Genomic DNA, 115,343 nt, shown 5'->3' with positions numbered 1-115,343 from the left:
CAAGGGCTTCAGGCACGTGGCGTCCGGGCCGCTGGTCCGCAGCTCCTACCATGCCGCCAATTTCACCCCGGAAGCGGACGTGCTGGAGGCCATTAACGAAGATTTGAGAAAGGCCGGCGAACTTTAGAATAAATCTTGATATATTAACCCTTCCCTTTTACCATACAGGCAATTCCACGTCATTGAGAATCTCATGAGCAAAACACGTTCCTTCATCACGGCCGGGGCCATTCTGGGTGGCACGGTCATCGTGACGGCGGCAGTCGCGCCCCTGTTCCTGCCGAACCAGAATATCAAGCCCCTGACATCCGCCCAGGCGGCGGAAATCACCGCACATACCATGAACTCCAAGTGTGCGGACTGCCATAAGCCCGGCACCCACATTTCCGAATTGGTGAACACCCTTTCCGGCGGCCTGCTGGCGCGCCACATCCGGGACGGACAGCGCAGCTACAACATGGATGAACCGCCCACTGCCGTGACCCTTTCCAAACTGGAACACGTGCTCCAGATCAATTCCATGCCACCCACCTCCTACACCATGGTGCACTGGGGCAGCACGCTCACCCTTCCGGAAAAAGCAGCCATGCTCCAGTGGGTCAAGGATGAACGCCTGAAAATCTTCGGCGACATGGTGGGCAAGGAGTACGCCATCACCGCCATCTCCCCCATTCCAGACGCCCTTCCCACGGATCCGGCCAAGGTGGCCCTAGGCTATAAGCTGTTCCATGACGTGCGCCTCTCCACGGACAATACCGTTTCCTGCGCTTCCTGCCACTCCCTGGAGAAGGCCGGCACGGACAACCTGGCCACCTCCACCGGAGTCCGCGGCCAGAAGGGAGGCATCAACGCCCCCACCGTCTTCAACGCCGCCTTCCACACCAAGCAGTTCTGGGACGGACGCGCCGCCAGCCTCCAGGAACAGGCGGGCGGACCTCCCCTGAACCCGGTGGAAATGGGTTACGAACATCCGGACGACTGGAACCAGATCGCCGCCAAGCTGAACCAGGACACCGCGTTTGCCGCGGAATTCAGGAAGGTTTATCCCCAGGGCTTCAACGGAGAAACCATCACAAACGCCATCGCGGAATATGAAAAGACCCTCATCACGCCGAACAGCCCGTTCGACCGTTATTTGAAGGGTGATGAAAACGCCATCAGCGAGAATGCCAAGAAGGGCTACAGGCTCTTCCTCAAGCTCGGTTGCCAGACCTGCCACACCGGCCCCGCCATGGGCGGCCAGTCCTTTGAATACGCCGACCTCAAGGGAGACTTCTTTGCCGGACGCGCCAAGACCAATGACGACAACGGCCTGATGAACTTTTCCAAGAAGGAATCAGACAGGCACAGGTTCCGCGTTCCCACCCTCCGCAACGTGGAGCTTACTTGGCCGTACATGCATGACGCCTCCGCCCAGACGCTGGAGGAAGCCATCACCAAGATGTACCACTACCAGCTCGGCTACGACAAATTGGACAAGAAGGAGGTGAGCCTGCTGGTGGCCTTCCTGAAAACCCTGACCGGGGAATACAACGGCAAGCCCGTCCAGGGCGAAGTCTGCCCCGCCTCCTGAGCCAGAGGAAAGCATTTTTTCCAGCCGCGCCATGAACCTTCATGGCGCGGCTTTTTTGTATTCCCCCTTCCGGCTTATTGCCGGAAAACCCCCGTTTCCGGCTTTTCCTCCGCGTCATACTTAGATTAAACTAATGGGTAAATGATTCATGATGAATAATTTTTATCCAAATTGAAAACACAGGCGCATAATATCATTGACTTACTAGTTTGATGAAACTAACTTTCTCCCGGATTTGATTCATACACACACCATGCCACTCTCCATGCTCAACATCGGCGATATTCGCCAGGTTAACAAAATTCATGGCAGGGATGAAACCCGGCGTTTTCTGGAAAGCCTGGGCTTCGTTGCCGGCAGCACGGTTTCCATCGTTTCTGAAAACGGCGGAAACTTCATCGTCAATGTCAAGGGGTCCCGGATAGCTCTCAGCAAGGCTCTTGCCTGCAAGATATTCGTGGCCTGAACCTTCTCATCCAACAATCAGCCATCATTCTATGACCAAACACCGTACATTAAGAGACGCCCTGATCGGGGAAACCGTGACCGTCGGGAAACTGGCGGGGGAAGGCCCGGTCAGAAGGCGCATCATGGACATGGGAGTCACCAAGGGAACGCAGATTTTCATCCGCAAAGTCGCCCCCCTGGGAGATCCCATTGAAGTCACTGTCCGCGGCTACGAACTCTCCATCCGCAAATCGGAAGCCGAGAACATCCATATCCATTGATTCCGCCCTTATTACCGCACGTTTCCTGACCTGACAGCAAGACGGCGCACCCATACATCAAGACAAGGAAACATCCATGAGCAACATTACCATCGCCCTGGCGGGCAATCCCAACTGCGGAAAAACCACTCTCTTCAACGCCCTGACAGGCTCCAGCCAGTACGTCGGGAACTGGCCCGGCGTTACTGTGGAAAAAAAGGAAGGCCGCCTGAAAGGCCACAAGAACATCATCATTGAAGACCTTCCGGGCATTTATTCCCTTTCCCCCTACACCCTGGAGGAAGTCGTCAGCCGGAATTACCTGGTCACGGACCATCCCTCCCTCATCCTGAACCTGGTTGACGGCAGCAACCTGGAACGCAATCTTTACCTCACCACCCAGCTTTGCGAGCTGGGCGTTCCCGTCATCATCGCCCTGAACATGATGGACATTGTCCGGAAGCGCGGCGACCGCATTGACACGGAAAAGCTTTCCCGGGATCTCGGCTGCCGGGTGCTGGAAATCAGCGCCCTGAAAGGGACCGGAATCCGTGAACTGGTGGACGCCGTCGTAAAAACGGCCACCTCGGAGGATGCCCGGGCCCCGCGCGCCGTGCACTTCCCGGACCGTCTGGAAAAAGCCATCGGGGAAATAGGTGAAATAATCACCGGCAAATGCCTGGACCAGCAGAAAAAATGGTTTGCCGTCAAGGTTTTTGAAAGGGACCAGAAAGTCGCGGACCAGCTCGCGCTCACCCCTGAGGAGCAGTCCCGCATCAACGGGATCATTGAAGCCATGGAACAGGAGATGGATGACGACAGCGAATCCATCATCACCAACGAGCGCTACAATTCCATTTCACGCATTACCGCGGATTCCGTCGTCAAGGCCGGTATCGGCAGCCTGACGGGAAGCGACAGGATCGACCGCATCATCACCAACCGCTGGCTGGGCCTCCCCATCTTTGCCGTCGTCATGTGGGCGGTGTATTACATTTCCATCCAGACGGTGGGCGCATGGGGAACGGACTGGGCCAATGACACCTTCTTCGGGGAATGGGTTCCGGAATGGGTGGGCGGCCTGCTGGAAAGCGCCAACTGCGCCCCGTGGCTGGAAAGCCTGATTCAGGACGGCGTGATTGCCGGCGTGGGGGCCGTCCTGGGCTTCCTGCCGCAGATGGCGGTGCTGTTCCTGTGCCTGGGTATTCTGGAAGATTGCGGCTACATGGCCCGCGTGGCCTTCATCATGGACCGCATTTTCCGCAAATTCGGCCTTTCCGGGAAGTCCTTCATCCCCATGCTCGTTTCCATGGGCTGCGGCGTTCCGGGCATCATGGCCACCCGCACTATTGAGAATGAAAAGGACAGGCGCATGACCATCATGACCACCACGTTCATTCCATGCGGAGCTAAAACGCCCATCATCGCCCTGATTGCAGGCGCCTTCTTCCCGGAAAATTCCTGGGTGGCCCCGGGAGCCTACTTCATCGGGGTGGGCGCCATCATCCTTTCCGGCCTCATTCTGAAAAAGACCGCCATGTTCTCCGGGGATCCCACCCCCTTCGTCATGGAACTTCCCATTTACCACGTTCCCGCCTGGAAGAACGTCATCATCCACGCGTGGGAACGCTGCAAGGCCTTCGTGCAAAAAGCCGGGACGGTTATCTTCGTGTCCAGCGCCCTGATCTGGTTCCTTTCCAGCTACAACTGGAAGGTTGATTCCGTGGAGCAGAATGACAGCATGCTGGCCTCCATCGGCAACGTGGCCGCACCCGTCTTCCAGCCGCTGGGCTGGGGCGAATGGAAACCTACCATGGCCACCATCACCGGACTGATTGCCAAGGAAAACGTGGTCGGCACCTTCGGCGTTCTGTATGCGGACGGCAGTTCCGGGGAAGAGGCGGAGGAAGAACCCGCCGAAACGCAGGAAATGTCCCCCGCCGGCCAGGAGCTCCAGGCATCCCTGGAGGGCGCCTCTGAAGAAGCTGCCGCCGAGGAAGCCGCCGCTGAAGAGGAGGAAGATGAAGACGCTGAAATCAGGGAAACCGGGGACCGCCTGGTCCAGGCGGGAGCCTTCACGTTCCTGAGCGCCTTCTCCTTCATGATTTTCAACCTTCTCTGCGCCCCCTGCTTTGCCGCCATGGGAGCCATCAGAAGGGAAATGAACAGCGCCAAATGGACTTTCTTCGCCATCGGCTACATGTGCGCCCTGGCGTACTGCCTGGCCTTCCTGATTTACCAGATGGGAGCATGGCTTTATGCGGAAGCTTCCTTCGGCATCGGGCAGGGGCTCGCCGTATTGCTCCTGCTGGGCCTCATTTACCTGGTGGTGAAGAAACCCTCCGTACCCTCCAAATAACCCTCATACCCACTCCTAACCCCCTCACCAACATGGGAACATATATCATTGCCACCCTCCTTTTCCTGGCCCTGGCCTACGCGCTGTATAAAACGTTCAGCAAGCGCGGCAAGTGCTGCGGCAACTGTGACGGGTGCGGCAACGGCGGCGATAGCTGCTGCGGCAGCGGCGGCGGTTGCTGCGGAGGCCACCATCACGACGACGAGCAAGAAAAACAGGACTGAGCCCAGTCTCAGCCCTTTCTTTCAGAACCTGCAGACCGCCCGCGGTTTGCAGGTTCTTTCCTTCTGCGCATGCCGCATGCGCTCCCTCCTTAACCGATCCAGCCGTGCTGGTACGCCGCCATGGCCGCAATCACCAGCGCGATAAACAGGAAGATGAACCACATCACATTGTGGCGGTGGCGGTACTCCACGGCCATCAGGGGCTCCCATTCCTTTTCCACAAAGGAGAAGTCGTCACCGCTGGCAAAACGGTCGTACAGCGTTTCCAGCTCCTGCCCCGTCACCCCTTCCGGAGCGGCGAATACCGGCGGGCAGCATGAGCCCGTCTTGAACACGATTTCACAGTGGTAGATGCCGTCCGCTTCCTTGTAGGACTGGAGGCACGCGCCGTCGCGGGCGCATACCACATGGCCAGTCGTTCCCTCCTGCAAGCGGCGCAGAGCAGTATCACGGTCGGTCACTTCATCATTTGAAATTTCCCATTGAACCTTACTCATTCTGTCAGTTTAAGACAGTTCCCATCCAAGTCAACATGGTTTTAAATGTTTCCTGACGCCGGAAATGTCATCAATTGTCATAAATCCGGCAGCGTGCAAGGCGCTGATCTTAACGTTCTTCTTCGTGTTTAATTCACCTAACTTGTTGTTAGTCAAACCAAAGAACTTTCAACAGATGGGAAGAAGTGCTAATCTAACCATCAGCGGCTACAACCAGCCGCACAACATAAGATGATGAACAAGTACACATGTATCATGATAGGAGCCGCCTGCCTGCTGGCAGCCTCCTGTCAGGCGGATACGGCCCGCAGGGAACCGGTGCGGAATACGGCGCCGGCCTCCTCCGTACAGGCCTCTTCCGCAGCGCCCCAGTCCGGACAACGGAATGACGGGGTTCAGGAACACAGGCGTTTCAAGCGCCTCTCGCTTCCTTTGAGATAAAGAATAAGCAACGCCGCACCCCCTACCTGATCGAGAATGCGACGTTGCCGTCAGGTCATGCAGACCCCTTCAATGTCCTTGCACGCAGGATTCCGCTCTCTGCATGCAGACGGACAAGGAAGACTTGATTATTATTGCGCTTCCACAGATTCGGGACATTTCCCGCCTAGAACGTGACGACGCATTGTACGGAGAAGATATTGGCGGAGTTGACGTCATCCCGCCCGGAAGGATTCTTCACATACTGGTAGGAAGGCTGGATGAGGCAGTACGGCGTAATGGAGAAGCTGTACGTGCATTCCAGAATCATTTCCCGGTCATGCCCGGGCCGCGTTTCCGCCAGCGTGTCGGCATCCGGCTTGCTCACGGAGAAGCCTACGCCGAAGAAGTTGCCGTCCGCTTCTTTCAAGCCGGTCATGACTTCCAGAGGTTTCTTGAAAATGACCCCGGCGGACGCCTGGGCTTCCGCTCCGCAGATGTTGCCTGATTCGGCGCTGCTCCAGCCGGCGCGGGCGAACAGGGCGAACGGGCTGCTGCCCAGGTCCTGTTCCAGGTTGAACGCCACGCCTCCATGGTTCTTGCCGTCCGCATGGAACATGAACGGCTGCAGGCGGTACGTGCCCGTGCCGATGCCGAAGGCCTTTTCATGCGTCCAGCCGATTTCACCGAGCAGGTTGAAGGATTTTCCGGTCGTGTGGTGGAACGGGTTGCGGCGGGGTTCATTGTCCATCATGTTGCCGCCCACCTGGATGAACCAGTTTTCATTGAACTGGTACTGCCCCACGAACCCGAAGTTGGAGTCCCCCAGCGGAAGCACCTGGTTGTTGACGAAGGGAGCGCCGCCGAACTGTCCGAAGGTGGTGTTGGCATACGTATTGGCGTCAAAATAGTTCGTCTGGTTGATCATGCCGCCCATGATGACGAGCTGGCCGTCCATGAATCCCTGGGAAAGGAGGAGTTCCGGCAGGTAGAAGTAGCCGTCTTCAAAAACGTCGCAGTTGGCGGGGCCGCTCGCGCCCCAGGAGTCGTCCAGCGTGGTGCGGTGCGTATGCTTGTTCAGGGCCACGGAGCCGGAAAGCTCGCTCTTGATCCAGGTGCCCTGGTTGCGGCTGGATTTGAACAGCTGCAGCCCGGCCTGGGCGTGGAATTTGTACCAGCTCTGGCTGGAACCGGCAGTCTCTTCGTTCGCGGCCGCATGGTGGCCCTTGGTATAGAGGAACGCCTGCTCCACCAGGAACTGGAAGCCGGCTTTCTCGTAAGCGCCTTTATGCAGATCCGTCAGGGCCCTGGTCAGAAGATCGTTCGGAATGGGCGTGCTTTCATCGCCGTATTCGTCCCCGAACAGGTCGATGTCGTCCAGAATGGAACCTTTGCCTTCAGCCTCTTCCGCAGCCGGAGCGGCGGCGGTAGTGGCTACGGATGCCGTACCGGCCATGCAGAAGCCGGAGCAGGCCAGCAGGGCGGGTATCATGTAGCGTTTCTTCATAGTAATGCTGTATCTTGAGTCTTCCTCGTCAATCGCGGATGTTCAGCCTTCCATGGCGGAGGAGCATTCCTGCTCCCGGCCTGCGGCGGACTGCGCATCCACGGCTTTGCCGCATGCGCCCATACAGAACTCACAGTCCCCGCAGAGCAGGCGGTATCTGGGACGCCGGACGAGAAGCCCGGCCAGTTTCCGGTACCGGCAAATCCGGCGGAAGAAACGGTGAAGTCCTGTATGGGTCAAGTTCATGCAACGCGGCAAAGTTAGATAGAACTAACTATTGAGTCAACACTTTTTCTCCCTTAGCCCTTTTCCAATTTGGAACTCCTTCCATGAAGCACGTTTCATACCTCTTTTATGATCAATGTATTGAAAAATCTTTAAAATAATTTTACGTACCGTAAAAAAATTAGTTGAAACTAATTCAACTTGACCTGAAACCTGCGGAACGTTACAAAAAAGCAGGCCTATTGGAGATCATCCAACCCTTCCGGGAAAGAAACGGCTGCATGCCGCCAAGGCCGGCTGAACCCAACAAAAAACATTACCATGAGTTACATCAACAACAAGGGCCTCTGGGGCTTCGTCGGCGGAGTCATCGCCGCCGCCATCGGCACGAAAGTGGTTAAAAGCCCCGCTACCAGGAAATTGGCCGTCCAGGGGCTTTCCAAAGCCATGCTCATCCAGCAGAAGGCCATGGAGCAACTGGCCAATATCCGTGAAGAAGCGCAGGACTTGTGCCACGAGGCCGCCGCTGAAAACCGCAAGCCGGAACAGTAACAATCTCATTGTTCATCATCATACTGGGGCAGCCCGTTTCCTTCTCCGCCGGCGGAACGGGCAGCCTCCAACGGGGGAAACGCACGGAGAAGGGCGTTTCCCCCTTTTTCATTTTTCCAAACCGATGCACTATCAGGTTATCCACCATACGCCCGGCAGGCTCCGGGTGCGCTGCGGCCGCGGCATGTTCAACCATGACCAGGCCTGCGGCATTGAATGCAGGCTCCTGAAGCTGAAAGGGGTCAGCTCCGTCAAGGCCACTCCCTGCAACGGGGGGGTGTTCATCCTGTACGAAGGGGCGAATCCCCAGACCATTTTCCGCGCGCTGGACAGGCTCAGGCCGGAAACGCTCCGCAGCCATGAACCGGAAGAACGAGCGGAAGCCAGGAAACTGGGCCAATCCTTTTCCCTTAAGATAGCCGGGAAAGTTTCTTCCTTCCTGCTCTGCAAATTATTCCTGCCGCCCCCTCTCAGAATGGCCAAGGCTTTCTGGAACTACGGCTCCTATTTCCGGCGCGGAATGGCAGGCCTGGGCAGCGGCAGGCTCAATGTGGCGGTTCTGGACGCCGTATCCATCGGGGTCTCCATCGGCACCAGGGCCTACGGAACGGCCAATTCCATCATGTTCCTTCTTTCCATTTCAGACCTGCTGGAAAATTACACGCGGAAGAAGACCCGGGCGGCGCTTGCGGCCAGCCTGAGCATCAACGTGGACCAGGTCTGGAGGGTGGAAAAGGACGGCATGCGCCAGGTTCCCATGGAACAAATCCGGCCCGGGGACAAGATCCGAGTGGACGCCGGCAACGTCATCCCCGTGGACGGCGCCGTCCTGTCCGGGGAGGCGGAAGTGAACCAGGCCGCCATGACGGGAGAATCGGAAGCGGCAGCCAAGCAGGAAGGCTCCGTCGTCTTCGCCGGGACCACGCTGGAAACAGGCTCCCTCGTCATCCGGGTGGACGCCATGGGCGACCAGTCCCGCATCAACAACATCATCGCCCTGATTGACCATTCGGAGGAATTGAAGGCCCGCATCCAGAGCCGGGCGGAAAAACTCGCGGATTCCATCGTTCCACTCACCCTGCTCACGGCGGGGGTGCTGTTCCTGTTCACCCGGAACATCTCCAAGGCGCTCTCCGTGCTGATGGTGGATTATTCCTGCGCCATCAAGCTCGCCACACCCATTTCCGTCATCTCCGCCATGAAGGAAGCTTCCGCGCGCAAGATCATGATCAAGGGCGGAAAATTCATGGAGCTGTTCGCCAGGGCGGACACCATCGTCTTTGACAAGACGGGCACGCTGACCTCCGCCTGCCCCCAGGTGACGCAGATTGTCCCCCTGAGCGACTGCAGCCGGGAATACATCCTGAAAACGGCCGCCTGCCTGGAAGAGCACTTCCCTCACAGCGTGGCGCGGGCCGTCGTGCGCAAGGCGCTGGAGGAAGGCCTGCACCATGAGGAAGAGCACGCGGAGGTGGAATACATCGTGGCCCACGGCATCTCCTCCCGCCTGCATGGGAAGAAGGTCCTCGTGGGCAGCTACCACTTCCTTTTTGAAGATGAAGGCATCCTCCTCACGGAAGAACAGCGGCAGACCATCCGCAGCCACGCCAGGGGCAAATCCAACATCTTCCTGGCCATAGGCCGCAGGGCGATCGGCATGATCGGCGTCAGCGATCCTCCCAGGCCGGAAGCCAGGGAAACGATCGCCCGGCTGAAGCGGCAGGGCATTTCCTCCATCATCATGCTCACCGGAGACAGCGAGTCCGCCGCCCGCGCCATCAGCCGCCAGCTGGGCATCACGGAATACCGCTCCCAGGTTCTGCCGGAGGACAAGGCGCGCTTCATCCAGCAGTTGAAGCAGTCCGGAAGAACGGTGTGCATGGTGGGTGACGGCATCAACGATTCCCCCGCCCTTTCCTGCGCGGACGTCTCCGTCTCCATGAAGGATTCTTCCGACATCGCCCGTGAAGTGGCGGACATTTCCCTGCTGTCCAGCTCCCTGAGTGAACTGGCGGTTTTAAGGGAACTGAGCTGCGCCGTCCTTGAAAAAATAGAGCGCAACTACCGCTTCATCGTCGGGTTCAACACCTCCCTGATTCTGCTGGGCATGTTCGGGCTGATTACCCCGGCCCTTTCCGCGTTCCTCCACAATGCCTCCACGGTGTACGTCAGCGCGCGCAGCACGCGCCGCTGCCTGCCCCCGGTCGGCACTCCGCAGTAAAAGGAAAGGGATGGTTCATGTGGAAATGAACCATCCCTTTGAAAAACGTGCTGAGCCTTCCTATTCTCCGCTCTTCCGGCAATGCTCCGTCAGGAGCTGGAACCGTGAAATTTCCTCCAGCGTCATGATGTGTTCAATGCCGCAGGCCACTTCGTCCGCGCGCTTCTCCTCCATCTTCAGCACCGTGATCAGGAATTCTTTCACCATGGTGTGGCAGGAAATAACCCGGTCCGCGTAATAACGGCCCTCCCGGGTCAGCACAATGGGGGAATACTGCGTATATTCAACCAGGCCGCGTTCCTTCAACTGCTTCATGGCCAGGGAGACGGAAGGCTTTTTCACGTTCAGCGCCTCCGCGATCTCTCCTACGGCGGCGCACCCTTTTTCCAGCTCGATGTTGCGGACGGCCTCAATGTAATCCTCCAGGCTGTTGCTCAGCTCCAGGGAGGGAAAGTTTTTGCGTATCATGACTGATGCTTATTAGGTTTAACTAACAAAAACAATAACCCAAGCTCCGGCCAAGTCAACCTCTTCTTGAAAAATATTAGATGAGACAAACTTTTTTCTTGCAAGACAAGTTAGATTGCACTAACTTTCATTCATGGTCAGCCCAAACCCGGAAAGAAACAACGGAAGAAAATGCTCCGGCGGCGTTCCCGCCAGAACGGAGTCCTTCTTCTCCAGGTTCTTTCCCGCCTCGCGCCCCTGCTGCTGCCGGGGCTGCGCCCTGAAATGCTCCGGGAAAAATTGTCCCTCCGGCAACAAGGGAAAACAGGCGCGGCCAAACTCCTTGGGGAACGCGTCCACAAACTGTATGGACTAGTCATCCGGTGCTCTAACACATTATCGCCTAAACACGGGCGCGTTCCCCTTCCCTTTTTTCCTCTGCGGGCCGCGGTCAGCGGAGAACCACCGCCGGACCGTCATACCCTTCAGGCGTATAGCTGCGGATGGAGACGCCCCCCTCCGCCGTCACGTCCGCCGCCCAGCACTCGGCATGGTGGAAGCAGGCGCCCAGATTGACGTACAGCCGCCCTCCCCTTTTCCCGGTCACCGCACGGCGGTGCAGATGGCCGAAGATGACGACTTCCGCTTCCGGGAAAAAGCGTTCCGTGAATTTCCGCATGCGCCGCATCATCGTCAGCCATGCCAGAAGAATCTGCGCGGGCCGCTCCGGCGGCCAGGCGGAATGCGCCAGAAAACGCACCAGCTTGTTCCGGCACGCCCCGGAACGCGTGTAAATGGGGGGAACCAGCACGCTCATGGCGCGCGCCAGTTCCAGCCGCCGCCGCAAATCCGTATCCGCCTCCGGGAACGCGGCAATCAGCTCACGGGAGGCCTGCTTGTTTTTCAAATATTCCCATCCCCACGGGGCCACCTCCTTGAACAGGGCATGACCGTGCAGGGCGCAGACGCGTCCCCCCTGCAATTTCAGCAGTCCGGCCTTCTCATCCGGGTCATGGTTGCCAGCCAGCAGCACGGGCTGCACTCCGGCATCCCGGCACATTTGCAGGAAACGGGCGCGTTTTTCCAGCCCTTCCGCCTGGCAGGGGCTTTCACGGGTTTCACTGAGGTCCCCGCACACCACCAGATGAGTGCACCCCTCCAGCAGGAAAGCCAGCTCCTCCGGCTCCCGGGCCAGCGCCTTGGCATGGCCGAAGTGGACGTCTGAAATGAACCGGGCACGTTCTCCCGGAGCAAGGTCAAGTTCCTGAATCATAAGGGCGGGGGAGGAGGAAAACAACCATGGAATCAGGAGCGCAGCCGCTGCCGCACCATCTCATACAGGCACACGCCCGTAGCTACGGACACGTTCAGGCACGGAACGCTCCCCTTCATGGGAATCCTGATCAGGAAGTCGCAATTCTCTTCCGTCAGCCGCCTCATGCCTTCCCCTTCCGCGCCCATCACCAGCGCGGCCGGCCCCGTGAAATCCGTTTCATACAGGTCGCGGTCCCCCTTGTCCGAGGTGCCGAATATCCAGATGCCGCGGCCCTGGAGCTGCTTCATGGTGCGCGCCAGGTTGGTCACCTGGATGAAAGGCACCTTTTCCGCCGCCCCCACGGAGACGCGCAGCACGGTCTCCGTAATGCCCACGGACTTGTCACGCGGAGCGATTACGGCATCCACGCCCGCGCCGTCCGCCGTCCGCAGAATGGCTCCCAGGTTGTGGGGGTCCTGCACGCAGTCCAGAATCAGCAGCAGGGGGTTGGGGGACTTGTCCAGAATCCCGTCCAGCACATCCTCTCCCAGCGCCTTCACGGCAATTTTGGCCGGAGCGCTGCGCACATGCTTGTTCCGGCGCGCCTCCTGTTCGTTCCCTTGGGGTCTCATGCCCATGAATTAGCGTGTTTCACGCTTCTTTTCCAGACAAATATGCCCCGCCGCCCCATCATTGGGCGTGACTTGAGGGTCTCCGTTATGCTACAGTTCCGTACCATTCAAGATGAAGACGAGCGACTTTTTAGTCATTGGGGCAGGTGTTGCCGGATTGAGTTTCGCCTTGAGAGCGGCGGAACACGGCAAGGTTGCCGTCATTACAAAAGGCAAATTTCTGGATTGCAGTTCCGCCAAGGCGCAGGGCGGCATAGCCGCCGTTTGGGACCGCAACGACTCCTTTGAAGACCACATTGCGGACACGCTGGACGCCGGCGCGGGCCTCTGCAACGAACAGGCCGTACGCACCATTGTGGAGGAAGGCCCCGGCGCCATCCGGGAACTGCTGGAATGGGGCGTCAATTTTGACCCCGGCAACCAGGGGGAGGATTACGAACTGGCCCGGGAGGGAGGCCATACCAAGCGGCGCATCCTCCACGCCAAGGACGCCACCGGCCTGGAAATCACCTCCAAGCTGCTGGAGGCGGCCAAGCTCCACCCCAACATCCAACTGCTGGAAGACCACTTCGCCATCGACCTGATTACGACGACCAAACTAGGTCTGGTCACGGAAGACCGCGTGCTTGGGGCCTACGTGCTGGACCGCGCCTCCGGGGAAGTGGAAATTTTCCGGTCAGACCGCGTGCTGCTCGCCACCGGCGGCTGCGGACGCGTGTACCTGTACACCACCAACAATGATTCCGCCACGGGGGACGGCGTAGCCATGGCCTGGCGCGCGGGAGCCACCATCGCCAACATGGAATTCGTGCAGTTCCACCCCACCTGCTTCTTCAACACCCGCGCGGAAGGAGCGGAAGCGCGCTCCTTCCTCATCTCCGAGGCCGTGCGGGGCGAAGGCGGCGTACTGATCGGAGCGGACGGGAAGGAATTCATGCACAAGTACGATCCCCGCAAATCCCTGGCCCCGCGCGACATTACCGCCCGCGCCGTGGACTCGGAAATGAAGAGGACGGGCAGCATGTGCGTCTATCTGGATATCTCCCATAAGCCGGAGGGCTTCGTCCAGGAGCGCTTCCCCCTGATTTACGAGACCTGCAGCCGCTACGGCATCAACCCCGCCAGGGAGCCCATTCCGGTCGTTCCCGCAGCGCACTTCCAGTGCGGCGGCGTCCTGACGGACGTCAACGGCCAGACCAGCCTGGATGGCCTTTACGCCGCCGGGGAAACCGGGTGCACGGGCCTCCACGGCGCCAACCGCCTGGCCTCCAACTCCCTGCTGGAATGCGTGGTGGTCGCCAAGCGCGCGCTGGACTCCATGCTCTCCCTCCAGCCGCTGAGAAAGGATGCCCCCACTTCTTACGACATCCCCGCGTGGCACCACGGGGATACCGCCCTGCCGGACGAACTTTCCGTCATCTATCACAATTGGGATGAAATCCGCCGCCTGATGTGGGATTATGTCTCCATCGTGCGGACCAACAAAAGGCTGGACCGCGCGGCCACGCGCCTCCGGATGCTTCACCGGGAGGTGAAGGACTTCTACTGGGGGTACCGCATCACGCCGGACATCCTGGAACTGCGCAACCTGGTGGCGGTGGCCTCCCTGATCGTGGACTGCGCCATGCGGCGCAATGAAAGCCGCGGGCTCCACTTCAACACGGATTATCCCGGCAAGCTGGATCACCGCTTCGTCACTCAACTGCACCGATGGTAAAACACTGGCAACGTCAACAGGCATTCCGGAAGGGTTCCGCTGGGAACTCCTTCCTTTCCGCATGCCTGCTTGCGTTGCTGGCCCTGGCTCCGGCAGGGGCCGCCAGGGCGGACATCCAGACGGGCCGGAGCGCAACCCGCGCCCTGGCGGACAGCTCCGGACGGCCCAAAGGCCCCGTCATCATCACCCCCACGCAGCGGGACCCGCTGCCCAGGGTCATCGTCAAATCGCCCGCCGCGGCCGCGGGCGGCAAACGCCCGGCACCCCAGCCCCGCATCCTTCCCAGGACGGCCAGACAGAGCCCCGGCACCTATCCCTGGCGGCTCAATATCACCGCCACGGTCTTCTGGGTGGGGGAGGATTCCACGGAGCGCAACCCGGTAGCCAACCACAAGAGCTCGTGGGACTCCGCCTGGCGGGAAAACTTCGGCGGTTTCGACAATCCGGACCCCGTGTGCCGCACCGTGGACTTCCGCCCGAAAACGTTCGTCCCCCGGCAAAATCCTTTTTACGTGGCGCTGCCCTACAATGACGTTTGCAAGGGAGAGCACAAGACGGAGGCGTCACGCGTCATCCCGTGGTTCCGCCGGGAATACACGGGGAAAGGGCAATCCGTCTGCAAAGGCAGGTGGGTGCAGATCGTCTACAACAAGCGCTCCTGCTTTGCCCAGTGGGAGGACTGCGGCCCCTTCACCACGGAAGACTGGCCCTATGTCTTCGGCGACAAGCCCCCCGTCAACACCCAGAACAAGGGAGCGGGCATCGACATCTCCCCCGCCGTGCGCGACTACCTGGGCATCACCGGCGGAACGGCCGTCGTCCACTGGCGCTTTGTGGAATTCTACCGCATCCCCCGCGGCCCCTGGTCCAAATGGGGGGATAACAACCCCTTCGTCAATTCCGAAGTAGGCCCCGGGAGAAAAGCCCTCCAGTCCCGGGAAGACCGCCTGCGCCAGCAGCAGGAAGCCATCCAGAGGGAGCTGTTGAAGGATCCCCAGAAGCTCAGGAGGGAACTCCAGGGATAGTCCGTTCCGCCGCGGCCATGCAACGTCCACGCATTCTACATATTTTCAGCCGCTACGGCGACGTGGGGGGGGAGGAAGTCTGCTTCCGCGCCATCACGGAAGAGCTGCGTGCCGTGGCGGACGTCACCCCCTTTGTCTATTCCACCGCGGAGCTGTTCCAGAGCCCCCACGGCGCGCTGACGAAAATGCGCTACATGCTCCGCAACAGGGACGTGGAGGAAAAGCTGCGCGAATGCCTGCGCAGAGACCGCTATGACGCGTGGATCATCCACAACACGTTCCCGGCCATGTCCCCCTGCGTCTACGGGCTGGCCCTGGAGCAATCCGTTCCCGTCATCCACTACCTGCACAACTACCGCGCCGGATGCCTCAACGGGGTATTCTACCGGGACGGCTTCCCCTGCTTCTCCTGTAAAAACGGCAACTACCTTCCCGGCGTCCTGCACGCCTGCTGGCGCGGCAGCGCGGCCTATTCCGCCCTGGCGGCCGCTACGCTATATAAAACGCGCCGCATGGGCACCTGGAACCGCCTTTCCTCCTACATCGCCGTCAGCCGCCGCCAGCGGGAGCTCCTCATCCAAACCGGAATACCGGAGGACAAAATCAGGGTCATCCCCCACTTCATCCGGCAAAAAACCACCCCCCGCCGAACCACCCCCCGCCGAACCACCCCCCGCCGAACCACCCCCCGCCGAACCACCCCCCGCCGGGACGTTCTTTACGCCGGACGCCTTACGCAGGAAAAAGGCGTCCTCCCACTGGTTCAGGCGTGGGAACGCCTTGCCCCTCCCGGCCGCACCCTCTACCTGATGGGGGACGGCCCCCTGCGCGGGGAACTGGAGCGCTACGTCGCTTCCCGCCGCCTTGAATCCATCCGCCTGACCGGGTTCATTCCCCATGAGGAACAGGGCGCCGTGCGCGCCGCCTGCGGACTGGCCGTGGCGCCCTCCCTGTGGGAGGAAACCTTCGGCATGGTCGTCCTGGAATCATGGCTCCACGGCACGCCCGTCATCGTCACCCCCCGCGGCGGCCTGCCGGAGCTCATCAGCCACGGCCGGAACGGCTGGATTGCCCGGGAACCTTCCGCGGACGCGCTGGCGGAAACGCTGCGCACCGCCCTGGAGGAAGAGGAACGCTGGCCGTCCTCTTTCAAAAACTGCACCAGCCGCGCGGTTTTATCCTGCTCCTTCAGCACTTCCGCCTGGCGGAAAATATTCGCCCGGTAAGGCGCGGCGCGGAAGATGCAGTCCTCCTGCACGTCAAACAGGGCGGCCAGGTCGCGGCACACCCGTTCCGTAGCCGTGGCCGTCAGGGCCATAACGCTCCGGAACCCATGCTTTTTAAAAAAAACGGGAAGCCCCAGGTAATCCGGGCGGAAACTGTGCCCCCACTCCGAGAGGCAGTGCGCCTCATCCACCACGAACAAGCCGGGAGAAACAAACTCCATGGCCTGCCGCATCCACGGGGATTCCAGAGACTCCGGCGCGGCGAACAGCAGGCGGACGGCCCCGGACTTCAGGCTGTCCAGCAGGGCGCCCTTCTCTTCCTCCGCCAGGGAGGAATCATACCTGGCCGCGGCCACGCCCAGCTTTTCCAGCCCGGCCACCTGGTCTCGCATCAGGGCGATCAGCGGGGAAACCACCACCGTCACCCCGTCTCCCAGCACTGCCGGAATCTGGTAACAAAGGCTCTTGCCGGAACCCGTAGGCAAAATGCCGATGCAGGACCGGCCCGCCAGCGCGCACTCCATCAGCTCCCGCTGCATGGGGCGGAACCGCTCCTTGCCGAACAAACGCAGCGTGTCTTCCAACGGGGAGGAATGCATGGGAAAATGATATCATAACGGAAAATCCCGGCAAAAGGAATCCTATGACATTGACACGGTGGCTTCATCCTATATCCTCCATGCAATATGAGACCTTTGAAAACCATCATTGCCGGAACTCTGGTCCTGCTGGCGGCAGCTCCCCTCACAGCCCAGACCAAGGCTGCGGGGAATAAAAAGCCGAACATCCTTTTCATCATCACGGACGACCACGCCTACCAGACGCTGGGCACCTCCAAGAACGATTCCCCCGTCTCGCTGCCCAACTTCAACAAGCTGGGCAGGCAAGGCATGGTCTTTGACCGCAGCTACTGCGCCAACTCCCTGTGCGGACCCTCCCGCGCCTGCATCCTGACCGGAAGACACTCCCACATGAACGGCTTCGTCTTCAACGGCCAGAGGCCGCTGGACGGCTCCCAGCCCACCTACCCGAAGATGCTGCAAAAAGCCGGCTACCAGACGGGCCTGTTCGGCAAATGGCATCTGGAATCAGACCCCACCGGCTTTGACACGTGGGAAATCTTCCCCGGCCAGGGCAGTTACTACAATCCGGATTTCATCAGCCTCAAGCCGAACGGGAAGCGCCAGACGAAGCGCTTCCCCGGCTACGCCACGGACGTGGTCACGGACAAATCCATCCAATGGCTGGAAAACCGGGACAAGGACAAGCCTTTCCTTCTCGTCGTAGGCCACAAGGCTCCTCACCGCGCCTGGTGCCCCGCCCTGCGCCATCTGGGCAAGGTAAACACGTCCAAGCTGACGCCGCCCGCCAACTTCCATGATGACTACGCCAACCGCCCGGAATTCCTGAAGAAAAACCAGCAGACCGTAGCCAGGCACATGGCGATTTATTCTGACCTCAAGGTGCTCAAGGACCAGGTGCCGGAAGACATGCGCAAGAGCATCGTCTCCCCCGGCTACGGCTGGGACCTGGGCGAACTGAACCGTATGACCCCGGAAGAAAAGAAAACCTGGACGAACTACTACGCCAAGCGCACCAAGTCCCTGGTGGACGGCATGAAATCCGGGAAGCTGAAAGACCCGAAAGCCTTCGCGGAATGGAAATGGCACGCCTACATGGAAGACTACCTGGGCTGCCTGCTTTCCGTGGACGACAGCATCGGACGCCTCATGAAATACCTGGACAAGGAAGGCCTTTCCAAAGACACGCTGGTCATCTACTGCGGCGACCAGGGCTTCTACATGGGCGAACACGGCATGTACGACAAGCGCTGGATTTTTGAGGAATCGCTCCGCATGCCCCTCATCATGAGATGGCCCGGCAAAATTCCCGCGGGCATCCGCAACACCACCATGGTGCAGAACATCGACTACGCTCCCACCATCGTTTCCGCGGCAGGAGCAGACACCCCGGAAAACATGAGCACCTTCCAGGGCGTTTCCCTGCTTCCCACGGCCTTCACGGGCAAGAAGCCGGACAACTGGAGGGACGCCATCTACTACTGTTTCTACGAGAATCCCGGCGAACACAACGCCCCGCGCCACGACGGCATCCGGACGGACCGCTACACGCTCTCCTACATCTGGACCAGTGACGAATGGATGCTCTTTGACATGAAGAAGGACCCCATGCAGATGAAGAACGTCATTGACGATCCCGCCTACAAGTCCACCGTGGAACAGCTCAAGAAGCGCTACAACGAACTCCGCAAGGCGTACAAGGTACCGGAAAACTGCCCCGGAGGAAAGGGAACGCCCATCCCCAAATTTGACGCTTCCTGGTAGGAAGCCGTTCCAGCGGAACTTTTCCCAGGCGCCGGAAGATTCCGGCGCCTTTTTATTCCCTGCGTATCCCGCCCCGGTAACGGCTATTCCACCCCGGCCTTACCCGTAAAAACCTTTGAGGGGCCCCAATCCGGCGATCTTGGACAATTTATTCACGGCCTTCTCGCAAAAAGCAATCCCCTGGTGAACGCCGGAGAGAAAGGTAAGCAAAGGCCTTTCCACCCTCTCCGCTCCAAGCTCTCCCAAAAAGAAGTCCGGATCCTTATCATCAAATCCGGGGTGCCGTAAAAAGGGCTGCCTCCCGTCAAGATGGATGACTCCCTTCCCGGAATAAAGGCAATCCAGATGGTTCATGGCCGCAACAAGCGACCACAGCGTCTGGTCATGCGTATGGTCCGCAAAATTGTCACGGCAGCGGCTTTTTTCCTCCGGAGTCGGGGAAGACACCAGGCTGAACTGCCGGCATAGTTCCATCCATTCACGAAGAATCCGGACGCTTTCTTCCGATTTTTTCAGGAAACACGGAGTCGGCTGAATCAGGGGGCTATGCTCGAAATCCCTGATATCCAGATTCAATGCGTCAAAAACGCTCTGCTTGCACCACCTTGACAAATCTCCCGTGTAATAGGAGATATTCACTCCCGGCAGGATATCCTGCCCCTTCTCCTCCAGCCATTGGACAAGAGGCTGTACTGAATGGCGGAAAAGCGTTCCCGGCGGACGCCCCGCATCCGTGTAAAGCAAATAGTCCCCTTCCTGCAGGCTTTCCAGTTCCCTGAGCATGATGAAGGGTTTCCAGCACCAGTAACCAGCCCCATGCAAATGAGGGTCAAACCAGGGCACTTCGCGCCTGATGCCTGCGGACAGCAGGCGGCCAAGATTCCAGAAAGACAATTCCACGGAAGGCTCCGCCAGCTTTAAACTTGTCATCCGCATCCACTGCCGCCAGCGGTAGCCGCGTGTCGCGAAAGAACAATAACGAATAGCCATGCGCGTTGATTCCGGGTAAACGCATGGCCGGGTAGAACATGGGCCATGCTTTCTGCACGCCCTTTCTAGCGAGTTGTTAATCCGCTTGTTTGGAGAAAATAAAAGAGGACCTGTAAAAATATAACCCTGAAAAAGTTGTCTGTTCAGGCCATCCTACGGGGATGATGGAAAATCTTTTTTATTACACGTCAAATATCTGGAATTCGTTCTCCGTTAAAATTTTCCATTGACAGCGGATTAACAATCCACAGCGTTGGCCGGATACTTGCCGATAAAAGTCTTTCTTATATTCCCGCGTCCGCGGGGGGCGCCCTTATGGCTGAAGCTCCGCGTCCAGCCTCTTGTCCAGGTCCATGGCGGCGCCGATGGCCGCATCCATGTTGTAATATTCCCACTCCGCAAAACGCCCCAGCAGGTAAATGCCCCTGGGTTCCAGGCGCTCCTTCAGCTCCCGGATCAGGGCGCGGCTGGACGCATCCTGCACGGGATAGGTGTATTCCTCCCAGTGATGGGCCAGGTAGGAGGGTGAAAAGGGAATAAGCTCCAACTGCCGCCTGATTTCCTCTTCCGTCATTTGCTCGGAAAACTCAATGGTGGCGGTGGTAATGTCTCCGTTATTGTTGTTCCTGGAAAAATTCCCCGTGCAGATGATGCGGTGGGAACGGTGGTCCGGGGAGGGCATGTAAATCCAGCTATAGCCGTTGGGGTCAATCCGGCACAGCACGGAGGTGGTGCCGTGGGAGCGCAATGCCGAAATTTGGGGAAGGAACGGACGGAGTTCATCCACGCCGGGAAAGCAGTCCGCAAGCTGCCTGGCATTCCCTGTAAAAACAACCCGGTCAAACAATTCTCCCTGCACGAGCCATTTTCCATCCTGCGCACGGATGTCCGCAGCCTCCGCCCGGTACCTGACCTTCAGGCCGCGCGCCAGCGTATCCGCCAGGAACTGGGAGCCGCCGCGCTTTGCATAAAAGAAGGAGCTGTGCACCATGGCGCTTTCATTGACGCGACCAATGTTATTCAACAGGATTTCCGCCACGGTCGGCATGGGCAGCTTGTCTTCCAGCCAGTCCATGGCGATTCCGTTGATGTCCTGCCGCCACACCTTGTTGTTGTAGGGCGTGAAATAAAGGTCGTTCAGGGTCTTCCCGAAACGGTTCCGGAAAAATTCTCCCAGGAAACTGGGTTTCGCAGGGGGATTCCTGTAAAGCTCCAGCAGTTCATGGACAATGGAGGAACGGACGGCCTCCGGAAACTGGTCGAGATGGTTCTCAATGGGATAATCCACCACAGCCCCGCCCTCCAGGGAAATGACGGCACGGCGGCGGGCGGAAACAAAATCACGCTCCTTGTCAAACCGGGACCAGAACCAGTCCAATACCTCCTGCCGCCGGGAATTGAACACATGACCGCCTACCAGGTGGTACAAATTGCCCTGCACCTCCGCGCACTTGACTAGGCCGCCGGGGCGGCTGTCCTTCTCGTAAACCACCACCTCATACCCCTTTTTCAAGAGCATTCCGGCCATGGACAATCCGGAAACTCCGGCTCCGATCACAGCATATTTCATCATGGAATAAAGAAAATCAATGGATTAAAGACCACGCGCACCGAATTTGGACAATTTCACGGGATGGAGGTACAGGTATTCCTGCGGAAAGGAGGCAAGCAATTTGCCCAGGTCTCCGCCGGAAGAGGACACCAGCCCATCAATGACGGCATTCATGGCCTCAAAATGTTCCGGATCCTGCGGGAACCAGACGTTTCCGGACTTGTACTGCGTGTCTTCCAGCGTAGCCAGCCGCGTTCCGGGAAGGAGCTGCAAGGCTGTGGGAATAGCAAGCTCCACAAACATGTTCCATGCGGAAAATACCTCAAGGATGCGGCAAAAATCGTCAAACTTCCCTTTCGGAATGCACACGATGTCCGAATAACCGAAGACGACGGGATAGGAATACCGGTACTTTTTGATCCGGTGCTTCCAGTGGTTCAGCAGATGCCAGATTCTGCCCTTCAGCACCTTCCAGTTGGCATGGATGCCGCCGCCGGGATTCCACTTGGGCAGGAACATGCGCACGCGGGACAGCTCGTCATGCTGCATGAGGTTCCTGGATTTCAAAATCTGACGGGCTTCCCCGTACGGCGGAACATTCTTGTTGACGCTGTCCGCATCAATGCCGGCGGGAGCCGTGGAAAAACGGTGGGCCTCCACCGTTCCACGGTAGCACACCGGCAGGGAGACATCCACAAAACCGTCCAGGTAGCACGTATCCTCCCCATGGATTCCCAGCAGGGACGGCGTGGAAAACTCGTCAAACCGGGGATTCAGGAGCAGGTCGTCTCCGATGATGAGAATATAATCGCCATCCAGATTCCTGATTCTTTCCCGGGCCTGTAAAATATAATTATAAAACTGGAATGAATTGCCGAATACGGAACATACGTCCGGAGCGTCCCCCCTGTAATAGGGCATTAATTGAAGCAGCCCGGAAAAACGCCTTGAATAAATCTCCCTGATTACCGGAATGTTGCGGTCATACTGGTGGTTGAACAACACAACGAGAGCCGTTTTCCGGGAAGAAGTATCCATGGTACGTTTGATGTAGGGGAGCAACCCTCGCCCTTCAACGGAAGGCATTGGAAAAACATGGATTGCACCCTGGGAGCATGCGCCATTAAAACGGCTTCATGAATACATTACGGATTTGAAATCCGGGGTCAAGCCTGCACATTTGAAAGAAAAACATTTTCGGAAAATTCCGTTTGCCAATACTCCGGCATCGACAGAGGCCGTTCTTGACGTAAATAAGCTTTCTTTTCATTTCAAAAAAGCCGGGAGGGTATAACACAAAAAAATGGCGCAGGCAGGAACGGGAACGGCGCGACGGTGATGAACGGCGAAGCTGCGGCTCCGGCTCCCGGGAACGGAAGATTCCGGCCTCTCGTGGCTGAAACCCCTTCCGGAGCATGGCGTAAGCTCTTTGCTTGCATAACCGTCTCTGCGCTCCGGAGGGAATGTCCATCAGGCCCGGGAGGCCCTGGCTCCCAGGCGACATGCACCCGTGAAAAAGAACTGATGGAGCGTTGATTCAGGATTTGCGCCCACCATCCCGGAGCATAACTTTTCCGGACTGCAGAGTCTCACCGGATTTCAAACCCGCCCGTGAAACAGGGCTGTTTTAAGCCTGCAAGCAAGCCGCATGATACCAGCAGGAAACAAGCCGGTGCTACTTTAATTTTCCCGAATTCCTCCCTGCGTTCCGGAACCGGCTTCTTCTTTTCTCCGGCAGTGGTGTGTTCAAGGGGAAACGTTGAGTTGGAATACTGGCTGATATAACAGGAAAGCAAAACATGAAGCTCACTCCGGAAGAATATTTCTTTCATTCCCTCCATCCAGGGCGCGGAACCAAAACCCCATTCTGCGCCGGAAACGGACTTCATTTTCCCGCTCCTTCAACAATGGCCGATGCCGGAAAGCATTTTCTCCCCTCTTATCTTTTCACGGAAAAAACAGTGGGCACACCTGAATTCCCTCCCCTGCTCCGCCGCGAAAATGGAAAAAGCCGTTCCACCGGGAAAGCTTCCCGATGAAACAGCCGGAAAACGGAGCCCCCCGCCGGATCAATACCTGTAAAAGTCCGGCTTGTACGGGCCTTCCACCGGAACGCCGATGTAGTCCGCCTGTTCCGGACGCAGGACGGTAAGCTTGCAGCCGATCTTGCCGAGGTGCAGGCGCGCCACCTCCTCATCCAGCACCTTGGGAAGCACTTCCACGCCCACGGGGCGGTTTTCACGGGTATTCCACAGTTCCAGCTGCGCCAGAACCTGGTTGGCGAAGCTGTTGGACATCACGAAGCTGGGGTGCCCCGTGGCGCAGCCCAGGTTGACTAGGCGGCCTTCCGCCAGCAAGTACAGGCTGTTGCCGGACGGGAACGTGTAACGGTCCACCTGCGGCTTGATGTTCAGGTGCTTGATGCCGGGATAGGTCTGGAGCTTGTGCACCTGGATTTCATTGTCGAAGTGGCCGATGTTGCACACAATGGCCTGGTCCTTCATCTTTTCCATGTGCTCAATGCGGATGATGCCGCAGTTCCCCGTGGTGGTTACGTAAATGTCCGCCCAGCCCAGCGTGTCCTCCACCGTCAGCACGCGGTAGCCTTCCATGGCGGCCTGGAGCGCGCAGATGGGGTCTATTTCCGTCACGACCACCTGGGCGCCCATGCCGCGCAGGGACTGGGCGCAGCCCTTGCCCACGTCCCCGTAGCCGCAGACCACGGCCACCTTCCCGGCGATCATCACGTCCGTGGCGCGCTTGATGCCGTCCACCAGGGACTCGCGGCAGCCGTACAGGTTGTCAAACTTGGACTTGGTCACGGAATCGTTCACGTTGATGGCCGGAATCAGCAGGCGTCCCGCGGCCTGCATCTGGTACAGGCGGTGCACGCCGGTAGTCGTTTCCTCGGAAACGCCCTTCAGCTCGGGCAGCCAGCGGTGGAAAATGCCGGGCGTTTCCGCGGCGATCTTTTTCAGGAGGTCCTTGATGACTTCCTCTTCTTCCGACTCCGACGGGGTGTTCACCCAGCCGGAACCTTCCTCCATCTCATACCCGCGGTGAATGAGCAGGGTGGCGTCTCCGCCGTCGTCCACAATCAATTGCGGTCCCAGGCCTTCCAGAAAGTTCATGGCCTTCCAGGTGCAGTCCCAGTATTCCCGGAGCGTTTCCCCCTTCCAGGCGAACACGGGCGTGCCGGATTTGGCAATGGCGGCGGCGGCGTGGTCCTGGGTGGAGAAAATATTGCAGCTTGCCCAGCGGACGGAGGCGCCCAGGGCCGTCAGCGTTTCAATCAGCACGGCCGTCTGCACCGTCATGTGCAGGGAGCCCATGATGCGCACGCCCTTCAGGGGCCTGGCGGCCGCGTACTTTTCACGCACGGCCATCAGGCCGGGCATTTCATGTTCCGCAATGTCCAGTTCCTTGCGTCCGAAATCCGCCAGGCTGATATCGCGCACCTTGTATTGTTCCGTTTCTGAAAACATGTCTGTAAACGTTGTCGTTGGATTAATGAAGAAGTTGTTTCAGGGAGGCCAGGCGCGTTTCGTCCAGTTGTTCCCAGGGAAGCTCCGGATTGGTGAAATGCCCGTAGTGCGTCGTCTTCCGGTAAATGGGTCGCAGCAGGTCGAGCTGGTCCACCATGTCCGCAGGCTTGAAGGAGAAAATGCCTTCCAGCGCGCTTTCAATGGCTTTTTCCTCCACCTTTCCGGTGCCGAAGGTATCCACCCGGATGGAAACGGGGGTGGGGTAGCCGATGGCGTAGGCCACCTGCAATTCACACTTGTCCGCCAGCCCGGCGGCTACGATGTGTTTGGCGACCCAGCGGCACATGTACGCCGCGGAACGGTCCACCTTGGACGGGTCCTTCCCGGAGAAGGCGCCGCCGCCGTGGCGGCCCATGCCGCCGTACGTATCCACAATGATCTTGCGGCCCGTCAGGCCGGAATCCCCGTGGGGGCCGCCCACCACGAATTTCCCCGTGGGATTGATGAAGTACTCCGTCCTGTCATCCAGCAGTTCCGCAGGAAGCACGGTCTTAATGAGTCTGACGCAGTAATTGTAAATCGTATCATGGTCCACTTCCTCCGTGTGCTGGGTGGAGATAACCACGTTCTCAATATGCACGGGGCGTCCGGCCTCATCATAGGCCACGGCCACCTGGGACTTGCAATCCGGTCGCAGCCAGTCCACATGCCCGCGCTTGCGGCGCTTGGCCAGTTCAATGAGCAGTTTGTGGGCGAACACGATGGGGGCCGGCAGCAGCTCCGGCGTCTCGTTCGTCGCGAAGCCGAACATGATGCCCTGGTCCCCGGCGCCCTGCTCCGCGTGGCCCTTGCCCTCCGCTTCCCGCGCGTCCACGCCCTGGGCGATGTCCGGAGACTGTTCCGTGAGCAGGTTCGTGAAAAAGACGGTATCCGCATGGAACACGTCGTCGTCCTGCCGGTTGCAGTACCCGATCTCCCGGATGGCCTGGCGGGCGATCTTTTCCGGATTGATTACCGCCTTGGTCGTCAGCTCTCCGGCGATGATGACCATGTTGCTCTTCACCAAAGTTTCGCACGCGACGCGGCTAGTTTTGTCTTGAGCCAGGCAGGCGTCTAAAATAGAGTCGGAAATGTAGTCGGCCACCTTGTCCGGATGGCCTTCTCCAACGGATTCCGACGTGAAGATGTGAGGGTTGTTTTTACTCATATCGATAAATCTCGATGCGTTGATATATTATTCTACCATGAAGTCAATCCTAAAAACGCTCAAACTCCTGACGGACCCCACCCGCCTGCGCATCATCAACGTTCTGAATGAAGAATCCCTGAGCGTTGCGGAGCTCCAGGAAATTCTCGGCATGGGGCAGAGCCGCATCTCCACGCAGCTTGCCCAGCTCCGGCAGGAAGGAGTGGTGGAGGACACCCGCTCCGGGAAAAACGTTTTTTACACCCTCTCCCTGGCCAACGACCTGCACAACGTGGCCCTGAAAGCCTGCGAGGAACTGCTGGAGGCGGAAACGGACAAAAAAGCCCTCCAGGTCATTCTGGACAAGCGCAAGAACCGCACGCAGGCCTACTTTGATGAAGTCGTTTGCCGCCTGGGCAAGAACTACGCTCCGGGCCGTTCCTGGAAGGCGCTGGCCGGAGCCCTGCTCCGCATCCTGAATTATGACGTGGTGGCGGACCTGGGCGCCGGGGAAGGCTTCGTCTCCCAGCTCATTTCCCCCAGCGCCAAGCAGGTGATCGCCGTGGACAACTCCCCCAGCATGGTGGAACTGGGGCAGGAACTGGCGCGCAAGCACGGGCTGGACAATCTGGAATACCGCCTGGGCGACATTGAAACGCCGCCCATTGATCCCGGCACCGTGGACCTGGCCCTGCTCAGCCAGGCCCTGCACCATGCCCAAAAGCCGGTCAAGGCCCTGGAAGCCGCCTGGAACATCCTGAAACCCGGAGGCTGCCTGGTCGTTCTGGACCTGCTCCAGCACGGGCAGGAGGAAGCCCGCGAACTCTATGCGGACCGCTGGCTGGGCTTCACGCCCGCCGCTCTGGAAAGCATGCTCAAGGAAGCCGGCTTCCGGAACATCCATACGGACATTGTGGACAGGGAACCGGAACCTCCCCATTTCCAGACCCTGATGGCCGCCGCCTGGAAACCGTAACCGGAAGGCGCCCCACTCCTTTTTCCAACCGTTTTTTCAGACAAAATTCTGCCGGGCAACCGCTCACCTATTGTGAGCATTAAATCCGCATTAATCATTTCAGGCGCCATCCTCGCTGCCGCCCTGGGCATTTACTGGATAGCCGCCCCGAGGGAAGCCTGTCCCGAGGAACTGTACCGGCAATACATGCAGCTTTCCCCCTTTGAGCAATTTGACCAGAAGGAGAAACTGTTGAAAAAAGCGGCGCAGGCTGGCTGCATTCCCGCCATGCGCCAAATGGCGGATCATAACTTCATCTCCAAAAACGATCTCAAAGTCGATGAATACAATTACTGGATTAAAAAAGCGACGGACCATGGAAGCCCGCAGGCCCAGTATGAAGCTTTCACGGAATGCATTTCCGAAAACCCTTCCGAGGTCCTCGCTTATCTGATACAGGCGGACAGGCAGTCTTACGCACCCGCCTCCCTGGAACTGGGACGGCTGTATGCCTGCGGAGACGAAGAATACGGCATCATGCGGGATGAACGGAAAGCCATGGAGTTTTACCAAAAAGCCGCCGCGCTGAATAACCCGGAGGCCCTTTACCTGCTCTACCTGATGGGAAAACTGGAAATTCCGTCCAGGGAGGAAGCGGAACGGCACCCGGACGCCTATGCCCGCTATCTTCAACAGGCACAGCGGCAGAAAGCGTTCCCGATCATGCCTGCCGCCATGGACGGAGAGGTCCCCGCGAACCGTCAATCCAGGGAGCGTATCAGGGAAGTTTTAAAAACCTACCTGCCGCAAAACCCGAAAGCTGTTGAATGGATTCAACAAAACTACAGGTGAAAAACAGGCCATGCCTCATTCCCTGTCCTCCGGAGCCCTTTCCGCAGGAAAGGGGCGTTTGCCGGATTGGAGGGCCTCCCGCACTTCCCGGACAATGTCCATCATCTGCTCCGGAGACAGCTCCTCTTTACCTTCCACCTCTTCATCCACCAGCGCTTTCATTTCCTCCAGAAGATGCTCCGGCTCCAGACGGTAGTTCAGCAATACCCGGAAAAGCTCCCTTCCGGCCTTCTGCAAGGGAACGGACGGAAAATCCCGCACGCTTTTCAAATCTTTTTCTTCAAAGGAATTCAGCAGTCCGGCATAACGGCGGAACGCGCGTTTGAATTCCTCCGGGCAGCCGGCCAAATCTACCGCGGCAAGATACCGCCGGAAGGAAATCTCCGCTTTCAGGTGAAGGGCGGCTTCCCCCGTGGACTCCGCCAGCCACGTTTCCTTCTGCTTCAAATGTACGAGCAGAAGGGCCTTCCGCATGGCTTCCCTCTGCCTGCCCTTGGGCCCCTTCTTCAATTTAACCAGGTCCAGGTCCAGCTCTGCGGCATCCGGACTCGCCACATCCTGGGCCGGAGACACTCCGAGAGCCGCCGCCATCAGAACAAACGGCAGCCACTTCCTCATGCATTCCCGGATATGGACCATTGCGGTCAGCAATTACATGAAAAAAGCCGTAAAAGCAATCCAAATCCAGCGTTTCCCGGAGGAGAGGGCCATCCGCACCCGGAGAACCGCCAGAGCGCGGGTCATGCCATCCGGGGAGATTGACGGACAGGCGGCTGTATGAGAAAAAGCGGTCTATGCTATTCGCAGTAGTGATTTTCCTTTCCGTGGTCGTGCTCGGCGTCATTGCCGCGTTGCGCTTCACCAAGGGCGTCATTCCGCTGCGTACCTACGAATCGCGGGAATTGCCGGGATTTCCGGGTCCGGCGGGGCTGATTCACCGCCTGGACGGCGCGGAAAAACGCCAGCGGAAACTGGCGGAGGCCCGTTTTCCCGGCGTGGATGAAAACGGGCTCATCAGCCTTCCCCCCCGCCTGGGAGGGCAAGGTGACTGCGGGACGCCTGGCCTGCGTGGCCCACACCTGGGCCATGAGCAGCCTGGTCCGGGAAGACCCTGCTGCGGCCAAAGCCCGCAAAACCGCCGCAGCCCGCGCCATGATGATTCCCTTCTTCACAGCCCTCATCCTGCTGGGGATGCTGGCCACCGGGCTGTTGAAGTTCCAGATTGCGCTGGCTATCGGGCTGGCCTGCTGGGCCTTCTTCACCTTCTCCGCCCTTCCCACCCAGTTCCGTGAATGGAAGGCAGCGGAAATAGCCAAATCCGGGCTGAAGGAAGCCGGATTGTGGCCCCTGCTGCCCTCAGACGCCATGGCCGTGGAACAATGCCTGAAAGCATTGTCATGGTGCAATGTGGCGGGCTTCCGGCGCATTCTTCCCAGATAGGGGATGCGCCGTGACGGAGGCGCGCATTTTTCCGGTTAATCCGGCTTTTGAGAGAAAAAAACTTGAAACGGGGGTGCGGGTAACCCACTCTTCCACCGTCGTCAAAATTTACTCTCTTCTGCATGAACGAGTCCGCCAACCCTATCATCAAGTACTTTTCCGAGTTCAAAATCCTAAAAACCGTATCCAAAGATTTCTGGCTCACCAACGTCGTACAGTTCTTCGACGGCATGGCCTACTTCTCCCTGATTACGGTTTTTGTCCTCTACCTGACGGATTACTGCAGTTTCAACGATGCGGACGCGGCCCTGTGGGTGGGGCTGTATACCCTGTTCATCTCCGCCTTCGTCTTTGCGGTGGGTTCCATCTGCGACATCATCGGCATACGGCGCACGTACCTGATCGGCTTCATCATCCTCATCGCCGGGCGTCTCATCATGGGCTTCGGGCCGGACCTCAGCCCCACCGTGGACTCCGGGAGGCTGGTGGTCATGACAGGGATTCTGATCATGTCCTTCGGCACGGCGTTCATGTCCCCCGTCATCCAGACCTCCATCCGGCGCTTCGCCCCGCTGAATGCGCGCGCCACGGGGTTCAATATTTATTATCTGCTGATGAACATCGCCGCCGTGATCGCGAACGTATTCCTGATTGAATTCTTCCGCAAGCACTTCGGCGCCGTGGACGGCGGCTACTGGATCATCAACTTCGGCACGCTGATGGTGCTGCTGGGCTGCATCACCACCCGCTTCATTGACGAAGACAACTACGCGGAACCCAGTGAAAAGGAGGCCAACCTGAAAGCGCCCCTCCGCCGGCCCCTGCAGCTTTTCCGGGAAGTGTGGAAGGAATCCGCCTTCCGCAAGCTCATCCTCTTCCTGGTGCTGACCATGGGCGTGCGCATCGTCTTCACGCTGCAATTCCTGGTCATGCCCAAATACTACGTGCGCACCCTGTATGATGACTTTGCCATCGGCTCCATCAATGCCATCAACCCGGCCATCATCGTTTCCGGGCTTATCCTGCTCATTCCGGTGCTGGGACGCTTCTCCACCGTCAGCCTCATGATCGTGGGCATGTCCATTTCCGCTTTCTCCCTTGTCTTCATGGCCATTCCCATTGAATGGTACTATGTGGTGCCCGGCATTGAAACGCGCTCCCAGGCGTATCTGGTAGCCATTGTGACGCAGATTCTGGTGTTCGCGTTCGGGGAACTGCTGTTCTCCCCCCGTTTCTCGGAATATGTGGCCCGTGTGGCCCCCAAGGACAAGGTGGCCTCCTACATGTCCCTGGCGGCATTGCCCATGTTCATTGCCAAGCCCATCAACGGCATCATCGGCGGCCTGCTGGTCGCCTACCTCTGCTACGACGGCATCTGCGCCAAGATGGATACCGGGCACATCGGCTTCTGGGATTCACCCGAATTCATGTGGACCATTTACCTGGCCATGGCCGTCATCAGCCCCATCGCCATCATCATGACCCGCAAGACCATCACCTCCGACCATCCGGAGGAAGACGCGGACTCCCCGCCCATTGCGGCCATTGAAACGGAAATGGACCCCGCCGTTACGGCGGAAGAACTCACGGAAGCCAACTCCTAACCTCTCAAGACGATGAACCAGCACACGCGCAACATCATTGTGGACTCCCTCATCCTGGTGGCTTTCAGTTCCATTCTGGGCGGGATCAGCCTGGTGGTTTCCAAATCCTTCTCCGGAGACCCCAATCCGGCCCTGGACCTCATCACCGTGATGAAAAAAGCGGAGGCCAAGGAAGTCAATGCGTCTTCCGAACAGGAGGAACAGGAAGCCAGAGTCAAGGGGATGAAGGAATTCGACCAAACTCTGGAAGAAGGGGAACAACTGGCGGCGAAGGAAGGAAAAGCCTTCGTCAACATGACGGACCCCCACGGCAGAACGCCCGTCATGTGGGTGTGCTACGCCAACTACAACAACATTGAAACCACGCTGAAGCTGGAAGCCAAGCGCGCGCCCTACCTGGGACGCCTGCTGGAAGACCCCCGCGTGGAAATCGACCAGAAGGACAAGGACGGATGGACCGCCCTGCACTGGGCGTCCTGGAGCGGCCTGGACCGCTTGTCCGACATGCTGATTGAAAAGAAGGCGGACATCAACAACCGGGAAGGCAACGGCTTTACGCCGCTGATGCTGGCGGCCATGCGCGGCAACTTCCAGGTGGCGGCCCTGCTGCTGGAAAAAGGGGCGGACATGAATGCCGTCAACAAATTCGGCAAGAACGCCCTTCAACTGGCGGAGGAAGGGGCCCTTGCCTACCAATCCAGCTTTGACCTGACCAAGACGGAAGTTTCCAAGGCCCCGGTGAACACCTTTGCACAGGCTTATGAAAAAGCCGTTGGGGCTCTCTCGCCTGAACACGCCCCCGAATTCATGGAAGCCATGAAAAAGGCGGTAGGCCGCCAGTCCTTTGTGGAAACGGAGTACGTTCTCCAGCTCATTACGCGCTCCCTGATCTCCAAAAACCTGCTCACGGAGGAACAGGCCGGAAAATTCAAGGAGGAAATCACCGGGGCCGTAGCGGAAAACTCCCAGATCATTGACGTGCGCGGCGTAGCCTTTGAACACACCGTGGACCTGCTCCGTAAAGCGGCTGGGAAATAACAGCCCGGTTTCTTCAAGGTTCCGACATCCGCCACTTTGCTCTTGACGCTTTCACGGCTCCTTTCTAGGATTCACGGCATACCATGGTTAGAGCATTGCGCAACGGCATCATGCTGCTCACCCTTCTGCTGGTCATTGTAGGCGGAACGGGCATGGTTTCCGTATGCCCCTGCCATCAGGAGGTCTTCCTCTTTTCCTGCTCCTGCCATCACGATGCCGCACCCTGCGGATGCCGTGGGGACCACGGTCCCGGCAGCAGCACTTCCAGCCCGCTGGCCGGGCACCTCTGCGAACACCAGCGTCTGGAGATTGACGACCTGACGCTGCCCGTTCTTCATGCGCCGCTTCCCCAGCCCTGCATTATCTGGCAGACCTTCCCGGATTTCCATCATCTGGCACAGTCTCTTCTTTTAACAAGCCAAACATCGGATTCCGCAATACCCGCCCCCCCTGACCCCTTCAGGGACGACGGCCCGATACATGAAGGCTTTCAACTTCCCCTGCTGATTTAACGGCCCTTTTTCAGAAACGTCCCAGGGACGTTTCCGGCTGAACGCTACTTGTTGATTGCGTCCGGCCTTATTTGTTTCCGCGGAATTATTTGCCGCATTGTCCAAACCTGATTGGACCGAACTATTTCTATTCTCTTTTTCATCATGAAATCCATACCATTTTTCGCTGGGCTAGGCCTGACCGCCTTCCTCAGTTCATGCAGCGTCTATCACAGCGCACCCATCGACCTGAATGCGGAGGAAGCCTCCTGGAAAGAGGCATCCCGCGTGGACACACACATCTCCGTTACCCGGAACCAGGCACGCCAGATCGGCCTGGTCATGAATCCGGATCTGAACAAGGCACGCCTGAAACTGGCTTCCAGCAATGAAGCAGCCAAACAATCGGGCTGGTGGAACGATCCGTCCTTTTCCTGGGATATTGAACAAGTCCTCCAGGAAAATACGCTCAACATGTCCGGCAGCCTGGGCTTCACCATTCCCGTGACGGGTCTTCCCGCCCTGGAAAAAAAGGTGGCGGAGCAGTACAAGGAGGCGGACTTCTGGACCCTCCGCCAGGCGGAACTGGATTTTCTCAGTTCCCTGGACCAGGCCTGGAGCAAGCTGGCCGTTACCCAGCGCCGCAAGGCCGTCATCCGGGAACGCCTGGATGCGGTGCGGCAGGAAAACGGCGTGATTGAAAAACTCATTGGCGCAGGGGAAGTGGAATTTTCCTCCCGCCAAGTGGCTTCCCAGCGCATGAACGACGCCATCCGGGAACTCCAGACCGTGACGGAAACGGAACTGGAGCAGAAGATGGAGCTGGTCAGGCTGATGGGGCTGCATCCCTCCGCGGCACGGAAGCTCGGCTTCCTGACGGGACAGGGCTTCCAACTGCCTGCCGCCGTTCCGGCCCCCGGCCCCGCCGCCCTGGCCTCAGCCCCGAAAATCAAGGCCCAACTGGCAACCTACGCCACCACGGAAACCCTGTTCAAGACGGAGATCCGCCGGCAGTACCCGGAACTGGAGCTCGGGCCCTCCTTCACCCGTGACGACGGGGAAAAGGAAGTGGGCGGAGAAATAGGGTTCAATCTTCCCCTCTGGAACCGCAACCGCAAGGCCATTGCGGAAGCGCGCGGCACACGGAACCTGTCCAGGCAGGAAACCATCCAGCTTTGGAAAACGGAGTTGTTCAACGCCCGACAGCTTGACGCCAGCCAGCAGATGGTGCTCCGCCACTGCCGGACGGAGCTTCAGCGCATGGAGTCCTTCGCCTCCTCCGTCCGGACCATGGAAAAACTGCACGGCATCGGGGAAGCCTCCCTGCTGGAGCTGGCGGAAAACCGCCACCAGCTTTATGAAAGCCGTCTGGCTTTCCTGGACAATCTGGACAAGCTGCTGGCCATTCAGGCCCAGCTGCGCTACCTCACCCACGCCAACCTTCAATCCAAATAAAAATCTTCATCATTTTAACGAACATGAAACGTCTCTATTTTTCCATCATCCTGGGCCTGACTCCCGTTTTCAGCCTCAATCCCGCACGCGGAGAGCAGCCGGCACCTACGGAACACAAACACGAGGACGGCACCGCCTGCACGGCGGACCACGGCCATGAAGGCCACCAGCACAAGGAAGGGGAAACCTGCGCCGAGGGCCACGCCCATGAGGAACACAAGCACGCGGACGGCTCCGTCTGCACAGGCGACCACGAGCCTGAGGGCCACCAGCATGCAGAGGGGGAAGCCTGCACGGGCGACCACGAACATGAAGAGGCCGCGGAGAAAGGTTCCGGCCAGCCGGGGGACATGATTCCCGTGCATGTGGATGAAAAGGCGCGCCATTCCCTGGACATGCGCTTTGAAAAGGTGACGGAAGCCACTCACGGCGCGGAAAAGACCCTTCACGGCCAGATGGTTATTCCTCCCCATGCGGTAACGACGTACGCCCTTCCCGCCGCCGGGCGCGTCACCTTCAACGTCAAGTCCGCCCAGCAGGTACGCAAGGGGGAACTGCTGTACACGCTGGCCTCACCGGACATCGTGGAGATGGAAGGAAACGCCTCCCAGGCGCAGGCTGCCCTTGACCGCGCCGCGGCGGAACTCAATACCCTCAAGGAACGCCGGGCCCAACTGGAAAAAATCGGCACCCGTAACAGTGAGCTGAATACTTCCATTCAATTCAAGGAGGCAGAAATCCACAGCCTCCGCGCCGCCCTGGATGCCAGCAATAATAAACTGAAGCTGGTGACGGATTCCGGAGCTTTGAAAAACAACCTCCTTTACGTGTACGCCGCGGCGGACGGCTCCGTCCAGTCCGTGAACATGACCCAGGGTTCCTGGGGGGAACAGGGCGCGCCCGCCCTCGTCATGACCAACAAGGGGGAACTGGAATTCGCCACCACCATTTACGGGGCTGACCCCGTCCATTATGCGAAGGCCCAGCTGGCCCTGACCAGCGGAAAAAATACGGAAGTGCTGGACGGCACCCTGCGGGTGGCGGACCAGGTGGACCCCGCCACGCAGTCCCGTGCCCTGTACTTCGTTCCGGACCGCATGCCGGAAGGGACGCATGCCGGACAGCTTGCCCGGCTGGACCTGTATTCCCATGACGCCGCTACGGACGGCTTTATTCCCGTTCCCAACAGCGCCGTCGTCAAGGTGGGGGTGAACGACGTGGTCTTCATCAAGGCGGCGGACGATACCTTCGTCATGAAGAAGGTGGAAACACTGCCCGCACGGCAGGGAAAAACGCCCGTCAAAGGGTTGACGCCGGGACAAACCATCGTGACCAAAGGCGGCTATGAATTGAAATACATCCTGCCCACGGGAGACGCCGGGAGCAAGAAGGCGGCCGGGCATTTCCATGCGGACGGCCAGTTCCACGAAGGAGAACACTGATTTTCAGCTCAACGTGATTAGAAAACAGTTAATAGAAACAGGAATTCGATGAATTTTCTAATTTCATTCTGCCTGAATAACAGGATTACCGTGATTCTGCTGACGCTCGCGCTGGCGGTCATCAGCATTTTCGTGGTGAAAAATATTCCCGTGGACGTGTTTCCGGAACTGAAGGTTCCGCGCGTCACCATCCAGACGGAGGCCCCCGGCCTCACCGCGGAGGAAGTGGAGCAGTACATCACCATTCCCATTGAGTCCGCCATGAACGGCACCGCCGGGGTCAAGGGCGTGCGCTCCTCCTCCGGCAGCGGCCTCTCCTTCGTATGGGTGGACTTTGACTGGGACAAGGATATCTACCAGGCGCGCCAAATCGTGACGGAACGCCTGGGAGCGGTCCGGGAGTCCCTGCCGGAAGGCACGTCCCCGGAGCTGGCGCCCATCGTCTCCGTAACGGGGGAAATCATGCTGATCGCCCTGACGGGGGACAAGGACACCTCCACGCTGGACATGCGGCAATTGGCGGAATACAAGCTGCGCACGCGCCTGCTGGCCATCCCCGGCGTAGGACAGGTCACGGTGCTGGGCGGCCGCCTGCCGGAATACCAGGTGGTTTACGATCCCAACAAGCTCAAGCTGGCAGGGGTGGACCTTTCCAGCCTGAAAACGGCCATTGAGGAATCCCAGTCTTCCGTGCCCGCCGGGTACCTGGAGGACGTGGCCGGGCAGGAGCTCCCCATTCAGCAGGATACCCGCACCGCCAATATTGAACAGCTGAACCGCGCCCTGGTTCCGGACCACGCCTCCGGCATTCTCCGGCTTCAGGACGTAGCGGAGGTCAAGATAGACGGCGCGCCGCGACGGGGCGACGCCGGGTTCATGGGGGAAGACGCCGTGGTGCTTTCCGTGCAGAAGGTGCCGGGAGCCAATACGCTGGCCCTGACGCAGGCTGTGGACGCAGCCGTCAAGGAGTTCAGCCAGAGCCAGCTTCCCAAGGGCATGAAACTGCATACGACCGCCTACCGCCAGGCGGATTTCATTGAAATGTCCCTGGACAACGGCACGGAGACCCTGCTCATTGCGGGAGCAGTGGTCATGATCGTCATCTTCCTGACGCTGCTGAACCTGCGCACGGCCATCATCACGCTGATTTCCATGCCCCTGTCCGTCCTGTTCGGGATGATGATGTTCCCCGTCTTCGGGCTGGCCATCAACATCATGACCCTGGGCGGCCTGGCCGTAGCCGTGGGGGACGTGGTGGACAACGCCATCATTTTCGTGGAAATAGCCTGGCGGCACCTGAACCGGAACGCCGCCCTGCCGGAGGACAGGCGCAAGAGCAAGTATGAGGTGCTGATGGAGGCCAAGGGGGAAATCGTGGGTTCCATCTCCTTCTCCTCCGTCATCATCCTGCTGGTGTTCACGCCGGTGCTCTTCCTGTCCGGGCTGGAAGGCCAGTTCTTCCGCCCCCTGGGCATCTCCTACATGCTGGCCCTGCTCTCCTCCCTCATCGTAGCCGTCACCATTACCCCGGTGCTCTGCTACATGTGGTTCAAGAAGAGTAAAAACGCCGCCACGCTGGAAAGCGGGGATTCCTTCAGCTCCCGCCTTATCAAGCGCATTTATGCGCCTATCCTTGAGTTCTGCCTGCGCTTCTCCAAGACGGTCTGCGCCATCATGGCGGCCATCACGCTGCTGGCGCTGTGGCTGGGGTCCACCTTCGGAACCAGCTTCCTGCCGCCGTTCAACGAGGACTGCTACACGGTCTTCGTCAGCACGGTGCCGGGCACTTCCCTGGATGAAACGGAGCGCATCTCCCGGACGGTGATGAAGGACATTGAACGCATTCCGGGCGTTCTCAGCGTCACCCAGCGCACGGGACGCGCGGAAAACGACGAACACGCGGAACCCGTCAGCGCCTCCGAACTGCTCGTGCGCGTAGACCTGGAGAAGGACCAGAAGGAACTGCGCGCCGCCATCAAGAAGTGCATTGACGATATTCCCGGCACCAGCTCCATGATCGGCTATCCGCTGGCGCACCGCATCAGCTCCGCCCTCTCCGGCTCCAACTCGGAAATCGCCATCAATATTTACGGCACGGAGCTGCCCCAGCTCCGCCTGGCGGCCCAGAAGGCCAAGGAGATTCTGGCAAAGATGCCGGAAGTGGCGGACGCGCGCGCCAACCGGGAAATCATGGTGGATACCATCCGCGTGCAGTACAACCAGGAAGCCCTGGCCTCCCACGGCCTGACCATGGCGAACGCCGCGGAACAGGTTTCCACGGCCATGAACGGCCAGAAGCTGGGGGAAGTGATCAAGAACCAGGACCACTGGAACATTGTCCTGCGCATTGATCCCAGGCTGAAGACGTCCATTGAAGACATCAAGAACCTGGAACTCATTTCCCCCAATAAAAAGACCGTGCGCCTGGCCGACGTGGCGCAGGTGTACCGGGAGGAGGTCTCCAACCTCATCCTGAGGGACAACACCATGCGGAAGGCCATGATCTCCTGCAACCCCTCCCCCAATTCCAACCTGGGGGACCTGGCGAAAGCCTGCCGGGAGCAATTGGACCCGGTGATGAACGCCATGGGCTGCACGGTGGATTATGACGGCACCATCAAGGCGCGGGAATCTGCCTCCGAGCGGCTTTACGTGCTGGGGGCCATCGTCATGGTGCTCATTGTGCTGCTTCTCTCCTCTGCGCTGGGGAGCGTCCGCCGCGCCATGCTGACGCTGGTGAACATTCCGCTGTGCCTGGTGGGCGGCATCGTAGCCGTGTTCCTGGCTTCTCCCGGCACGCTGTCCTCCCTGTTCGGCGCCGCGTACATTCCGCCCATCCTCTCCGTGGCTTCCATCGTGGGCTTCGTGACGGTCATCGGCTTTGCCATCCGCAGCGGCCTGATCCTGCTTAACAGGTACCGGGCGCTGGAACACAAGGGCATGAACCCGGCGGAAGCCATCCGGGAAGGTTCGCTGGAACGCGTGGTTCCCATCATCATGACCTCCCTTACAACGGTGCTCGGCCTGCTCCCCCTGATCTGGGCCATTGACAAGCCCGGGGGCGAACTGCTCGGGCCGCTGGCCATCGTCCAGTTCGGCGGACTGGTTTCAGCCACCATCCTGAACCTGCTCATCATTCCGGCCACAGCCAAACTCTTCTCCCGCTGGATTTCCTCCCGCCGGAAAGAATTGGAAGCAACCTCCTGATCCATTCGGGATTCCAGCGGCGGAACCGGGGAAGGACGAGGCCCCGGTTCCGCCTTTTACAATGACAGACGTAACAAGTCCTTGCCTTCCGGGCCGATAAGGAGCACACATGGGTGCTTAAGCTTCACCGTCATGCCCAAACGGAAATCCACCAGAGAGCACCTGCTCAATACGGGAGCCATGATCGTCGGGGAATCCGGGCTCCGCGCTCTCACCATCCGCGGCCTGTCTCTGCGCGCCGGCACCAATACGGGGAGCTTTGTCTATCACTTCGGCAACCGGGAAGCTTTTCTGAACGAACTGCTGGAACGCTGGTACGAACCGTTGTTCACCGGCGTCAGAACCCACGCCAACATTCATCTTCCGGCCTTTGAAAAACTGGAAGCCATCCTGGAAGACGTCATGGAGTTCCTGCTGCGCCACGGCCAGTTCATTGCTCAGCTGGTGCTGGACGCCCTGGCGGGAGAACGGGCGGCCATCCGCTTCATTTCAGGAATCCATACGCGCCACCCCCTCGTCCTGCTGGAAACCATACGGGAAGCCCAGGAGGAAGGTTCCGTGCTCCAGGGAGACCCCATGAACATCCTCATCTACCTCGTCTGCTGCGGCGGGGCTCCTTTTATCCTTTCCGGACAACTCCAGGTGCACGACCCGAATGCCGTGCGGCCCGTGCTGGATCTGCTGGGCTCCATCCTCAATGACCCGGAAAGCGCCAGGCAGCGCATGACCTGGGCGCTCCGCGGCATCCGCCAGTCCTGAGAACTCACCGGACTCCGGAAATACCACGTTGCGCCGCGCTCTTCCCGCAAAGCTGGAGCGCCGCAGGATTTGCGGGCCATGGGCTTTCCCTTACCGCCTCCAATGGGGGCGGTGGGGCGGACGGGGCGGCGGAGGCGGAGGATTGTGGTGATGCCAGTCATTGCGATACCTGTCCTTGTCGCGGTCATGCTGGACCGCCGCGCCGATGGCAGCCCCGGCGGCCAGCGCGCCCACGCCGATGGCGGCGGCCCCGCCAGGCGTCACGGTGCTGTTTCCGTAACTGTCCGTCGTGCAGGACGGCATCAGGGAAAGAGACAGCCCGGCCAGGGGAAGGAGCCAGAGGGATTTGATATGCTTGTTCATGGTGTGAAATATTGGTAATGCCGGCAGCCCGGCTTACATCCAGTAAGCGCGGCGTGCCCGCATGATTTGTTTAAGCATGTCACAGCCCGGAGAGAAATTCCCGGAATCATGACGCCTGTTATGCACAGCGGACCCTTTGGAACGCCCTGTTCCGGCGCTCCTGGACACGAAAATCCGCATGCGCTGCAAAAGAACAGACATGCGGATGTAGAAAGCGTTCATCTTCCGGAAAGCTCCGGAAAAGTCCGCCCGGATTATTTCTGCTCCGCAGCGGGTTCGATGCGGACGGGGCTCTGAATATCAAACAGGCTCTTGCGCAACAGGTAGCCTCCGCGCTGGAGGACAAACGCGCTGGACGGGAACTTTTCCGCCAATTCACGGTAAAAGGCTCCCGCGGCGGCATTGTCCTTCTTCGCCCGGGCAATGTCCCCCAGGCACATGGTGGCAAAACCGGAAAAAGTGGGATCCCCCGCGTCCACCACGGAACGGAACAGGCCATCCGCCTCATCCGCCTTCCCGCGGTTCATCAGGCGGCATGCCAGGGTAACGGAAGCCTGGGCCTTCCATTCCTCCGTGGGAGCGGAATCAATAAAAGCTTTCATCCTGGCTACGCCTTCATCCTCCTTGCCGGCGTTCCACAGGGCGACCGCCTGAAGATAGGTGGCGGTGACGGCGGCGCGGGAATCGTCAAAATCCGCCACCACCTGCTGAAGCCCCTGTTCATTCAGGGAGATTTCCCCGGTAGCGGGGGATTCCGGCATGGCGGCCACCAGCGCGGCGCCTGCCTTTCTTTCCATGGAATCCTGCATGCCGTTGTAAATGATCCATCCGGCGGCTCCGAGAACGCACAGCAGCACGACCAGCGCAACCTTTCCGTAGTGTTCATCCAAAAACTGTTCATGCTTGGCCGGACCGACGGAGATTTCCGCAAACGCGCTTCCGTCGCCCATCGGCATGTTGTCCATGGCCCGTTTAATATCCTTGATATCCATAATATGTTGAAGAGGTTTCTATCGTGTTGTCCCGGCCAAATCAATCAGCTTTTTACTTATCTTCGCCATGTTCCAGAAGCTGGAGGGAATCCTTCAGGCCCAGGTTCCTGTAGATCTGCCGCGTGGCGCGGCTCTGGTTGAGCGTATAAAAATGAATGCCGTCCACGCCGGAATCCAGCAGCTCCGCACATTGGCTGGAGGCGTACTGGATGCCTACCTCCTGAACGGCGTCCGGATTGGAGCCGGCGCGTTTCAGCGCCTTGAGCAGCCGGGCCGGAAAACACGTGCCCCCGGAAAGCTCCGCCATGCGGTTCATGCCGGACAGGCTGGTTACGGGCATGATTCCGGCCAGAATGGGCACCTTGATGCCGGCCAGCAGGCAACGTTCCCGGTAATCCAGAAAAGAATGGTTGTCAAAAAACAACTGGGTGCAGATATAATCCGCGCCGGCATCCACCTTCGCTTTCAGAAAATCCATCTCGCGCAGGCGGTTGGGCGTGGACGGATGGCCTTCAGGGAAGCCGGCCACGCCTATGGCGAACCCGTCCGGATCAGGATGGCGTCCGGATTCGTTATATTCACGAATAAAAGCCACCAGTTCCGCCGCATGGCGGAAGGCATCCGCATCACGGTTGTAATTTTCCGTGCCGCGCGGGGGATCTCCCCGCAGGGCCAGAACGGCCCGCACCCCTGCCTGGGCGTACTGGTCCAGAATGCTCCATACTTCCTCCCGGCTATGGCCTACGCAAGTAAGGTGGGGCACCGTGGGAATGCGGGATTCATGCTGGATGCGCAGCACCACCTCCCGGGTAAGCTCACGGGTGGAGCCGCCCGCGCCGTACGTCACGCTGACAAAACTGGGATGGTACGGTTCCAGTTCACGAATGGTCTGGTACAGGGCCGCCGCAGCCTGCTCGTTCTTGGGCGGGAAAAATTCAAAGGACAGACTGGGGCCTGCGCCCGACTGCAATCTTTCTCTCAGATGCACTTTTTCTTTATTTGGCTTGGCTCTATCCGGACCCGCATTACGGCTCCATGGGAATCATCACCGGCTGGGGAGCCGACGCAGGAGCGGGAGCGGCAGACGGGGCCGCGCCGGGCTCGCCTTCTCCCATCATGTTTTCCTGCCAGCTTGCGGGCGGGACAATCACTTCATCCCCCGGCTTGATGGGCTCCTTGTCATTGTTGTCAAAAAGCGTGTTGCGCTTCACGTAGGACTGGAACACCTTCCCGTCCGGGTCAACTCCGTCGATAATCAGGGAGACAAAGATGCTTCCGCGCCTGCGGATGCCCAGTTCCTGCCCCACTTTCAGGTCAGGCTGGCCAATGGACTGGAACAGGACAAGGTTGGCGTCACGGTAGTATTCCGTCACGCGTCCCACCTGTTCGGCGTCCTTGATCTCATTGAGCCATTGCAGGCGGGGGTCTCCCTTTTCAATGCTCCGGCGTTCCAGCAGGGCGCGTTCCTCCTCCGCCATGGCGTGGCGCTTCTTCAAATCTTCATTCTCCTTCTTCATCCGTTCCAGCTCGGCCGTGGCATGGGCCAGCTCCTCGCTCACCACCGGGTCCGCCACGACTACCGGCTGAACGGCGGTGCCGGGCGTCTGGGTGGGCATGGGAAGGTAAGGAGAGGGATTGACGGCTGCCGGAGCGGGCACGGGGGCTATCTGCTGCTGTTGAATCACATCCATCCTTGAGGAAATGTTCACATAGATCATTCCCAGAACGGCCAGCACCACCACCAGGAACACCAGAATAAGGATGCGGAAATTGCTCATGTCGTCAAATGGTAGAGGGATTATTGAATAAAATTAGTAGGAATAGTTGAGATAGAACTGGAATTGTCCTCCGCGGTCGATGGCGTTGTTCTTCTGAATCGGAATGGCATAGTCCACCGCCAGAGGACCGATGGGCAGGTTCAGGCGCAGGCCGATCCCGTAGTCGGAAACGATCTTGGATGCGCTGAAGTCAAAGGCGTCCCCGTTGACGAAGCCGATGTCGTAGAACACGGCGACGCGCACTTCTTCAATCACCGGAATGGAATATTCAAACTGGCAGAAGAAGGAGGAACGGCCGCCCATCGTTTCATCACCGCTCAAAGCCGGATTGTACGGAGCCACGTCCCGGAAGCGGAAGCCGCGCATGTTGTACGGGCCGCCGAGGTAGAGGCGTTCAAAAATGGGTACGTCATGGTCGCCGTAGGAATCCACGGTGGCCGCACCGGCATTGATGCTGAAAATGGTGTCTCCGCGCAAGTTCCAGTAATAAGAGCCGTTGATGCCGAAGTTGTAAGTCTTCACATCGCCGCCCAGGCCGGAATAACCGGCCAGCACTTCAAACTTGCCGCCCTTGCGGGGGAAGATTTGCGCGTCACGGGTATCAATGGTGTAGGAAAGTTCCACGTGGCTGCGCAGGTAATCGCCGTCCTGCAGCCAGAAGAAGATGGGGGCGTTACCCTTGGCGTCAATCTGGTACTGTTCCAGGCGGTATTCCAGCTTCACGTAATCCAGTTCCCCGATCGGTTTGCGCAGGGAAACGGCAAAGCCGTAGTTCTGCTGGTCGTAATAGTCGGAGAAGTACGTGGAATTGCTGTAGAAGATTTCCGTGCCGAAGGCCAGCTTGCGGTGCAGGAACCACGGGTCCACCCAGGAGATGCTGGCATCCTGCGTTTCAAAACCCACGCGGGTATTGATGGCGAAGCGCTGGCCGCCGCCCACGAAGGAGGACCAGTCATACATGTCGAAGTTGGACTGGGTGATGCCCGCGAAGAGGTACACGCTTTCAATGGAGGAGAACGCCACGCCAATGTTCAGGGAACCGGTGCGTTTTTCCGCCACTTCAATGTTGATGTCACGGTAGCCGGGCCGCGTGGAACCCACCTGGGCCACGTCCACCATGTCAAAATAGTTCAGGTTCTGGAGACGCTTCTGGGCGGTATCCAGGTCCACGGAATTCATGGGGTCGTTGGACTGGAGGGGAAGTTCCTGGCGGATGACGTAATCCTTGGTGCGGTTGTTCCCGGTCAGGCGGATGTTGCCTACGCGGTAGGGGCTACCTTCCGTCACATGGTAAACAATGTTGATCTGCCCGTAGCCGGTCCTGGGATCAATGCCCACTTCCTGGATGTCCGGGCGCACGGCGGCGTCCGCATACCCGCGGGAGCCGTAATAACGGCGAATCATCGTCACGTCGTCGGCCACCTTCTGGGCGGAATAGGTATCCCCGTTGTACATGCTCAAGCCGGGAATCAGCTCCTGGGCCGTAAACACCTTGGTGGGGCCGAAGGCGACCTGATTGACCTTGTAGCGCCGCCCTTCGGTAAGCGTGATCCTCATCGTCAGCTTCTGCTCGTTGCCCTTGCCGGCGTCAAAGTATTCCACCTTGTCCAGCTTGACGCGCAGGTAGCCCTTGTTGCGGTAATAAGTCACCAGTTCCGCCAGATCATCCTCCAATTGCTCGCGGTCAATGCGGCCGGACTTGGTAATCCAGGTCAGCCAGCCCTTCTCCTTGGTCTTCATCACCTGGCGGAGGTCCTTGGCGCTGATGTGGTCGTTGCCTACAAAATCGATGTTGATGATATTGGCCTTCTTGCCTTCATTGATGTCAAAAACCACGTCCACAAAGCCGGGGCGCTCCGTCTTCTGGTAAAAATAGGAAACGCGCACATCCGGATACCGGGCTTCCTGATAATAGGTGCGCAGCTTGGAGATGGCGCTGCTGAGGGCCTTGTCGCTGAGGGCTTCCCCTCCCTTCAAGCCGCATTCCTCGGAAAGATCCCGGTTGTCGAACGCGGTGTTGCCGCGGAAGCCCACGCCGCCCAGCAGGTTCTGGGCCGCCATTTCAAACACCACGGTCACGCCGTCGCCGGAAGGTTCCACAGCCACCGTCGTATTGCCGCCTACCAGGCCGCTTTCCAGCAGCCGTTCCAAGTCCTTGTTCACCACTTCCGGGGAATAATTGGTGCCCGGCTGGGTAGCCAGCAGGTTTTTCAGGCGGTCTTCGGACACGGTCTTGCCGGTGCTTCTATAACGCACGGAGACGCTTTTCACGGGACGCCCCTCATACGCCTGGTCACCGGGCAGAAGCCCCGTTTCCGGACCGAGTTCCCGCACCACCTGTTCCGGGGTCATTACGGAACCGTAGCCGCCTCTGTTAAGGGAAGTCTTATCCTGGGCCAAAGCAGCCGAACATGCTATCAGGGGAAAGGAAACACACAAAAAAACGGGACGAATCATGAGAGCTGAACTTAATGCTTGGGATATAAAGGACTTTTCCGTCCGCATAGTCAAGACGTGATTCCGCGTAGAACGCAGTTGCCCTGCATTTCTTATGTTGCGCGCGCATGTGCGCCTGAGAAAGGCAATTGTGTCATTCCCGTGCAATAGCTTGCACTCCAGATACCCGCTCATTACATTTATTGCCGCTCGTGTTTTGACCGCTGCCGCCATACCGGAGCCGAGACAGAACCACTTTCAATTAACACTGACCGTATTATTTATGGAAATCAACGTTGATATTCAACCGGACTGCACAGCCACGCTGAAAGCTTCCATCCCCGCAGAAACCACGGCCGCGCGCCGCGCCTCTATTGTGGATTCCTACGCCGGCAAAGCCAAGCTGCCCGGCTTCCGCCCCGGCAAAACGCCCAAGTCCATCATTGAAAAACGTTTCAAGAAGGAAATTGAAGAAGAACTGCTGGACACTCTTTTTGAAACGGCCTGCTCCGCCGCTCTGGAAGAAAATCCCAAATTGAAAGTGCTCAACTTCGGCAAGCCGGAACAATCCCTCGACGACCAGGGAAATTACACCGCCACCAGCGCGATGACCGTGGTTCCCGAATTCGAACTGCCGGAATACAAGGGCATCGAAGTCAAGGTCCCCTCCTCCGAAGTGACGGAAGCGGACGTGGAGGAAGCCCTGAACTCCCTGGCCGAACAGATTGCGGAATTTACCCCCGTGGACCGCGCCGCGAAGAAGGATGACGTGGCGATCATTGATTTCAAGACCACCCTGGACGGCAAGCCCGTAGCGGAAGCCGCGGGCAAGCCCGTAGGCTTCCTGGAAGGCCGCGACGGCCAGTGGATGAAGGTGGAGGAAGACCAGTTCCTGCCCGGCTTCGCCTCCGCCCTGGAAGGCTTGAAGGCCGGCGACAGCAAGGATATCACCGTCACCATTCCGGATACCTTCCCGATTGCGGAACTGCGCGGCAAGGAACTCGTGTTCCACACCACCGTGAAGGAAGTGCGTGAAAAGCAGCTCCCGGCCATGGATGACGCCTTTGCGGAAAAGGTGCTTCCCGGCAAGAACCTGGAAGAACTGAAAACCGCCCTGAAGGAAAACCTGGCCCAGCGCAAGACCATGCAGATTGACGAAGCCAAGGCCGACCAGATCACGGAAAAGCTGGCGGACATGCTTGACTTCAACCTGCCGGAAGCCGTCGTGGAACGCGAAGTGTACGGCATCCTCCAGCAGAAGATGCAGCAGGCCATGTACAGCGGGAACGCCCCGGCGGACATGGACAAGTTTGTGGAGGAAGCCCGCGAAGAAGCCAGAAAGGAAGCCAAGCGCAACCTCAAGGTCTTCTTCATGCTCCAGGAAGTGGCCCAGGTGGAAAAAATCGCCGTCACGGAAATGGAACTCTACAATGAAGTGGCCCGCCAGGCCCGCCAGCAGAAAAAGAACCTCAAGTCCTACATCCGCGAACTTCAGCGCGAAGGCCGCGTGCATGGCATCAGAATGAGCCTGCTGACAGCCAAGGTTCTGGACTTCCTGACAAAAGAGGCCAAAGTAACGGTAGACGAGCAATAACCCTCCTCTGCACAAGACACCTTACCAGGGGGAGTTGGCGCGCACATGCCCGACTCCCCCGTTTTGCATCCTGCAGACGGGTAGCATACATTAAATAAAACAACATCCCATCTTCAACAAACATGTTTCAAGACCAATCTTCCAAATCAAGCCCCATGAACGCCTACTACGTCCCCATGGTGGTGGAGCAAGACGGCCGCGGCGAACGAGCCTTTGACATTTACTCCCGCCTCCTGAAGGACCGCGTCATCTTCATCGGTTCCGCCATTGACGACGATGTGGCGAACTCCGTGATTGCCCAGCTTCTGTTCCTCCAGATGGCCGACCCGAAAAAAGACATCCACGTGTACATCAACTCCCCCGGCGGCTCCGTCACCGCGGGCCTGGCGATTTACGACACGATGCAGTTCGTCTCCTGTGACGTGAACACGTACTGCCTGGGCATCGCCGCCTCCATGGGGTCCGTCCTTCTGGCGGCGGGCACGCCCGGCAAGCGCTTCTGCCTGCCGAACTCCCATGTGATGATCCACCAGGTTTCCGGCGGCGCCCAGGGCACCGCCTCCGACGTGGAACGCACCATCGGCTTCATGTTCAACCTCAAGAAGCGCCTCAACGGCATTCTGGCCAAGCACACCGGCAAAACGGAAAAGCAGATTGAAAAGGACGCCGACCGCGACAACTACATGACCGCTGAGGAAGCCGCGGCCTACGGCCTGGTGGACAAGGTGCTGACGCATCATTCCGACGGACGGGACGACAAGAAAAAGGCCAAGGCCTGACCCCTGCCTCCCCCATTTCTCTCTCCCTGAAAAACCATGTCCGGTTCCAACCCTCATATTCCTGCCTGTTCCTGCTGCGGCAAGCCCGGGAACAAGGTGGACAAGCTCATCCAGATAGCAGAAGACTTCTATATCTGCAACAATTGCGTTGAAATTTGCGTCAACATGATTGTGAAGGATACCGGCCTGCCGCTGGCGACCCGCTTCATCCGCGGCATTCTGAGCATGGAGCCCTCCGCCTATGCCATGTGCCAGGCGGAGGCCCGCAAGGCCGCTGCCGCGGATATGCTCAAGGAAACGCCGGGAGCCCCGGCCTCCTACGAAGGACCGCTGCCCACGCCGGAAGAAATGTGCGCCACGCTCAACCAGTACGTCATTGGCCAGGATTACGCCAAAAAAGTGCTCTCCGTAGCCGTGTACAACCACTACATGCGTCTGCGCCAGAGCGCCGTGATGCTGGAGGACGAATCCCTGGACGACGTGGAAATTGAAAAATCCAACATCCTGCTGGCCGGCCCTACCGGCTCCGGAAAAACCCTGCTGGCGAAAACGCTGGCGAAAATGCTCAACGTCCCCTTCTGCATTGTGGACGCCACCACGCTGACGGAAGCCGGCTACGTGGGGGAAGACGTGGAAAACATCATCCTGCGCCTTCTCCAGGCCGCGAACTTTGACGTAGCCAAGGCGGAACAGGGCATCATCTATGTGGATGAAATCGACAAGATCGGCCGCAAGACCCAGAACGTCTCCGTCACGCGGGACGTCTCCGGGGAAGGCGTGCAGCAGGCCCTGCTGAAAATCATTGAAGGCACCATCTGCAACGTTCCGCCCACCGGGGGCCGCAAACACCCGCAGCAGGAATACATCCGCGTCAACACGGAAAAAATCCTCTTCATCGTGGGCGGAGCCTTCGTCGGACTGGAAGACATCATCCGCAAACGCCTCGGCGCCACCCAGATGGGGTTCGGAGCCATCACGGAACAGCGCGACCGCAAGGAATACTCGGAAGAGGAAATCCTGGCCCAGGCGATGCCGGAAGACCTCTTCTCCTTCGGCATGATTCCGGAGCTCGTAGGACGCCTGCCCATCTTCTGCCCGCTCTCCAAGCTGGATGAAGGCCAGCTCGTCCGCCTGCTCACGGAACCTAAAAACGCCCTGGTCAAGCAATACTCCAAACTGCTCGCCATGTACGGCGCCAGGCTGGATGTGCAGCCGGACGCCCTGAAAGCCATGGCCGCGGAAGCCATGGAACGCGGCACGGGAGCCCGCGCCCTGCGTTCCATCTTTGAAACCCTCATGCTGGACGTCATGTACAAGGTGCCCAGCATGGAAGACGCGGACTCCGTCACCATCACCAGGGAAACGGTTACCGACAAAAAACCGGCGCAAATCCGCCAGGCCTCCTAACTCCCCCGCTTCTCCGCCATGCCGGAATCCCTCACCGTTCTGGGAATAGAATCCTCCTGTGATGAAACGGCGGTCGCCATCCTGCGTTCCGCCGGGGAGGAAAAAGCGCCGGAAATACTCTCCTCCATCATCTCCTCCCAGATCGCCATCCACCGCCGGCACGGCGGCGTGGTGCCGGAGCTGGCTTCCCGCAACCACTCGGCGGACCTTCCCGGAGTCATCCGGGCCGCGTGCCGTGAAGCCGGCGTGACCCCGGCGGACATCGATGTCTTCGGCGCCACGGGCGGCCCCGGCCTGGTAGCCGCCCTGCTGGTGGGCAACAGCACGGCCAAGGCGCTGGCGCTGGCGACGGGAAAGCCCTTCGTCTCCGTCAACCATCTGGAAGGCCATTTGCTCTCCCCCTTCCTTAAACGTCCCGGAGGCCCCGTTCCCCATCTGGGCATGGTCGTCTCCGGCGGCCATACCCTCTTTGTGGATGTGCGCGGCGTGGGGGACTACCGCCTCCTGGGCCGTTCCCTGGACGACGCCGCAGGGGAAGCCTTTGACAAGGTGGGAAAAATGCTCGGCCTCCCCTACCCCGGCGGCCCGGAAATCGACCGCATGGCGGCGCACGGCGACCCGCAGGCCTTCTCCTTCCCCCGCGCCCTGATGAAGGAGCACACGGCCAATGTCTCCTTCTCCGGCCTGAAAACGGCCGTTCTCTACACCCTCCCCAGGCTGACGGCAAGCGGCGACCCTCACGACCTGCCGGAACAGACCCTGCGCGATCTCTGCGCCTCCTTCCAGCGTGCCGTGACGGACGTACTGATTCACAAGGCGCTGCATGCCCTGCGCGTTTCCGGCCACCGCACCCTTTCCGTTTCCGGCGGCGTCTCCTGCAACGGGGAACTGCGCTCCCGCCTGAAAGCCGCCTGCGACCGTGAAAACGTGGAACTGGTCCTGCCGGACTTTGACCTGACGACGGACAATGCCGCCATGATCGCCTATGTCACCTGCCTTAAAGCCCGCAGGGGACTGTTCCACTCTCTGGATGAAGACGTTGACCCCAATCTCAAATTGACGGAGGATCTGAACAGATCCAAATATTCAACGCATTCCTGATAAAGATATTACACATGAACACCCCGTATTTGCGGCATAATGATAAAAAAATGTTCATGTTTTCATTGACATCCCGTATTTAAAAACGTAACATAGCGTCCGCTTTTCGTCAGGCAACACGGGAGGATGCTATTTATCCGCTAGAACCGCAGGTTTGGGCGGATTTACAACTCTCTAAGAGCAGCGAAAGGCGGAAGAAGTCTATGCTTCTGTAGCTCAGGGGTAGAGCGCATCCTTGGTAAGGATGAGGTCGCGGGTTCAATTCCCGCCAGAAGCTCCATCTTCAAGCTAGACCCATAGCAGCCCAAACCTAAACAAAACATTATGGCTAAAGAGCAATTCCAGCGCAACAAGCCCCACGTGAACGTGGGCACCATCGGTCACGTTGACCACGGCAAAACCTCCCTTACCGCCGCCATTACTTCAGTGCTCGCTAAGAAGGGTTTCGCCGAAGCACGCGGCTATGACCAGATCGACGCCGCTCCCGAAGAACGCGAACGCGGCATTACCATCTCCACGGCCCACGTTGAATACGAAACGGAAAACCGTCACTATGCCCACGTTGACTGCCCCGGACACGCCGACTATGTGAAGAACATGATCACCGGCGCTGCCCAGATGGACGGTGCCATCCTCGTGGTTGCCGCTTCCGACGGCCCGATGCCGCAGACCCGCGAACACATCCTCCTTGCCCGCCAGGTGGGCGTCCCCGCCATCGTCGTTTACATGAACAAGTGCGACCTGGTTGACGACCCCGACCTGATCGAACTCGTGGAAATGGAAATCCGCGAACTTCTCAACGAATACGAATTCCCGGGCGACGACACCCCCATCATCAAGGGTTCCGCCGTTAAGGCTCTGGAAGGCGACGCCGCCGCTGAAGACTCCATCATGGAACTCATGGCTGCCGTTGACTCCTACATCCCGCAGCCCGAACGCCCCGTGGACCAGCCCTTCCTCATGCCCGTGGAAGACGTGTTCTCCATCTCCGGCCGCGGCACCGTGGCTACCGGCCGTATCGAACGCGGCATCGTCAAGAAGATGGAAGAAGTCGAAATCATCGGCATCAAGGACACCCAGAAGACCGCCGTTACGGACATCGAAATGTTCCGCAAGCTGCTTGACGAAGGCCAGGCCGGTGACAACGTTGGCCTGCTCCTCCGCGGCCTGAAGAAGGAAGACATCGAACGCGGCCAGGTGATCATCAAGCCCGGCACCGTGAAGCCCCACAAGAACTTCAAGGCTGAAGTTTACGTCCTGACCAAGGAAGAAGGCGGCCGTCACACCCCGTTCTTCAACAACTACCGCCCGCAGTTCTACTTCCGCACGACGGACGTGACCGGCTGCTGCACCCTTCCCGAAGGCGTGGAAATGGTGATGCCCGGCGACAACGTCAACCTGGAAGTCCAGCTCATCACTCCGATCGCCATGGAAAAAGCCATGCGATTCGCTATCCGCGAAGGCGGCCGCACCGTGGGTGCCGGTCGTATCAGCGAAATCCTTGACTAAGTTCCCCTGGAACTTGTAGAGGAATCTACATAGGTTTAATGAGGGGGCCTCCCCCGCAGGCCCCCTCATTTCCCACGAAAGAAGAGACACCAACAGGTCAGTAGTTCAATTGGTAGAGCGTTGGTCTCCAAAACCAAAAGTTGGGGGTTCGAGTCCCTCCTGACCTGCCACTTCTTTCCAAATACATCACCCCACCTTGAAGCATGTTTCGCAAGATTTCTCAATTCATCGCCGAAGTTAAGGGCGAACTTAAGAAGACCACCTGGCCCTGGGAAAGCGATCCCAAGGTGAAAGGTTTTAAAAAATTCCGCGAACTCTGGGGTTCCACTCTCGTCGTACTGATTGCCATGGTCTTCCTTGGCGCGTTTGTTGCATCGTTCGACATCTTCCTTCACAGCGTGGTCAACTACCTCATCCAGTTGGCAATCTAGTTTTACTCCCACTTTCTTTCTCCGATCATGCCCAGTACCCCAGAGCCTCACGAACAATGGTATGTTCTTCACGTCCTCTCCGGACAGGAAAACAGCGTTCGTGACCGCATTATCCGCAAGGCGAAGGACGCCGAACTTTCCGACTTCATCTACCGGGTGGAAGTCCCCACGGAACTCATCTCCGAAGTGCGCAACGGCAAAAAGACGGAACGCCACAGCAAACTCTTCCCCGGGTACGTCTATGCCAACATGTACCTGCTGGAAGCGGACGGCACCCTGAACAAGGACCTCTGGTACTTCATCCAGCAGATTGACGGCGTCATTAGCATCGCCGGTTCCCGCAACGCTCCCCTGCCCATGCGCAAGCGCGAGGTGGAGGATCTTCTGCCCCTGCTGGACGCGGAAGCCGTCGCCGCCCGTCCCAAGGTGGAATTCGCCGTCGGCGATCCCGTGCGCGTCTGCGAAGGCCCGTTCCAGAGCCAGGAAGGCACCATCGAAGAAATCGACCCCGAAAAAGGCAAACTGCGCGTCAGCGTCTCCATCTTTGGCCGCGCCACTCCGGTGGACCTGGAATACTGGCAGGTGGAAAAAGCCTGAGCCCCATTCGCCGGCAGGCAGCAAGCTTCTCCCGTTCATTTTCTCCGCTAACAAAGCAAAACCATGGCAAAAGAAATAACCAAAATCATCAAGCTCCAGATCAATGCCGGAGCCGCTAACCCCTCCCCGCCCGTGGGTCCGGCACTTGGTCAGGCCGGTGTAAACATCATGGCATTCTGCAAGGAGTTCAACGCCGCCACGCAAAAGCAGGCCGGCGACCTCCTGCCGACCGTCATCACCGTTTACAAGGACAAATCATTCTCTTTCATCACCAAGCAGCCCCCGGGCAGCCTGCTTCTCAAGAAGGCCGCCGGCATCGCCTCCGGCTCCGGCGAACCGAACAAAAAGAAGGTCGCCACTCTTTCCAAGGCCAAGCTGATGGAAGTCGTCAACACCAAACTCCCGGACCTCAACACGAAAGACCCCGAACGCGCCGCCCGCATCCTTGCCGGCCAGGCCCGCCAGATGGGCATTGAAGTTGAAGGTATGTAACACTCACCGCAGGAGGATTAACCAATCCGAACGCACTGCCAAATACACACATGTCTACCAAACGCAGCAAGCGATATCAAGAAGCAGCCAAGCTTGTTACCCCTAACAAGAACTACAGCATCACGGAAGCCGTGGAAACCATGAAATCTTTCCCGGCCCCGAAATTTGACCCGACTGTCACCGTTTCCTTCCACCTGACCGTGGACCCCCGCAAATCCGACCAGATGGTCCGCGGCAGCGTCTCCCTGCCCAACGGCACGGGTAAGAACGTCCGCGTCCTCGTCTTCGCCCAGGGTGATGCCGCCAAGGCCGCCCAGGAAGCCGGAGCCGAATTCGTGGGTTTTGAAGACCTCATCAAGAAGGTCCAGGAAGGATTCGTCGACTTTGACACGGCCATTGCCACCCCCGACGCCATGACGGAGGTTCGCAAGGTTGCCCGTGTGCTGGGTCCGCGCGGCCTGATGCCCAACCCGAAAACCGGCACCGTTACGGATGATACGGCCAAGGCCGTGAAGGAAGTGAAGGCCGGCCGCGTTGACTACAAGGTTGACAAGAACGCCAACATCTCCGCCGCTGTAGGCAAGCTGTCCTTCTCCAACGAAGGCATCACTGAAAACATCGTTGCTCTGATTGATTCCGTCGTCAAGGCCCGCCCGGCTTCCGCCAAGGGCGCCTACATCGAATCCGTCACCGTTTCATGCGCCATGTGCCCCGGTCTGCCGGTTGACACCGCTTCCATCGCCAAACTGTAACCCGAACCGATTTAGCACACCATGAATCCTGACAAGCGTATCATCATTGACGACCTGACCGCCCGCGTCAACGCCTCCCCGTTCCTGATCGTCGTGGACTACACCTCGATCACCGTGCCTGAGTTCACCAACCTGCGTTCCGCCCTGGCCGCCTGCGGCGCCCAGTGCCACGTAGCCAAGAACAACTTCATGCGTACGGCCCTGACGGATGCAGGCCTTCCCGACATCGGGGAACACCTCGTCGGCCAGACCGCCTTCGTGACCGGCGCGTCCGACGTGGCCGCCGCCGCCAAGGCCATCAATACCTTTGCGAAGGCCTCCAAGAAGGCCGAATACAAGGTGGCGATCCTGGACGGAGCCATCCTCTCCGCGGACGACATCCGCGCCATCGGTGAACTGCCTCCCCGCGACCAGCTGCTTGCCAAGCTCCTTGGCACCATCAACGCGGCCGGCTCCGCTCTTGCCCGAGTTCTTCAGGCATATGTGGACAAAGAAAACGGCGGCAGCGAAGAACCCGCCGCCTAATACTAACCCCTTGACCGGACGGCCCGGTTGCACTCTAGCCAAATGTGTGAAAACCGGGCCCGACTCTCCTACAGGTTCCTTGTCGGAACTCCAGCCGGAGAACTGAAATGCCAAGTTGGCTCTTGGCGCGACTCGAAACCAAACTAGAAAACAATACAATGGCTGATATTAACAAAATCGCTGAAGAACTCGGTACCCTCACCATCCTGGAAGCTGCCGACCTCGTCAAGCTTCTAGAAGAAAAGTGGGGCGTTTCCGCCGCTGCTCCCGTAGCCGCCGCTGCCGCTGCCGCTCCTGCCGAAGCTGAAGAAGAAAAGACCGAATTCAACGTCGTTCTGACGGAAGCCGGCGCCAACAAGATCGCCGTGATTAAGGCCGTCCGCGAAGTGAAGACCGGTCTCGGCTTGGTGGACGCCAAGAAACTGGTTGAAGGCACCCCCGCCGTCATCCTGGAAGCCGTCTCCAAGGACGAAGCTAACGCCGCCAAAGCCAAGCTGGAAGAAGCTGGCGCCAAGGTGGACGTCAAGTAAGCTTTTTACTTCCCGCGCAACAGGAGAAGACCCGTTTTTCTCCTGTTGCGCTTCCTCGTCTTCACATCCCGCGTGACCGACTAGAGGCTTTTTACCCGTCAAAACGCTTCCAGTCGGTTCCGTCTCCCAAGGAAGGAACCAATCAACCCAGCATCCGGGTTTTCAGGATGCAAACCCATAACATCTCCGCCACAGCAGCCCATGTCAAAGCGACTCTACTTCGGGAATATCAAGGAAGTCATCGAACCTCCGAACCTTATTGAGATTCAACTTCAATCATACTTCGATTTTCTACAACAGGACACCCCGGCCGCGGCCAGGAAAAACATCGGGTTACACGGCGTTCTGAAGGAAATCTTTCCTATCAAGAGCTATGACGAAAACATTGAGCTCGACTTCGTCTCCTACGACATCGAACAGCCGAAGATGAGCGATTACGAGGCTATCCGCGCCGGGGAAACCTACAGCGCCGCCCTCCAGGTCACCTTCAAGCTCAAGTCCGACAACGAATCCAAGGAAGAAACGGTCTACATGGGTGAACTCCCCATGATGACCAACCGCGGCACCTTTGTAATCAACGGCGCCGAACGCGTCATCGTGTCCCAGCTCCACCGTTCTCCGGGCATCTGCTTTGAAAGCGCCCAGCACCTGAACGGCAAACTGCTCCACTCCTTCCGCATCATTCCGGACCGCGGCTCCTGGCTGGAAGTCCAGTTTGACACCAACGACCTGCTCTACGTCTACCTTGACCGCCGCCGCCGCCGCCGCAAGTTCCTTGCGACGACGTTCATGCGTTATCTGGGCTTCAAGACGGACCGCGACATCGTCAGCCAGTTCTACGACATCCGCACGCTTCCCCTGAGCGAAGACATGACGGAGGAAGACCTGCACAACCTCGTGGCCGTGGACACGATCAAGGACAAGGATCTCGTTCTTGCCAAGGCTTTCGAACAGCTCAACATGGGCGTGGTTCGCCAGCTCCTCCAGTTCGGCATCAAGGAAATCGACGTCATCGACCAGAGCGAGGACGACGTGCTGATCAAGACCCTGAAGAAGGATCCCGCCCATGACGAGGAATCCGCCCTCAAGGAAATCTACAAGCGCCTGCGTCCCGGCGATCCCGCCACGGCCGCCCAGGCCCGCACGCTGCTCAAGCGGCTCTTTGACGATCCCAAGAAATACGACCTCACCCGCGTGGGCCGCTACAAGATCAACCAGAAGCTCGGTCTGGACACCAGCCTGGACCAGCGCCTGATGACGGCGGAAGACTTCCTGGCCGCCCTCAAGTACCTCCTGCGCCTCAAGAAGGGCGAAGGCATGGTGGACGACATCGACCACCTGGGCAGCCGCCGCGTGCGCGCCGTGGGCGAACTCATGGCCAACCAGTGCCGCGTGGGCCTCGCCCGCACGGAACGCCTGGTGAAGGAACGCATGACCCTCATTGACCAGAACATTGAAGGCGTGACGCCCAGCAAGCTCATCAACCCGAAGGCCCTCAGCGCCGTCGTGCGCGACTTCTTCGGCCGTTCCCAGCTCTCCCAGTTCATGGACCAGATCAACCCCCTTGCGGAACTGACGCACAAGCGCCGCCTCTCCGCCCTGGGGCCCGGCGGCCTGAACCGCGACCGCGCCGGATTCGAAGTGCGAGACGTGCATCCCTCCCACTACGGCCGTATCTGCCCGATTGAAACGCCGGAAGGCCCCAACATCGGTCTGATCAACTCCATGTGCACCTACGCCCGCATCAATGAATTCGGATTCATTGAAACGCCCTACCGCAAGGTGGAAAATGGCCGGGTCACCAACACCATCGAATACGTCACCGCCGATCAGGAAGAAGGCTATCTCATCGCCCAGGCCAATAACCCGCTGGACGAACAGGGCAACTTCACGACCTCCCGCGTAACCGCCCGTGAAAAAGGCGAATTCATCGAAGTGGATCCGGCAGACGTGCATTACATGGACGTTTCTCCCAAGCAGCTCGTTTCCATCGCCGCCGGTCTTATCCCCTTCCTGGAACATGACGATGCCAACCGCGCCCTGATGGGCTCCAACATGCAGCGCCAGGGCGTGCCTCTGATGGTAGCGGAATCTCCATACGTGGGAACCGGCATCGAAGGAAAGTGCGCCAGGGACTCCCGTTCCGTCGTTCTGGCGGAAGCGGACGGCATCGTGGCCTCCGCCACGGCTGAAGTCATCATCACCACGAAAGACGGGGAACTGCCCGTGCGTCCGGAAGTATTCCTGTCCGATCCCGACAGTGTGCGCACGGACCGCGACAATGGCGTTTACGTCTATCCCCTGCGCAAGTTCATGCGTTCCAATGCCGGAACCTGCATCAACCAGCGTCCGATCGTGCGCCGCGGCGACAAAATCAAAACCGGCGACGTGCTGGCGGACGGCCCGAACACGGACCAGGGCGAACTGGCTCTCGGCCGCAATGTTCTGGTGGCCTATATGCCGTGGAACGGTTACAACTTCGAAGACGCTATTGTTATCTCCGAAAAAACCGTGAAGGAAGACACCTTCACTTCCATTCATATCTCCGAGTTTGAAGTTCAGGCCCGTGACACCAAGCTGGGTCCGGAAGAAATCACCCGTGATATCCCGAACGCCGGTGATGAAGCCCTGAAAAACCTGGATCATGACGGCGTCATCCGCATCGGCGCGGAAGTGAAGCCCGGCGACATCCTCGTCGGCAAAATCACCCCCAAATCGGAAACGGAACTGGCTCCGGAAGAACGTCTCCTCCGCGCCATTTTCGGTGAAAAGGCCGCAGAAGTGAAAGATACCTCACTCCGTGTCCCCTCCGGCTGCACCGGCATCGTGATGGATGTGCGCATTTCTTCCACAGGCTCCGGCCACCACCGCGGCGACCTCGTCGTAGACAGCGCGGAAAAGAAAAAGCAGTTCAAGAAAATCAACGACGAACATAAAAAGAAGAAGGAGCAGCTCATTGACCAGTTGACCAAGAAGCTCTCCGATATTCTTCTGGGTGAAAAAATCCCGCTGGACGTCGTCAATGAACAGACCGGTGAAATCATCATCCCGGCCAACAGGAAAATCACCAAGACCCTGTTGCGTAAACTGGCCCTGGTTCACGACCACATCGAAATCGAACCCAGCCCGATTCGCAACAAGATTCTGGAAATCATCACTTCGTTTGAAGGCCGCTTTACGGAACTGGATGACGAACGGGAACACAGGCTGGATCAGATGGAATCCGGGGACGAATCCGAACCCGGCGGACTGAAGGAAGTTAAAGTATATATCGCCGCCAAGCGCAAGCTCGGCGTGGGTGACAAGATGGCCGGTCGCCACGGCAACAAAGGCGTCGTTGCCAAAATCGTCCCGGAACAGGATATGCCCTTCCTCGCGGACGGTACTCCGGTGGATATCGTTCTGAACCCCTTGGGCGTGCCTTCCCGAATGAATGTGGGGCAGGTGCTTGAAGCCCACCTCGGCATCGCTGCCAGGGCCCTTGGCTTCAAGGTGGCTACCCCGGTGTTCGACGGGATCAGTGAAGAAACCATCTGGAATTACATGTCCGAAGCCAAGAAGGTGGACGGTTTCACCTGGATCGGTGACGGCAAGGACGGCACCGTGGGAGGGAAGAGTACCCTTTATGACGGCCTGACCGGCGAACCTTTCCATAACCCGGTGGTGGTAGGCCAGACCTACATGCTCAAACTGAACCACCTGGTGGCGGACAAGATTCACGCCCGCGCCGTGGGTCCGTACAGCCTGGTCACGCAGCAGCCTCTGGGCGGCAAGGCCCAATACGGCGGTCAGCGTTTCGGGGAAATGGAAGTGTGGGCGCTGGAAGCCTATGGCGCCGCCTATACCCTCCAGGAACTTCTCACCGTCAAGTCCGACGACGTTCAGGGCCGTACCCGCATTTACGAATCCATCGTGAAGGGGGATAATACCCTGGAAGCCGGAACTCCGGAATCTTTCAACGTTCTGATGAAGGAAATGCAGTCCCTGGGGCTGAACGTACGCCCCGGCAGCAAGGATGAACAACCCTCCCTGCAACTCGGCGGCACGGATCTCACTCCCGTGGACGGCATGACGGAAGGCTTTGACAGCGACGACATGGCCGGCCTGGCGGACGTCGACTTCTCCGACCTCAAATTCTAATATCCACCGCATTCCGCCCCCGTGCCGCAAAACGCGGGGGCGGGCACCAAACATCCTTTAAACTTTCAATATATGTCTGACACCCCCACCATCAGGGAAATGCACGGCCTGAGCGACAAGCCCCGGACCTTTGACCAGGTTGCCATCACCGTGGCGGATCCGGATACCATCCGCAGCTGGTCATTCGGTGAAGTCGTCAACCCGGAAACCATCAACTACCGCACGTTCAAGCCGGAAAAAGGCGGCCTGTTCTGCGAACGCATCTTCGGGCCCACCCGAGACATGGAATGCGCCTGCGGCAAGTACAAGCGCATCAAGCATAAGGGCATCACCTGCGACCGCTGCGGCGTGGAAGTAACCAACGCGCGCGTGCGCCGCGAACGAATGGGCCATATTGAACTGGCCGTTCCGGTTTCCCATATCTGGTTTTACAAATGCATGCCCAGCCGCATTGGCCTTATGCTGGACATGACAGCCCGCCATTTGGAACGCGTGATTTACTATGAAGACTACATCGTGGTAGATCCCGGCAGTACCCCTCTGGAAAAGGGGGCCATCCTGACGGAAGAAGAATTCCGCAATGCGGAAGACGAATACGGCTATGACAGCTTTGAAGCCGGCATGGGCGCGGAAGCCATCCAGAAAATGCTGGCGGCCATTGATCTGCCCACCCTCGTCGCGGATCTTCAGGAACAGCTGGACAATACCAACTCCAAACAGAACAAGCGCAAGATTGCCAAGCGTCTGAAACTGGCCCAGGGGTTCCTTCAGTCCAACACGCGCCCGGAATGGATGATTTTGAACGTTCTGCCCGTCATTCCTCCGGACCTGCGCCCGCTGGTTCCCCTGGAAGGCGGCCGTTTCGCAACGTCTGACCTGAATGACCTGTACCGCCGCGTCATCAACCGCAACAACCGCCTGAAAACCCTCCTGAGCCTCAAAACTCCGGAAGTCATCATCCGTAATGAAAAACGCATGCTTCAGGAAGCCGTGGATGCCCTGTTTGACAACGGCCGCCACGGTCGTGCCGTCACCGGCGCCGGCAACCGCCCCCTCAAATCCCTCTCCGACATGCTGAAGGGCAAGGGAGGCCGTTTCCGCCAGAACCTGCTCGGCAAGCGCGTGGACTACTCCGGCCGCTCCGTTATCGTTATCGGTCCGGAATTGAAACTCAACCAGTGCGGTCTTCCCAAGAAGATGGCGCTCATTCTGTTTGAGCCCTTCATCATCCACCGTCTGAAAGAGCTGGGCTACGTGCACACGGTGCGCTCCGCCAAGAAGCTCATTGACCGCAAGACGCCGGAGGTGTGGGATATCCTGGAAGAAGTGACCAAGGGCCACCCGGTCATGCTCAACCGCGCGCCCACCCTGCACCGCCTCTCCATCCAGGCTTTTGAACCGGTTCTGATTGAAGGCTCCGCCATCCGTCTGCACCCGCTCGTCTGTAATGCGTACAACGCGGACTTCGACGGCGACCAGATGGCTGTGCACGTGCCTCTGTCCGTGGAAGCGCAGATGGAAGCCCGCCAGCTCATGCTGGCGCCCAATAATATTTTCTCGCCTGCCTCCGGCAAGCCCATTGCCACACCCACGCAGGACATCATTCTGGGCGCGTACTTCCTGACACACACCCGTGCTGCGGAAGTACAGAACAATCAGGATAATCATCACCATCTTCCCCTCTTCGAATCCATCGACGAGGTGGAATACGCCATTGCCGCCCGCAAGATCGGCTACCATGACTGGATCCGCCTGCACAACCCGGACTACGGCAAGAAGCCTTCCGAAGTGGTGTATGGGGATGTCACCAAGAAGGTTATCATCACTACTGCCGGACGCGTGCGTTTCAATGAAATCTGGCCCCGGGAACTCGGTTACATTAACCGTAACGTAGGCAAGAAACAGATGGGCGACATTATCTGGCGCTGCTACCAGACCGTCGGCAAGGAACGTACCGTGCAGACCCTGGACGCCCTGAAAAACCTGGGCTTCAAGGAAGCAACCCGTTCCGGCTGCTCCATCGGCATCGTGGACATGGTGGTTCCCTCCCAGAAAAAGACGGAAATTGAAAAAGCCTATGCAGAACTGGACAAGGTGACCCGCCAGTATAAGAACGGTATCATCACGGATGGGGAACGCTATCAGAAGGTGGTGGACATCTGGACTCAGACTACGGATGTCATCCAGGCGGCTCTGTACCGCAAGCTGGAACACAACGAAGGCTCCAAGATGGCCAGCCCGCTCTTCATGATGGTGGACTCCGGCGCCCGAGGCAACAAGGCGCAGATCAAGCAGCTCTCCGGCATGCGCGGTTTGATGGCGAAACCCAGCGGCGAAATTATCGAACGCCCCATCACGGCCAACTTCCGTGAAGGCCTTTCCGTGCTGGAATACTTCATCTCCACCCACGGCGCTCGCAAGGGTCTGGCGGATACCGCCCTGAAAACGGCGGACTCCGGCTACATGACCCGCAAACTCGTGGACGTGGCCCAGGATGTCATCGTCCATGCGGAAGACTGCGGCACCAGCAACGGCATCACCGTTCACGCCATTTATGACGGCGACGAAGAAGTGGCGTCCCTTGCCTCCCGTATCTACGGCCGGACTTCCTGCGAACGCATCGTTGACCCCGTCAGCGGCGAGGTTATCGTGGACATCAACGACCTCATTAACGAAAAGCAGGCGGAACAACTGGAAAAAATCGGCATTGAACGGCTGAAAATCCGTTCCGTGCTCACCTGCGAACTCAAGAAAGGCTGCTGCGCCAAGTGCTACGGCCTGAACCTGGCCACCGGACAGGAAGTGAAGATCGGGGAAGCGGTCGGCATTATTGCCGCCCAGTCCATCGGCGAACCCGGCACGCAGCTCACCATGCGTACGTTCCACGTGGGCGGAACGGCCACCACGGCGTTCAAGCAGCCCATTGTGAAAGCCAAGAACGACGGCCGCGTCATCTACACGGAAGATCTCCGCACGGTGGAAAACGCAGACGGCAACTTCGTCGTCCTGAATAAAAACTGCTCCGTCCGCATCGAAAACGAACAGGGCCGCGAACTGGAATCCTACCAGCCCGTCATCGGCACCATCCTGTACGTGCCCAACGGCGGCGCTATCAAGAAGGATGAAACCCTCGCCACCTGGGATCCGTACAACGTGCCCGTGATTGCAGAAAAGGGCGGCATCGTCGAATTCAAGGATATGATCGTCGGCATCACCGTTTCCAAGGAAACGGACCGGGAAACCGGCGCCTCCTCTCTTGTCGTGATGGAACACAAGCAGGAACTTCACCCGCAGGTGGTCATCCGCGATGCCAAGACCCGTGAAGTTCTGGCTCATCATGCCATTCCCGCAGGCGCCAACCTCACCGTGAAGGACGGGGAAACCATCTCCGCCGGCACGATGGTGGCCAAGACGCCCCGCAAGGTAGCCAAGACGAAGGACATCACCGGCGGTCTGCCCCGCGTGGCGGAATTGTTCGAAGCCCGCAAGCCCAAGGACGCCTGCACCATTGCACGCGTGGAGGGCATTGTGCGCCTCAGCAGCAAGAATACCTCCCGCGGCAAGAAGGTCATTACCATTGAAACACCCACGGGCGAACTGGTGGATCATCTGGTTCCGATGAACAAGCACGTTATCGTTCATGAAGACGACCATGTGCATCTGGGCGACCAGCTTACGGAAGGCCCCGTCTCTCCGGAAGAAATTCTGGATGTCTGCGGCAAGGAACGCCTTCAGGAACACCTCGTCAACGAAGTTCAGGAAGTGTACCGCCTCCAGGGTGTGGAAATCAACGACAAGCATGTGGAAATCATCGTGCGCCAGATGCTTCGCAAGGTAGTCATCACGGAACCCGGCAATACCGAATTCCTGTGGGGAGACCAGGTGGACAAGACTACGTTCGACCGCATCAATGAACAAACCGTAGCCCAGGGAGGCCAACCGGCCGCAGCCAAGCCCGTTCTGCTCGGCATCACGAAGGCCTCCCTGGAAACGGAATCCTTCATTTCCGCGGCATCCTTCCAGGATACCACGCGCGTTCTGACGGAAGCATCCACCCTCGGCAAGACCGATACGCTGGAAGGCTTCAAGGAAAACGTCATCATGGGCCACCTCATTCCCGCCGGCACCGGATTCTCCCGTTACAGCAAGATTGAAGTGGAACCCGCAGAGGGCGCAGAAGAAATCGCGTCGGCCAGCGAAGAAGAGGAAGCGGCGGAACTTGCCGAAAACATGTTGAACGATACCATCAACTTCGACAACGAACGCTAACCTGTTCTCTCCACCCACACTTCAAGGGCCGCTCCCCGTTTCCGGGGGGCGGTCTTTTTTATGTCTTCTCCGCGTTATTTCACGAAAAGAGGAAAAGCGGATTGAAAATTCGGCGATGATTCCAATATTGGCCCATGCAATATAAAATTTGATATTTTATATTCAAAATGAAAGTCTTATAGTATGCCTCCCCTTGCTTCAAGGGGGGAGGTAAATGAAAAGGTGAAAATCCCATTTTAGAAATTTAAAAAATCATAATGCACTTACAGTAAAAGTATTAGAATCCGGGAACTGGTATTTTCAACTTGACATCGAATTTTCAATCCGTTATATACATAAAAAATTAACATCTAATATTTTTGCAATGCGTCTCCATCTGCCTATTACCCTGCTGGCGGCTGTTCTGGCTTGTTACACCAGTGTTTCCCTGGCCGTCCCAACATCTGAATCCCCCGCATGGGGAGCGAACTCCACCTTTAATAACAATGAGCCCGCCAATGAGTATTCAGTTACTGGGAGCCAATCCGTCAACCTTGATGTAAATTCAGGAAACAACAATTATTCCACAGGACTTTATATCGGAGCAGGCTCCTCGTTTACCATTAATCAGAATGTGAACGGCGCCTGTACCATCAATTTGAACGGGGCATTTGCCGGAGAAGGAAATTTAATGCTGGTAGCGGCTAACGGCAATGCCGGCTATGCCTCCAAGTTTGTGCTTGGTTCCCAGGAAAGCAGTTTTTCCGGGAACATTATCCTTTCCCAGAAGGGGACGCAGCCCGGCGGCGCCATTCTCCAGATTACGGGAACGGCTCTCGCCAACGCAACGGTAGATTTGTCAGGCTCAATCAATCAAAGTTCCAGCGCCCTGACGTTGCAAATTTCCAATGCCGCCTCTCTGGCCGGTTTAAATGATGCCGACGGCTTCAACGGAACACATAAGGGGCGCGTCCAGTCGGCTAATTCCTCCAGAGCGAATCTTACCCTGACGGGCAACGGAAATTACGCGTATGGGGGAAATATCGGGGCAACCACGCAGCATTCCGGAGAAAACGGCAACACTACTCCCACGGGAGGAATAAATCTGATTATGGCCGGAACAGGCACGCAAAACCTGACGGGAACCGTCATCAACGCGAATATTACGGCCCAAGGTGGCACCTTGAAAATCAACAATTCTTCCCTGGCCTATTCCGGAATAATCACCATGGCGGGAGGAACGCTGGATTTCACCTCCGCCACTCTGGGGGCAAATTCCGTTCTGAACATGAACGGCACCGGCATATTGAAAAACGCAGCCATTGACGGAGCCAAGCTAACCTATACGGAATCCGGTTCCTCCTTTACCAAGGAAAATGTAACTTTCACTTCAGGCACCATTGACATCGGCGGCGCGCTTGACAGCCTGGTAGAGGGAGAGCAGGGATACACGTTTGATTTAGGGAACAACCTTGATACGAATTTTACCGTATTGGGCTTAGAGAGAGAGCAATATAGTATAGAAGGCCGCGTGCTGATGATAAAAGACGTGGCGATATCCCGTGTGACGTGGGTATCTGCGGGAGCGGGAGGGGCATTGGAAGAAACGGTCAAGAATGCCTTTACGCTGGCTCTTGGGGAGAGAAGTGCGGACAACGTCAGCCTGGGCTATCTGAACGGTACGCTGACGACGAGCGGGGACAAAGTCTATCAAATCACCAACACCGGCGGAACCAAAATCAACCTGAACGGGGTATACAACAGAGGGAAGACGCTGCCGTCCGGCAACCTCAACTACCGGGGGGACATCTGGATGGACATCAGCGGAGGAGCATTCGGCATCATCTCCGGAGGTGTCACCAATGAATGGAGCACCAACCTCCAGACCAGCACGCTGACTGGGGACACCCATGTGCAGCTTTCCGGAAAAGCCACGGCGGAACACGTCATCGGCGGGAACAACAAGGGAGCGTCTACAACATTAACGGGAAACACCAACGTTACCGTCAAGGATAACGCCATCGTGGCGGGAGCCATCATCGGCGGGAGCACCTCCGCCCACAACGCCGTCACCACCATCACGGGCAACACGAGCGTGCTGGTAACCAATGTCCAATATTCCAACACGGCCCGGAACCTGAATGGGGGACTCTCCAACTCATACATCATCGGAGGAAGCTCCTGGTCAAGCAATACCACTTCCGGAACAACGATTCAAGGCAGCACGTCGGCTACAATCAACCTGAACGGAATCACGCTTTCCGGAACAGAGGAACACAACAGCTTCGTCAAAACAATCATTGGCGGCAGTTATGGCAATGTAAACAACGCCGGAACGGTCAACAACATCAACGGAGACACCTCCGTTTCCATCATCGGCAGGGAAGGAATCACCTTCACGGGGGACATCATTGGGGGTTCCTTTGAAAATTCAGGCCAGGCCCAATACACGATTGGAGGAAAATCCTCCATCTCCATTAGCGGAGGCTCCACCTTCACCGGCAACATCTACGGTGGCTCCTACTCCAAAGTGCCAGGAAACACAGGCAGCACCATGACCACTGCAGGCAATATCACGGTAGAACTCGGAACAGGCACCTACCGGGGAAACATTTATGGAGCAGGAAATAAAGGCACGGCAGGAGGCGACGTCCTCGTCTCCCTGACGGGAGGAAGCGTCTTCGGGGCGGAAGGGAAACAAAGCGGCATCACCATCGGCGGAAGCGCCGGAGCGGCGGTAGAAGGAAACAGGACGCTGGAGCTCAAGGGAACCTTTGGAGACGGAGACTTCCAAAACGTCACCTTCACCCGGTTTGATGAAATCAATATCGCGCAGGAAGGATCCTCGGCCACCATCTGGGCGCTGACCGACAGCCCGTCCCTGACCAAAACGGGAGCGGGAACCCTGACACTCGGGGCGGACGCGGCAGGAGCGGAAACCATCCTTGACGGAACCACGGAAGGAATCACCATCACGGAAGGCAGCCTGAACCTCTCCGGAGCCGGCGGCAGCCATATGAAAGGAACGTGGAACATCGCCTCCGGCTCCCGCCTCACCGGAGTCAGCGGAACCGTCACCGTGGGTGGGGAAAACGGTCTGGACAGTCTGTCCATTGCCCTGGGAACGGAAAACATCGGCCAGGACACGCAGGCGTCTGTCGCCGTCATCAGCAACGGCAGCGGAACGGGAAGCGACCCGAACCTGTCCATCGAGGGGAAAGGGCTGACGCTGGACCTGAGCAACGACGCCGTCGTCAACCTCCTGTTGGATCACAAAACCGACGACTCCTCCAGCTACCTGACCCTGACCAGCGGAACGCTGACCGTCGGCAACCTGGGCGACATCGCCTTCACTACCGACCTTCTGTCCAACTACGGCATCCGGATCACCGGAACGGACGGAGGCAGCCTGGTGCTCAGCGGAGCGGCCACCGGCCTCTACCGCGTGCAGGAGGAAGGAGGAAACGCCCATGAAGTCAACTCCTATCAAACGCTCTCCGGCTACGCCGGCGTCGTCATCGGCGGCGGCCAGACCCTGACGGTCAACCTGGCCGGAGCCCCGGGCGAAGCCGACGGACAGGGAGCTAAAATCAACAACCTGATGGGAGCCACGGGCAGCAGCCTGGCCGTCAACAACACCGGAGACGGCACGGCCGTCGTCATCCTCAACAACAAACAAATGACGACGGGAGAAGACGACATCGACCCGGCCGGCCAGGACACCGTCATGGGCGGCAGCATCACGGGCGGCAGCAACGTCACCTTCATCAAGGAAGGAACCGGGACGCTGACGGTCGGAGGAACGATGGACGTGGAAACCCTCGCCCTGCGAGAAGGAAACATCATCCTCAACGGCACGGAAAACTCCCTGGACACCCTCACGCTGGAAGGAGGAGGCCTGACCATCAGCGGCAACGCCGAAATCGAAACCATCACCGGCACGGAAGCCGGAGGAACCCTGGCCATTCAGGGAACTCTTGACCTGACCGGAACAAGCAGCATCAACAACGGAGCCATCACCGGAACCGGCTCCCTCCGCATCCGGGAAGGAGCGGAACTGGCCCTGGGCGGAGAAGCCCGGCTGGACGGAACCTCAGTCACCGCCGACGGCACGCTGACCCTCACCGGAACGGAATCCGGCGCCATCAGCGGCCTCTCCGGAAGCGGCGCCCTGTCCATGAACGGAGGCAGCCTCTCCATCTCCTCGGCGACAACCTCCTCCGGAACCTTCTCCGGCACGCTGGCAGGCAGCGGCACCCTGGACATCTCCGGGCAAGCCACCCAATACCTGCAAACCGGCAATAAGGACTACGACCTCGCCGTCCGTGACGGAGGCGTCCTGGTCCTGAAAGGCACCGCGGACGCCCCCACGCTGAACTACAACAGCATCACCGCCGGAAACAACGGCACCCTGCGTATTGAAGCCACCGGGGACGCCCAGGGCAGCGCCAACACCACGCTCAACGTGAAAAACATCACCTTCCAGAACGGCTCCACGACGGAACTGATCTACAACTTCAACCAGGACGCCCCCTTTGGCGCCCCCATGCTGACGGCGGGCACCATCACCGTGCAGGACGGAGCCGGCTTCCTCCTCTCCAACATGAAAGGAAACGCCGCCATGAACGCGGGGAGCGACCTCCATGACGTCGTCCTGATGAGCGCTACCGGCAGCATCAGCGGCCTGGAAGACGGGCAGAGCCTCGCCGCCCGGATATCCGGCCTCTTCGCCGTCTACTACCAGGACGCCACACTGAGCCGCGACGGAAACGACATCCTGCTCAATGCCACACTCCGGCAGGAAAACCTCTTCGCCTCCGCGGCCGACACGTGGAACTCCGCCGCCGGAGCCGGCCTGCTCTGGGAAGCCCGCAAAAACCTGGACCCCGACTCCCAGCTGGCCCAATTCATGAACGGCGTCAGCACCATGATCAATGACGGCAACCTCTCCGGAGCCTCCCGCGCCATGGCGGCGGCGGCTGGGAGCACGGTCAACGCGCTTGGGACGGCACAGAGGGACGCCCTGCGCGACCAGATGGGCTGGATCAGGAACCGGACCACCCTCATGGGCGTCAACCCGGCCTACGTCAACGACGACCTCCCCCGCTTCCACATGTGGATGGAAGGCACGGGCTCCTACGCCAAACTCGACACCCGCGGGGATGAAAGCGGCTACCAGCTCACCACCTGGGGAGGCACGGTAGGCGTGGACGCGGACCTCAGCGACCGCCTCACGGTGGGAGCGGCCTTCACGGCCGGCTACGGCGACCTGACGGCCGGCGCGGCGGACAGCGCCGACGGGCACCTGGACAGCTACTACGCCAGCCTCTTCGGCCGCTACCAGGACAGGCGCTGGGCGCACACGCTCATCCTGACGGGAGGGTGGAACGACGCGAAACTCAACCGTACGGTCAACTATGGGGAAGGAAGCTACGGGACGCAGGGAAGCACCAGCGGGTGGGGCTTTGGAGCGATGTATGAACTCACCTACGACGTATACCTCAACGAAAACCGCAGCAGCGTGCTGCAGCCGCTGTTCAACGCCTCGGTGGTGACGACGCGGATGGACGGCTATGAGGAAACGGGAGCGGGCAACGCGGGCCTGAACGTCGGCAGACAGGACTGGACGACGGGGACGCTGGCGCTGGGCGGCCGGTGGATGGGCCTGGTAGGCAGCAACATCTTCGGACGAGAAGCGCTGGCGGAAATCCGGGTCAACGCGGCGCAGGACCTGGGAGACCGGAGAGGGGAAACGAACGTCTCCCTGCTGGGCAACCCCGGCTTCGCGCAAAGCGTGAGGGGGGCGAAAGTGGGAACGACGGCGCTGCAGCTGGGAGCGGGGTTAAGCGTGCCGGTGGGAACGAAGGGAACCATCTACGTGAACGGGAACGCGGACATCCGTGACGGGTCCAGCTCGGTCAACGGAAGCGTCGGCTACCGCTACGACTTCTAAAAGAAGGAAAACCCAAGGAGAGGGCACCCCTCCTACCCCCGAAAAGCCTTCCTCCTGGCCCTCCAGAGCCGTTCCGGAATAATTCCGGAACGGCTCTGAGTTTTTGTTTATCGGAAGATTATTCCTTTGGCCTGTTTCCAAAAAGGATGATTAATTCAAATGACGTTTTACAAGAACAAACGGCCAAGATATCAACATTTCTGTTGCGGAAACCATTGTATCCGGCAGATGATCAATTAGGAAACAATTTCTCATTCATTTCCAGAGGAAACCTGCTCTGTAAAAAAATTTCCAGAAACAAAGATAACATCCGGATGAAGAACAAAAACATCCCGGCCTCTCTATTTGGAAGAATAAACCTGAAGCATGGCGAAAAATAATTTTCCGGGCAGTTTTTCTTTCCATAGCCGGGAATACTCGATTCCCGGTACATTGCATTCTGTTATCCCCCTCCAGTAAAAATAAAAAAGACGGCCTCCATGCGGAGACCGTCCTATGATTAATTTGTCTGCCGGCAGGATGCCTTAAGACCGGCGACGGCGCATCATCAGTGCGACCAGTCCCAGCAGTCCCAGGGAAGCCGTGGCAGGTTCCGGCACTGAAGCCAATTCTCCCGTCATGGAAGCCGTGAATGTAGAATCATTACCCCTTCCCTGATTTGACTCAACGAATACATAAACGTTTTCAGAAGTCAGTTTGTTTCCGGAAAGATCTGCCGTCACAGTAATCGTGCCGGACGTCGCCTGCGACTCTACCGCCTGCCAGCCATTTTCCGTCTGGTAGGCCAGATAAACCCGATAAGTGCCGCCGGTGGAGGTAGCCAAATCCACTGTGAATGTCAGAGAAGAAAAAGCATCAGCAGAATACCCCGCAGCATCCAGGGAAACTTTGAGGCCTACGCCGGAACCGCCATATCCCTGCCTATTGGTATAGGTCACCGTTACAGAACCGTCTTCGTTCCCAACAGCGCTTTTAAAATAACTTGAGGTTTCAGAAGATGTATTGGCTTTAGATCCGCACCATCCGGAAGAATTCGCCAACCACTCATTCAAGTGATTCGCCATGGCGGAAGGATCGCCACGGTAGGCTTGGAAGGAAGAATTAACATCGCTTCCTGAATCATACCCTGACAGATCAATCTGGACGGTTGCGGCCGTTGCGGAAAGAGCGGCAGCCCCCAGCAATACAATTGTGGTTCCCAGTATTTTTTTCATCGTTTACTAATGTTAGTAACTATAAAACGGAGATAGCGGATTTTGAATCCGAATTTATCGATAAAATATTTATTGTTAAAAAATTACAATAAATAATATATCAAAAATTATAGATAGAATATCGGTAAGAACAAAATATTGATTTCTATAATTTTCTTACCACCAATTTTTTTTATTGATACCGGATTCAAAATCCTATTTGTTGAAGAATCAACGTCTCCCATCCGATCCGATTTTTCAAGACAGACGGGGTCATTAACAAATTCAAAACAGTTGTGCTGACGTTTCCCCTGTAAACAAATCGAAGTCCGTTAAAAAAGAATCCGCGGATTCCACTGGCACCAACAAACCCGTTAACATTGCAAATACCGGTATCAAGAAGAATGACGCCGCTATGAACGGCGCATTCCTTCCGCAACCTCAGGGAATGAATGCCGCTGCCGGTGCGCAGGATGCTCTGCTCTTTCGGCCATCCTGGCCGTGAAGCCGAAACGGCAGGCATCATTCATTGTCCATGAAATAGGCCTGCAAAATACAAATGATATGCAGGACAATAGGAACGAGTGCAAAGATGAACCAATACAGGAGGCCGTAAGCCGCACCTACCACCAGGAACCAGAGAATGGCCTGGACAAAGTGGCCCTTGTACAACTGGCCGAGGCCGGGAATAAATAGGCTTAAAATGGCTGCTAAAAAAGATTTCATATGCTGGCTGGGTAAGAAATGGCCGCACGGGAAAAGGTTCGCGTGCCTGTACCAGTTGAGAGCCTTCCTTCTTCCCTCACGTTCAATCTCCCGGCGCAGCCCCTGTCATGAATGACGGTTTTCCCGGAGCGAATGAAGCCGACGCGGCAGGGAACGGGAGGCAGTCATGTTCAAGTCTTGACCGCCGCATGGGCTATGTTACCCTCCCCGCGCACAGGGCACTCATGTTAGAAGGGTAGAGACCACCATGTCCATTGAACTGACTCGCAATTTCTCCATTATCGCTCACATCGACCACGGAAAGACCACCCTTTCCGACCGGCTGCTGGAAAAGACGAATACCATTTCCGAACGGGAGAAGCAGGATCAGCTTCTGGACGCCATGGATCTGGAGCGGGAAAAGGGCATCACCATCAAGTCCCACCCCGTTACCATTTTCTACAAGGCCGGGGACGGAAAGACTTACAAGCTCAATCTTCTGGATACGCCGGGCCATGTGGATTTCTCCTATGAAGTGTCCCGTTCCCTGGCGGCATGCGAGGGAGCCCTTCTTATTGTGGACGCGGCCCAGGGAGTGGAAGCCCAGACACTTGCCAACATGCACCTGGCCATGGATCTGAACCTGGCCATTATCCCCGTCATCAATAAGATTGACCTTCCCAGCGCCAACCTGCCCAAAGTATACCGCCAGCTGGAGGACATCGTCTGCATCCCCCATGAGGAAGCCATCCATGCCTCCGCCAAGATGGGCATCGGCATTGATGATATTCTGGAAGCCGTTGTTCAGCGCATCCCTCCGCCTGAAACGGAACAGGACGGCCTTCTGCGCGCCCTGGTGTTCGATTCCGTTTACGACGCCTACCGCGGCGTAGTCTCCTATGTGCGCGTCATTTCCGGCAGCGTGCACCGCGGCATGAAAGTCAAACTTTTCGCAACGGACGAAGTGTATGAAGTGAAGGAAGTGGGTATCTTCACCCCCAAAATGACCCGAACGGATTCCCTGGAAGCCGGCGACGTAGGCTACATCATCGCCAACATGAAATCCGCGGCGGATGTCAAAATCGGGGACACGTATACGGATTACATGCGCCCCTGCCCATCCCCCCTGCCCGGTTTCAAGGAAATCCGCCCCATGGTCTTTTCCGGCATTTATCCGGTGGATTCCTCCGATTTTGAAGCCCTGAAAGCGGCCATGGCGAAGCTTCAGATTAATGACGCCGCTTTCTCCTTCCAGGCGGAATCTTCCGTAGCTCTGGGCTTCGGGTTCCGTTGCGGCTTCCTCGGCCTGCTCCATATGGAAATCATCCAGGAGCGTCTGCGCCGGGAATTCAACATGGATATCATCTCCACCTACCCCTCCGTGATTTATGAGGTCACCAAGACCAATGGAGAGGAAATCAATGTGGACAATCCCAGCCTGCTCCCGGAACCGCAGGAAATTCAGGAAATCCGGGAACCTATCGTCAAGGTGTTCATTATGCTTCCTGGGGAATACATCGGGGATATCATGCAGCTTGTCCTGGAAAAACGCGGCAGCGTGGACAATACGGAGACCATTGACGATATGCGCGTAATGCTCACCTGCACCGTTCCTCTGGCGGAAATTCTGGTGGATTTCAACGACAAGCTCAAATCCATGACGCGAGGCTACGGCTCCATGGATTATGAATACGCCGGCTATCAGGCCGCCAAGCTCATTAAAATGGACATGCTCATCGCCGGGGAACCGGTGGATGCCTTCTCCATGATCGTTCACCAGGACAAGGCAGCCTCCCGCGGCAGGGAACTGGCGGAACGCCTGAAAAACGTCATTCCCCGCCAGCTCTTCACCGTCGCCATCCAGGCCTGCATTGGCGGAAAGATTATTGCCCGGGAAAGCATCTCCCCCATGCGCAAGGACGTGACGGCCAAATGCTACGGCGGGGACGTCACCCGCAAGCGCAAACTTCTGGAAAAGCAGAAGGAGGGCAAAAAGCGCATGAAGGCCATCGGAAAAATCAACATTCCGCAGGAAGCGTTCATCAAGGTGCTGAAAACGGGGGATTAACCCATTTTCTTCCCTCAAGGCATCCAAACGGGGTCTTCCGTTCCCTTCCCGGATTTATACATTTTTCCGTTTGAATATGGGCCATGAAACACCTCCTGCACTACTTCCCCAACCATCCCCGGGAGGAGGAATGCTACATCAGGCTGGCCGGCTACCGGGAAGAGGAGGAAATCGACGAGCTGATCTACCGGACCGTGGGCCGCGTTCCGGGGTCCGAATTCCTGTTCAGGGGAAACCGGGGCAAACGGTACGAAAAGAAGCTGCGCTCCGGCAGGGTGAGCCACATCAACGACCGCTACATGCATCCCCTGGATATCGCCATACGGGACCGGAAGCAGAAGGAACAGGAAGCCAGGAAATACTGAAACCGCCGCGGACGTTGAACAATTCCCGGTTGCGCATTTTTCCCTGTTATGCTATCAGGTCAGTCATGAGTCTGCCCAGGCTGTCCATGCTCCTGTTTGCGTCCGCGGCTCTCTGTTCCTGCGTGGGAACCTCTCCGGAACAGGAAGAACCGAAGGTAAAAAAAAGCCTTTCGGAATACATGCAGGATAACAAGACCAATTCCATCGCCAATGTGCCGACGGGGCTGTTGAGCACTACTCCGAATCAGCAACAGGCCACCCATCTTACCGCCACCACACAGGAGGAAATGACCAGGGCAGACAGCGGGGCCGTCTATTACACGGACGCTCATGACCCAGACGCCCCCATCCCCGGGCTGGAAGAAGCTTTCGCCCAGCGTAAGGAAAACGAACGCTGGATCCAAAGCTATCCCACCGCCCTCCGGGAAGCCCAGAGTACCGGAAAACCCATTCTCATCTGGTTCCACCATTCCGTGGGCAGCCCTCCCAGCAAAAAGCTGGGGGCAGAACTCCTCCATACGAAGGAATTTGAAGACTGGGCGAAAAGGAATGTCGTCCGCGTCTGTTACGACCAGGCGGAAAAATTTGAAAGCGAACCTGTTTACAGGAAGCGCCAGAAGATGCTGGAGTATGTGAAAAAGGCTCCCTCCCTGTTTGGCGTGAGAGGAACGCCCGTGCTTCTGGTCATGTCTCCGGACGGCTCCAAAGTGGATACGTTGCGCGGTTATTATACCGGACAAAACGCCCTTTATTTTGACCAGATCAAGAACAGCGTCAAACTGGCGAAGCAGCAATATGAAGAGTTTAAAAAAACGCTGATTCCCAAAGGCTACCGGGTCTGGACAGGAGTCAACGGAAATACCGTCTTCGCCAAACTTTCCCGTTATTCGGAAAAGACCCAGACCCTCTGGCTTCAGGAGCTGGACGGACACCAGAGCAGAACATCCCTGAAAAAGCTCAGCCTTGAAGACAGAACATGGCTCCTGGAACAGAAAGAATCCCATGAAAACAACGGCCGGAACAAGCGCTCCGGCCCACGTGGCACCTGAACGGCTTTTCCCCTGCCGTCCGGCTGCGGAACGGTTTATTCATGGGCTTCCGCTCCATCCCCATTTTTGTATTGAAATATGAAACTGATGTTTTATTTTTCCTAAAACTCTCTTCCAGCATTTTTTCTTTCGGGGATGTGGTCTTTTCCGTACCGGCAGGAATGCCCTTGCGGACAAATTCCGCCGCTTCCCCCTCTCCAACCATTGCCTGTTTAATTCATGATTTTAACAATGAACCGTCATGCCGCCACCGCCCTGATGCTTGCGGCCTGTCCCCTGTCCGCTTCCGCGGACCAGCCTCAAAAGCAGACGCCGGACCAGCGCCCCAACATCGTGGTCATTGTCACCGACGACCATTCCTACCAGACCCTGGGCACCTGTGAAAAGGATTCTCCCATGCCTTATCCAAACTTCCGCAAACTGGCGGACGAAGGCATGGTCTTTGACCGGAGCTACTGCGCCAACTCCCTGTGCGGACCTTCGCGGGCTTGTATCTACACTGGCCGCCACTCCCATATGAACGGGTACCTCTTCAACGAACATGCGGCTCCCTTTGACGGTTCCCAGCCCACTTTCCCGAAAATGCTCCAAAAGGCCGGTTACCAGACGGCCATTGTCGGCAAGTGGCACCTGGAAGCCATCCCGCCGGGCGCCAAGGGAGATACGTCCAAATATGAATCCGACCCCACCGGATTCGATTACTGGGAAATTTTCCCCGGCCAGGGCAACTATTTCAATCCGGATTTCATCACTCCCGGCAAGGACGGCAAACGCGTGGTGAAAACGGAACCCGGCTATGCCACGGAACTGGTCACGCAAAAAAGCCTCAAATGGCTGGACCAGAGGGACAAGGACAAACCCTTCATGCTCGTCGTGGGCCACAAGGCACCCCACCGTTGCTGGTGCCCCTCCATTCAGAATCTGGGCCGCGCCAAACAGTATGCGGACGCCATTGACCCGCCCGCCAATCTGGAAGACGATTTTGCAGACCGCCCGGAATTCCTGAAAATGACGGAACAAACCCTGCTCAACCATTTCAACGTATGGTCTGACGAGCACCTGATCAAGGAGGTGGTCCCGGAAGACATCCAGAAAATGCTTTCCTGCCCGGAATCCAAGACCCTGCATACTCAGTATGACTGGGAAATGCCGGAATGGGTGCGCATGGACCCGCAGCAGAAGGAAGCCTGGTACAACTACCACAAGGCCCGTACTGTACAGCTTGTCAAAGATATTAAAAACGGGAAAATCAAAACGCAGCGCGACATTTTGCTGCGCCGCTGGCGCCATTATATGGAAGACTATCTGGGCACCGTTCTTTCCGTGGACGAAAGCATCGGCCAGATCATGGACTATCTGAAACAGAACGGCCTGGACAGGAATACGCTGGTGCTCTACTGCGGAGACCAGGGATTCTACATGGGCGAACACGGCCTGTACGACAAGCGCTGGATTTTTGAAGAATCCTTCCGCATGCCCCTCATCATGAGATGGCCTGGCCACATCAGGCCGGGCGTGCGCTCCTCCGCCATGGTGCAGGAACTGGATTATGCTCCCACTTTCTGCGACGTGGCCGGGGTAAATACCAAGGAAAATATGAATACCTTCCAGGGCCGCAGCCTCACTCCCCTGTTCAAGACCGGAGAACATCAGGATTTCAAAAACCGTTCTCTTTACTACGCTTTTTACGAAAATCCGGGTGAACACAACGCTCCGCGCCATGACGGCCTGCGCACGGACCGCTACACGCTGTCCTATATCTGGACCAGCGACGAATGGATGCTCTTTGACAACCAGAAGGACCCGGCCCAAATGCACAACGTCATCAACAAACCGGAATATGCGGAAACCGTGAAAGAACTCAAAACCCTGTACGGCAAGCTCCGCAAAGACTACCAGGTACCGGAAGGCTTCCCCGGGGCCACCGGCAAACTGGCCGTCAAGCCGCAGTGGGACTGCGCTCCCTCCAGAGATTGACGCCGCCATTCACCGTTCCTCCCGAAACAGGTTGTCCGGAACACGCCATTGACGACGGAGGGACAGGGTTTAAATCCTCACACAAACAACAACCATTACTATACGGCGCCGCATGAAATCAATTTTGCTAGCCGCAGCGTTCCTGGGTTCCCTCTGCTGGGCCGGAACCAATCCCTACAACATTATTCCGGAGCCCGTCAACGTGACGACAACTTCCGGAACTACCAAAAACATCAAAATCATCCATGAGCAAAAAGTCGCCGGACTGGGCAATGAAGGGTATGCCATGAAACTGACGCCCGGCGGCGTGGAACTCCGTTATACCACGCCCAACGGGAAGGCCATGGCCATGGCGACCCTGTTCCAGCTCCAGGACCAGCTTTCGGATACTCCTGAGGGCCTTCCCTGCGGCAGCATCCAGGATTCCCCCGACTTCGGCTGGCGCGGCATGATGGTAGACGTAGGCCGCTACCACTATCCCATGAAGGAGATCTACAATTTTGTGGACGCCATGCATTATTACAAATACAACGTCCTGCATCTCCATCTGACGGAAGACCAGGGCTGGCGTCTCCCCGTGCCGGGCTACGACAAGCTCCGCACCATCGGCGCCGTCCGCCCTTCCGCTCCGGAAAACCAGAACAATTCCCTGCTGGCCAATGAAGGCATGTATACCAAAAAGGAACTCCAGGACCTGGTAGCCTACTGCAAAGCGCGCGGTATCCAGGTGCTGCCGGAAGTGGAAATGCCGGGCCACAATATGGCCCTGGCCGCGTCCTATCCCGAATTCTGCTGCAACACCAAACGGGCCCAGGTATGGACGCACGGCGGCGTTTCCTCCAAGCTGATTTGCCCGCAGAAACCGGCCACCAAAAAGTTTCTTAAGGATACCTTCAATACCGTCCAGCAGATATTCCCTTTCCCGTACATCCACATCGGCGGTGACGAATGCCCCATGGGAGACTGGAAGAAATGCCCGGACTGCCAGGCCGCCCGAGCCAAAAAGGGCCAGGGGGATAATGTGGAAGTCCAGATGAGCGATTTCACGAAAAGCCTGACGGCCATGCTCTCCAAGCACCGGAAAAAGCCCATCCTTTGGTATGACATCAACAAGAGCTATTACCACAAGGGGGAAACCGTCATGTCCTGGCTGCCGGGAGAATTCCCGCGTTGCATTGATAAGACGAAGGAACAGGGCATCGACCTCATCGTCACCCCCCAGTTCAAGTACTACCTGGCGCGTACCCAGATGAAATTCCCGGCGGACGACGTGCGTGCCCGGCCCGGCGGAGCTCCCATCCTGCTGAAAGACTGCTACAACTTCGATCCCCGCAACGGACGGGACAAGAATGACGTCAAGCACATCAAGGGAATCAACCTCTGCATGTGGGCGGAATGGATTCCCTCCGGCGAATTGCTGATGTACATGACCTACCCCCGCGCCATGGCTGTTTCCGAAACCGCGTGGGGCAGCCACAAGAACCGTCCAAGCCTGGAAGAGTTTGAAAAGAAAATGGAAACCCACAAGAAACATTTCCAGAAGCGTTTCGGCTATACTCTGGAACGCACTGTGGAAAACAAACCCTACCGGGAAAAATTCATCACCCAGGAGGAAATCGAACGTATTAACGAGAATTATAAAAAGGGCCAGCAAAACGCGGACAAATAGCGTTTCCTTTTCTCTCGCCATCCTCTGATTTCTTCAAAGCCGGGGACGCGGACAACCGCGGATCCCCGGCTTTCTTTTCCCGCTTGACCGGAAAGCCCTCTTCCCTTCTAATCGTTCCGCCATGTTACACCTTTACGATACCCGCACCAGAACGGCCCAGGCCATTTCCCCCATGGATGGAAAAACACTGCGCTTTTACTGTTGCGGCCCCACGGTGTACGGCCCGGCCCACATCGGCAATTTCCGCACTTTCGTGATGCAGGACGTCTTCCGCCGCGTCCTGGAGCTGGGGGGGGTTCCCACCACGCACATTCGCAATCTGACGGATGTGGACGACAAAACTATCCGGGATTCTCAAAAGGCCGGCGTTTCCCTGGCGGAATTCACCGCTGGCTGGGCGGACCTGTTCCACCGGGACTGCGCCGCACTTAATTGCCTGCCACCCCATGCGGAACCCTCCGCCGTGGGCCACATTCCCGAACAGATACGAATGGTCCAAATACTGGTGGAAAAGGGGCATGCCTATGTCTCGGAAGATGGTTCCGTGTATTTCAGAATTTCTTCCTTCCCGGAATACGGAAGGCTTTCCCACCTGGACGAACGTGAACTGGATTTAGGAAAAACCGCCAATACCCGGTCCAACGCGGACGAATATGAAAAGGATTCCGTGGCAGACTTCGTGCTATGGAAGAGCCGCAGGCCGGAAGACGGCGACAACTTCTGGCCCTCTCCCTGGGGAGAAGGCCGCCCCGGCTGGCACCTGGAATGCTCCGCCATGATCCATAAATACTTCGGCAATGACTTCGATCTCCATTCCGGCGGCGTGGATCTGGTGTTCCCGCACCATGAAAACGAGGTTGCCCAGTCCCGCTGCGCCTGCGGCGGCGGTTTTGCGCGCCTGTGGTTCCATATCACGCACCTGCTGGTGGACGGCGGCAAGATGTCCAAATCCCTGGGCAACATGTACACCCTGGCGGACCTGGACAAATTGGGCCACAAGCCGTCAGCCGTCCGGTACGTGCTGGCGGGGGGCTATTACCGCCGCCCGCTGAACTTCACCCTTTCCTCCCTGGAGGACGCCAAAGCCGCGCTGAACCGCCTGTCCAAATTCGACGCGCAGCTCCGGAACGCCTCCGGAACGGACTCCGTTCCGTCCTATGAGGAATTCTGCGCAGCCCCCCCCGGAACCGGGCATCTTCCAGCCGGCCTGGGACAGCCTGAATGATGACTTGAACACTCCGGAAGCCCTGGGCCACGTCTTCAGCGCCATCAGGAAGGCGGATGTTCCCTCCCTGACTCCGGAGGAAGCGCGCCGCATGCGGAACGCCTTCCACTTCATTCTGGCCGCTTTCGGCATTCTTCTGCCGGAAGAGGAACAGGCGGAAGCGCCGGAGGACGTGCGCACCCTGGCGGAACAGCGCTGGCAGGCCAGGCAGAACCGGGACTGGGCGGAAGCCGACCGCCTGCGGGCGGAAGTAACGGCGCTGGGCTGGACCATCAAGGACCGCAAGGACGGGTACGACCTGGCGCGCAACTGAACGGCATGGACGCTTTCTCCCCTATTCCCAACCACACGGGCTTCACGGCCAGGAGCCTGTTCACGGATGCGCAGGGAACCCTGAAGGACGGAGCCTTCGCCAACATGGAACCCGGAGGCGGCGGCCCTCTTTCCCCGCACCGCCACGCCCACGCCCATTTATTCATCGTCACCCGCGGAACGGTCGTCATCCTGCTTGACGAAGAGGAAAAAACGGTCCGTGAGCATGAATCCCTGCTCGTGCCCGGCGGCGTCCGTCATGCCGTCTGGAACAGGAGCGCGGAACCGGCGGAAATCGTAGGCCTTACGCTGGAAGCCGCCCGCTCCCCCCCAACTACCTACAACCCGATGAACTCCCGCCAACGCACGCTGGGCCATGCCGCCGCCCTGATGACCATCCTGATCTGGGGGACCACCTTCGTGTCCACCAAGGTGCTTCTCCGGGACTTTACCCCCGTCACGGTGCTCTTCACCCGCTTCGTGATCGGGTACGCCTTCCTCTGGTGCCTGAGGCCGCGCCTGCTTCCGCTCTCCGGCTGGAAAAAGGAACTCCTGTTCGCGGGAGCGGGCCTCACCGGCGTCACCCTGTACTTCCTGCTGGAAAACATCGCCCTGACGTACACATTCGCCTCCAATGTGGGCATCATCGTGGCCGTGGTGCCTTTCTTCACGGCTCTTCTGGCCCACTTCCTGCTGAAAGGGGAGGGCTTCTCCCGCCGCTTCTTCCTGGGGTTCGCCGCCGCCTTCACAGGCATCTTCCTCATCATGGCGAACGGCGCCTTCGTGCTGGAACTGAACCCGGCGGGGGACGTGCTGGCTCTGGGCGCGGCCTTCGTCTGGGCGGTCTATTCCATCCTGATGAAAAAAATCGGCGTCAACACGTCCAACATGATCATCTGCACGCGCCGCATCTTCTTTTACGGCATCGTGCTGATGATTCCGGCCCTGTTCGTCCTTCCGGTGAACATGGACTGGCATCTGATGGTGAAGCCCGTCAACGCCCTCAATCTGCTGTACCTGGGCCTGTTTGCCTCCGCCCTGTGCTTCCTCTCCTGGAACCGCGTGGTGGAAATCCTGGGAGCCGTCAAATCCAGCGTGTACATTTACATGGTTCCGGTCGTGGCCGTAGTGGCCTCCGCCATCATCCTGGGGGAACGCCTGACCTGGATATCCCTGACGGGGATTCTCCTGACCCTCTGCGGCGTCACGATTTCCGAGTACAGGAAAAAAACGCGGAAGAGCGTCAGAGAAAAGGGAGAAAAGCCCGTTCTGCAAAAAGGCTGATTCCCCCTGCTTTCCGGAATCATGCTGTTTTTTCCAGGAAGAAAAACGGCTGGCGAATATTCCCGGACGGAATGCCTCCGGCGTTGCAACGCTTTCCGCCCCCAGAGGATGGCTGTTAGCGGATTAGATATCCGCAGACAACAAAATTTTTTGAAAAAAAACGAGTTTCACCGCGGGCAAAGGGGAATAATCAGAAATACGTTCAAGATGCAATGAAGTTCCGTATTCATGAATCATTGAGGATGTGTTCCATCATTCACTTCCATTTTCCCTTCTCCGTTACCGGATATCTAATCCGCTAGTATGGCGCGCATGAAAAAGCTCCTTTCCATCCCAGCTTTTTTACTGTGCATTTCCGGGGTACAGGCGGCAACGACATTGTATGAAACCCAGTTCCGCCAGACCGCCATCAATGTGGACAGTGACTTTCTGGACGGCGCTTCCGTCTCGCTCACCAATCCTTCCACATCCCTTTCCGGCAATTTGGCCGCGGACCTCCTTGTCCCCAATGTCCAAATGCAGAATAACAACGCCGGATGGACCGTTACCTTTTCCTTCACGGCTACGCAGGACATCATCATCTCTTCCCTGAACCTGGGCTTCCAATTCGTCACCGGTACCGGAACACGGCACGGAAACACAGATTCCAAAACGGGAACCGCTACCGTCACGCTGGCCGCCGGAGATTCCTCTGCCACGGCTGATCTGAGCTTCGAACGCGTCCAGGCCGACAAGAACGGCACGCCGACAGCGGACATCCAGCAAGCCTCCTTCAATACCCCGGTCACGGTCAAGGCGGGAGAAACCTTTACCCTCACCGTGAACGCCAAGGCACCCAACACCGGGGGCACCTTCCTGGGGCTTTCCCAACTGGCCCTCCACGGGGACGCAGTGCCGGAACCGGCCACAGCCTCCCTCGGACTGCTCGGACTGGCCGCCCTGCTCCTGCGCCGCCGCGTATAAGCGGGAGCATCATTTAATCTCTGCTTTATTCCTTTACTAAAACAGGACCGTCCCCCACCGGGAAACGGTCCTGTTTTTTTAAATAAAAATCCGCTCAATTTCCGGAAACGTTTCTTTCCGCCTCTTCTTCAATACGGGCTTCCGTCTCTTCAATCTTTTCTGAAAGATCGGCCCACTGCGTAAAACAGGTTTCCAACTGGCGGTCCGCCTGCTGGAACCGGGTGGTGAGCTCCATGACGGCCTCCGTATCAGCCGCCACCTCCGGACGTTCCAACTGGGAGGCGATCTCCGTCTTTTCCGTTTCCAGACGCGCTATCTCCGCTTCCAACTGTTCCAGTTTTTCCTGGAGGGGACGGAGCAGGCGCGCCTTTTTCTGGCGGATTTCCGCCTCCATGCGCCTGCGCGCCTTGCGGTCCGCCCCGGCTCCCGGGTCAGCCGCTCCGGAGACGGCAGACGCAGCGGAGGAAGCCAGAGCCTGGTCCCGCTCCACCTTCTCCAGATAATCGGAAACGTTGCCTATGTAAACGCGCGGTTTCTCTCCCGGCACGAATTCCAGCACCTTCGTCACAATGGGGTCCAGGAAGCTGCGGTTGTGGGAAACGATGCAGTAGGAACCCGGATATTCGGACAGCGCCTGCTGAAGCACCTGCTGGGACTGGATGTCCAGGTGGTTCGTCGGCTCGTCCAGAATCAGGAAATTGGCCGGATGCAGCAGCATGCACACCAGCGCCACGCGGGAGCGTTCCCCCCCGGAGAGCACGCCCACGCGCTTGTGCACGTCGTCCCCCCGGAACAGGAAGCAGCCCAGCAGGTTCCGCACCATGGGCGCGGATTCCCGCGTAGCGGCCGCCTCCACGCATTCCAGGACCGTTTTTTCCGGGTCCAGGTCATCGGCATGCGTCTGGGAGAAAAAAGCGATCTGCGTGTGGCGCCCCATCGTCACGCTCCCGGAGCTGGGCTCCTCCCCGCCGGAAATGAGGCGGGAAAACGTGGACTTGCCCGCTCCGTTCACCCCCACAATGGCGATGCGGTCCCCCTTTACGATTTCAAAATCCACATCCTCAAAGACGGAAATGGAGCCGTACCGCTTGGAAACCTTTTCCAGCCTGACCACGGAATGCGCGCCGGCAGGCGGGGTGGGAAAATGAAAATTCATCACGGCGTCATCCTCCTCCACCTCAATCAGCTCCACCTTCTCCAACTGCTTGATGCGGGACTGCACCAGGGAGGCCTTGGTAGCCTTGTAGCGGAACCGGTCGATGAACTCCTTCGTCTTGGCGATTTCCCGTTCCTGGGCCTTTTTCTGGCGCAGCAGAATCTCCTTCCGCAGCACGCTTTCCTTCAGGAAATAGGAAAAATTGCCCGCGTACTCCTCCGCGCGCCCGTGGTAAAAGGCAATCGTTCGGGAAACCAGGGAATCCAGCAGCGCGACGTCGTGGGAAATGAGGATGATGGCCCCCCGGTAGGTGCGCAGGTACTGTTCCATCCACCGCTGGGATTGAATGTCCAGGTGGTTCGTGGGTTCGTCCAGCAGCAGCACTTCCGGTTCCCGGAGCAGCAGCTTGGCCAGCGCAATGCGCATCTGCCAGCCGCCGGAAAATTCCCCGCAGTCCCGGTCAAAGTCCCGGTCCTTGAACCCCAGGCCGCGCAGGATGGACTCCGTGCGGGGGCGCAGCCGGGCGGAATCATGGGCGTGCAGCACCAGCTCCAGTTCCCCGATCTCGTTGAGCACTTCGGAATAGGCGGCGGAACGGGGGTCCAGTTTCTCCATCTCCTGCGTCAGGGCGTCAATGCGCTCCTGGAGGTCCATCAGGTCCGCAAAGGCGGACATGGCCTCGTCAATCAGCCTGCGCCCGCGGACATGGATGCCCTCCTGGGGCAGATAGCCCACCTGGGAGTGCCTGGACTTGATGATGGAGCCGGAATCCGGCTCATTCAGGCCGGCCATGCACTTCATCAGCGTGGACTTGCCCGCGCCGTTATGCCCCGCCAGGGCAATTCTTTCCCCATCCTCCACCGTGAAGGAAAGATCATTGAACAGGACGCGCGCGCCGTACTGCACGCGCAGATTTTGAACGGCCAGAACCATGTACCGAATGAGTAGAGAGAGGAAGGCGGCGGAACGCGGCGTTGCATCGCCTGTTCCGCCGCCAGGAAAAGCCGGATAAGCTTATTTGTCCAGAACCTTGTTCCACGCGGCGATGCGGTCGGCCTGCTCCGTGAACAGATCATCCGCGCCATCTTCAATCGTGATACCGGAAATGGTATCCCCCTGCCCGATGGAATCCACCACGTCCTGGCCTTCCGTCACCTTGCCGAAGACGGTGTGCTTGCCGTTCAGCCAGTCGGTAGGTACATGCGTGATGAAGAACTGGGAACCGTTGGTGCCGGGGCCCGCGTTCGCCATGGAAAGCACGCCGGGGCCGTCATGCTTGAGGTCCGGGCGGCACTCGTCCTCAAAACGGTAGCCGGGGCCTCCCATGCCCGTGCCGGTGGGGTCGCCGCCCTGGATCATGAAATTCGGAATCACGCGGTGGAACTTGAGGCCGTCATAGAAGCCCCTGGAAGCCAGGTTCAGAAAGGAAGCCGCCGTCACGGGCGTCTTGGAAGCGAATACCGTCAGCTTGATGTCGCCCTTGGAAGTGTGGATGGTGATATTCTTGTCAGTTGCCATGGGTGCATGTTAAACGCGCGGAAAGGCATGGTAAAGACTGTATTGCGTGCTGCCGCCGGGCCTGCGCCCCCATTTCCCCGCCAGCCTCTTTTCCTCCTTTTCCATGCCGGGCAAGGAGGCCGCCCCCGCGGCGCCTACCTGTCATGACGGGCCCTAATGACAGGAGGAACGGTTGATTTTCTACCGGAAAGGGCCGAATTTGAATGATATGAGCGAAGAATTGGTAGAAGAATTCGTTACGGTTGAATCCATCTTTGTCCGTGGGCGCAACTGCCTGACGCTGAAGGCGAAATTCTCTCCCCTGTTCACAGACTACTACCTTCATCTCATGCAGTACGGCCTGCGTAACGAGGAACCCTACGACAGCCTGCTGAAAGAGCTGATGGCCTACTTCACCCTCTACATGGTCGCGCGGCCCTGGGCGGAACAGCACGCCTGGACGGTCAACCTCAGAACGCCCGCCGTAGCCAACCTGTTCGTTACGGGCTCCTCCCTGACGGAATCCGTAGTGGGGCGCATCTTCACGCAGGACATCAAGGAGCCTGAGGAAAACACGCTGTACTCCACCCTGCTCCGCAAGGGCTTTGAACCGCGGTACTCCGTCGTCCCCATTCCGGGAACCTCCCCCGCCCGGTGGGTGGAGGAATTCTACAAGCAGAGCGAACAGAGAAACGCGCGCTGCATTGAACTGCCGGATGAATGCTACACCATGGTGACGGCCCAGCCGGACGCGGATGAAGAATGGCTGAATTCTCTAACCCGGGAAAAAATGGCCCATCTGGAAGAAGATGAAGATACCCGAGTACTGGAAACGCGCCGGTTCCGCTTTTACTGCGGCTGCACGCTGGACCGCATCCTGCCGACGCTCAAGGCGCTTCAGGAAAGGGAGGAAGACCTGTTCCAGGGGGAAGAGGCGCTGGAAGTCACCTGCCCCAGGTGCGCCGCCATTTACCGTGTGACGAAAGAAAATCTGGAAGATTGAGACATACATGATTTCTTTCTGACAATTAGCCTTTTCGGCAGCGAATTTCGTGCTTAAACTTTCCCCGTGCCGACTTGTCCGAAGTGTTTACATAATTTCCACCGCGGGGCGGAATCATTGTGCCCTCACTGCGGCTTTTCCCTGGAAAACCTGGACAAGAAATACGGCAGGGACTCCATCCCCTACCGCCGCGTATGCGACAACGCCGGCGCCCTGCGGCAGCAGGACCGCGTAAAGCTGAACGCCCTGCTGGAAAAACTGGAGCGCCGCATTCCCCCCGTCCTCCTTTCCGTCTATTTCCCCAACATCCTGGAGCCCTTTTCCCTCATTCCCCACAGCTTCTGGATGATGAACCACCTGACGGTGGACGAAGCCGGCTTCCCCAACCACCAGGGCCCGCTGGACCCCCAGTGGCTCCTGATTCTGGTATTGGACGTGCGGACGGACACGGCCTGCTTCATGTGGGGGTATGAACTGGATCCCTACGTAGAGCCGGACCTGATCAACAAATCCATCATGAAGGCCCGCATCCCCCTGCGGGAAAGCATGCTGCTCCAGGCCGTGGGCTCCATCATGAAAGACGCCGTCCAGCTCGTGGCCCGGAAGGCGCGCTCCAAGGTCAGGCACCCCATGCGCTACGGGTTGACGCCCCCTCCCCCCGCAAACCGGAAAGGAGGCGGCCTATGAGATTCCTGCTGTTCCCCTTCATGCTGGCGGCGGCCATGTGCTTGGCCCCGGCGCAGGAACTCCCCGCCCTTAAATGGAACGCCCGTGACCAGCAATCCCTGATGAAGGGCACCTGGTGGGAGGCCAACGCACCCCTTCTGCCCCCTGTGGATGCGGCTGTGGCCCCTTCCGCCTCCGTCCCGGAACCCTCCGCCAATGCAGACTCCCCCGCTGTGGACCCTGTTCCGGAGGATTTCACGGACGTCAACGAATACTTCCTTCCGGACTACATCCGCACCTCCACGGGCCTGATCGACCCCCAGAAGCTTCTCACGGAAGTGGAGAGCAATGACGTCATTGAACTCATCAAGCTCATCAAATCCCGTTACAACGTCAACCTGTTCGTCAGCATCTTCGCGGCCGGGCAGAAAGTCCCCCCTTCCGTCAACGCCCCCACAATCGCCCGCCAGATATTCAAAAACAAGGAACGGAACCTGCTCCTCCACTTCCACATGGGGGACATTAAAAGCGCCCAGATCGCGCTGGATCCGGAGTTGAGCGCCCAGCTCGGGGATGCGGGGCGGCGGGACCTCCTGTACCAGGTGAAGCAGGACGCCTCCCGGTTCACCAACCCGCAGGACGAGCTTGTTGAAGCCATGATTTCCCTGGCGCGGAGGACAGAGGCGGACATGGCCTCCGCCCCCAAGCCTTCCCTGCCCGCGCTGGACCCGGACAACCCCGCCAGCATCCCGGAAGCCAACATCACCATCCAGGAGCCGGAGGAAGCGCGTGAATCCCATCTGCACGCCATGATGAAGGCCTGGATGTCCTTTGCCCTGGCCAATGTAGCCGGCATCATCCTGCACGCCTCCGCACTGGTGGCCGTAGTGGCGCTCTGGCTGGTCTGGAAAAACAAAAGAGTGGTGCGTCTGCTGCCGTCAGAACCGGACAAGCGCCTGGGCGCTCCGCACGGCGCCTCCCAGAGCCGTCCCGTAAACTACTGCATGCAGGACGGCCGTGGACCGGACTCCATCGGCCGCAGGCAGATGCGCCAGCACATGCGCGACGTCTCATGACAGAACCATCTCCAACCCCCGGCATCCGCGCCGCCCTGAACGGCGCGGGAGAACTGGAACTCACCATGGTGAACGCCCCTGCGGGAGCCGTCATCCGGATGGACGTTAATGCGGCTTCCCCCCGCATGCTCTGCACGCAGGGCCGCTACCTGGCTCCGGTGCAGGCCCCGCCCGGCACGCGCATCCGCTTCCGCCTGTTCCAGGGGAAGCGCGGTCTGACGGCCCCGGAAACCTTCATCATGCCCGGAGCTCTTCCCGCCCAGCCCGTTCCTTCCGCGCTGATTCCCTGCACCCAGAACAGGGACTTCATGATTTACGACTGGGCGGCCCGGCACGAAGCCGCTTGCCGCGCGGTGAGGAAAACGCATCCGGACCTCCTCTTCATCGGAGACTCCATCACGCATTTCTGGGGAGGGCCTCCCGTGGACGAACCGCACCGGGACATCCTCCAGAAATCTCCGGAAACCTGGAGCCTGTGCACGGAGGGAATGAGGGCGGTCAATCTGGGCTTCGGCTATGACCGGGTGGAAAACGCCCTGTGGCGGCTCCGCCACGGCGAACTGGACGGAGCGGCGGACGATGCCGTCTGCGTGGTGCTTCTTGGCACGAACAACCTCGCGGAAAACACGGACGGGGAAATCCTCCAGGGCATCCGCGCCGTCTGCGGGGAAATTACCGGAAGGCTGAAAAAGGCCGTCATCATCCTCCAGGGCTTCTACCCGCGCAACAGCGCCCGTAAAGATACCGCGGAACGCATTGCCGCCATCAATCTCCTCCTGAACCGTCTGGCCGCAGAACAGGGCTTCCTGTACACGGAACCGGGCCGCGTCATGGCGGACGCCGCAGGACACGTTCCGGAAAAACTCTCCAGCGACGGGCTGCATCCCTCCGCGGCCGGCTATGAGCGCATCGCCGCCGTGCTGGCCCCCGTCATCAGGCAGGCCGCGGAACGGAAAAAATGACGCCGCCAAGAAACCGGACCCGCTTTCCGGTGTTTTTATTCATGGAAACCTCAGCAGAAACACCACAATGAACGAACAGGACGATACAAAACTCTGGCAGATTCTGGGCCATGCCTCCCAGCCTGCGCCGGGGGATGATTTTGCCCGCAGGGTCATGATGCGTATTGCCGGGGAAGAACACGCCACCGCCGTTCCGGTGGAATCCATCCACCACTTCAAGCGGAACTCCTTCCGCATCTGGGGCGCCGCGGCGGCGGCCCTGGTGGCTGCCGTCATCGGCATTGCAGCCCTGATGGAACCCTCTGCTCCGGAAACGGCTCCCCTCTCCATCGCCACCCTGAACATTGACGATGTGCTGGTGGAAGAAGCCGGCCTGGCTCTGGGCCAGGAAAACCTGGTGGACGCTCTCTGCGTGCTGTCCTCCACGGAAACGGGCGTCATCTCCTCGGACAACATCCAGGACCTCCTTCTGTAACTCCGGAAACGGAAGCATTCTTCGTTCCCGGCCCAGGGAGCGGAAACTCTTCGCCGGGCAAACCGGATTTCTTTCCTCCCCGTCCCGAATCCGCCTTCCTGAAAACCGGTTTTCTCCGTAAACGGGAACACCGGACACCGGAACCGTAGGAACGCCGCGCTGCCCCGGCCCCCACTGTTATAAAGCCTTTTCTCTTCCGGCCATGGCTGTGCCTCCCCCGGTCTTTCCAGTCTCCATCCGGAACGGAAGGCAGAGTTTCCAAACCTTCTACCTGGCCCCGGAACTGGTGGAGAAAACGGCCATCCGGACGGGGAAAATTTCCGCTGCCGACGGTTCCCTTTGACGTGCACGCCCGTATCGTTTACAACGGGTTTACTCCATGCAGGACTTCCTTTCCACCGTTATTCTCCTGTTCATCGTCATTGATCCCGTGGGACTGGCCCCGATGATTCAGGGAATGCTGAAGAAATATTCGCCCGCCCAGCAGAAGGCCATTCTGATGCGGGAGCTTGTGTTTGCCCTGAGCCTGCTGCTCCTGTTCTTCTTCTCCGGGAAATTCCTGCTGGACCTGCTGGGGCTGGAACCGTCCACCCTGAATATTTCCGGGGGCATCCTGCTGTTCCTCGTGGCGCTGGGCATGGTCTTTCCCGCCAAGGACATGCTCTCTTCCGCCGGACGCACGACCGGACAGGACGAACCTTTCATCGTTCCCATCGCCATGCCCCTGATGGCCGGCCCCTCCTCCCTGGCCATCATCATGCTGCACGCCTCCCAGAGCCCGGACAGCATCTCCCAGATGACCTATGCCGGCGCCATCGTGACTGCCTGGTTCCTCTCCGGACTGGTGCTTTTCATCGCGCAGAAGTTCCTGCGCCTGCTGGGGGAAAAAGGGACGATCGCCCTGGAACGGATGATGGGCATGGTGCTTATCATGATTTCCGTCCAGATGTTTATGAACGGCCTCGCCGGATATGGCGTAAAATAGGAAAGGGCTTTCACCATGCTTTGGCTCCTGCACGGTAACCTGGGATCTCCGGCGGACTGGAAGCCCGCCATGGAAGCCCTGCGCGCCGGAGGAATAGAAGCCCGCGCCCTGAACCTGTGGAAGTATCTGGAATGCTGCCCCAAGAGCCTGGAGGAGATGGGGCGCGTGCTGTGCTCTGAAATAGCCGCCCAGGACAAGCATCCCTGGCTCTGCGGTTATTCCCTGGGAGGCAGGCTGGCCATGCAGGCCGTTCTGGCCCATCCCCCTCTCTGGAAAGGCGCCGTATTTGTCAGTGCCAATCCCGGGCTGGAGGATGAAGCGGAAAAAGCCGCGCGCCGCGCAAAGGATGCGGAATGGGCCGTCAAATGCCTCTCCGCTCCGTGGGAGGATTTTTTAAAGGAATGGGACGCGCAGGGCGTATTTGAAGGCGGCCCGCCGCCTCCGGACCGTTCTTCCCTGAAACCGTGGCGCAAATCCATCTCCCGCGCTTTCATCGACTGGTCCGTGGGCGCCCAGGAAAACCTGGCCCCGCTCCTGAAGCAGTCCCCTGTTCCCCAGTTATGGATAGCCGGGGAGCGTGATCCCAAATTCACTGCCCTGGCCCGTCGTGCGGCGGGGGAACAAGCCGTCATCATCCCCCGCGCCGGCCACCGCCTTCCCCTGGAAGCTCCGGCGCGGCTGGCGGAAAGCCTTCAACAATTCATCCTGCAAAACCCATGAACGATCCCAAAATACCGGACGCGGAAGATTTGAGACAACTGGTGGAGGAAATCGCGCAGACACACATCCCCTTCGGCATGTACGGCCCCGCCAAGTACCCTCCCAAGGGCTGCCCGCTGATGGACGTACCCCAGGAATACCTAGCGTGGTTCCAGGCCAAGGGCTTTCCCAAGGGAAAACTTGGCCGCCTGATGGAACAGTGCCTGCTGCTGAAGGGTAACGGGCTGGACCCGCTTTTTGACCCCTTCCGCAAAGCCAACGGCGGACGGACGAAGAAAAACGCCCGCCGCCGCGTGTGGGATTTTGAGAGCGAATAACTTTCCCTCCGGAAGGAACGCATTCTTCCTGCGTCATCAGGAGGGGGGAACGAGCTTCACTTCCCGCCTTGTCCCGTCCTCTTCCGTGACGGCCAGCACATAAAACACCCGGTCCTCCTTCTTCCCGCGCGTGACGGTAATGGTCAGGCTGCCGCGGGACAGCTTCACGCCATCCTCCGGAACGGAGAAAACGCCCAGCTTTCCCAGCAGTTCAAGCGCCCTGGCGCCGTCCCTCACACGGATGGTCTGGCCGTCGCCTGAAATTTGCTTCTTCACGTCCCGCCACGCGGCGGCCAGCTGGCCCGGTTCCCTCTGCTGCATCTCCGCCCGGGAAAGAGGGGGCAGAGCCATGCAAAGCACGGCGGACAGCATGATCAATAGTCTCTTCATGACAGGGAGGCGGCGGGGAGTTGCTTGTTAATGGTAGCCTGGAACTTTTCCAGGGCCTGCATGGCGTGGTCGGAAGCCTTCCGGTCAATGGAAAGCTTCAACCCGCAGTGGGGGCATTCAATGCCGCCGGACAACAGGTCCGGAATGGTCGTGGGGAAATACACTCCGCATTTGGGACAGTCAAGCCCCGGAGTGCGCTGGTAGGAATAAGTGGTTTTCTGGTCCATGTTTTTTTCTTTCAATTAGTTATTTTTTCTCCTGGGAGGGAGAATCTTCATAATGCGGCCTGGAGGTCAGCTGGAGGAATTGGGACAAGCCGGAAGGCATGTCCGCCTGCTGCATGGTGACATGGATTTTCATGTTCGCCTGCAGGGAGGAAGAGGAGGACCCCCTCCCGGACTGGGGCGCCAGGGAAGCGCGGAAGTTCAGGCCGTCATCCTGCCCTTTCCCGGCGGGGGAATCCACCTCCCCCTTGTTCAGGGAAAAACGTTCGTCCGGAGCGGAGGCGACTGCGTCAATGATATTGATGTCAAAGTCAAAGTCCGCCTGCTTGATTTGCAGCAGCGGCAGCGTCACCAGGCTGATGAGCGGCACGCTTACTTTCTTCTCCGCTCCGCCGGAAGCGTCGCTGTCCGTAAAATTAAAGCTGATGAGCCTCAGCGCCCCCGTGGAACCGTCCGCAGGATTGTAGGACTCAAAAGCCAGGGACATGAAATGCTTCATGTAGCGTTCCGTGGACATCGCGTCCGCATCAATCGTCGCGACCAGCGGGGCCGAGATCAACTGCTGCAGGCTCATGATGTGCCCGTTCACCTTGTTGTTTGTAGAATCACTCATAATAATATCACTATTGTGCGGCCAGTCCGGAAACGTCATTCTGCTCCGCCAGGACGGCGGGAACGGCGGCGGGCGCGATGTTGAGGTGAAGCGTCTGGATGGAGTTCTCCGGCATCTTTTTCAGCTTTTCCGTCTCCACCTCCACGTCCACCACTACATTGCTTACCTGCCGGGTGAACGCATACTTTTCCGCAAGCACGTCAATGAAGGAGGAGAGGCCTTCCCGGAGGTTCGTGCGGCACTCCTGCCTGAGGGCATCCCCCTGGGCACCCTGAAACAGGTCGGCCAGATCGGGATTGTCCATGAATTCCTTCTCCGCCACATCCGCCAGAAGCTCCGCCAGCAATCCCTTGTCCAGTCCGGAGTCCGCCCGCAGGAGGGCCCCCTCATGGCCGGAAACAGCCGCAGTGATCTTCTTCCCCAGGTAGAGGCAGAAATTCCTTTTCCACTGTTCCTCCCTGGCAAGCAGGGAGGAAAAATCACTTCTCGCCTCATCCGCCGGGAGATTGGAGTGCACCACGGCCATCACAATGGAACGGATGGCATACGCAGGCACCCGCTCCGCCAGTTCCTGCTGGAACAGGCTGCACTGCTCCGCATCCAGCACCTGCCTCTCCTCCACCCCGGAGGTTCCCGTCACCGCATACTTCAAATCGAATTCCAGGGACCCTATCTGGGCGCTGGGAAGCTGGAAGCCACGCACACCACCGTGCTTCCCGTACTGGCGTGCCAGCCCCGCCGCATGGCAGTTCGCCGCGTGCTGCGCTTCGATAATGTCCCTAAGCAGGGATTCGACAATCAGATTCAGACGAGACATGGCTCTGGGATGGAAGAGAAATCGTTATGCTCCGGTTATTGTGCAGGCGTAGCGGCCACGGCCACCTTCCTCTTGAGCTCTCCGGCGCTCACCGTGCAGTTCCTGGCGTCTTCCTTGGAAATCGTGTATTCCTTGCCGGAATCCGTTTTCACAATCTTGGCTTCATTCCCCGCACCGTTATCAAACGGGTCCGTGGCGTCCCCTATCCGGAGAGTGATAGCATCCGGCTCAAACAGGCCTTCCTTGTTCTTGTAGGAGGTCATCAGCTTCACGCTTCCATCGTCCTGGATGGCATGCTGAACCTCCAGGGAACCAGTGGGAGATACCACGGAAATGCTGTTGTTCAGCATTTCCAGCACCTTGGCCATCCCGGCGGGCATGCTGTCCTGTCCGGCATGAACGGCCACGTCCATCGTGTACTCCACGCTGTACTTGGAGTCCTTCGTGGCGGAGGAGTCCTTCTTGCTGGAATAGCTGGCGTTCATGCTGCCGCGCGCCCAGAAGCATCTTGCAGAGGCGGAAACACTGGTATCTACGGAGCTGGAGGAATTCTCCGTCTCCGTACTGGCGGCGGAAGCGCTGATATTCGCCTTGAAGTTGATGTCAATGGAGTTGATGGCGATGTAGGGAATGGGAACGATGGTCAGAAGGGGAACCGTAATCTGGGCCATGTGGCCGTCCTTGATGAACTGGAAGGAGACATTCACCGTCTTCTTCTCTTCTCCTTCCGTGTACAGACCCACATTTTGGATGAATTCCCAGGAGGTCCGGGCCGCCTGGGCCTGGGCTTCCACACAGGCGACCAGGGGACCGCCGATGATGTTGCCGAAAGGCAGCGACTTGAGGGAGGAGGTCGCCACATCTGCTGCTGATTTGTCAATTGCCATATTATTTTATTTTCTGGTTGAGGTTAATATGAGGTGCCGCCTTTTGGCGACGTTGTGATCATGGGGTCATTCCGGCGCTTTTTCTATCCCGCCTGTCCGGAAGAACTGTTCCACTTTCCCGCGGCGCCGGCGGCCATGGCCGGGGTCTATTTGGAAAACGACAGCATGTTCAGGCTTCCCAGCACTTTCTTTTTCATGAACTTGCTGACGGGGATGGAAACATTCCCCACCTGAAGGAAATTACCCGCAATGGACTCTATGTGTAATTTATTAACCAGATAGGAACGGTGCACGCGGATGAAATATTCCCCGTCCAGGTGCTCGGCCACCCGCGCCAGCGGGGCGGATACCAGAATGGACGACATGCCGTGCACGTGCAGCGTGCAGTAGCTTCCCCCCGCCTCCACATACAGGATATGCTTCATCAGGATGCGCTGGAACCCGTCGTTCATTTTGACGAACACCATGGGGTTTCTGGACAGGGAAAATCCGGCGGGCCTCCCCAACAGCGGCGTAAGGGAGTCATCCTTCATTTCCATGATTTCCAGCTTGTCTCCGTGCTCCACCGGTTCCGGCGCCGGGGCATAACAGATCCTATCTTTTTTAGTGACTTTAATAAATTTAATGGTCATTCAAAAATCATAGCAAAAACTTTAAATACTCAATAAATTCATCAATGAACAGCAGAAATGACCTTCTGAAACCAAATTTATCTCTTCTGAACGGCCATTGGAAACCGTGCCTTACCAACGCATTCAGGCCGCGGAAACCGTATTCCGCGGCCTGAATGGCACCCGTCTCTGCCGGGAAAAAACCTAATTCATCAGCGCCTGGTGCCTTTTCAGCAATTCCACCGTCAGCGGTTCGGGAAAGGCCTTCACGTTGGACGACCTGGCATCCTCCCTAAAGTTTTCCCCCTCATACAGCGGCACGGGGTAGACCTTGAGGATGCCGGGGCGGGCGGTCCGGACAAGCGTCTCCGCCATCTTCATCGCCAGGGGATTGCCCCCCGCGCCCTTGTCCGTCACGCAGACGGACTCCGTTAGCATGAAATTGCCTTCCGCCGGGTCCACGTAATCAATGGGGAGGCCGGCCTTCCTGTCCGCTACGGCCTGGTGGCGCAGGCCGAAGGCAATCGCCACCTCCCCGGCGCGCACCTTTTTCAGCGGTCCGGAACCGGAATTTTCCAGATGGGGCCCCGCGTTCTCCATCATGCCGTGCAGCAGGCGCCCCGCCTCCTGTTCCCCGTACGCGCTGACCAGGGCCTGGACCATCAGCCATGCCGTGGAGGAACTGCGGATATTGGGGATGGAGATGAAGCCCTTGTACGCCGGACTTGCAAGGTCTTTCAGGGAGGCGGGCCGGGGCAGCCCGTTCTCCTGAAGCGCCCTCGTATTGATGAAAATGGCCCCTTCCTGCGCCGTAAGGGGCGCGCAGAAACCGGGCGTCTTTTCCAGGGCATGGAACGTGAAGGAGAGGGGGGCGAACATCCGGTGGGCCTGCTGGGCGCTTTCCAGGTAGTAGGTGGAGGCGGTAATCACATCCGCCTCAATGTTGCTGCCCTCCGCCATGATCTTTCCGCCCAGCTCCGAGGTGCTGAAGGAGGAAAAAATGTACTGTCCGGAAAATCCGGCCCTGTCCAGGGCGTCCTGCATGGCTAGCCGGGATTCTTCGTCCGCGTTGGAGTAAATCACTACCTCCGGGCCTTGATTGCAGCCGCCCAGGCACAGAAGGACTCCGGAAACGACGGCAAGCGCGCAGGCAATCATGGTGGACTGTTTTTTCATGACGGTATTTTATTGTTTTTTGGTGCATCTGGCGGCAATGCCGCCCAGAATGACCCTGGCCAGGATATTCGTGGCCAGAATCAGGAGGGACATCACAAAGATGGAATCAAACTGCGCGTAATGCTGCAATTCCTTGATCTTGGTGGTCAGCACGGCCGTTCTGGCGCCCACCAGGAAGATGACGGCGCTGATCGTGATCATGCTGTTGATGAAGTAATAGCTGAACATTTCCAGCACGGTTCCCAGCGAATTGGGCACCACAACCCGGCACAGGGTTTTCAGCCAGGAATCACCCATCAGGGCGGCCGTGGCCTCCCAGCCCTTGTTCATTTTCTCCAGCGAACTCTTGCCCATCAGGTAGGGCGTGGTAAAGAAATGGACCACGTTGCAGAGCACCAGAATCAGGAAGGTGTTTTGCAGGCTGGTTCCCGTGAAGGCGAACAGGAACGCCAGGCCGAGCACCATGCCGGGAATGGTGTTGGTCACCACGGATATCCCATCAACCGCGCCGCGGGCCACCCTCCCCAGGCCGGAGCGCGCGGAGGCCAGCGCCGCGCCGTAGGAAAGCAGGGTGCCCAGCAGAGCGGTCAGCAGGGCCACCCACAGGGAATTGCCGTAAATGGAGAGCAGGCCGCGGGAAGAGAGGATGCGGGTGAACCGGTCCATGGAAAATTCCACCTCATAAGGCCAGTTTCTGACGAAAGGCACCACGAACATGACCGCAAAAACCGCCGCAATGGTTCCGATGACGGCCAGGGACCCGGCACCGCACACGGCGTCCCTCAGGCGGCTTTTGACGATGTCCTGGCGGCAAATCCTGTTGTACCGGAAATTGTACCGTTCCAGGTAATTGATCAGCAGGATGCTGATGATGGACGGCAGCAGCATGGAAACGGCGACCGCCGCGCCGCCGCCGAAGTTCGGGATGGCCCCCAGCATTTCATTGTACAAATGGATGGCCACCACGTCAAAACTGCCTCCGATGGAGGCGGGAATGCCGAAGTCCGTAAAACTCAGCGTGAACGACTGGATCAACGCCGCCCCCAGCGTACCCACCAGCGGCCTCACGGCCGTTCCCAGGAAAGTGCGAACGGGGCCGTCCCCCATCACCTTGGAAACGATGGCGAAGTTCTTGTCTACATACTTGAAGGTGTTGTTAATCAGCAGGAAGGCGATCGGCAGCGTGTAAATGGTGTAGCCCAGCAGCATTCCCTGGAACCCGTAAATGTCCAGCATCTGGAACCCCAGCAGCCGCGTCAGCAGCCCTTCCCTGCCGAAGGAGTAGATGATGACGAAGCCGTACGTGATGGTGGGCAGGAACATGGGCGCCACCGTCATTCCCGCGATGAACTTGCGGAACAAGGGCAGCAGCCCCGTATTGTTCACGGCATACGCCAGGAAAAAGGCCAGCGCGGTGGTCAGCGCCGCGGAAACCCCGGAAATCAGAAAACTGTTCCGGAAGGATTCCAGGAATGCCGGGCTGGCCAGCATGGCCGTGTAATTCCCCAGGCCGGATTCCCCGCCTACCAGGAAGGACTTGCCCAGCAGCAGCGCCATGGGCAGGACCAGGAAGACGGAGAACACCAGGGCAACCGCCCAGAACACGCCCCGGATTTCTATCTGGGTTTTATGCATAGGAACCCTCAAAGAGGGAAAGAATGTTATTCCTCTTGATCTCCAGCTGGTTCAGGATGAACTGCTTCACAAAGCTGTTGCTGGGGCTGGAAATGATTTCCCGCGGCGTGGAATACTGGGAAATGCCTCCTTCGTTCAGGATCAGCACCCGGTCGGACAGGGTAAGGGCCTCCTCCGGGTCATGCGTCACGATGATCGTGGTCAGGTTGTACTCCCGGGCAATCGTCTTGATGCGGGACTTGATGGACTCCTTGATGACGCCGTCCAGGGCGCTCAGAGGTTCGTCCAGCAGCAGGATGCGGGGTTTCATCACCAGCGTGCGGGCCAGGGCCACGCGCTGCTTCTGGCCGCCGGAAAGCTGGTCGATGCGCTTGTCCAGATGTTCGCTCAGGCCCAGCAGCTCCACCAGCTCCCGCACCTCACGGGGGGAGCTGGCCCCCGGCTTGTTCTTCAGGCCGTACGTGATGTTCCGGTAGGCGTTCAGGTTGGGGAACAGGGCGTAATCCTGGAACACGATGTTGAAACCGCGCCGCTGCATGGGCGTGCCGCTCACGTCCTCCCCGTCAAAAAGGATCTGGCCGCCGTCCAGTTCCGCCAGCCCCAGGATGACGTTCAGCAGCGTAGTCTTTCCGCTGCCGGACGGCCCCAGGATGGAGACGATCTCCCCTTTCCGGATGTCCAGGCTGATGCCGTTCAGAATGGGAACTCCGTTATAGACTTTCTTGATATTTTTCAACTGTAGCATGGTAAACTCCTGGCCGCCGCAGCGGCCCGCTGGGATTGATGGATGGGAAGGGAACTATTTGTTCCGGCGGATATCCGCCACGGCCTCCGCCAGGCGGCGGAAATCGTCCGGGAATACGTCCCCGATATTGCCGATGCGGAAGGTAGGGGCTTCCGAAATCTTGCCGGGGTAAATGACGAAGCCCCGTTCCTTCAAGGCCTCGTAAAACTTCTGGAAATCAAAATCCTCCTCCGGGTACAGGAAGGACGTGATGATGGGGGACTGGAGCTCGTCCGGAAGCAAGGTCCGGAACCCGCTCCGGCGCATTCCCTCCACCAGCGCCGCATGGTTTTCCCGGTACCGGGCATGGCGGGCTTCTATGCCGCCCTCCTCTTCCAGCTCCTTCACGGCCTGGAAGAAGGCGCGCACCACATGCGTGGGAGAGGTAAAGCGCCACTTGCCATGGCCCTTTTCCATCTCCGCCCACTGGTCGTACAAATCCAAGGACAGGGAACGGGAGACCCCCTCGCACCGGGACAGGGAGGAGCGTCTGGCAATGACGAAGCCGAAACCCGGAACGCCCTGGATGCACTTGTTCGCGCTGCTGACCAGGAAGTCGATTCCCAGCTTGCGGATGTCAATGGGAATGCCGCCGAAGCTGCTCATGGCGTCCACGATGAACGTCAGGCCGCGACCGCGGATCGCCCTGGCGACGGCCTCCACCGGATTCAGAATGCCGGTGGTGGTCTCGCAGTGCACCATGGCCAGGTGGGAGATGTCCGGGTGTTCCTCCAGCGCGCGCCGCACGGCCTCCGGCGTTACGGGCACCGTCTCCTTCAGGGAAACGAGGACGTGATTCAGGCCATGGCGGCGGGCGATGTCCCCCATGCGCTTGCCGTACGCACCGTTGGCGACGATCAGCAGCTTGTCCTGCGGCCTGACGGCGCAGCTCAGCGTGGCTTCCACGGCATAGGTGCCGCTTCCCTGTAAAAGAACGGTGGTGTATTCGCCGTCCAGTCCGGCCAGCTTCAAAAGCTGTTCCCGGATGACGGTGACCACGCCCTCGTTGTAATCCTTGTCCCAGGTGCACCAGTCCTGAAGCATGGCCTGGCGGACGGATTCGGAAGTGCTCAGCGGGCCGGGGGTAAGAAGAAGGTAATTTCTCATGGCAGATGAATGGTTGAAAGGCTAGCGGTTCATGGAGGCGTTGATCTCCTCAATGCAGGCGGGCAGTTCACGAATGGAATCCAGCACGTAATGCGCTCCCGCGTCCAGCATGCGGCGGCGCACTTCCTCCTTCATTCTGTTCAATTCTGCGGCGGGCATGGCCTCATATTCCTCCTCGCTCAGGCCCAGTTCATTGCTGCCCGTGATGATGCCCACGGTGTGCACTTTCGCACTCAATCCTTCCCGGATATCCGCCATCGTATCGCCCACCTTCACCACCTGGTCCACGGAGGGGATCTCCAGGTCAATCATGTTCCGGTAAACCATGTACGGCGCGGGACGGCCCGCGGGAACTTCATCCGGCGTCACCAGGTTGTCCACCACATAACCCCGGGCGGCAGCCCCGGGACGCACGATGTCCATCATCTCCGCCGTGTAGCCCGTGGTGGACCCGACTTTGATGCCCCGGGCCTTCAGCCCCTCCAGCGTTTCCACCACGCCGGGAATGGGTGTGGTGAAATCCTTCAGGGAGGCGAACAGGTGCGTTTCAAACCCGGCGTAAAGCTCCCGCACGTCGGCCTCATTCCAGGAACGGCCATACTTCCGTTCAAACTGTTCGCGAACCGGATCCATTTCCAGAATGGCGCGGATGTGGTCCACTTTCAGCAACCCCATGGGTTCCCGCGCCTGCCTGTAGGTGATATCCAGGCCCTTTTCCCTGAACACGCTCAAAAAAACGTTCAAAGGGGCGAAACAGCCGAAGTCCACGGCCGTACCGGCCCAATCCATGATGATGCAACTGACTTTATTCATAATCTGTAATGTCTGGTCGTTGAAGGAGCAGCAGCGGCGGCTTTCCTCCGGGAACAGAGCCAACCTAAAACCTTCCCCGCCGCCGGACAAGAGCCGCCTGGTTGCAATGTTGTCACATAAACGGCGCCGGACACGGTCAGAAATTCGTGTACGCGCCGCAGATAAACGTCCACCCCGTAAACCCGGCGGAACGGCCTCCGCGGGAATGCCCGTACTCCGCCATCGTCATGATCTTCAGCCGCGCGGGATCGTCCCGGTACACAAAGAAATTCAACCCGGCGGCCACGGCCTGGTAGCAATCCACGCGGTTCCCTCCCCTTTCCGCCAGGGAGGCATAGCGCTTATTCGGCTTCACGGCGTCCGGACCGAATGCGAGCTGGTAGCGGGCGACCGCCTGCACATGCCCCGTCAGGTTGAAGGACGGCATGACGGTCAGCCCCGCCAGGCCGGACGGAGCTATCACGCCGCCGCCGGAGGAATATTCCCGCAGCCGGGAAGCCCAAACCGCCTGGGCCATCAGCTCAAATGCGCCCTGCTTTCCGTAATAATACAGCGCCAGCACGTTCCGCGCCCCGGTGCCCGTGTAATTGCCGTCGTAGGGGCGGTCCTTCATGTCCCCCCAATTGTAAATCCAGTCGCAGTACAGCCGCCCTTCCTTCAGCAGCAGGCCGTCCGCGCGCGCGGACAGGCCCAGGCTCATGTTCACGGACTCCCAAGTGCCCCAGGTTCCGCGGCTCCTCTCGTCCGTGTTGGACCACAGGCCCGCGTAATACCCCAGCGGCTCCTTCTTTTCGTCATTATAGCTCCAGACGCCGAAGGAACTGTCGCTGACCAGCATGTTTTCCACGGCGGAAATCTCCGGCAGCTTATACTTGGAACTGGAAATGCGGTTCTCCGCCAGAATGACGGGAAGCACCTTCCCCGCACCCACAACAGCGCCCGGCAGGGAATATTCCAGATTGGCCTCATAAAGGTTGCCGCGGGTCATTTTGTGGTTGTTCCAGCGTCCGCCCTTGTAATAGCCCAGACTGTCCACGCCGCCCATGTTCCAGATATTAGCCACTTTCAGGTCCCGGAGCACCCTGGCGTTCCAGCCCAGCCTCAGCCGCCGCCATTCCTCCGTGCGCCCGTGGGAGCCGGGGTACGTTTCAGAACCGTTGGGAGCCACGGCCGCCGCCTGGTACTGGGCCCGCAGGGACACGTTGAACTCCTGAAGCCACGGATTCTCGCCATTCCTGTACAAATGCACGTTGCCGGGATGGGCTCCGTAGCTTTGCGCCCAGAGTCCGGACAGGGAGGACACGCCGCCCGCCGTTCCGTTCCAGGAGGAAAAACCTTCCGCGCCACACGCAAAGCCGGCGGCGCAGCCAAAACAGGCGGCATAGAAAAAAGAGGCTAGGGACATGATTCCCCACCATAGCCGTTCCGGAAATCGCCTGAACCATTTTCAGGTCAAAAAATCGCCACACAAGAAACCTGTTTTATAACATCACGCTTATATTTTGTCCTATCCCAACTGTATTTCTTGAATCATTCTAGCTCATGCCGGATGTCTCGCGCTTCTTTATACAATTTTTCCGCCTCTTCCTCCTGCCCTTGGAGCATCCGCAAGTTCGCCATTCGTTGTAGGGATATGATCAAATCTTTCTTCCAACCCGCGTTGCTTCCGTCCCTCTCCACCAGCTCCCTCATGATGCACAGGCTCTCCCGGAAATATTCCTCCGCCTCTGCTTTCCTTCCTTCGGACAGCCGTAGATCCCCCATCCGGTCCAGCGAGACGGTTAAATCCCTTTTCCAGCCCGCGTTGCTTCCGTCGCGGGTCACCAGTTCCCGCATGATACCCAGGCCCTCCCGGTACAATTCCTCAGCCTCTCCTTCTTTTCCCTGCGACATCCGCAAGTCTCCCATCCGGTTCAAGAATACGGTCAAATCCCTCTTCCAGCCCGCGTTGCTTCCGTCACTGTCCACCAGCTCCCGCATGATACCCAGGCTTTCCCAGTACAATTCCTCAGCCTCTCCTTCTTTTCCCTGCGACATCCGCAAGTCTCCCATCCGGTTCAAGGATACGGTCAAATCCCTCTTCCAGCCCGCGTTGCTTCCGTCACTGTCCACCAGCTCCCGCATGATACCCAGGCCCTCCCGGTACAATTCTTCAGCCTCTCCTTCTTTTCCCTGCGACATCCGCAAGTCTCCCATCCGGTTCAAGGATACGGTCAAATCCCTCCTCCAGCCCGCGTTGCTTCCGTCGCGGGCCACCAGCTCCCGCATGATACCCAGGCCCTCCCGGTACAATTCTTCAGCCTCTCCTTCTTTTCCCTGCGACATCCGCAAGTCTCCCATCCGGTCCAAGGATACGGTCAAATCCCTCCTCCAGCCCGCGTTGCTTTCGTCGCGGGCCACCAGCTCCCGCATGATATCCAATATCTCGCGATATAACGATTCGGCCTCATCCTTCCTCCCCTGAACCCTCCGCAGGTCCCCCATCCGGTTCAAGGATACGGTCAAATCCCTCTTCCAGCCCGCGTTGCTTCCATCTCGAGTTACCAATTCTCGCCGGTCTTCCAGACTTTTTTGATATAATACTTCTGCCTCTTGCAAATTTCCTTGAATACTCAACACATCTCCAAGGCAAGTATTAGCTTCGTTTAGCTCTTGTGTCCATTTTACATTATAACCATCGATTGTTACAAGACGCCCGACAATTTCTTTATACTTATTATAAAATGTAACGGAATTTTTTATATTTCCTTGTAATTCATGTATTTTTCCCATTAGAAATAAAATTTCTCCTAGATCAACTCGTCTTTCTGTATTTTCACTATCTTCGCCCAGTAACTGCTCTGCAATTCGCATTGACATATTGCCATACTTTACAGCTTCTTCCAACTTCCCCTGTGTCTTTAAAATCACAGATATTCCCTTTAAAGTTAACAGTTTATCTCTTCTATGTTTTATATGTTTATAGGGATTAGAGGACAAGTTTTCAACAATTTTCTCTGCCTCTTGATACTGCTCCATCGCATTTTCCAACAATCCCTGTTTTATTTTTACATCACCCAAACAACGTAACGCTGTACTCAAATCGTGCTGAAGCTGGGTATTATTTTTTCTTCCTTCCATAAGAGAATGGAGTGTACTGATAGATTCTTTATACCATCCTTCTGCCTCTCCAAAAATACCTTGTTGAAAAGCAACATCACCAATCTTCCGATAGGCTAAAATTAAATCACGCTGCCATTCCACGTTATTCGAATCCTTACAAACCAGGGCCTGCGCTGCTTCTCTTGAACGCTGATAATAACCGGATGCTTCCTTGAACAACCCATACCCCATGCTAATATCGCCAAGCTTGTTCAAAATAATTGTTTGTTCATGAATATATTGATCATTAATCTCTCCTTCCTTTAATAGCTGTTTTAATAACTCCAAGGCCTTTCTATACTTCTCCTGTGCTCTGTCACAAACATTGCGCAAACGGAACATGTCACCATCCAAATGCATGGCAATGCATTTAGAAAAAGCTTCCGCTCTTTGAAGTACTTCAGATTGTTTCCGCGCCTGGTTTTGAAAATCATTTATGTTTTTTTGACATTCCTTATCAAAATCTCTTTTCTTGCTCCATGTCCAAACCCCCAGCATGGCAACAAAAAGGGTTCCACCCGTCAAAATGAATGTCATGAAACGCCAAGAAGCCTCATCTGCGCGGTCCGCACCTTTTTGAACTCTATCCACATAATCCTGCAAATGTGTCAACAACAAGTTCCTTCCGTTCCAGTTGTTTTCAAGCTGGATGCTTTCATTCCCAAAATGGTCCTTTAATTGAATTAAGGAATCCCGGCGCTTTTGGAGATCAAGGATTTTAGACATCCTATTAGAAAGCTCCTTGTAAATTTCCACCTTTTGCCGAGAACTCTCTTCTGGAGCATGGTTGTATTGCCACCTCAGAGCACCATATAACCCGTGTTCAGCGTCTATTTGCCGTTCGATCTCCTGTATTTTGGACACCATCTTGTTCTTTTGCCTCTCATGTGTCTCCTCTCTCCTACACCCCGGCAAGCAGAATATTCCTAATGACAAAACCAAAATTACAATGACCGAAATAGTCCAAAAAAATGTATATTTCCCATCTTTGAGAAACACAGTTTTTTTCCGCCCATTTTTCTCGGCAGAAGAATTATTAATTTTTCCCTTTTGACACATTACAATAGAATAAAAACCCTATTTTACATAAAAATCAACCATTATGTGTAGTAATAATTTTCCCGTTAAGAAATTAGAATAGACAGCAAATGAAGAATGACTCCATCGCTAACTTTTTACTAATCCACAGATATAAGAATGAGAGTAATCCTCCCAATCATAATTGATTCAAAATTCCGCCTGTTTCTCCGGACATAATTTCCTCAAAGACCCACTCCCCGAACGTCCATTCCTCATTCTCCCCTTTGGCAAGGGCGAACTGCCGGAAGAGTTCCCGGAACAGCTCCCTCACTTCGCCAAGGGGAACGGCGCGGCGCAGCAGGAACGCCGTCCTGTCGCCCTGGGCGCGCCCTCCGGCAAAAACATCGTAAACGCCCTCGCTGCGGCCCACCATGGCCAGCTCTGCAAACAGGGGGCGGGAACAGCCGTTGGGACAGCCGGAAATCCGGAACACCACGGGTTCGTCATCCAGCCCGAATTCATGCAGAATTTCTTCCAGCCATCCGTTGAGCTCCCGGTGGACCAGGGAAGAAGCGGCGCGGGCGCGGCGGCAGCCCGGCAAGCCGCGGCAGGAGCAGGATTCAATGGAGAGCGGGGAAAAATGCCTGGACCCGCGCAGCAGTACCTTGATGCGTTCCGCCACGCACCTGTCCGCCGGATGAAGCCTCAAATTGCCCCGCGGCGTGATGCGCACCGGAGAAGTCAAAAAAGGGACCACGCGCCGCCATGCCGACGCCACGGCATATTCCGGCGTATCCTCCAGACTGCCGGAAGGGAGCGCCACCAGCAGCCCGTTATAGAAATCATTGCGGCTCCACTCCCCGGAAGAGGAAAACTCAGGTTGCTCCCCCTCTCCCGGGTACAAGCCGGCGTTTTTCAATTCATTCAGAACCCAGTCCAGGCTGCGGGAGGCGAACAGCGACTTCAATCTCCTCTTGCGCGGATTGTCCGGTTCCCCGAACTGTTCATTCAGGGCCGTCAGCACCCCCGCCGCCTTCACGGCCTCCGGCAGGGAATACCGCCCCAGCCAGGATGCCGCCCGCGGCGCCAGGGCCGCACTGCCCCCCTGAATGCCGCCCCCGCCTCCGGCAAACAAATGCACGCCGCCCTCCGGATGGCCTCCCTTGGGAACCACAAAGCCCAGGTCACAGGAAAACAGCCCGAATTCATGGTGCGGAGCCTCTTCCAGACAAATACGGGCGCGCTTGTGCAGGGCGGAAAAACGTTCTTCAGGCTGCGGGTCCGAGGAAAAAAGACGTTCGCGGTTTTTGCGTATTTCATACGCGGGGAAGGAAACGGGAGCGGAAAACCTGTTCAACTTTCCGGCGAACTCCAGCCATGCGTCCCGGTTTTCCCCCCAGCAGAGGGAGGAACCTACATCCACGGCCTGTTCCGTATAGGGAACCAGGCGGGAAAGCTTTTCCGCCAGGGCAATGCCCTTCTCCACGCATTCCCGCTCATCCACCCCGTCCAGAGGAATGGACAGGGTGGAAAAGGAAACAAGGCGGCATCCGCCGTCCACGGCGTCCAGAACGGCCTGCCACTGGGCGGGTTCCATCCATCCTCCGCAAAACGGATATTCCATGGTGTAGGTATTTCTCATGATGAATAAAATCAGACTCGCGCCGTCGCCAGGAACACCACGTGCATGACGGAAACCAGCGTTACAAAATACATGTCCGCCCGCGCGGACGGCACAGAGGAGAAGGGACCGGCCATGCCGAGGCCCAGAGCGCCGTGGGAACACCGGGAAATGCAGTCCCGGCAAAGGGTGCAGCGCCTGGAAATGCGGCAGGCCCCGCCCTCGCGCGAGATGGCGAGGTCACGGCAGGCGGCGGCGCACTGCATGCACCCGGTGCACGTCTCCTTCACGCGCATGCGCCAGGGGGACAGCCTGCCCAGCAAACCGGCGGCCAGCCCCATGGGGCAAAACCTGCTGCAATATTCCCTCACGCCGCCCGCGGCGCTCATTCTCCAGGCCAGGGGAGCCAGGAAAGCCGCGGCAAGCGCAACCGCCAGGGCGTATTCCACCGGGAGTCCCCACAGGGACAGGAGCAGCGGCGTTCCCACCGCTGCGGCGAGGGCCGCCCATCTCCAGTCCCGGAGGCCCTTGCCTCCCTTCACCGGACGCCCCTTTCTGCGGGAGGAGGCGGCGGACAGGCAGTCCCACACCCCGAAGTAGCACAGATGGCTGCACCACGCGCTCCCGGCCAGAAGGACGGATACGCTGAACAGCGCCAGCATGAAGATGCCTTCTCCCCGGTAAACCGGGCCGGAAATCATCATGAACGGCACGGGAACATGCAGCCTGCCCGTCATCAGCAGGGAGGAAGCCACCGTCACGCCCAGCAGAAACTGAAGAAAAAACACGGAGGCGAATACGGTCCACATCAGCCGCCGCCTGCGGGGAGACGCCTGCGGATTCAGCAGCCCCTCCGCACAATAGCCTCCCCACCAGGCCAGAAGAAGAATCACGAGTCCGTTGACGCCCTGCCACGGCAGAACACGCTCTCCCAGCAGCAGGCGGAAAGGGGCCAGCGCATCCAGCAGAAACAGAAATAGCACGGAGGCGGAAAACACGCGGCTGCGCGCCAGCTCCGGAACAGGCAAATCCTTCTCCCCGCGCCTGCGCCACAGGATAGCCGCCGCATGAAGCAGCAGCACGCCCGCCAGAATGGCGGCCAGCCGCAGAAACGGCAGTCCCTCCATCATCCGCAGCCTGGCCAGATGCCAGGTTTCCGCCCCCCAGAAAAGCAGGGAGGCCAGCAGCAGGAACGTGACGCTCCTGCGGAGCCAGCCGCGCCGGGAAAACGAAAGCGCCGCCAGCCCCATGCACAAAATGACGCCCGCATGCATCCCGCCGCGCAAAAAATGGGCGGCCGTCATCAGAAAGCAGAACAAGGAGATGAGTCCGGGGCCGGTCATGGCATCGTGGGCGCCTGTCTGGCACCCCCAACATAAGTGAAAAGACCGGGCGCTCCAGAAAAAAACGGTTCATCCGCCCGTGAAGGGAGCCTCATTGCGTCACCCCTCCGCCGCTCCGTCCGGAAGCCTCCGGAACATGCGGAAGGGCGCCGTTCCACGGCGGCGAAAGCCGCGGGGGCGCCCCGCCGGAAACGGCGGCCTCCATGCGTGGACGCTGTCCAGCCGCGCATGGAGCCGCATCAGGATGTTAAAATTACAATTTCCTGGTGTTCAGCTTTTTATCCACCACCATGCCGTCCGTGAGCTTCGGCTGGAACTTCACGTCGCGACGGGCCTTGAACTTCAGCACAAACAGCTCGGAGGTTCCCTCCACAGGTTCCTTGTCCCCGATATTGACGAAGGTGGGATACAGGGCCTTGGTTCCGTTCGTATGAAGCCTGTCGTTCGTCAGGTTCTCCATCTTCTTCATGTTCTTAACCTCCACGCCCACGAATTCCAAATCCTTGGGATCGTACGGGAGGGCAAAGCTCAGGGCATTCACCAGCCGGAGGTTCCGGCCCTTCACGGTCACCTTGACGGCGTCTCCCTTGGCGTACCTCTTCTTATCGGCGCTGAGCAGGAGCTTTCCGTCCAAGCGGGCTTTCTTCTTTGCCTCCTCGGCGGCTTTCTTCTTCTCGCCGTCCCCTTCCTTCTTATCCCCTTCCTCGTCCTTCCTGGCGGCTTCTTCCTGCGGCTGGTCGGCTTCGTCTTCCAGCTGGGTGGCTACCACGGAAATATCGTAAGCGTCAATAAGGCCATTCTTGTTGATGTCTCCGTTGCTGATGTAGCCTTCAAAGTCGGAATCGCCTTTCCGCAGGCCCGTGTAGTTGATGTAGGAGGTCAGGTCGTTCCGGTCGATCTTGCCGTCATTATTGATGTCGCCCGGCAGATAGCTTTCCGTGCCCGGCACCTTGAAGACGTAGATTTCCCTGCCGGAGCCGTAGTCGCCCACGCCTTCCGTGACATTCAGCTTGATGTAGCGCGCCGTGGGGGCGTCCTTGAAGTTGAAGATCTTCACGTCGCCATTCTTGTCCCACTGGAACGTTCCGGCCTTCGTCCAGTTTTCCCGGTCCATGCTGTAGGAAACGGAGCCCTTCAGGAGCGTTCCGTTGCCGCCGTCCTCACGCGGAACGTAATGGAACTTCTCAAGCTTGTTGATGGTCTTCAGGTCCAGAACCAGGTCAAACGGCACGGCCTTCTCGTTGTACTTCGTGTGCCACGCGTCCTTTTCCTTGAAGTCAAAGAGTTTCGTCAGGGAATTGCCCTGGTTTTCCACGCTCGTTTCACCTTCGATTCCCGGAATGGCGAACTCAAGCGGGTTGGCCTTGGTCTTCGCGCTGATGGCCGTCCAGGCGGAATGGCCGTCCTTGTTGACGGCGCGTACATTGAAGGAATAGGGCGTTTCCGCCTCCAAATCCTCAAACAGGAACTCCGTCCCCTTGATGGTGGTATACAGCATTCCGCCGAATTCGATTTCATAAAAATCAGCGTTCGGAACAGCATCCCATGAAGGAGTCAAGGTATATGCGGCCGCGTTTTCCTCCGTCACCCTGGCATTAGCGGGAGCGGTCAGGGCGCCGGAAGAGACACGGTATTTTTCCGCGGGTTCAAAGCGGAAGCCTTCCACGGAAAGCACGGTGGGGACAGCCGTAATATCCGCCGGGGCCAGCTTCACCAGCAGCTGCGGGTTTTTGGCAATCACCTTCTTCTCAAAATCGCTTCCCTTGGTCGCAAACCTGTTCAGGTTGGGAGCCTGGTCATAGAAATACACGTTCTCCCGGGACTTGAAATCCTCCATGGAATTCGCTTCCGCCAGGTTGACGCTGTTTTCCCCGACTTTGGCGGAAACGCTGGACGGCTTCTGCGTCACATTGATGCGGAACTCCGTGGCCTTCTTCTTCTGGAAGCCGTTGAAATCCCCCACCGCCGGATGAACGGTGACGGTCACGTTGTTCTTGTCGTCCGCCCGGGATTCAACCAGGGTGCGGACACCCTTGCCGGCCCTGTATTCCTCCGTCACGCCGTCGTCGTCATACGCGGTAAAGGAAGTGCTGCCGTGCGGGTAAAGCTCGTAAATGCGCAGGTTAGGATTGATTTCCGAGACATTGTTGCTCGGATTGGCCATGGGAATGATCGCGCCGTTCTTGACGAACACGGGCAGTTTCCACAGGGGAGCGTCAACGTCATTGTAAATCTTGCCGCCTTCATACAAATCCCCGGTGAAATAATCGATCCATTGTCCTTCCGGCAGGTAAATGCCGTGGCGCACGTCATTCCCCTCCTTGTCCGCCCTGGTTTCCTGGTAAACGGGCGCCACCAGAAAATAGGGGCCGTACAGGAACTGGTACTGCGTGGCCTTCCCCAGCGTGTAGGGATTGGGGTATTCCAGGAACATGGCCCGGATCATGGGCAGGCCGGAAACGGATTCCTCCGCGATGCTGTAGGCGTACGGAAGCAATTCCGACTTGAGCTTGAGGTACCACCGGTTGATGGAGGTATAGGGTTCCCCGAAGGCGTGGGGATACTTTTCATTGGCTCCCCAGCCGTCCATGTTCAGCTCCATGGGAGTGAAGGTCTTCCACTGGAAATCGCGGACGTTCACCAGCGGATTCTTCCCGCCGAAAATGCCGTCCATGTCCGAACAGATGTTGGGCTGGCCGGAGAGGCCGGAGCCGATGTAGGTGGGAATATGGAAACGGATGTACTCCCAGACGCCGCCCGTCTGGTCGCCCGACCAGATGCCGGCATAACGCTGGGTTCCGGCCCAGCCGTCCAGGGAAATGATGAACGGTCGGCTGTTGTTACCGTAATAGGTCATGATCTGGGCCACGTCCGTAATGCCGTTCAGGCCGAAGGAATAGCCGGCGCCCACCCAGGCGACGTCCGTCTTCAGCACGCGCACTCCGGCGTCCCTCACCTCCTTCACGATGTCGCGCTGGAGCAGGGCGCTGATTTCCGGCTTGGGATGCAGGTCGGACTGGGTCCACAGGCCTATTTCCACGCCGTTCTTCCTGGCGTAGTCCGCCAGGTTCTTCAAATTCGCGATATTGCCGTCCAGGGTATCCGTCTGGCCGTAGCCGGCTCCGTAGCCATCGTTCGGCAGGAGCCATCCCAGCGGCATGTCATGGGCCTTGTAGCGGTCCACCACGGCGCGGCCGGAAAACTGGTAATTGTTCAACTCCCCGTTCAGGGATTCCTTAATGCCTCCGTTATCCTTCTGGCTTTCCTTGTACCGTTTTCCGTCCTCAAACAGGATGCCCTTCTCGTCTTCCTTCCAGTAATCCCGGTTGTAGGCGTTCAGGTGGCCCTGGTAAAAGGCGAACTTGGGCAGCAGGACGGGGGCGCCGGTAAGCTGGTAGAAATCCCCCAGCAGGCTGACGGGCCCGTCGTTGACCATGAAAAAGACGTCCAGGTAATTTTCATCATGCGAAAGGCTGACCAGGTTCTTCTCCCTGGAGCCGAAATCATACTGGCCCTTCTTGAAGGTATGCCACATGACGCCGTAGCCGCCGGTGGACCAGTAGAAGGGAGTGGGGGAAGCCACGCCGCCATCCGTCCAGCTGTTCTGGTTCTCAATGGAAATCACCTTCCCCTTGTGGGAAAAACGGCCGTTCTGCACGCCGCCGCCGTAGAAATATTCATCCGGCTTCGCTTTCAGGGAAAAGCTGGTGCTGCCCTTTTCAAAAAGGACGGGGGCCGCCTGCTCCACCACCACGGAATTGTCCTTCAGGTTGATGATCTTGAGAAGAGAGGTCTTTTTGTCTATTTCAATCCTGATCTTCCCTGTGGTGATGGTGACCACATCTCCCTGCTGGTCCACGTCCAGGCGGGAAACCGGCTTCCGGGGGTTGTCCGCCAGGATGCGGGCTTCCGGCTCCGCCTTGGGGTCGCGGATAATGCCGCCCTTGTCATCCCGGAAAATCCGGAAAACGTTGTCCCCGTAAAAATCGAATGTCATCCGGTGGTTCTTGCCAAGCAGCACTTCCACGGCGGCAGGGTTGATTTTCCGGGCGCCTTCAACGGGCTGGACCTGTTGTTCCGGGGTCAGTTCTCCCGATGCGGCAACGGCGAGACCGGAGAAGGAAAAAGACAATCCGAAAGCCAGCAGGACGGACTTCCGGAACATGCCATGGTCAATTGAGTTTCCCATTATTGTAGTGTTTTATATTATTCAGCCGGAGCGGCGCCACGGAAGGGATGCAAACGATCGTTTCCGGCCGGGCAACGGGCCGTTTTCCTTCGTCATGCCGTCCAGTGGCGCAGATTATCTTGCTGCACCATACCCTTTGTCCGTAATCGCCACAAGGCCAAAGACGGCAGTAACGGCGCACCATTGCTCCACACGGCCATAAAATACCCGTTCACAGCCACTTCCCTTTCAAGGATGACCTTTTTAAAAGAATTACTTCCGCCCCATGGCGCAGGGGCACGAAAAAGCCCTGCAAGCTTTTGACTTGCAGGGCTTTCAAATGGTTACGGGAGCAGGATTTGAACCTGCGACCTTCAGGTTATGAGCCTGACGAGCTACCTGGCTGCTCCATCCCGCGATTTAAAGAGCATCCGTAGAGGAGTGCGGAATTGTTATAACCTACTTCCGCAGCATGTCAAGTACTTTCAAATAAAAATTTTCATGGCTGCGACCGTATGACAGAGGTCCGGAAACGCTTTCCGGGGGCGGCGGAAGGGAAAGGAAAAACGCAGGCCCCTTCCGGCGGCTTGGCTCACAACAGGTAGGAGAGTTGCCCGGCCCCGGCATGAGGGAACAAGAGCGGAAAAATCCCCTTCCCCGCACACGGAAAAAAAGAAAGGATTCCTCGACAAACATTGTCAAATCTGTATATCTTGAAAGGTGCGGACTGGGTTCCGCGCATTAACATCAACTAGAAAGAGGTACGACAATGCAAAAGGTAAACGTAAACACACCCATTACGATCACGGGGCGCCACGTGGAAGTCACAGACGCGATTCGGGAATTCGTAACGAAAAAGATTGAGGGGATCCGCCTGGACTTCCCACGCATTATGGAGGTTAAAGTATTGCTTGATGTGCAACGCGACCGCAAGATTTCCCAGGTGATTCTGTTCTGCTCGGACCACATCACCATTGACGCTTCCACGGAAGGGACGGACATGTACGCCTGCATCGACGAAACGATCACCAAAATCATGCGCCGCATGCGCAAGCACAAGACGCGCCTGATGAAAAATTTCCGCCCCCATCACCAGGAAACCATCCGCAAGCTGGATGAAACGGTATATGACGATTCCGTACTGGATTACCCCGGAGATTCCAAGGAAGACCCGGAACCCCTCCTCATTCACAGAGAAAGCTACAATCTCAAGAAGCTTTACAAGGAGGAAGCCATCATGGAACTGGAACTTTCCGACAAGCCCTTCGTGCTCTACAGGAATGCGCGACGCGACGTGCTCCAGATCGTGTACCGGAGGCCGGACGGGGACTACTCCATTATTGAACTAGGCACCAGCCTGTGACCGTAAAAAACGGTTTTGAAACAAACCGTTTTCCATAACGCATCAAAAAGAGCAGGACTCCTGAAACCGGGGGTCCTGCTCTTTTCTGTAATGCCGTGACATGGAACAAGAAAATCTCTTGATTTCTACTTGCCACCATTTACATTGGTCCCAGCAAACCTCCGTGGATGCGGAGGTTCCAGTAGTTAACAAACACTGTATTTAATTCGAATTATGAAGAACATCGCTATCCTCGCCATCGCCGGCGCCGCTTGCCTGGTCGCTTCTTGCTCCCAGCAGCAGCAGCAACAGCAAACCACCGCTCCTGCTCCCGCTCCGGTTGTGCAGGCCAAGGGCAAGTAAGTTTGCAGCAGGGCCTCGCCCTGCAACATTAGCAAATCATCCAATTAATCCGCACTCGGTGTACGCACTGAGTGCGTTTTTATTTGCCCGGAACCCGGTTTTCAGCCGTCATTTGCCGGTTCACCGGGATTTTCCTTAAAAACGGCGGACGCCGTAGCAAACGCAGGCATTCCCCGCACATGCAGGCGTCACCCGCCATCAAGCAGAGACGTACACAAGCTCCGGCCTCGTTAAACGGCCTTTTACATTCAGGCAGCCTTGGAAGCTCCGCCGCCGGAAGCGCCAGCCTCTTTATGGGCAGCAGCGGAACCGCTTGCCTTCGCCTCCTCCTGCTGACCGGACTGGAACATCCTCTGGATCAGCAGGGGGCGTTTCCTGGCCCATCCGGGCCAGACTAGGTGATGGTCCATTCCGTAGGAATGCCCTTCAGGAAAGGCCTTGGACACGAACGGTTCCCGCCAGTCCTCCTCCCATTTGCCCCCTTCCCGGTCCTTCTGGGTCAGCACCACCAGATGCCCGCAGTTCTTCCAGGCGTCCAGGACGATGGAACCCTGCAATCCCCCTCCGGCGGCGTTCACGTACACGCAGCTGTGCTCCCTGCCCGTTCCATGGTCGCGGATGGTCAGCCCCACACGGAAAAACTTCACGGGGCGGCGGCGCATGTCACGGTACAAATCCTGCTGCACCTGCCAGCAGAGCCCCCTGTCACGCAGGTTGGAATTGACCAGGATGTTGTTCAGCCAGCCGAACAGCACAATCCTGTTATTCCGGGCAATCGCCGCGGACTGGACTACCGCCGTGTCCGCCAGCCACTTGGCTTCCGCCCTGGCGGCGGGAAGAGCGGCCTTCTCCGGCGGCAGCAGCCCCAGGAAAGCATTCGCCAATCCGGACATCTGCTGCTGCACGTAAGGTCTCTGTATATAATCCTCAGCCGGAGGAGTGCAGCAGGAACTCCATCCGCACAGGAGGGCGGCAGCAAGCAAAAGCCTGAATGTCTGCATGGTCGGCATGGCGCGCCAAAGCTAGCAGATTACACGTAAAAATCCAGCAAAGCTTTCAAAAATGACCGTCCCTGCCCTGACGGCTCTTGCCTTCCCCCTCCCTCCCCGGTAGAATGCCGCCCCTCTTCACCATGCTGACGATCAAAAACCTCACGAAATCCCACGCCGGACGCACCCTGTTCCGGGAAACGGAAATGACCATTAACTGGGGGGAAAGGGTTGCCCTGGTAGGCCCCAACGGCGCGGGCAAGTCCACCCTGTTCCGCATGATTCTGGGAGAAGATACGCCGGACGAAGGCTCTATCAACATGGATGAATACGCCATGGTGGGCTATCTTCCGCAGGAGGCCAGCGAACCGAAGGATGAAACCGTGCTGGAAATAGCCATGGGCATCACGCCGGAAATGGAACGCGCCATCCACGTCATCCGGACGGCGGAAAACGCCAACAAGACGGATACGCCGGAGTATGCGGAGGCCATTGACACCTTTAACGCCGCCAACGGCTACCAGCTGGAACCCAAGGCCAAGAAAATCCTCAAGGGGCTGGCCTTCCGGGAAAGCGACTTCCACCGCCCCGCGCGGGAAATGTCCGGCGGCTGGATCATGCGCGCGTACCTGGCCAAACTGCTCGTCCTGGAACCGGACCTCCTGATGCTGGACGAACCCACCAACCACCTGGACCTCCTTTCCCTGCTGTGGCTCCAGCGCTACCTGAAAAACTACCCCGGCGCCATCCTGATGATTTCCCACGACTGGGATTTCATGGACGAACTGGTGGAAAGCGTGTACGACATCGACAACGAGGAACTGGTGGAATACCGCGGCAACTACTCGGATTTCCTGAAACAAAGGGACATGCGCTTTGAACAGCTTCAGGCCGCCTACCGCAACCAGCAGAAGGAAATCGCGCACATCCAGGAATTCATCGACCGCTTCCGCTCCATCAACTCCAAGGCCGGGCAGGTCCAGAGCCGCATCAAGCAACTGGAAAAGATGAAGCTCATCCAAAAACCCGTGGCCCGCAGGAAGGTGTTCAAATTCAACTTTCCCCAGCCTCCGCGCAGCACCCAGAAGGTCATTGAGCTGGAAAAAATCTGCCAGTCCTACGGCGACCACAAGGTTTATGAAAACCTGGACCTGCTGGTGGAACGGGGAGAACGCACCGTGCTGGTGGGCCCCAACGGCGCGGGCAAGTCCACCCTGCTGAAAATCCTGGCGGGCATCATCCCCATTGACTCGGGAAAACGCACTCCCGGCACCACCACGCGCATCGGCTACTTCTCCCAGGCACGCACGGAAAACCTGAATACGGAAAACACCGTCCTGGAGGAAATCATGAAGTGCAACGCTGAAATCCGGGAGGAGGAGGCCCGATCCATCCTGGGCTCCTTCCTGTTCCGGAGGCTGGATGTGGAAAAACGCGTCAGCGTGCTTTCCGGCGGAGAAAAATCACGGCTCAGCCTGGTCAAGTTCCTGGTGGATCCGCCCAACCTCCTGCTGATGGACGAACCGACCACCCACCTGGACCTCCTGTCCGTGGAAGCCCTGGTGCAGGCCCTGAAACATTATGAGGGGACCCTGGTCTTCATCTCCCACGACGTGC

At 58.2% G+C, this 115,343-nt stretch carries 96 protein-coding genes, 3 tRNA genes and 2 pseudogenes (2 of these 101 running past the window's edge); 61 read left to right on the top strand and 40 right to left on the bottom strand.

Annotated elements, in window-relative coordinates; all coding sequences use genetic code 11:
* The 6 genes from lipA to J5W70_RS06205 all read left to right on the top strand — a co-directional run.
* On the top strand, nucleotides 1–127 hold the final stretch of the coding sequence (lipA, locus tag J5W70_RS06230) for a lipoyl synthase (RefSeq protein WP_257228125.1). The gene continues 866 nt to the left of window position 1, outside the view; only the last 127 of its 993 coding nucleotides appear in the window; the start codon falls outside the window, past its left edge; its stop codon occupies nucleotides 125–127.
* Nucleotides 128–193: 66 nt separating this feature from the next.
* Nucleotides 194–1,573 (top strand): cytochrome c peroxidase, encoded by a 1,380-nt coding sequence (locus tag J5W70_RS06225; RefSeq protein ID WP_022398202.1) that lies wholly within the window; start codon nucleotides 194–196, stop codon nucleotides 1,571–1,573.
* A 253-nt stretch (nucleotides 1,574–1,826) separates the two neighbouring features.
* On the top strand, nucleotides 1,827–2,039 hold the full coding sequence (locus J5W70_RS06220; RefSeq protein WP_022398203.1) for a FeoA family protein: 213 nt from the start codon (nucleotides 1,827–1,829) through the stop codon (nucleotides 2,037–2,039).
* Between the two features lie 31 nt (nucleotides 2,040–2,070).
* Nucleotides 2,071–2,301, top strand: coding sequence for a FeoA family protein (locus J5W70_RS06215; RefSeq protein ID WP_012420130.1), 231 nt, complete (start codon nucleotides 2,071–2,073; stop codon nucleotides 2,299–2,301).
* 76 nt (nucleotides 2,302–2,377) lie between these two features.
* Nucleotides 2,378–4,639 carry a ferrous iron transport protein B gene (gene feoB / locus J5W70_RS06210; RefSeq protein ID WP_215841949.1) on the top strand — a complete coding sequence of 754 codons (2,262 nt, stop codon included), beginning with the start codon at nucleotides 2,378–2,380 and terminating at the stop codon, nucleotides 4,637–4,639.
* A gap of 32 nt (nucleotides 4,640–4,671) precedes the next feature.
* On the top strand, nucleotides 4,672–4,863 hold the full coding sequence (locus J5W70_RS06205; RefSeq protein WP_022398205.1) for a FeoB-associated Cys-rich membrane protein: 192 nt from the start codon (nucleotides 4,672–4,674) through the stop codon (nucleotides 4,861–4,863).
* An 89-nt stretch (nucleotides 4,864–4,952) separates the two neighbouring features.
* Here J5W70_RS06205 and J5W70_RS06200 read toward each other — a convergent pair whose 3' ends face one another.
* Nucleotides 4,953–5,360, bottom strand: a complete 408-nt coding sequence (locus tag J5W70_RS06200; RefSeq protein ID WP_022398206.1) for a hypothetical protein — start codon at nucleotides 5,358–5,360, stop codon at nucleotides 4,953–4,955.
* Nucleotides 5,361–5,615: 255 nt separating this feature from the next.
* On the opposite strand from J5W70_RS06200, the gene J5W70_RS06195 reads away from it, so the two are divergent.
* Nucleotides 5,616–5,801 carry a hypothetical protein gene (locus J5W70_RS06195; protein WP_102721212.1) on the top strand — a complete coding sequence of 62 codons (186 nt, stop codon included), beginning with the start codon at nucleotides 5,616–5,618 and terminating at the stop codon, nucleotides 5,799–5,801.
* 166 nt (nucleotides 5,802–5,967) lie between these two features.
* Here J5W70_RS06195 and J5W70_RS06190 read toward each other — a convergent pair whose 3' ends face one another.
* The gene (locus J5W70_RS06190; protein ID WP_022398208.1) at nucleotides 5,968–7,287 is read right to left on the bottom strand and encodes a carbohydrate porin; all 1,320 of its coding nucleotides are present in this window, start codon (nucleotides 7,285–7,287) and stop codon (nucleotides 5,968–5,970) included.
* A 42-nt stretch (nucleotides 7,288–7,329) separates the two neighbouring features.
* The gene (locus tag J5W70_RS06185; RefSeq protein WP_022398209.1) at nucleotides 7,330–7,533 is read right to left on the bottom strand and encodes a hypothetical protein; all 204 of its coding nucleotides are present in this window, start codon (nucleotides 7,531–7,533) and stop codon (nucleotides 7,330–7,332) included.
* Between the two features lie 300 nt (nucleotides 7,534–7,833).
* Here J5W70_RS06185 and J5W70_RS06180 point away from each other — a divergent pair, with 300 nt between their 5' ends.
* Nucleotides 7,834–8,064 carry a hypothetical protein gene (locus tag J5W70_RS06180; RefSeq protein WP_022398210.1) on the top strand — a complete coding sequence of 77 codons (231 nt, stop codon included), beginning with the start codon at nucleotides 7,834–7,836 and terminating at the stop codon, nucleotides 8,062–8,064.
* A gap of 124 nt (nucleotides 8,065–8,188) precedes the next feature.
* Entirely contained in the window at nucleotides 8,189–10,285 is a 2,097-nt protein-coding gene (locus tag J5W70_RS06175; protein ID WP_022398211.1) for a heavy metal translocating P-type ATPase, read from the top strand.
* 60 nt (nucleotides 10,286–10,345) lie between these two features.
* Here the strand turns inward: J5W70_RS06175 and J5W70_RS06170 are convergent, their stop codons facing one another.
* The 3 genes from J5W70_RS06170 to rlmB form a co-directional block, all read right to left on the bottom strand.
* Entirely contained in the window at nucleotides 10,346–10,753 is a 408-nt protein-coding gene (locus J5W70_RS06170) for a metal-dependent transcriptional regulator (protein ID WP_022398212.1), read from the bottom strand.
* Nucleotides 10,754–11,183: 430 nt separating this feature from the next.
* Entirely contained in the window at nucleotides 11,184–12,005 is an 822-nt protein-coding gene (locus tag J5W70_RS06165; protein ID WP_022398213.1) for a metallophosphoesterase, read from the bottom strand.
* A 32-nt stretch (nucleotides 12,006–12,037) separates the two neighbouring features.
* Complete coding sequence (rlmB, locus tag J5W70_RS06160; RefSeq protein ID WP_022398214.1) at nucleotides 12,038–12,625, bottom strand: 23S rRNA (guanosine(2251)-2'-O)-methyltransferase RlmB; 588 nt, start codon at nucleotides 12,623–12,625, stop codon at nucleotides 12,038–12,040.
* A 106-nt stretch (nucleotides 12,626–12,731) separates the two neighbouring features.
* Between rlmB and nadB the strand changes: the two genes are divergently transcribed.
* From nadB to J5W70_RS06145, 3 genes are read left to right on the top strand one after another with little or no spacing between them, the layout of a single operon-like run.
* Nucleotides 12,732–14,336 (top strand): L-aspartate oxidase, encoded by a 1,605-nt coding sequence (gene nadB / locus J5W70_RS06155; RefSeq protein ID WP_022398215.1) that lies wholly within the window; start codon nucleotides 12,732–12,734, stop codon nucleotides 14,334–14,336.
* Nucleotides 14,330–15,361 carry a hypothetical protein gene (locus J5W70_RS06150; protein ID WP_022398216.1) on the top strand — a complete coding sequence of 344 codons (1,032 nt, stop codon included), beginning with the start codon at nucleotides 14,330–14,332 and terminating at the stop codon, nucleotides 15,359–15,361. Before nadB ends, J5W70_RS06150 begins: the two co-directional genes overlap by 7 nt.
* Nucleotides 15,362–15,378: 17 nt before the next feature.
* A complete protein-coding gene (locus tag J5W70_RS06145; protein ID WP_215841948.1) occupies nucleotides 15,379–16,587 on the top strand; it encodes a glycosyltransferase family 4 protein in 1,209 nt (402 codons plus the stop codon).
* 119 nt (nucleotides 16,588–16,706) lie between these two features.
* Here J5W70_RS06145 and J5W70_RS13005 read toward each other — a convergent pair.
* A pseudogene (locus J5W70_RS13005) lies at nucleotides 16,707–17,111 on the bottom strand (DEAD/DEAH box helicase); the annotation flags it as partial.
* 162 nt (nucleotides 17,112–17,273) lie between these two features.
* Here J5W70_RS13005 and J5W70_RS06135 point away from each other — a divergent pair.
* On the top strand, nucleotides 17,274–18,932 hold the full coding sequence (locus J5W70_RS06135; RefSeq protein WP_022395899.1) for a sulfatase family protein: 1,659 nt from the start codon (nucleotides 17,274–17,276) through the stop codon (nucleotides 18,930–18,932).
* Nucleotides 18,933–19,031: 99 nt separating this feature from the next.
* Here J5W70_RS06135 and J5W70_RS06130 read toward each other — a convergent pair whose 3' ends face one another.
* From J5W70_RS06130 to metK, 5 genes are all read right to left on the bottom strand, one after another.
* Nucleotides 19,032–19,922 carry a hypothetical protein gene (locus tag J5W70_RS06130; RefSeq protein ID WP_022395900.1) on the bottom strand — a complete coding sequence of 297 codons (891 nt, stop codon included), beginning with the start codon at nucleotides 19,920–19,922 and terminating at the stop codon, nucleotides 19,032–19,034.
* Between the two features lie 313 nt (nucleotides 19,923–20,235).
* Entirely contained in the window at nucleotides 20,236–21,495 is a 1,260-nt protein-coding gene (locus J5W70_RS06125) for a protoporphyrinogen/coproporphyrinogen oxidase (protein ID WP_022395901.1), read from the bottom strand.
* Nucleotides 21,496–21,516: 21 nt separating this feature from the next.
* Nucleotides 21,517–22,512 carry a hypothetical protein gene (locus tag J5W70_RS06120; protein ID WP_146017926.1) on the bottom strand — a complete coding sequence of 332 codons (996 nt, stop codon included), beginning with the start codon at nucleotides 22,510–22,512 and terminating at the stop codon, nucleotides 21,517–21,519.
* A gap of 1,031 nt (nucleotides 22,513–23,543) precedes the next feature.
* Nucleotides 23,544–24,959, bottom strand: coding sequence for an adenosylhomocysteinase (gene ahcY / locus J5W70_RS06115; RefSeq protein ID WP_022395904.1), 1,416 nt, complete (start codon nucleotides 24,957–24,959; stop codon nucleotides 23,544–23,546).
* A 22-nt stretch (nucleotides 24,960–24,981) separates the two neighbouring features.
* On the bottom strand, nucleotides 24,982–26,166 hold the full coding sequence (gene metK, locus J5W70_RS06110) for a methionine adenosyltransferase (protein ID WP_022395905.1): 1,185 nt from the start codon (nucleotides 26,164–26,166) through the stop codon (nucleotides 24,982–24,984).
* 37 nt (nucleotides 26,167–26,203) lie between these two features.
* Between metK and J5W70_RS06105 the strand changes: the two genes are divergently transcribed.
* Both J5W70_RS06105 and J5W70_RS06100 read left to right on the top strand, forming a co-directional pair.
* A complete protein-coding gene (locus J5W70_RS06105) occupies nucleotides 26,204–27,121 on the top strand; it encodes an ArsR/SmtB family transcription factor (protein ID WP_022395906.1) in 918 nt (305 codons plus the stop codon).
* 72 nt (nucleotides 27,122–27,193) lie between these two features.
* Complete coding sequence (locus J5W70_RS06100; protein ID WP_022395907.1) at nucleotides 27,194–27,952, top strand: tetratricopeptide repeat protein; 759 nt, start codon at nucleotides 27,194–27,196, stop codon at nucleotides 27,950–27,952.
* A gap of 15 nt (nucleotides 27,953–27,967) precedes the next feature.
* Here J5W70_RS06100 and J5W70_RS06095 read toward each other — a convergent pair whose 3' ends face one another.
* The gene (locus J5W70_RS06095) at nucleotides 27,968–28,570 is read right to left on the bottom strand and encodes a hypothetical protein (RefSeq protein ID WP_215832976.1); all 603 of its coding nucleotides are present in this window, start codon (nucleotides 28,568–28,570) and stop codon (nucleotides 27,968–27,970) included.
* Between the two features lie 381 nt (nucleotides 28,571–28,951).
* On the opposite strand from J5W70_RS06095, the gene J5W70_RS06090 reads away from it, so the two are divergent.
* From J5W70_RS06090 to J5W70_RS06055, 8 genes are all read left to right on the top strand, one after another.
* On the top strand, nucleotides 28,952–29,392 hold the full coding sequence (locus J5W70_RS06090; protein ID WP_215841947.1) for a hypothetical protein: 441 nt from the start codon (nucleotides 28,952–28,954) through the stop codon (nucleotides 29,390–29,392).
* 122 nt (nucleotides 29,393–29,514) lie between these two features.
* On the top strand, nucleotides 29,515–30,996 hold the full coding sequence (locus J5W70_RS06085) for an MFS transporter (protein ID WP_022396926.1): 1,482 nt from the start codon (nucleotides 29,515–29,517) through the stop codon (nucleotides 30,994–30,996).
* A 12-nt stretch (nucleotides 30,997–31,008) separates the two neighbouring features.
* Nucleotides 31,009–32,034 carry an ankyrin repeat domain-containing protein gene (locus J5W70_RS06080; RefSeq protein WP_022396927.1) on the top strand — a complete coding sequence of 342 codons (1,026 nt, stop codon included), beginning with the start codon at nucleotides 31,009–31,011 and terminating at the stop codon, nucleotides 32,032–32,034.
* An 83-nt stretch (nucleotides 32,035–32,117) separates the two neighbouring features.
* Nucleotides 32,118–32,546 (top strand): hypothetical protein, encoded by a 429-nt coding sequence (locus tag J5W70_RS06075; RefSeq protein ID WP_022396928.1) that lies wholly within the window; start codon nucleotides 32,118–32,120, stop codon nucleotides 32,544–32,546.
* A 144-nt stretch (nucleotides 32,547–32,690) separates the two neighbouring features.
* A complete protein-coding gene (locus J5W70_RS06070; RefSeq protein ID WP_022396929.1) occupies nucleotides 32,691–33,980 on the top strand; it encodes a TolC family protein in 1,290 nt (429 codons plus the stop codon).
* A gap of 23 nt (nucleotides 33,981–34,003) precedes the next feature.
* Entirely contained in the window at nucleotides 34,004–35,422 is a 1,419-nt protein-coding gene (locus J5W70_RS06065; RefSeq protein WP_022396930.1) for an efflux RND transporter periplasmic adaptor subunit, read from the top strand.
* Nucleotides 35,423–35,470: 48 nt separating this feature from the next.
* Entirely contained in the window at nucleotides 35,471–38,629 is a 3,159-nt protein-coding gene (locus tag J5W70_RS06060) for an efflux RND transporter permease subunit (protein ID WP_102731547.1), read from the top strand.
* Between the two features lie 132 nt (nucleotides 38,630–38,761).
* The gene (locus tag J5W70_RS06055) at nucleotides 38,762–39,388 is read left to right on the top strand and encodes a TetR/AcrR family transcriptional regulator (protein WP_022396937.1); all 627 of its coding nucleotides are present in this window, start codon (nucleotides 38,762–38,764) and stop codon (nucleotides 39,386–39,388) included.
* Nucleotides 39,389–39,478: 90 nt separating this feature from the next.
* On the opposite strand, the gene J5W70_RS06050 is transcribed toward J5W70_RS06055, so the two are convergent.
* The 5 genes from J5W70_RS06050 to bamA form a co-directional block, all read right to left on the bottom strand.
* On the bottom strand, nucleotides 39,479–39,751 hold the full coding sequence (locus J5W70_RS06050; RefSeq protein WP_022396938.1) for a hypothetical protein: 273 nt from the start codon (nucleotides 39,749–39,751) through the stop codon (nucleotides 39,479–39,481).
* Nucleotides 39,752–40,005: 254 nt separating this feature from the next.
* A complete protein-coding gene (locus tag J5W70_RS06045) occupies nucleotides 40,006–40,743 on the bottom strand; it encodes a tetratricopeptide repeat protein (protein ID WP_022396939.1) in 738 nt (245 codons plus the stop codon).
* A gap of 52 nt (nucleotides 40,744–40,795) precedes the next feature.
* Entirely contained in the window at nucleotides 40,796–41,731 is a 936-nt protein-coding gene (gene metF, locus J5W70_RS06040; RefSeq protein WP_022396940.1) for a methylenetetrahydrofolate reductase [NAD(P)H], read from the bottom strand.
* Nucleotides 41,732–41,768: 37 nt separating this feature from the next.
* Nucleotides 41,769–42,521 carry a hypothetical protein gene (locus J5W70_RS06035; protein WP_022396941.1) on the bottom strand — a complete coding sequence of 251 codons (753 nt, stop codon included), beginning with the start codon at nucleotides 42,519–42,521 and terminating at the stop codon, nucleotides 41,769–41,771.
* A 33-nt stretch (nucleotides 42,522–42,554) separates the two neighbouring features.
* Nucleotides 42,555–44,873 carry an outer membrane protein assembly factor BamA gene (bamA, locus tag J5W70_RS06030; protein WP_180971103.1) on the bottom strand — a complete coding sequence of 773 codons (2,319 nt, stop codon included), beginning with the start codon at nucleotides 44,871–44,873 and terminating at the stop codon, nucleotides 42,555–42,557.
* Nucleotides 44,874–45,240: 367 nt separating this feature from the next.
* Here bamA and tig point away from each other — a divergent pair, with 367 nt between their 5' ends.
* The 16 genes from tig to J5W70_RS05950 all read left to right on the top strand — a co-directional run bounded on the left by tig (nucleotide 45,241) and on the right by J5W70_RS05950 (nucleotide 69,015).
* Complete coding sequence (gene tig, locus J5W70_RS06025) at nucleotides 45,241–46,551, top strand: trigger factor (protein WP_022396943.1); 1,311 nt, start codon at nucleotides 45,241–45,243, stop codon at nucleotides 46,549–46,551.
* 122 nt (nucleotides 46,552–46,673) lie between these two features.
* Entirely contained in the window at nucleotides 46,674–47,330 is a 657-nt protein-coding gene (locus J5W70_RS06020; protein ID WP_102731544.1) for an ATP-dependent Clp protease proteolytic subunit, read from the top strand.
* A gap of 36 nt (nucleotides 47,331–47,366) precedes the next feature.
* On the top strand, nucleotides 47,367–48,737 hold the full coding sequence (clpX, locus tag J5W70_RS06015; protein WP_022396945.1) for an ATP-dependent Clp protease ATP-binding subunit ClpX: 1,371 nt from the start codon (nucleotides 47,367–47,369) through the stop codon (nucleotides 48,735–48,737).
* A gap of 18 nt (nucleotides 48,738–48,755) precedes the next feature.
* A complete protein-coding gene (gene tsaD, locus J5W70_RS06010; RefSeq protein ID WP_022396946.1) occupies nucleotides 48,756–49,838 on the top strand; it encodes a tRNA (adenosine(37)-N6)-threonylcarbamoyltransferase complex transferase subunit TsaD in 1,083 nt (360 codons plus the stop codon).
* A 205-nt stretch (nucleotides 49,839–50,043) separates the two neighbouring features.
* A tRNA-Thr gene (locus tag J5W70_RS06005) sits at nucleotides 50,044–50,118 on the top strand.
* Between the two features lie 44 nt (nucleotides 50,119–50,162).
* Entirely contained in the window at nucleotides 50,163–51,347 is a 1,185-nt protein-coding gene (gene tuf, locus J5W70_RS06000; protein ID WP_022396947.1) for an elongation factor Tu, read from the top strand.
* 94 nt (nucleotides 51,348–51,441) lie between these two features.
* Nucleotides 51,442–51,517, top strand: a tRNA-Trp gene (locus J5W70_RS05995).
* 33 nt (nucleotides 51,518–51,550) lie between these two features.
* Entirely contained in the window at nucleotides 51,551–51,778 is a 228-nt protein-coding gene (locus J5W70_RS05990; RefSeq protein ID WP_012420088.1) for a preprotein translocase subunit SecE, read from the top strand.
* Nucleotides 51,779–51,805: 27 nt separating this feature from the next.
* A complete protein-coding gene (gene nusG, locus J5W70_RS05985; protein ID WP_012420087.1) occupies nucleotides 51,806–52,375 on the top strand; it encodes a transcription termination/antitermination protein NusG in 570 nt (189 codons plus the stop codon).
* Nucleotides 52,376–52,438: 63 nt separating this feature from the next.
* The gene (gene rplK, locus J5W70_RS05980) at nucleotides 52,439–52,867 is read left to right on the top strand and encodes a 50S ribosomal protein L11 (protein ID WP_022396948.1); all 429 of its coding nucleotides are present in this window, start codon (nucleotides 52,439–52,441) and stop codon (nucleotides 52,865–52,867) included.
* Nucleotides 52,868–52,917: 50 nt separating this feature from the next.
* Nucleotides 52,918–53,619 (top strand): 50S ribosomal protein L1, encoded by a 702-nt coding sequence (gene rplA / locus J5W70_RS05975; protein WP_022396949.1) that lies wholly within the window; start codon nucleotides 52,918–52,920, stop codon nucleotides 53,617–53,619.
* A 21-nt stretch (nucleotides 53,620–53,640) separates the two neighbouring features.
* Nucleotides 53,641–54,144: a 50S ribosomal protein L10 gene (gene rplJ / locus J5W70_RS05970; protein ID WP_022396950.1), complete on the top strand. Its 504-nt coding sequence runs from the start codon at nucleotides 53,641–53,643 to the stop codon at nucleotides 54,142–54,144.
* Nucleotides 54,145–54,302: 158 nt separating this feature from the next.
* A complete protein-coding gene (gene rplL, locus J5W70_RS05965) occupies nucleotides 54,303–54,674 on the top strand; it encodes a 50S ribosomal protein L7/L12 (RefSeq protein ID WP_022396951.1) in 372 nt (123 codons plus the stop codon).
* A gap of 201 nt (nucleotides 54,675–54,875) precedes the next feature.
* Nucleotides 54,876–58,814: a DNA-directed RNA polymerase subunit beta gene (gene rpoB / locus J5W70_RS05960; protein ID WP_215833051.1), complete on the top strand. Its 3,939-nt coding sequence runs from the start codon at nucleotides 54,876–54,878 to the stop codon at nucleotides 58,812–58,814.
* Nucleotides 58,815–58,886: 72 nt separating this feature from the next.
* Nucleotides 58,887–63,083, top strand: coding sequence for a DNA-directed RNA polymerase subunit beta' (gene rpoC / locus J5W70_RS05955; RefSeq protein WP_022397931.1), 4,197 nt, complete (start codon nucleotides 58,887–58,889; stop codon nucleotides 63,081–63,083).
* A 364-nt stretch (nucleotides 63,084–63,447) separates the two neighbouring features.
* Nucleotides 63,448–69,015: an autotransporter domain-containing protein gene (locus tag J5W70_RS05950; RefSeq protein WP_215841946.1), complete on the top strand. Its 5,568-nt coding sequence runs from the start codon at nucleotides 63,448–63,450 to the stop codon at nucleotides 69,013–69,015.
* 524 nt (nucleotides 69,016–69,539) lie between these two features.
* Here J5W70_RS05950 and J5W70_RS05945 read toward each other — a convergent pair.
* Both J5W70_RS05945 and J5W70_RS05940 read right to left on the bottom strand, forming a co-directional pair.
* Nucleotides 69,540–70,229, bottom strand: coding sequence for a PEP-CTERM sorting domain-containing protein (locus J5W70_RS05945; RefSeq protein WP_022197113.1), 690 nt, complete (start codon nucleotides 70,227–70,229; stop codon nucleotides 69,540–69,542).
* A gap of 501 nt (nucleotides 70,230–70,730) precedes the next feature.
* A complete protein-coding gene (locus J5W70_RS05940; protein ID WP_022197112.1) occupies nucleotides 70,731–70,934 on the bottom strand; it encodes a DUF5683 domain-containing protein in 204 nt (67 codons plus the stop codon).
* A 247-nt stretch (nucleotides 70,935–71,181) separates the two neighbouring features.
* On the opposite strand from J5W70_RS05940, the gene lepA reads away from it, so the two are divergent.
* The 10 genes and pseudogenes from lepA (at nucleotide 71,182) to J5W70_RS05900 (ending at nucleotide 81,825) form a co-directional block, all read left to right on the top strand.
* Entirely contained in the window at nucleotides 71,182–72,981 is a 1,800-nt protein-coding gene (lepA, locus tag J5W70_RS05935; RefSeq protein WP_012420077.1) for a translation elongation factor 4, read from the top strand.
* Nucleotides 72,982–73,064: 83 nt separating this feature from the next.
* Nucleotides 73,065–73,346, top strand: coding sequence for a hypothetical protein (locus tag J5W70_RS05930; protein ID WP_161994152.1), 282 nt, complete (start codon nucleotides 73,065–73,067; stop codon nucleotides 73,344–73,346).
* Between the two features lie 65 nt (nucleotides 73,347–73,411).
* On the top strand, nucleotides 73,412–74,395 hold the full coding sequence (locus J5W70_RS05925) for a thioredoxin fold domain-containing protein (protein WP_215832974.1): 984 nt from the start codon (nucleotides 73,412–73,414) through the stop codon (nucleotides 74,393–74,395).
* A gap of 219 nt (nucleotides 74,396–74,614) precedes the next feature.
* Entirely contained in the window at nucleotides 74,615–76,372 is a 1,758-nt protein-coding gene (locus tag J5W70_RS05920; RefSeq protein WP_240452140.1) for a sulfatase family protein, read from the top strand.
* 112 nt (nucleotides 76,373–76,484) lie between these two features.
* The gene (locus J5W70_RS05915) at nucleotides 76,485–78,041 is read left to right on the top strand and encodes a beta-N-acetylhexosaminidase (RefSeq protein WP_215442372.1); all 1,557 of its coding nucleotides are present in this window, start codon (nucleotides 76,485–76,487) and stop codon (nucleotides 78,039–78,041) included.
* A 121-nt stretch (nucleotides 78,042–78,162) separates the two neighbouring features.
* Complete coding sequence (gene cysS, locus J5W70_RS05910) at nucleotides 78,163–79,266, top strand: cysteine--tRNA ligase (protein WP_257228532.1); 1,104 nt, start codon at nucleotides 78,163–78,165, stop codon at nucleotides 79,264–79,266.
* A gap of 4 nt (nucleotides 79,267–79,270) precedes the next feature.
* Nucleotides 79,271–79,579: a CysS/YqeB C-terminal domain-containing protein gene (locus tag J5W70_RS12775; RefSeq protein ID WP_257228531.1), complete on the top strand. Its 309-nt coding sequence runs from the start codon at nucleotides 79,271–79,273 to the stop codon at nucleotides 79,577–79,579.
* A gap of 5 nt (nucleotides 79,580–79,584) precedes the next feature.
* Nucleotides 79,585–79,866, top strand: a pseudogene (locus J5W70_RS12945) (cupin domain-containing protein); the annotation flags it as partial.
* A gap of 60 nt (nucleotides 79,867–79,926) precedes the next feature.
* Nucleotides 79,927–80,862: a DMT family transporter gene (locus J5W70_RS05905; protein ID WP_022397906.1), complete on the top strand. Its 936-nt coding sequence runs from the start codon at nucleotides 79,927–79,929 to the stop codon at nucleotides 80,860–80,862.
* 312 nt (nucleotides 80,863–81,174) lie between these two features.
* Nucleotides 81,175–81,825 carry a PEP-CTERM sorting domain-containing protein gene (locus J5W70_RS05900; protein WP_180971104.1) on the top strand — a complete coding sequence of 217 codons (651 nt, stop codon included), beginning with the start codon at nucleotides 81,175–81,177 and terminating at the stop codon, nucleotides 81,823–81,825.
* A 94-nt stretch (nucleotides 81,826–81,919) separates the two neighbouring features.
* Here J5W70_RS05900 and J5W70_RS05895 read toward each other — a convergent pair whose 3' ends face one another.
* Nucleotides 81,920–83,914: an ABC-F family ATP-binding cassette domain-containing protein gene (locus J5W70_RS05895; RefSeq protein WP_022397904.1), complete on the bottom strand. Its 1,995-nt coding sequence runs from the start codon at nucleotides 83,912–83,914 to the stop codon at nucleotides 81,920–81,922.
* 81 nt (nucleotides 83,915–83,995) lie between these two features.
* A complete protein-coding gene (locus J5W70_RS05890) occupies nucleotides 83,996–84,499 on the bottom strand; it encodes a peptidylprolyl isomerase (protein ID WP_022397903.1) in 504 nt (167 codons plus the stop codon).
* Between the two features lie 208 nt (nucleotides 84,500–84,707).
* On the opposite strand from J5W70_RS05890, the gene J5W70_RS05885 reads away from it, so the two are divergent.
* The 9 genes from J5W70_RS05885 to J5W70_RS05845 all read left to right on the top strand — a co-directional run bounded on the left by J5W70_RS05885 (nucleotide 84,708) and on the right by J5W70_RS05845 (nucleotide 90,682).
* On the top strand, nucleotides 84,708–85,481 hold the full coding sequence (locus tag J5W70_RS05885; RefSeq protein ID WP_022397902.1) for an Hsp33 family molecular chaperone HslO: 774 nt from the start codon (nucleotides 84,708–84,710) through the stop codon (nucleotides 85,479–85,481).
* A 117-nt stretch (nucleotides 85,482–85,598) separates the two neighbouring features.
* Entirely contained in the window at nucleotides 85,599–86,168 is a 570-nt protein-coding gene (locus J5W70_RS05880; protein WP_102727653.1) for a hypothetical protein, read from the top strand.
* Nucleotides 86,165–87,223, top strand: coding sequence for a hypothetical protein (locus tag J5W70_RS05875; protein ID WP_022397900.1), 1,059 nt, complete (start codon nucleotides 86,165–86,167; stop codon nucleotides 87,221–87,223). The genes J5W70_RS05880 and J5W70_RS05875 overlap by 4 nt, the downstream gene beginning before the upstream one ends.
* The gene (locus J5W70_RS05870; RefSeq protein WP_022397899.1) at nucleotides 87,220–88,185 is read left to right on the top strand and encodes a GDSL-type esterase/lipase family protein; all 966 of its coding nucleotides are present in this window, start codon (nucleotides 87,220–87,222) and stop codon (nucleotides 88,183–88,185) included. Before J5W70_RS05875 ends, J5W70_RS05870 begins: the two co-directional genes overlap by 4 nt.
* A 67-nt stretch (nucleotides 88,186–88,252) precedes the next feature.
* Entirely contained in the window at nucleotides 88,253–88,660 is a 408-nt protein-coding gene (locus J5W70_RS05865) for a hypothetical protein (protein WP_022397898.1), read from the top strand.
* 202 nt (nucleotides 88,661–88,862) lie between these two features.
* Nucleotides 88,863–89,003 (top strand): hypothetical protein, encoded by a 141-nt coding sequence (locus J5W70_RS05860; protein WP_022397897.1) that lies wholly within the window; start codon nucleotides 88,863–88,865, stop codon nucleotides 89,001–89,003.
* Between the two features lie 36 nt (nucleotides 89,004–89,039).
* Nucleotides 89,040–89,645: a MarC family protein gene (locus tag J5W70_RS05855; RefSeq protein ID WP_022397896.1), complete on the top strand. Its 606-nt coding sequence runs from the start codon at nucleotides 89,040–89,042 to the stop codon at nucleotides 89,643–89,645.
* Between the two features lie 15 nt (nucleotides 89,646–89,660).
* Nucleotides 89,661–90,365, top strand: a complete 705-nt coding sequence (locus J5W70_RS05850; RefSeq protein WP_022397895.1) for an alpha/beta fold hydrolase — start codon at nucleotides 89,661–89,663, stop codon at nucleotides 90,363–90,365.
* Nucleotides 90,362–90,682, top strand: a complete 321-nt coding sequence (locus tag J5W70_RS05845; protein ID WP_022397894.1) for a DUF3820 family protein — start codon at nucleotides 90,362–90,364, stop codon at nucleotides 90,680–90,682. The genes J5W70_RS05850 and J5W70_RS05845 overlap by 4 nt, the downstream gene beginning before the upstream one ends.
* 36 nt (nucleotides 90,683–90,718) lie before the next feature.
* Here J5W70_RS05845 and J5W70_RS05840 read toward each other — a convergent pair whose 3' ends face one another.
* The 17 genes from J5W70_RS05840 to J5W70_RS05760 form a co-directional block, all read right to left on the bottom strand.
* Entirely contained in the window at nucleotides 90,719–91,072 is a 354-nt protein-coding gene (locus J5W70_RS05840) for a hypothetical protein (protein WP_022397893.1), read from the bottom strand.
* Nucleotides 91,069–91,299 (bottom strand): hypothetical protein, encoded by a 231-nt coding sequence (locus tag J5W70_RS05835; RefSeq protein ID WP_022397892.1) that lies wholly within the window; start codon nucleotides 91,297–91,299, stop codon nucleotides 91,069–91,071. The genes J5W70_RS05840 and J5W70_RS05835 overlap by 4 nt, the downstream gene beginning before the upstream one ends.
* 19 nt (nucleotides 91,300–91,318) lie before the next feature.
* Nucleotides 91,319–91,909, bottom strand: coding sequence for a DUF2589 domain-containing protein (locus J5W70_RS05830; RefSeq protein WP_022397891.1), 591 nt, complete (start codon nucleotides 91,907–91,909; stop codon nucleotides 91,319–91,321).
* Nucleotides 91,910–91,919: 10 nt separating this feature from the next.
* Nucleotides 91,920–92,726, bottom strand: a complete 807-nt coding sequence (locus J5W70_RS05825; protein WP_022397890.1) for a hypothetical protein — start codon at nucleotides 92,724–92,726, stop codon at nucleotides 91,920–91,922.
* Between the two features lie 35 nt (nucleotides 92,727–92,761).
* A complete protein-coding gene (locus tag J5W70_RS05820; RefSeq protein WP_022397889.1) occupies nucleotides 92,762–93,613 on the bottom strand; it encodes a DUF2589 domain-containing protein in 852 nt (283 codons plus the stop codon).
* Nucleotides 93,614–93,759: 146 nt separating this feature from the next.
* Nucleotides 93,760–94,245 (bottom strand): LytR/AlgR family response regulator transcription factor, encoded by a 486-nt coding sequence (locus J5W70_RS05815; protein ID WP_022397887.1) that lies wholly within the window; start codon nucleotides 94,243–94,245, stop codon nucleotides 93,760–93,762.
* Nucleotides 94,246–94,428: 183 nt separating this feature from the next.
* Nucleotides 94,429–95,400 carry an extracellular solute-binding protein gene (locus J5W70_RS05810; RefSeq protein ID WP_022397886.1) on the bottom strand — a complete coding sequence of 324 codons (972 nt, stop codon included), beginning with the start codon at nucleotides 95,398–95,400 and terminating at the stop codon, nucleotides 94,429–94,431.
* Nucleotides 95,401–95,409: 9 nt separating this feature from the next.
* Nucleotides 95,410–97,035, bottom strand: a complete 1,626-nt coding sequence (locus J5W70_RS05805) for an ABC transporter permease subunit (protein ID WP_022397885.1) — start codon at nucleotides 97,033–97,035, stop codon at nucleotides 95,410–95,412.
* On the bottom strand, nucleotides 97,028–97,780 hold the full coding sequence (locus tag J5W70_RS05800) for an ABC transporter ATP-binding protein (RefSeq protein ID WP_022397884.1): 753 nt from the start codon (nucleotides 97,778–97,780) through the stop codon (nucleotides 97,028–97,030). The genes J5W70_RS05805 and J5W70_RS05800 overlap by 8 nt, the downstream gene beginning before the upstream one ends.
* A gap of 54 nt (nucleotides 97,781–97,834) precedes the next feature.
* Entirely contained in the window at nucleotides 97,835–98,926 is a 1,092-nt protein-coding gene (gene phnW, locus J5W70_RS05795) for a 2-aminoethylphosphonate--pyruvate transaminase (protein ID WP_022397883.1), read from the bottom strand.
* A gap of 21 nt (nucleotides 98,927–98,947) precedes the next feature.
* Complete coding sequence (gene phnX / locus J5W70_RS05790; protein WP_022397882.1) at nucleotides 98,948–99,739, bottom strand: phosphonoacetaldehyde hydrolase; 792 nt, start codon at nucleotides 99,737–99,739, stop codon at nucleotides 98,948–98,950.
* Nucleotides 99,740–99,875: 136 nt separating this feature from the next.
* Entirely contained in the window at nucleotides 99,876–101,144 is a 1,269-nt protein-coding gene (locus J5W70_RS05785) for a hypothetical protein (RefSeq protein ID WP_022397881.1), read from the bottom strand.
* A gap of 125 nt (nucleotides 101,145–101,269) precedes the next feature.
* Nucleotides 101,270–103,606 (bottom strand): tetratricopeptide repeat protein, encoded by a 2,337-nt coding sequence (locus J5W70_RS05780; protein WP_215837118.1) that lies wholly within the window; start codon nucleotides 103,604–103,606, stop codon nucleotides 101,270–101,272.
* 490 nt (nucleotides 103,607–104,096) lie between these two features.
* Nucleotides 104,097–105,542, bottom strand: a complete 1,446-nt coding sequence (locus tag J5W70_RS05775; protein WP_022397879.1) for an assimilatory sulfite reductase (NADPH) hemoprotein subunit — start codon at nucleotides 105,540–105,542, stop codon at nucleotides 104,097–104,099.
* A gap of 11 nt (nucleotides 105,543–105,553) precedes the next feature.
* The gene (locus J5W70_RS05770) at nucleotides 105,554–106,864 is read right to left on the bottom strand and encodes a 4Fe-4S binding protein (protein ID WP_102721149.1); all 1,311 of its coding nucleotides are present in this window, start codon (nucleotides 106,862–106,864) and stop codon (nucleotides 105,554–105,556) included.
* Between the two features lie 253 nt (nucleotides 106,865–107,117).
* On the bottom strand, nucleotides 107,118–111,053 hold the full coding sequence (locus tag J5W70_RS05765; protein ID WP_102730818.1) for a TIM-barrel domain-containing protein: 3,936 nt from the start codon (nucleotides 111,051–111,053) through the stop codon (nucleotides 107,118–107,120).
* Nucleotides 111,054–111,373: 320 nt separating this feature from the next.
* Nucleotides 111,374–111,450: transfer RNA gene (locus tag J5W70_RS05760), tRNA-Met, on the bottom strand.
* Nucleotides 111,451–111,801: 351 nt separating this feature from the next.
* On the opposite strand from J5W70_RS05760, the gene hpf reads away from it, so the two are divergent.
* Together hpf and J5W70_RS12770 are read left to right on the top strand one after the other, a co-directional pair.
* Nucleotides 111,802–112,395 carry a ribosome hibernation-promoting factor, HPF/YfiA family gene (hpf, locus tag J5W70_RS05755; RefSeq protein ID WP_022397875.1) on the top strand — a complete coding sequence of 198 codons (594 nt, stop codon included), beginning with the start codon at nucleotides 111,802–111,804 and terminating at the stop codon, nucleotides 112,393–112,395.
* 213 nt (nucleotides 112,396–112,608) lie between these two features.
* Nucleotides 112,609–112,737, top strand: coding sequence for a hypothetical protein (locus J5W70_RS12770; RefSeq protein WP_012420041.1), 129 nt, complete (start codon nucleotides 112,609–112,611; stop codon nucleotides 112,735–112,737).
* A 248-nt stretch (nucleotides 112,738–112,985) separates the two neighbouring features.
* Here J5W70_RS12770 and J5W70_RS05750 read toward each other — a convergent pair whose 3' ends face one another.
* On the bottom strand, nucleotides 112,986–113,738 hold the full coding sequence (locus J5W70_RS05750; protein WP_146017931.1) for a hypothetical protein: 753 nt from the start codon (nucleotides 113,736–113,738) through the stop codon (nucleotides 112,986–112,988).
* Nucleotides 113,739–113,869: 131 nt separating this feature from the next.
* On the opposite strand from J5W70_RS05750, the gene J5W70_RS05745 reads away from it, so the two are divergent.
* Nucleotides 113,870–115,343, top strand: partial view of an ABC-F family ATP-binding cassette domain-containing protein gene (locus tag J5W70_RS05745; protein ID WP_257228336.1) — the 5' portion only. 209 nt of this gene lie beyond the right edge of the window; the window shows 1,474 of its 1,683 coding nt (coding positions 1–1,474); it begins with the start codon at nucleotides 113,870–113,872; its stop codon lies beyond the right edge, outside the window.

The organism is Akkermansia massiliensis (assembly GCF_018847375.1).
GTDB classification, from domain to species: Bacteria; Verrucomicrobiota; Verrucomicrobiia; order Verrucomicrobiales; family Akkermansiaceae; genus Akkermansia; species Akkermansia massiliensis.
Note: the sequence above shows the minus strand (reverse complement) of the source record. Positions and strands in the feature narration are given on the sequence as shown.

Excerpts from the sequence above, each read along its gene's own strand:
- J5W70_RS05780 (WP_215837118.1), bottom strand. The coding sequence starts at position 103,606 with ATGTCTAAAATCCTTGATCTCCAAAAGCGCCGGGATTCCTTAATTCAA.
- lepA (WP_012420077.1), top strand. The coding sequence starts at position 71,182 with ATGTCCATTGAACTGACTCGCAATTTCTCCATTATCGCTCACATCGAC.
- J5W70_RS06020 (WP_102731544.1), top strand. The coding sequence starts at position 46,674 with ATGTTTCAAGACCAATCTTCCAAATCAAGCCCCATGAACGCCTACTAC.
- J5W70_RS05875 (WP_022397900.1), top strand. The coding sequence starts at position 86,165 with ATGAGATTCCTGCTGTTCCCCTTCATGCTGGCGGCGGCCATGTGCTTG.
- rlmB (WP_022398214.1), bottom strand. The coding sequence starts at position 12,625 with ATGGGCATGAGACCCCAAGGGAACGAACAGGAGGCGCGCCGGAACAAG.
- J5W70_RS06165 (WP_022398213.1), bottom strand. The coding sequence starts at position 12,005 with ATGATTCAGGAACTTGACCTTGCTCCGGGAGAACGTGCCCGGTTCATT.
- rplA (WP_022396949.1), top strand. The coding sequence starts at position 52,918 with ATGTCTACCAAACGCAGCAAGCGATATCAAGAAGCAGCCAAGCTTGTT.
- J5W70_RS05870 (WP_022397899.1), top strand. The coding sequence starts at position 87,220 with ATGACAGAACCATCTCCAACCCCCGGCATCCGCGCCGCCCTGAACGGC.
- rpoC (WP_022397931.1), top strand. The coding sequence starts at position 58,887 with ATGTCTGACACCCCCACCATCAGGGAAATGCACGGCCTGAGCGACAAG.
- J5W70_RS06185 (WP_022398209.1), bottom strand. The coding sequence starts at position 7,533 with ATGAACTTGACCCATACAGGACTTCACCGTTTCTTCCGCCGGATTTGC.
- J5W70_RS05850 (WP_022397895.1), top strand. The coding sequence starts at position 89,661 with ATGCTTTGGCTCCTGCACGGTAACCTGGGATCTCCGGCGGACTGGAAG.
- J5W70_RS06125 (WP_022395901.1), bottom strand. The coding sequence starts at position 21,495 with ATGATGAAATATGCTGTGATCGGAGCCGGAGTTTCCGGATTGTCCATG.
- nadB (WP_022398215.1), top strand. The coding sequence starts at position 12,732 with ATGAAGACGAGCGACTTTTTAGTCATTGGGGCAGGTGTTGCCGGATTG.
- J5W70_RS06050 (WP_022396938.1), bottom strand. The coding sequence starts at position 39,751 with ATGAACAAGCATATCAAATCCCTCTGGCTCCTTCCCCTGGCCGGGCTG.
- J5W70_RS06060 (WP_102731547.1), top strand. The coding sequence starts at position 35,471 with ATGAATTTTCTAATTTCATTCTGCCTGAATAACAGGATTACCGTGATT.
- phnW (WP_022397883.1), bottom strand. The coding sequence starts at position 98,926 with ATGAGAAATTACCTTCTTCTTACCCCCGGCCCGCTGAGCACTTCCGAA.
- J5W70_RS06170 (WP_022398212.1), bottom strand. The coding sequence starts at position 10,753 with ATGATACGCAAAAACTTTCCCTCCCTGGAGCTGAGCAACAGCCTGGAG.
- rplK (WP_022396948.1), top strand. The coding sequence starts at position 52,439 with ATGGCAAAAGAAATAACCAAAATCATCAAGCTCCAGATCAATGCCGGA.
- J5W70_RS05835 (WP_022397892.1), bottom strand. The coding sequence starts at position 91,299 with ATGGACCAGAAAACCACTTATTCCTACCAGCGCACTCCGGGGCTTGAC.
- feoB (WP_215841949.1), top strand. The coding sequence starts at position 2,378 with ATGAGCAACATTACCATCGCCCTGGCGGGCAATCCCAACTGCGGAAAA.
- J5W70_RS05830 (WP_022397891.1), bottom strand. The coding sequence starts at position 91,909 with ATGAGTGATTCTACAAACAACAAGGTGAACGGGCACATCATGAGCCTG.
- J5W70_RS05785 (WP_022397881.1), bottom strand. The coding sequence starts at position 101,144 with ATGTCCCTAGCCTCTTTTTTCTATGCCGCCTGTTTTGGCTGCGCCGCC.
- J5W70_RS05940 (WP_022197112.1), bottom strand. The coding sequence starts at position 70,934 with ATGAAATCTTTTTTAGCAGCCATTTTAAGCCTATTTATTCCCGGCCTC.
- J5W70_RS05855 (WP_022397896.1), top strand. The coding sequence starts at position 89,040 with ATGCAGGACTTCCTTTCCACCGTTATTCTCCTGTTCATCGTCATTGAT.
- cysS (WP_257228532.1), top strand. The coding sequence starts at position 78,163 with ATGTTACACCTTTACGATACCCGCACCAGAACGGCCCAGGCCATTTCC.
- J5W70_RS06095 (WP_215832976.1), bottom strand. The coding sequence starts at position 28,570 with ATGAGGAAGTGGCTGCCGTTTGTTCTGATGGCGGCGGCTCTCGGAGTG.
- ahcY (WP_022395904.1), bottom strand. The coding sequence starts at position 24,959 with ATGTTTTCAGAAACGGAACAATACAAGGTGCGCGATATCAGCCTGGCG.
- J5W70_RS05990 (WP_012420088.1), top strand. The coding sequence starts at position 51,551 with ATGTTTCGCAAGATTTCTCAATTCATCGCCGAAGTTAAGGGCGAACTT.
- J5W70_RS05890 (WP_022397903.1), bottom strand. The coding sequence starts at position 84,499 with ATGGCAACTGACAAGAATATCACCATCCACACTTCCAAGGGCGACATC.
- J5W70_RS05825 (WP_022397890.1), bottom strand. The coding sequence starts at position 92,726 with ATGTCTCGTCTGAATCTGATTGTCGAATCCCTGCTTAGGGACATTATC.
- J5W70_RS05945 (WP_022197113.1), bottom strand. The coding sequence starts at position 70,229 with ATGAAAAAAATACTGGGAACCACAATTGTATTGCTGGGGGCTGCCGCT.
- J5W70_RS06220 (WP_022398203.1), top strand. The coding sequence starts at position 1,827 with ATGCCACTCTCCATGCTCAACATCGGCGATATTCGCCAGGTTAACAAA.
- metK (WP_022395905.1), bottom strand. The coding sequence starts at position 26,166 with ATGAGTAAAAACAACCCTCACATCTTCACGTCGGAATCCGTTGGAGAA.
- J5W70_RS06055 (WP_022396937.1), top strand. The coding sequence starts at position 38,762 with ATGCCCAAACGGAAATCCACCAGAGAGCACCTGCTCAATACGGGAGCC.
- tsaD (WP_022396946.1), top strand. The coding sequence starts at position 48,756 with ATGCCGGAATCCCTCACCGTTCTGGGAATAGAATCCTCCTGTGATGAA.
- J5W70_RS05885 (WP_022397902.1), top strand. The coding sequence starts at position 84,708 with ATGAGCGAAGAATTGGTAGAAGAATTCGTTACGGTTGAATCCATCTTT.
- J5W70_RS05915 (WP_215442372.1), top strand. The coding sequence starts at position 76,485 with ATGAAATCAATTTTGCTAGCCGCAGCGTTCCTGGGTTCCCTCTGCTGG.
- J5W70_RS06075 (WP_022396928.1), top strand. The coding sequence starts at position 32,118 with ATGGTTAGAGCATTGCGCAACGGCATCATGCTGCTCACCCTTCTGCTG.
- clpX (WP_022396945.1), top strand. The coding sequence starts at position 47,367 with ATGTCCGGTTCCAACCCTCATATTCCTGCCTGTTCCTGCTGCGGCAAG.
- J5W70_RS06190 (WP_022398208.1), bottom strand. The coding sequence starts at position 7,287 with ATGAAGAAACGCTACATGATACCCGCCCTGCTGGCCTGCTCCGGCTTC.
- J5W70_RS06135 (WP_022395899.1), top strand. The coding sequence starts at position 17,274 with ATGAGACCTTTGAAAACCATCATTGCCGGAACTCTGGTCCTGCTGGCG.
- J5W70_RS05920 (WP_240452140.1), top strand. The coding sequence starts at position 74,615 with ATGATTTTAACAATGAACCGTCATGCCGCCACCGCCCTGATGCTTGCG.
- J5W70_RS05800 (WP_022397884.1), bottom strand. The coding sequence starts at position 97,780 with ATGCTACAGTTGAAAAATATCAAGAAAGTCTATAACGGAGTTCCCATT.
- rplL (WP_022396951.1), top strand. The coding sequence starts at position 54,303 with ATGGCTGATATTAACAAAATCGCTGAAGAACTCGGTACCCTCACCATC.
- hpf (WP_022397875.1), top strand. The coding sequence starts at position 111,802 with ATGCAAAAGGTAAACGTAAACACACCCATTACGATCACGGGGCGCCAC.
- rpoB (WP_215833051.1), top strand. The coding sequence starts at position 54,876 with ATGTCAAAGCGACTCTACTTCGGGAATATCAAGGAAGTCATCGAACCT.
- J5W70_RS05810 (WP_022397886.1), bottom strand. The coding sequence starts at position 95,400 with ATGAAAAAACAGTCCACCATGATTGCCTGCGCGCTTGCCGTCGTTTCC.
- J5W70_RS05840 (WP_022397893.1), bottom strand. The coding sequence starts at position 91,072 with ATGAAGAGACTATTGATCATGCTGTCCGCCGTGCTTTGCATGGCTCTG.
- J5W70_RS05820 (WP_022397889.1), bottom strand. The coding sequence starts at position 93,613 with ATGGCAATTGACAAATCAGCAGCAGATGTGGCGACCTCCTCCCTCAAG.
- J5W70_RS05930 (WP_161994152.1), top strand. The coding sequence starts at position 73,065 with ATGAAACACCTCCTGCACTACTTCCCCAACCATCCCCGGGAGGAGGAA.
- J5W70_RS06080 (WP_022396927.1), top strand. The coding sequence starts at position 31,009 with ATGAACCAGCACACGCGCAACATCATTGTGGACTCCCTCATCCTGGTG.
- J5W70_RS06150 (WP_022398216.1), top strand. The coding sequence starts at position 14,330 with ATGGTAAAACACTGGCAACGTCAACAGGCATTCCGGAAGGGTTCCGCT.
- J5W70_RS05750 (WP_146017931.1), bottom strand. The coding sequence starts at position 113,738 with ATGCAGACATTCAGGCTTTTGCTTGCTGCCGCCCTCCTGTGCGGATGG.
- J5W70_RS05900 (WP_180971104.1), top strand. The coding sequence starts at position 81,175 with ATGAAAAAGCTCCTTTCCATCCCAGCTTTTTTACTGTGCATTTCCGGG.
- J5W70_RS05895 (WP_022397904.1), bottom strand. The coding sequence starts at position 83,914 with ATGGTTCTGGCCGTTCAAAATCTGCGCGTGCAGTACGGCGCGCGCGTC.
- bamA (WP_180971103.1), bottom strand. The coding sequence starts at position 44,873 with ATGACCCCGGAACAGGTGGTGCGGGAACTCGGTCCGGAAACGGGGCTT.
- rplJ (WP_022396950.1), top strand. The coding sequence starts at position 53,641 with ATGAATCCTGACAAGCGTATCATCATTGACGACCTGACCGCCCGCGTC.
- J5W70_RS05765 (WP_102730818.1), bottom strand. The coding sequence starts at position 111,053 with ATGGGAAACTCAATTGACCATGGCATGTTCCGGAAGTCCGTCCTGCTG.
- J5W70_RS05815 (WP_022397887.1), bottom strand. The coding sequence starts at position 94,245 with ATGACCATTAAATTTATTAAAGTCACTAAAAAAGATAGGATCTGTTAT.
- J5W70_RS06105 (WP_022395906.1), top strand. The coding sequence starts at position 26,204 with ATGAAGTCAATCCTAAAAACGCTCAAACTCCTGACGGACCCCACCCGC.
- J5W70_RS05775 (WP_022397879.1), bottom strand. The coding sequence starts at position 105,542 with ATGAGAAATACCTACACCATGGAATATCCGTTTTGCGGAGGATGGATG.
- J5W70_RS06200 (WP_022398206.1), bottom strand. The coding sequence starts at position 5,360 with ATGAGTAAGGTTCAATGGGAAATTTCAAATGATGAAGTGACCGACCGT.
- tig (WP_022396943.1), top strand. The coding sequence starts at position 45,241 with ATGGAAATCAACGTTGATATTCAACCGGACTGCACAGCCACGCTGAAA.
- J5W70_RS06065 (WP_022396930.1), top strand. The coding sequence starts at position 34,004 with ATGAAACGTCTCTATTTTTCCATCATCCTGGGCCTGACTCCCGTTTTC.
- J5W70_RS06090 (WP_215841947.1), top strand. The coding sequence starts at position 28,952 with ATGAAAACGGGCTCATCAGCCTTCCCCCCCGCCTGGGAGGGCAAGGTG.
- J5W70_RS06070 (WP_022396929.1), top strand. The coding sequence starts at position 32,691 with ATGAAATCCATACCATTTTTCGCTGGGCTAGGCCTGACCGCCTTCCTC.
- J5W70_RS05860 (WP_022397897.1), top strand. The coding sequence starts at position 88,863 with ATGGCTGTGCCTCCCCCGGTCTTTCCAGTCTCCATCCGGAACGGAAGG.
- J5W70_RS06120 (WP_146017926.1), bottom strand. The coding sequence starts at position 22,512 with ATGGATACTTCTTCCCGGAAAACGGCTCTCGTTGTGTTGTTCAACCAC.
- J5W70_RS06215 (WP_012420130.1), top strand. The coding sequence starts at position 2,071 with ATGACCAAACACCGTACATTAAGAGACGCCCTGATCGGGGAAACCGTG.
- J5W70_RS05865 (WP_022397898.1), top strand. The coding sequence starts at position 88,253 with ATGAACGAACAGGACGATACAAAACTCTGGCAGATTCTGGGCCATGCC.
- J5W70_RS06175 (WP_022398211.1), top strand. The coding sequence starts at position 8,189 with ATGCACTATCAGGTTATCCACCATACGCCCGGCAGGCTCCGGGTGCGC.
- J5W70_RS05770 (WP_102721149.1), bottom strand. The coding sequence starts at position 106,864 with ATGACCGGCCCCGGACTCATCTCCTTGTTCTGCTTTCTGATGACGGCC.
- J5W70_RS06130 (WP_022395900.1), bottom strand. The coding sequence starts at position 19,922 with ATGGCTATTCGTTATTGTTCTTTCGCGACACGCGGCTACCGCTGGCGG.
- J5W70_RS05950 (WP_215841946.1), top strand. The coding sequence starts at position 63,448 with ATGCGTCTCCATCTGCCTATTACCCTGCTGGCGGCTGTTCTGGCTTGT.
- J5W70_RS06205 (WP_022398205.1), top strand. The coding sequence starts at position 4,672 with ATGGGAACATATATCATTGCCACCCTCCTTTTCCTGGCCCTGGCCTAC.
- J5W70_RS12770 (WP_012420041.1), top strand. The coding sequence starts at position 112,609 with ATGAAGAACATCGCTATCCTCGCCATCGCCGGCGCCGCTTGCCTGGTC.
- J5W70_RS06180 (WP_022398210.1), top strand. The coding sequence starts at position 7,834 with ATGAGTTACATCAACAACAAGGGCCTCTGGGGCTTCGTCGGCGGAGTC.
- J5W70_RS06145 (WP_215841948.1), top strand. The coding sequence starts at position 15,379 with ATGCAACGTCCACGCATTCTACATATTTTCAGCCGCTACGGCGACGTG.
- J5W70_RS05925 (WP_215832974.1), top strand. The coding sequence starts at position 73,412 with ATGAGTCTGCCCAGGCTGTCCATGCTCCTGTTTGCGTCCGCGGCTCTC.
- J5W70_RS06085 (WP_022396926.1), top strand. The coding sequence starts at position 29,515 with ATGAACGAGTCCGCCAACCCTATCATCAAGTACTTTTCCGAGTTCAAA.
- J5W70_RS06035 (WP_022396941.1), bottom strand. The coding sequence starts at position 42,521 with ATGAGCAATTTCCGCATCCTTATTCTGGTGTTCCTGGTGGTGGTGCTG.
- J5W70_RS06195 (WP_102721212.1), top strand. The coding sequence starts at position 5,616 with ATGATAGGAGCCGCCTGCCTGCTGGCAGCCTCCTGTCAGGCGGATACG.
- nusG (WP_012420087.1), top strand. The coding sequence starts at position 51,806 with ATGCCCAGTACCCCAGAGCCTCACGAACAATGGTATGTTCTTCACGTC.
- J5W70_RS05805 (WP_022397885.1), bottom strand. The coding sequence starts at position 97,035 with ATGCATAAAACCCAGATAGAAATCCGGGGCGTGTTCTGGGCGGTTGCC.
- J5W70_RS05905 (WP_022397906.1), top strand. The coding sequence starts at position 79,927 with ATGAACTCCCGCCAACGCACGCTGGGCCATGCCGCCGCCCTGATGACC.
- J5W70_RS06045 (WP_022396939.1), bottom strand. The coding sequence starts at position 40,743 with ATGGATATCAAGGATATTAAACGGGCCATGGACAACATGCCGATGGGC.
- tuf (WP_022396947.1), top strand. The coding sequence starts at position 50,163 with ATGGCTAAAGAGCAATTCCAGCGCAACAAGCCCCACGTGAACGTGGGC.
- J5W70_RS06225 (WP_022398202.1), top strand. The coding sequence starts at position 194 with ATGAGCAAAACACGTTCCTTCATCACGGCCGGGGCCATTCTGGGTGGC.
- phnX (WP_022397882.1), bottom strand. The coding sequence starts at position 99,739 with ATGAATAAAGTCAGTTGCATCATCATGGATTGGGCCGGTACGGCCGTG.
- J5W70_RS05845 (WP_022397894.1), top strand. The coding sequence starts at position 90,362 with ATGAACGATCCCAAAATACCGGACGCGGAAGATTTGAGACAACTGGTG.